Source organism: Streptomyces sp. NPDC051214 (assembly GCF_040682375.1).
Classification (GTDB): Bacteria; Actinomycetota; Actinomycetes; order Streptomycetales; family Streptomycetaceae; genus Streptomyces.
The window spans coordinates 1-100,996 of sequence record NZ_JBFBAT010000024.1 but is presented as its reverse complement, the minus strand read 5'-3'; the positions used below and the strand labels follow the sequence as shown (position 1 = coordinate 100,996).

Below are 100,996 nucleotides of genomic sequence, written 5' to 3'. Positions count from 1 at the left end.
AGGGCGGAGATGATCTCTTCCTGGACGGCCGGGTTCTCGTAGTTGAGGTCGGGCTGGTGGGAGAAGAAGCGGTGCCAGAAGTACTGCTTGCGCACCGGGTCGAAGGTCCAGTTGGAGACCTCGGTGTCGACGAAGATGATGCGGGCGTCCTGGTACTGCTTGTCGTCGTCGGCCCAGACGTAGTAGTCCCCGTAGGGTCCTTCGGGGTCGCTGCGCGACTGCTGGAACCACGGGTGCTGGTCGCTGGTGTGGTTCATCACGAAGTCGATGATCACGCGCATGCCCCGCTGATGCGCGGAGTCCACGAACTCCACGAAATCCCCGAGGTCCCCGAATTCGGGCAGCACGGCGATGTAGTTGGCGACGTCGTAACCGCCGTCACGCAGCGGTGAGGTGAAGAAGGGCGGCAGCCACAGGCAGTCCACGCCCAGCCACTGCAGATAGTCCAGCTTCGCGGTGATGCCCTTGAGGTCGCCGATGCCGTCGCCGTCACTGTCGTGGAAGGAGCGGACCAGGACCTCGTAGAAGACCGCGCGCTTGAACCATTCGGGGTCCCGGTCCTTGGCGGGGGTGTCCTCGAACAGGTCGGATACCGGCTTGTTGATGGTCATGCATCCTCCGTTGCCGCACGGCTGGGGGCGCGTGCTTCCTCACTCGACCGCGCATACGTGCGCGGGGGAGACACCGGGTGTCAGACGGACGAAATTGGCCTCGCCCCACACGAAGGTCGCGTCACTCAGTTCGTCGCGCACCCGGAGGGTGGCGCCCGGCGTGATGCCCAGGCGTGCGCGGTCGAGGTGGACGGTCGCTTCCTGGGGGTGGTGCGGGTCGAGGTTCACGACCACCAGCACCGTGTCGCCGGGCTCATGACGGCTGTACGCGATCACCTGGTCGTTGTCCGTGGAGTGGAAGTGGACGCTGCGCAGCCGGTGCAGCGCGGGATGGCGCCGACGGATCGCGTTGAGTGTGGTGATCAGCGGCGCGATGGTGTGGCCGGTGTGCTCGGCCGATTCCCAGTCGCGCGGGCGCAGTTGGTACTTCTCCGAGTCCAGGTAGTCCTCGCCGCCCGGCTGGAGGGGGGTGTTCTCGCAGAGTTCGTATCCGCTGTAGACGCCCCACGCCGGAGAGAGGGTCGCGGCAAGGACCGCACGCAGCTCGAAGGCCGGACGGCCGCCGTTCTGGAGGAACTCGGGCAGGATGTCGGGGGTGTTGACGAAGAAGTTCGGCCGCATGTAGGCGGCCGTCTCCTCGGCCAACTCCTGTACGTACGAGGTCAGTTCCTGCTTGGTGTTGCGCCAGGTGAAGTAGGTGTAGGACTGCTGGAAGCCGATGGCGGCCAGGGTGCGCATCATGGCCGGGCGGGTGAAGGCCTCGGCCAGGAAGATGACGTCGGGGTCGGTGGCGTTGATGGTGCCGAGGACCTGCTCCCAGAAGGCGACGGGTTTGGTGTGCGGGTTGTCGACGCGGAAGATGCGTACGCCGTGGTCCATCCAGAACCGCAGCAGGCGTACGGTCTCGGTGATCAGGCCTGGCATGTCGCGGTCGAAGGCCAGGGGGTAGATGTCCTGGTATTTCTTCGGGGGGTTCTCGGCGTAGGCGATGCTGCCGTCGGCGCGGTGCTGGAACCACTCGGGGTGTTTGTCGGCCCAGGGGTGGTCGGGGGAGCACTGCAGGGCGAAGTCGAGGGCGACTTCCAGGTGCAGGTCGCGGGCCCGGTGCACGAAGGCGTCGAAGTCCTTCAGGGTGCCCAGGTCGGGGTGGACGGCGTCGTGGCCGCCTTCGGGGGAGCCGATGGCCCAGGGCACGCCGACGTCGTGGGGGCCTGGGGACAGGGAGTTGTTGGGGCCCTTGCGGAAGGTGGTGCCGATGGGGTGGATGGGCGGCAGGTAGACGACGTCGAACCCCATCGCGGCGATCGCGGGGAGGCGCTCGGCGGCGGTACGGAAGGTGCCCGACCGCGGCGGCTCACCCTCCCGGACGACGGCACCCTCCGAGCGCGGGAAGAACTCGTACCAGGACCCGAACAACGCCCGCTCCCGCTCCACAAGGAGCGGCAACGCGACGCTCTCGGTGCGGCGTTCGCGCAGGGGGTGGGCCGACAGGAGCGCGCGCACCTCCGGTGCCGTGGCCGCCGCCAGACGATCCAGCGGGGAGCGGGCGTCATCGCGCAGCAGACCGAGCGCCGTGTGCAGGGTGGACCGCGCGGTGTCGTCGGGGGCCTGGGCGAGGGCCCGTTCGAAGAGCTGGATGCCGTCTTCGAGGGTGACCCCGGTGTCCACGTCGGCGTGCACCTTGATCACCGCGTCGCGCTGCCAGGCGGCCATGGGGTCGGTCCAGGCGGCGACGGCGAAGGTCCAGCGGCCGATCGTGTCCGGAGTGACGTCGGCGGCCCACCGGTCCGTGCCCGGTTCCCTCTCCCGCATGGCGTGGCGCCGGACGGTGCGGCCGTCGGGCGCGTACAGGACCGCCTCAGCGCCGAGCACCGCGGAGCCCTCGGCGAACACGAGGGCCGTCACCTCGACGGCCTCGCCGACAACTGCCTTCGCCGGACGCAGGCCGCCGTGGACACAGGGCCGCACATCCTCGATGGGGATGCGGATGTGGCTGGGGTCCACCGACATGCTGTCCACCTCCGGGTCGTACCGTGCGCGTTGATCGTCTTCGCTTCGCTGCGGCCTCACGTGCCGCGTCAATCGCCGCCGGGCGGGGACCTGCGGCCGGCCGGTTCGGGCTCACGCCGGCGTTCGGCGGCCTCGGCCGCCTCTCGCCCGCAGCGCCGGCTCGTCACCGCGCACAGGGCGGCCACGGCGTCCTCGAACTGTGCGCGCACCGCGGGGTCGCCGGGCGAGGCGAGGAAGCGGCGCTGCCAGGCGCGGTACCTCACCAGTTGCCGACCGACGTCTTCTGTGGCGCGCTCCGCCCGCATCGCACTCGACCTCCTGGGCCTCCCGCGACGGCGAGCCCTGGCGGGCTCGCGGACCGTTCACGGAGGGGGAGCGACCCATCACGGCGGGTTCACTCCCTCCCCCATGGTGCGAGGTGAAGCGCTCGCCGTCCTGTTGAACGCAGAGTGCGCGGCCGATCACTCTCGTGTTGCACGAATGGAGTAGGGGGGTGACGCTGGTGCTGACTCTCGAGCGTTCACTGCTCACGTTCCGTGCGTGTCCCGGCTCCGCGCCGAAGCGCCGCAGCGTGGGCTCCGCGGTGAGGAGCATGAACGATGAAGCACCATTCAGTGCCCCGCTACTACCACCTCGACGTGGATCTGGAGCCGGAACGCGTCGGTCAGATCCGGCGCATCCTGGCCGCCCATCTGAGGTACTGGGGGCTGGAACAGCATGTGTCCGACGTGTCACGCGGGATCGGTCTCCTGCTGGAGCCCGCGGCCCGGAACATCGGTGCCGGGCGGACCGCGATCGAGACCTGGTGGACGGGTCAGCACCTGATCACCGCGGTCTCGCACGGCGATCCGGCCGTCCTGGGTGAGCACGGTGTGGAGTCGCACTCGCTGGCCGAGATCGCTGCGCTCAGTGACGGCTGGGGCAGCTGCACCGCGGACGACCGGCACATCGTCTGGTTCTCGCTGCGCAGCCGTACGGAGCTTCGTGAACCCCTGGTTCCCAAGGGTCCGGAGCCCGACACGATCGAGGCGCGGCCCCTGCCCCGCACCATCGCGCAGCCGATCGCCGTGGGCGCGCCGGACGTGGTGACGCCGCTCGAGGTCGCAGGCTCTGCCTGACCCGGAGGTTACGGCGGGTGCGCTCCCGGAAGGGCGCGCACCCGCCGCATGCCCGAAGGTCGAACCAAGAGACCTGAGGGCCATCGACGGGAGACCTTTGTGCGCGTATGGACCGGCCGACCTTTCCCGCTGGGCGCCACCTACGACGGCGAAGGAACGAACTTCGCCCTGTTCAGCGAGGTGGCCGAGCAGGTCGACCTCATTCTTGTGGACGAGGACGGCAGCGAACGGAGCGTGACCCTGGCGGAGGCCGACGGCACGGTGTGGCACGGCTACCTGCCGGACATCGGGCCGGGCCAGCGCTACGGCTATCGGGTCCACGGCCCATGGATGCCCGCCGCCGGGCATCGCTGCGACCCGAGAAAATTCCTCCTCGATCCTTACGCCAGAGCGGTCCATGACCTCCGCGACGACAAGGCGTCCCGCGACGGCGCCGGGCCGGCCGCCCTGTGCGGTGTCGTGATCGATCCGGCCTTCGACTGGACGGGTGACAACCCGCCCTCGCACGCCTACGCCGATTCGGTCATCTACGAGACGCACGTACGCGGACTGAGCCGCACCCACCCCGGCGTCCCCGAAGAGCTCCGCGGCACCTACGCCGGCCTGGCCGCACCGGCGGTCATCGACCACCTGACCACCCTGGGGGTCACCGCGGTCGAGCTGATGCCGGTGCACCAGTACGTCCAGGACGGATTTCTGCTCGACAAGGGACTGTCCAACTACTGGGGCTACAACACGATCGGGTTCTTCGCGCCGCACCACACCTACGCGGCCCACGGGACACTCGGCCAGCAGGTCACCGAGTTCAAGACCATGGTCAAGACCCTGCACGCGGCAGGCCTCGAGGTGATCCTCGACGTGGTTTACAACCACACCGCCGAAGGCAACGAGAACGGCCCCACCCTCTCCTTCCGCGGCATCGACAACGCCTCCTACTACCGGCTGTCCGATGACGACTTCAGCCGCTATTACGACACCACGGGGACGGGCAACAGCCTGCTGATGCGCCACCCCAACGTCCTTCAGCTGCTCATGGACTCCCTGCGCTACTGGGTCACCGAATGCCACGTGGACGGATTCCGCTTCGACCTGGCCGCCAGCCTCGCCCGGCAGTTCCACGAGGTGGACCGGCTCTCCGCCTTCTTCGACCTCATCCAGCAGGACCCCGTGATCAGCCGCGTCAAGCTGATCGCCGAGCCGTGGGACCTCGGCGACGGCGGCTATCAGGTGGGCAACTTCCCGCCGCTGTGGTCCGAATGGAACGGCAAGTACCGCGACTGTGTGAGGGACTTCTGGCGCGGCGGCGACCGGACACTCGCCGAGTTCGCCTCACGCCTGACGGGCTCCGCCGACCTCTATCAGCGCGACCGGCGCCGCCCGCGCGCCAGCGTCAACTTCATCACCGCCCACGACGGCTTCACCCTGCGCGACCTGGTCTCGTACGACACCAAGCACAACGAGGCCAACGGCGAGGGAAACCGGGACGGCGAGAGCGACAACCGCTCCTGGAACTGCGGCGCGGAAGGCCCCACGCGCGACCCCCAGGTGCGCGAACTGCGGGCACGGCAGCAGCGCAACTTCCTGGCCACGCTCATGCTCTCCCAGGGCATCCCGATGCTCGGCCACGGGGATGAACTGGGCCGCACCCAGCGCGGCAACAACAACGCGTACTGCCAGGACAACGAGACGACGTGGATCGACTGGGACCTCGACGAGGAACGCACGGAACTCCTGGACTTCACCCGCCGGGTGGTGGCGCTGCGCACCGAACACCCGATCCTGCGCCGCCGCCGCTTCTTCCGCGGGGACACCGTCACCCGCCAGGGACAGCCGCTGCCGGACCTGGTCTGGCTGCGCCCGGACGCCGAGGAGATGACGACGGAGGACTGGGACCGGCCCGACGCGCACGCGGTGGCCGTCTTCCTCAACGGCGACGCCATCGCCGAACCCGACCGCGCCGGGCGCACCGTCGTCGACGATTCCTTCCTCGTGCTGTTCAACTGCTACTGGGAGCCGATGGAATTCCGGCTTCCCGACGTCACGTACGGAGCGTGCTGGACGACCCTGCTCGACACCTACGAGACGGGCGGCCCGCCGGACGAGACGGAGCACAAGGCCGAGACGACGCTGAGCGTGCAGCCGCGGTCCCTGATCGTCCTGTCCCGTCCCCCGGTCAGGTGACGGGGGCGGGTCAGGAGCGGTCCAAGTCGACCTGCAGCTCGTCCGTCTGGGTCCAAAAGCCCTCGTCCGCGTCCTGCAGCCGGGACGCCGCGTGCTTCATGTGACGGCGTACGGCGCTGCGGGCCGCCTCCGCGTCGCCCGACTCGACGGCCGCCAGGATCGCGTGGTGCTCCACCCGGACCGCCTCGATGAAGTCGTCGCGCCGTGCTTCGTTGGCCCGTGTGACGCGGATGCCGCCGCGCATGACCTCGCCCAGATACCGCACGGTCGAGACCATCACCGCGTTGCCGGTCGACTCGGCGATCGACTGGTGGAAGGCCAGGTCCTCGTCGACCCCGTCGCCGCCGTCCGCCACCGCCTTGTCGATCGCGGCCAGTGCCTGCCGCATCCGGGCGACATCCTCCGGCGTGGCCCGGACGGCCGCCAGCGAGGCCGCCTCGCCCTCCATGGCGCGGCGTACCTCCACGATCTGCAGCACCTTGGACTTGGTGCCGGATGCCTCGGCCTCCAGGTCGAGCGGCCGGGTGCGCCGGGGCATGACGAACACGCCCCGGCCCTGGCGCGGTTCGACCAGGCCCGCGTTGCGCAGCCGGGAGACGGCCTCGCGGATCACGGTGCGGCTGACGCCCAGCTGCTTGACCAACTCGACCTCGGTCGGCAGCTTGTCGCCCTCGGCGAGACGGCCAGACTCGATCTCCTCCGAGAGGATCGCGGCGACCCGGTCCGCGAGCCGAATGGGGCCACTCACCTTGGAGAACATGCTCGTCAGTCTATCCGTCAGGGCCTGATCGCCCCGGTCGCGGGCAGGTCCGCGGGCGCGACGGCCTCGGGGTGGTCCTCCACGTACGCCCGGACGACCGCCTCGAAGCTCTCGTCGGGCCGCAGGCCGAGCGCGGTGGCGCGCGCGTTGTCGAAGGCGGCGGGCCACGAGCCGACGATCGCCTCGACGGCGGGGTCGGGCGCCACCGTCACCCGGTCGGCGACGGCGTCACCGGCCACCTCGCGCAGTGTCCGCAGCATCTCGGCGACCGTGACCGTCAGCGCCGGAAGGTTGACCGGAAGCCCGCCCTCGAGGCCGCCGGGCCCGCGCTCTGCCTCGGTGATGCGGAGGATGCCTTCGACGGTGCGCCGCGGTGAGGCGAGGGCGACCCGCAGGCCGGGGCTGACCGGGCAGGTGGCCGGCAGACCGGCGAGGGGCTCGCGGATGATGCCGGACAGGAAGCCGGAGGCCGCCGCGTTCGGCTTGCCCGGCCGCACCGAGACGGTCATCAGGCGCGCCACACGCCCGTCGACGAAGCCCCGCCGGGTGTACTCGGCGACCAACTGCTCGCACACGCGCTTCTGCGTCCCGTAACTGGACTGCGGGGTCGGCAGCGTTGACTCGCTGACCACGGGCGGCAACGGCAGTGCGGCATCGGAGCCGTAGACGGCGACGCTGCTGGAGAACACCACCCGGGGGAGGGGCCCGCCCGCGGCGGACTGGGCGCGGGCGGCGTCGAGCAGGGCGCGGGTGGTGTCCAGGTTGGCGCTCATGCCGAGGTCGAAGTCGGCCTCGCACTCGGCGGAGACCGCTGACGCCAGGTGGATCAGGACGTCCACGGGCTGCGCGAAGATCGCGTCGAGGCGTTCGCGCAGGTCGCCCCGGACGATGTCCACCAGCGGGTCGGCCGCCAGCGGCGTCCCGTCGGGCACGAAGCGGTCGGCGAGCACCAGTCGGCCGATCGGCGCACCGCACAGGGTCCGCCGCTTGAGCAGGGCATCGGCGACCTGCTGTCCCAGGAAGCCGAAGCCGCCGGTGATGACGATCCTCATGCGTAATCTCCTCGTTCGTTCTTGGGCAGGCGCGCGTTCTTGAGCGGGCGGTAATTCTTGAGCCAGCCGAGCCCCTCGGATGTACCGGCGCGGGGGATGTACTCGCAGCCGATCCAGCCGTCGAAGCCCAACTCGTCGACGGTGTCGAAGAGATGGCCGACATTGAGTTCGCCGCGGTCGGGCTCGTGGCGGTCGGGCACGCCGGCGATCTGCAGATGGGCGACGCGGCCGGTGGGAAGGTCGCGGCGCAGTGTCGTGGTGAGGTCGCCCTCCACGATCTGGCAGTGATACAGGTCGAGTTGCACCTTGAGGTTCGCGGCGCCCACCTCCTGTACGAGAGCGTGCGCCGCGGCCTGGTGGTGCAGGAAGTAGCCCGGCATGTCGCGGCCGTTGATCGGTTCGATCAGGAGGTCGACGTCCACGGCGGCGGCCCGGTCGGCGGCCCACGCCAGGTTGGCCAGATAGGTGGCGCGATGTGCGGCCCGCTGGTCGGGCGTGGCCTGCGGTGGCAGGAGGCCGGCCATCACATGGACTTGTCCGCAGCCGAGCACAGCCGCGTACTCCAGCGCCCGCTCGATGCCGGAGCGCAGCTCGCCCTCGCGGCCGGGCAGCGAGGCGATGCCCCGCTCTCCGGACTCCCAGGCGCCGGGCGGCGCGTTGAACAAGACCTGGCGCAGCCCGTTCTCGTCGAGCAGGCGGCGCAGCTCGGCGGCCTCGTGGGCGTAGGGGAAGAGGTACTCGACGGCCTCGAAGCCGTCGGCCGACGCGGCGGCGAAGCGGTCGGGGAAGTCGTGCTCGGTGTACATCATGGACAGGTTCGCGGCGAACCTCGGCATGCTTGCTCCTGCGGTGGGGCCGGGCCGGGGCCCGGTCAACGGTTGACGACGTCCTTCTTGGTGGTCAGCACGGCGGCCGCGCCGATCACCAGGCTCAGGGCCAGGACGTACATCGGGATGGAGGTCGAGCCGGTGGCGTCCTTGAGCCCTCCGATCATGTACGGGCTGACGAAGCCGGCGAGGTTGCCCACGGAGTTGATCAGGGCGAGCCCGGCCGCCGCCGCGGTGCCGCCGAGGAACGCGGTGGGCAGTGACCAGAACAGCGGGGCGCAGGTCAGTACGCCGGCCGCGGCGAAGGACAGGGCGATCAGGGAGAGCACGGTGGATCCGCTCCATCCGGCGGCCAGGGAGAAGCCGACGGCGCCCATGAGGCTGGGGACGACCAGGTGCCAGCGGCGTTCGCGGCGCTTGTCCGCGGAGCGGCCGAAGAGGTTCATGGCGATCAGCGCGGCCACGAACGGCACGGCGCTGAGCACGCCGATCGTGAAGTTGTCGTCGATGCCGGTCGACTTGACGAAGGTGGGCATCCAGAAGGTCAGGGCGTACTGGCCCATCACGAAGCAGAAGTAGATGAGGCACATGAGCCACACCTTGGGGTCACGGAAGCCGTCCCAGACGCGGCCGTGCTTCTGGTGGGCGGTGTCCCTGGCGATGGCTGCCTCGACGATGTCCTTCTCCTCACCGGAGAGCCACTTGGCGCTGCGTACGCCGTTGTCGAGGTAGAACATCGTGGCGACTCCGATGAGGAGCGCGGGAATCGCCTCGAGCAGGAACATCCACTGCCAGCCGTGCCATCCGCTGACCCCGTCGAAGGTGTCCATGATCCAGCCGGAGAGCGGGTTGCCGAAGATGCCGGCCACGGGGATCGCCGACATGAACATCGCGATCACGCGGGCCCGGCGGTGGGAGGGGAACCAGTAGGTGCAGTACAGGATCACGCCGGGGTAGAAGCCCGCCTCGGCGGCTCCGAGGAGGAAGCGCAGCACGTAGAACGTCGTCTCGTTCGTGACGAACGAGAACGCTCCCGAGACCAGGCCCCACGTGATCATGATGCGGGCGATCCAGGTGCGTGCGCCGACGCGTTGCAGCATCAGGTTCGAGGGGACCTCGAAGAGGAAGTAGCCGATGAAGAAGAGTCCGGCGCCGAGGCCGTACGCCGCCTCGCTCAGACCCAGGTCGTCGGACATCTGCAGCTTCGCGAAGCCGACGTTGACGCGGTCCAGGTAGGAGAAGACGTAACAGAGGATCAGGAAGGGGACGATGCGGAGAACGACCTTGCGGAACACGGCGTTCTCGCGGGCGAGTTCGGGGGTCTCGGCCGTCGCGGTGGGCGTGGACATGCGGAATCCTTACTGCGGCTCAGGGGATTCTCCGACGGGCGGTGCGCGGTGCGTGTGCGGTCACCAAGAGGCGCCGAACACGGACCTCAGTTCGTCGAGAGCGGGGGAGGGGAGCGGCTCGGGGCGACGGTCGGTCAGGAGCCAGAGGCGTGCCGTTTCCTCGAGTTCTTCGAGGACGGCGAGAGCGGATGCGGCGTCCGGGCCCCAGACCACCGGGCCCAGACGGTCGAGCAGCACGGCCCTGATCGGCGTGCGTCCCGCCGCACGATCAGCGATATGGCCGGTCACCAGGTCGGCCACGCGGGGATCGCCGGGCCGGTGGTAGGGGATGAGCGGGACGTGCCCGACCTTCATGACGTAGTACGGCGTGAGAGGCGGAAGCACGTCGTCCTGACTCCACACGCCGGCCAGGGTGAGCGCGACGAGATGCGTGGAGTGGGTGTGGATCACGAACCGTGCCGTGGGGTCGGCGGCACAGATCCGGCGGTGCAGGGTGAGGGTCTTGCTGGCGCGGTCGCCCGCGATCTGATCGCCTGCGGCGTCGACCAGCGCGAGGCGTTCGGGCCGCAGGAAGCCCAACGCGGCGTCGGTGGGCGTGATCAGGTGGTAATCGCCCCGGGGACCGCCTCCGGAGTCGCCTCGGGAGGCGTCTCCGGGGGCGTCGATGCGTGCGCTGATGTTGCCCGCGCTGGCGTGGACGTACCCCCGGGCGAACAGGCTGGTGCCCACCCGGACGATCTCGGCGCGTGCCGCGTCCACACCGTCCGGACCACCGGGGGCGGAGTTCAGCGGATCGGTCATGACCTCTCCCGGCTGAGGCGGGCGAAGGACGCGGTGAAGAAGTCGGGTCCGCCGAAGTTGCCCGACTTCAGCGTGATGTGCAGCGGGTCGCCGTCGGGCAGCGCCGCGGCGCACCAGGGCACACCCGGGTCGATCTGCGGTCCGATGCGCAGGCCCGTCAGGCCCAGCGCCTGCACGACCGCGCCCGAGGTCTCGCCACCGGCGACGACGAGTTGGCGGACGCCCGACTCGACGAGTCCTTGGGCGACGCGGGCCAGGGTCTGTTCGACGAGCTCACCGGCCTCGGCGACCCCGAGGCGGCCCTGGACGTCCTTGACCGCGTCGGGCGTCACGGTGGAGTAGACGAGGACCGGCCCTTGGGACAGCCGCTCGGCGGCGAAGGCGAGCGCCTGCCCGGCCACGTCCTCCCCGGCCGCGATCCGCAGGGGATCCACGCTGAACGCGGGCCGTCCGCTGTCCAGGAAGGCCTGGACCTGACCGTTGGTGGCGGTGGACACCGATCCGGAGACGACGGCCTGATGACCGGCGGGCGGCGGCAGTTGGGCGGCGGCCGGGGACGGCTCGAACCCCCAGTTCGCCGGCAGACCGATCGCGAGCCCCGACCCCGCCGTCACCAGCGGCAGGTCCTTGACCGCCGCACCGAGCCGCAGAAGATCGTCGTTGGAGACGGCGTCGACGATCGCGGCGCCCACCCCCTCCTCGCGCAGGGTGTCGACGCGTTCCCGGATCGCCTCGGCGCCGGCGGCGACCACGGTGTGGTCGATGAGGCCGACCGGGCGGGCGGTCTGCGCACCGAGCACGGACACCAGGTTGGAATCCGTCATCGGCGTCAGCGGGTGATGCCGCATGCCGCTCTCGCCCAGGAGAACGTCGCCGACGAAGAGATGCCCCTTGAACACGGTGCGCCCGTTGTCGGGGAACGCCGGGGTCGCGACCGTGAAGTCGGTGCCGAGGGCGTCCATCAGGGCCTCGGTGACGGGACCGATGTTGCCGGCCCGTGTCGAGTCGAACGTCGAGCAGTACTTGAAGTAGATCTGCTCGGCGCCCGCGGAGCGCAGCCATTCCAGTGCCCGCAGCGAGGCCGCGACGGCCTCGGAGGCCGGGGTGGTCCGGGACTTGAGCGCGATGACGACGGCGTCGGCGTCGACAGGCACTTCGACGTCCGCGGGCGGTACGTCGATCAGCTGGACCACGCGCATGCCCGCGCGGACCAGGTTGTTGGCCAAATCCGTGGCGCCGGTGAAGTCGTCGGCGATGCAACCGAGTCGGATCCCCATGTCAGTTCTCCTCCTGACCGGGCAGCTCGATCCCCGGGAAGATCTTGATCACCGCGCTGTCGTCCTCGCCGCCCAGACCGGAGGCGGACGCCTGCAGGAACATCTGGTGGGCGGTGGCCGCCAGGGGGAGGGGGAACTTCTCCGGGCGGGCCGCGTCGAGCACCAGACCCAGGTCCTTGACGAAGATGTCGACCGCGGACAACGGCGTGTAGTCGCCGGCGAGCACATGCGCCATGCGGTTCTCGAACATCCATGAGTTGCCCGCGCTGTGCGTGATCACTTCATAGAGCGCGTCCGCGGGTACGCCCGCCTTGATGCCCAGCGCCATGGCCTCGGCCGCGGCGGCGATGTGCACCCCCGCGAGCAGCTGATTGACGACTTTCACCTTGGAGCCGATGCCCGCTTGGTCGCCCAGGCGGTAGACGGTGCTGCTCATGGCCTCCAGCACCGGGTCGGCGATCGCGTACGCGGTGGGGGCGCCCGAAGTCATCATGGTGAGCTGTCCGGTGGCCGCACGGGCGGCGCCACCCGAGATGGGCGCGTCCAGGTAGAGCACGCCGCGCTCGGCAAGGCGCCGCTCCAGCTCGGCGGACCAGGTGGGGTCGGCGGTGGAGCACATGACGTAGACGGAACCCGGGTGCAGGCGCTCGGCCGCGCCGCCGTCGCCGAACAGGACCGACTCGACCTGGTCGGCGTTGACCACGACGCCGACCAGCACGTCGACAGAGGCCGCCAGTTCACCGGCGGACGCGAAGGCGGTGCCGCCGTCCGCGGCGAAGGCCGCGGCTACGTCGGGGCGCAGGTCGTGGACCCCTACGTCGAAGCCCGCGTCGCGCAGGCTGCGTGCCATGCCGAGGCCCATGGCCCCGAGCCCCACCACGCCTGCGCGCGGCCGTGCCGGCCTGTCCTGGTCGTTCATGCCCATCCTCGTCTCGCTGTGCCGGGCCCGCGTCATGCCGTTCGTGGCGCTTTCCGGCTCTGAATCCGTGCGGCGATCGGGTCATATGATGACCTGAGGATGTGGGATGGCGCACTGTGATGCCGGTCACATGTCGCTCGCGCGCAGGGGTGTGAGTGGCGAGGGCGGGGCGCAGGGCGGAACGCGGCGGCCACCGCTCCCGCCGCCCTACGGAACGTGCGTCGGCCGGGCGTTCAGATCTGCGCCTGCCCCATCCCGGCGAACCACCGGGCCGCCAGGGAGGCGACCTCGTCCAACGCTCCCGGCTCCTCGCAGAGATGCGTGGCGTCGGGGATCACGCGCAGTCGGCTGAGCACGCGCATCCGGTTGGCGGCTTCCCGGTTCAGCCGCAGCACTTCGGTGTCACGCCCCCCGACCATGAGCAGCACCGGAGCGTGCAGATGGCCGATCACCTCGTCGCCGGCCAGGTCGGGGCGGCCGTCGGGGCAGACCACGGTGTCCACGAGGCCGGGCCTCGCGGCGGCGGCGCCGAGCGCGGCCGCCGCCCCGGTGCTGGCGCAGAACAGGCCGACCGGCAGGTCGGAGACGTGGGCGGCCAGCCAGTCCACCGACGCGATCAGCCGCCGCGTCAGCAGGTCGACCTCGCCGCGCGGCCCACCGGTTGCCCTGTCGGCGACCGCCTCGTCGGGGCTGAGCAGGTCGATGACCAGCGTCCCGACCGCGGAGTTGTGCAGCGTGCCGGCCAGGGCCCGGCTGTGGGGACTGCGCAGGTAGGTGCCGCTGCCGTGGGCGAGGACCGTGACACCGAACACCGTGTCCGGCACGGTCAGTTCACCGATGAGTGCCCCCTCGCCGCTGGGCACGGTGACGATCTGGGACAGCATGGGACCTCCGGATTCCGGGAACGGGGTGCACGCCGGGTACCCCGCGAGATTCCCCTCACGCGGCAGTCGCCCTCAGGTGGCAGCTGAGGCACGCCTGTCCCGTACGAGAGCCCGGCCCTCGGCCGCGTACCACTGGTGGCACAGGATGACCGCCAGCGCGATGCCGACCACGTCCCCGCCGTAATACATGACGTACGACGCCCGGTGCAGGTCGGCCGTGGCGAATGAGCTGCCGGGCGGGCCCGTGGCGTAGAGCGATTTGGAGAGGATGCCGTGTGCGGCCGACGCGGCCAGCAGGGCCGTGCCGCGCAGCGCGAACGACGCGCGGTGGCGCAGCGGGTCAAGGGCCAGGACGGCGAAGGAGAACAGCACGCCGGAGGCCAGGAGATGCACGCTGATGAGCGCGTTCAGCCACGGCCGGTGATGCGCGGCGTCCATGAGCGGCGTGCGGTACACCGCCCACAGTCCGGCGATGTGCACGAGCGCGGCCAGCGGCGGCCACACGAGCAGCGCCGCCGCCCGCGAACGGACGCAGGAGAGCAGCCGCCGCCGTGGCGCGACCGGCAATGCGCGCAGGGCCAGCGTCACCGGGCGGCCGAGCACGAAGAGCAGGGGCGCGACCATCCCGACGCCCAGATGAGTGACCATGTGCCCGGTGAACGGCGGCCACGCCTGCCACGGAGCGGCCAGCGAGACCACGAGCACCGCGCCACCCGCGCAGACCGCCGCGTCACGCCGACGCGGCCAGCGGTCACCGCGGTGGCGCAGGTGCCGGGCCGCCGCCGCATAGCCGAGACAGCCCACGGCCACGAGCAGCACCACCGCCGTCATCGGCGGGCCCGGACCAGCAGCAGTGCGCCGCTGAGCAGGAACAGCACGGCGATCACGTTCCAGGTCCAGTCGTACGGCGCGAGGTCCACGCCGTAGCGGATCTGGTGCAGCTCGAGCGCCTTGTGCTGGAACGTGCCGTCGTACAGCTGGAAGCCGCCGAGCCCCAGGCACAGGCCCGCCCACCAGGAGGTGAGGTGCCGGGCGCCCCGGCGCCACAGGTCCGCGTACAGGAACAGGCCCGCCACCATCGCGAGCCAGCCGAAGGCATGGAAGATCCCGTCGGAGACGAGGCCGGCCTCGCTCGACGCCTTGTCGTAGAAGTGATGCCAGTGCAGCAACTGGTGGAACACCATCTCGTCGATGAACGCGGCGAACCCGACGCCCACCAGCACCCCGGAGAGCAGCGAGCGCCCCCTCACCGGTCCGCGCCCCTGTACCGCTTGGGCCAAACGCTGTGCTGCTCACGGGGATGGAACGTCGTCGTCATCCGGGACTCCTCGGCGCCAGGGCGGGTAACGGGCGGGAATGATCGGCATGCGTGGTGGGGCGAGGCGCCGGGTACCCGCGAAGCGGAATGACAGACCGCCACCTTTGCGCCACTGTGTCGCCCGGTGGTCGGGGCCGCGGGCAGGGCCAGGGCCAGGGCCAGGGTCGCAGCCCCACCCGCCTGCACGCGCGCAGGCGGCGGCCATGCGAGCCGCCGGTAGGGCTATTACGGTGAAACCAACTCCACGTCCGGCCATGAAGGGATCCCTCGTGACGCGTGCCGCCCTGTTCGACGTCGACGGAACGCTCGTCGACACCAACTACCTGCATGTGACCGCCTGGTGGGAGGCGTTCCGGCAGGCCGGGCACCTGGTGTCGATGCGCGCCGTGCATCACGCGATCGGCCTGGGCGGCACCGACCTGATCGAGCACCTCCTCGGCGAGGACCGCGACACGGACCAGGACGACGCCCTCAGTGCCGCGCACAAGACTCTTTACGGCACGCACTTCGACCGCCTCGAAGCGTTCGAGGACGCGGGAAAGCTGCTGCGCTCCCTGGCGGGGCAGGGGTGGACCATCGTCCTGGCCACCTCCGCGGGCGGCGCCGAGCTCGACGCGTTGCGCGCCGCCGTGGACGCCGACGACGTCATCACCGCGACGGCGAGCGCCGACGACGTGGAGGAGGGCAAGCCCGCGGCGGAGCCCGTCGCCCACGCGCTCGAACTGGCCGGTGCGAAGGCCGAGGACAGCGTGTTCGTCGGCGACTCGGTCTGGGACATGAAGGCCGCACGGCGGGCGGGCGTCACACCCCTGGCCGTGCTCAGCGGTGGCATCCCCCGCGAGGACCTCTCCGAGGCCGGAGCGGCGGAGGTGTACGACGACACCGCCCACCTGCTGGCCTCGCTCAAGAAAAGCGCGTTCGCGGGGCAGTGAGGGTCCGCGCGCTCGCCGACCCGACGGCGTCCCTGAGGGCGGCCGGTCGGCTGACCCGGCCGCCGTGACAGGGTGAACCCCTGTCTACGACCTGCGAGAACTCGTCCGCCTTCGAACCGTGGGTCGACGGCACTGCCGCTCACGGGGATCTCGTAGCGGCCAAAACGCTGGTGTACGACCCCTGCGGGTTCACCTGCTCACGGCCGGTGCCCGAGGCCGAGGGCGCCGACTACGCCGCCCATGAGTTCACGCTCGACGGTCGCCCCGTCCGCTACCGCGCCGCCAAGACGACCCCCACCAAGGTCGGCCAGTTCGTCACCGTCTGGAAGAGGTCGCAGGCCGGGCCCATCGCGCCCTTCGACGCCGCGGATCCGGTCGACCTCTTCGTCGTGAGCACCCGGGACAGCGGCCACTTCGGTCAGTTCGTCTTCCCCAAGGACGCGCTGCGCGCGCACGGCGTCGTGTCCGAGGACGGCACGGGCGGCAAGCGGGCCTTTCGCGTCTACCCGCCCTGGGTGGTCACCACGAACCGGCAGGCCGGCCGCGCGCAGGCCTGGCAGACGGACTACTTCCTCCACCTGCCCGAGGACGGCCCCGCCGACCTGGCCCGCGCCCAGGAGCTCTACCGCGCCCAAGAGCTCTACCGAGCGTGAGCCCAGTGATCAGACCTTCCAGGACCTGATCTGGTCGGCGACCGCGTAGACGCTGAGCCGGCTGTCGCGGATCTTGCGGATGAGGTCGGACAGTGCGCCGTAGGGCGGATCGATGCCTTCGCCCGACTGGTCCATGTACTGGGCGGCGACGAACGCCGCGTACAGGCTGTTGCGGTAGGGCAGGGGTTCCAGGCGCACGATGGTGTGCAGCAGGGCGGCGGCGCGCCAGGCGGCGTCCGGGTCGGCGGACTCCAGGGTCGGCAGCTTCGTCTTGTGGCGCGCGACCGCGGCGACCAGCGCGGAGTAGTCCGAGACCGTCATGTCCTCGGGGGCGACCGCGAACTCCTGAACGTCTAACAGCCAGGACACGTCTACGTACAGAACCATCAGGCGGCCGCGGACCCCTCGTGACGTGCGGAGGGCGGAATCTCCTCCGGATTGGCCGCGTCGAACTCGGCCCGCAGCCGGTCGGCCCAGGCGGAGGCGCCCGCGACGAACTTCTGGCGCTCCATCTCACGCACTCCGAGGTCGTGGAGGTACTGCTTGAGGCTCTTGCCCTCGGCCGCCGCGGCCGCGCGGACACCCTTGAGCTCCTCATCGGTGAAGGTCACGTTCAGAGACGGCATACGTCCAAGGTACCAACTAGGTACCTGCCGGGGGAGTCCCTCCATCATCCGCGCCTGAATCGGACTGGGGCAGCAAGGGGAACAGCCGGGTGATCAGCGCCACCGGGTGGGCTCCTTCGGGTCGGGCCAGGGGGCGGTGTTCGCGGTCCTGGTAGGGGGCGAGCGCCCGGCGGACGGTGTCGGCGACCCGGCTCATCTCCTCGGGCGTCAGGTAGGCGATGGCGCTGAACGCCTCGTCGTGACGCCATCCGGCCGGGGCCTGGTCGCGCTGGGCAAGCCAGCGCTGCCAGCTCTCGTCCTCCAGGCCGCGGGCCAGCTCGCCGAACTCCTCCTCCGCGGGCCCTTCGCCGACGGGGTCGACCTGCCGCAGGCGCCAGGGGCGTGCGCGCCCACCGTGATGGGGGGCTTCCTCGATGTGCCCGTGACGTGCGAGCTGCCGGAGGTGGAACGAGCAGAGCCCCGAGCTGTAGCCCAGCCGCGCGGCGGCCTCGGTCGCCGTCACCGTGCCGACTTCGGCGAGCAGGCCCATCAGGGCCGTACGGACGTCGTGCTCGCGCAGGGCGTCGCCGGTGTTCCGCGTTCGGTCGGGGTGCGCGGGGGAGTCATCTTGGAGGTCATCTTCGGTCACTTTGCAAAGTCTGCTACTTTGCAAAGAACTTGGCAAGCAGGTCTCGATGGCTTGCTGTCAGCGGAGGGAGAGGCAGAGATGTCGGTGTGTGAAAGCTGGTCCGAGGGCCCGGGGCGGTCCCGGCAAGAGGACCGGCGCGTCCGCGTGCAGGGGCGCCCCGTCGACACGTTCCCCGCACTGCCGCCGGAGGCAGCGCGGGGTGCGGTCCGCCGGGTCACGGAGGTGGGCGAGGAGATCCTGAGCCGCCCGTGCCAGGAGGTGACCGAGACCGAGTTCGGAACGGCGGAGTTGTCGGCGCTCATCGACGACATGTTCCTGACGATGTACGTGGCCGACGGCGCCGGTCTCGCCGCCAACCAAGTGGACGTCGACCTGCGGCTGTTCGTCTACGACTGCCCGGACGACGACGGGATCCGACACGTCGGCCACATCATCAACCCCGTCCTGGAGCTGCCCGCCCCGGGCGATCGCCGACTCCTCGACGCATCTGAGGGCTGCCTGTCGGTGCCCGGTGCCACGATGACGGTTTCCCGCACCGATCGGGCCGTCGTCCACGGGCTCGACAAGGAAGGCAAGCCTCTCGTCATCGAGGGCACGGGCTACTTCGCCCGGTGCCTGCAGCACGAGACCGATCACCTCGCCGGCCACACGTACCTCGACCGGCTCTCCACACGGGACCGCAAGGACGCCATGCGACAGGTGGCGGACCACCGCGAGGACGTCTTCGCCCAACGCACCGCCAACGCCGCCCGCCTGAGCCGCCCAAGCGCGACCGCCTGAGCCTCTCCCTCGGAACGTCCTTGACAACGCATCAGGCTGTCACGACGGTCTGGCGTCCGGATGGTCCCGCGGATGACGATGGACGACATGACGATTGAGGACTCGTGGCTGCGGATCGAGAACTGGTTGCGTGAGTACGCACCGGCCGCATACGCCTCATTGCCCCCAGCCGCGGGCACTGACGCGGTACGCGCGGCGGAACGCCAGTGCGGGCTCGTGTTTCCCGAGGACCTGGTGGCATCCCTGCGCCGTCATGACGGCGCGGGGGAGTGCCTACTGCCCGGGAACTACCGCCTGTCCGGCGCAGCCGAGATCGCGCAAGACTACGTGTGGTGGATCGGGTCGCAGCAGCGGGATGTGCACGATGACCTGCGCTATTGGCGTTCATCGTGGTTGCCTCTGGCCGGAGATGGCGCCGGGGGTTCCCTCTTCATCGAGATGGCACCGGGTGACCAGTACGGTCGCATCGGTGCGCATGCCCACGGTGACGGTGGACGCTTCGACGACCGGCCCCAGTACACCTCGCTGCAAGCCCTGCTCAGCTGGGCCGCGCAGGCCCTGTCCGCCGGCTCTGCCGCGGATGTCCTGGACTACGTGCTCGTCACGGACGAAGAGGGGCTTACGCACTGGGAGGACGCGGACGCAGAACAAGACGGCATGTCGGTGGTCTGGGACATGGCAGCCCTGGAGAACCGCCATGGAGGGCTCTGACCACTCGCGAGCCCCGTGAGAACCCGTCCATGAACCCGCACCTCGCCAGAAAACCTCTGGCGTGAGCGCGTGCGCGCCGTTAGCGTCGCTCGTATGCAGTGCTTCGTTTCCTGGCGTACTCGCCACTGAGGGTCGGTCCGCCGCCGCGACATGTCGCGAGCGGGCCACAGGTGTCCCGTCTCCCCTCCCTCAGTTCTGAGAGGCACGCATCATGCTCATTCGAGAGTTCGTTCAGAGCGACCTGGCCCGCCTGACCCAGCTGACCATCGAAACCTTCCAGGCGTTTCACGAAGAGTCGCTTCGCCCCTTGGTGGGCGACGCCGTCTTCGACGTCCTGGACGGCGACTGGCGCGACGACTACCGCCGGCAGGTTCCTGGCCTGCATGACCCGGAGCAGAACAAGTACGTGGCGGTCGCAGAGACCGACAGCGGCATCGTCGGCTATGTCGGCTGGCAGGCAGACCCGCTCCGCGGGCACGGCAGGATCGAGATCCTCGCCGTCGCAGCAGACCACCGTCGCGACCAGGTCGGCACCGCGCTGTGCCGGCACGCCTTCAGCGAGCTGCGTGGTCTCGGCGCGAGGATGGTCGAGATCGGCACAGGCGGTGACGCGTTCCACGCGCCGGCCCGCGGCCTGTACGAGAGCCTCGGCTGCGTCAAGCTGCCGACGGCGAGTTACTTCCGCCAACTTTGACATCAACAACAGCAGGTCAACGATGGGTTCTCAGAGGGAAGCGCGGGCCTCGCCGATCGCCTGGTCCAGGATTGTCAGGCCGAGGGACAGTTCCTCCTCGGTGGCGGTCAGTGGTGGTGCCATCCGCAACACCCCGCCCATGTTGGCGAGTTGGACGATGTTCATGTGCAGGCCGAGTTCCAGGCAGCGTCGGGTGACCCGTGCGCCCAGTTCGTTCGAATGCTGTTTGGTCTCGCGGTCGACGACGAGTTCGAGCCCCGCGAGCAGGCCACGGCCGCGGATGTCGCCGACGACCGCGTGCCGCGTGGCGATGTCCGTCAGGCCCTGGTGGAGGAACGCGCCGAGCGTACGTGCGCGCTCGTCGAGCCTGTCGCGGGTCAGGACGTCCAGGACGGTGTTGCCGACCGCGGCCACCAGCGGGTCGGCGACATGCGTGGTGAAGAACAGGAAGCCGCGCTCGTGCGCCTCCCGCTCGATCTCGGCGCTGGTCACCACGGCCGCCAACGGCAGTCCCGCGCCCAGCGTCTTGGACAGCGTGAGGATGTCGGGCACGACGCCGTCGCGCTCGAACGCGTACCAGGTCCCGGTGCGGCACAGGCCGGTCTGCGCCTCGTCGAGGATCAACAGCATGCCGCGTTCCCGGCACTTGGCCTGGAGAGCGGCGAAGTATCCGGGCGGCGGCTCGATGATGCCGCCGGAGCTGAGGATGGGTTCGACGAGGCAGGCGGCCAGGCTGCCGGTCGACTGGGCGTCGATCAGGTCGAAGGCGAAGTCCAGCTGGCGCCGCCAGTCCAGGGCGCCGTCGGCCGTGGTGAAGTCGGGCCGGTAGCTGTTCGGCACGGGGATGGCGAAGTTGCCGGGTGCGCCGGGACCGTAGCCCTTGCGGCCCGCGCTGTAGGTGGCGGACGCGGCGGCCTGCGTCATGCCGTGCCAGGAGCGCGCGAACGAGACGATCTCGTGCCTGCCGGTGACGAGCTTGGCCATGCGGAGGGCGGCTTCGTTGGACTCCGCGCCGGTCGTCAGGAGCAGCGCCTTCTCCAGCGGCGCGGGCAGAGTCTGCGCCAGACGCCGGGCGAGGTCGACCACAGGGCGGCTGAGCATGCCGCTGAAGAGGTGGTCGAGGGAGGCGATCTGCCGCTGGACGGTCGCGACGATCTCGGGGTGCGAGTGGCCGAGGATCGCGCTCATCTGGCCGGAGGTGAAATCGAGGATCTTTCGGCCGTCCGCGGTGAACACGAAGCTTCCGGCGGCACGTTCGATGATCTCGTGGGTGAACTCGCCGCCGTAGCGCACGAGATGCCTCTCGGCGTCGGCCCAGAAGGTGTCGGTGGACGGCAGGGCTGTGGTCGAAGCGGTCATGTCACCGACGGTAGGCGGCCTCCGAGCGACACGTCCATCTCACGATTCCGGCTTTCCTGTTCGGTAAAACCGCACAACAATGGGATACGTGATGAACCCCTGGAGGCTGCGCCTGCTGAGCCAGCTCGACACCCTGGGCACCGTGCGGGCGGTCGCCCAGGCCGCCAACCTGAGCCCGTCGAGCGTGTCCCAGCAGCTCGCCGTGCTGGAGAGCGAGACACGCACCCAGCTGCTCGAACGGACGGGGCGCCGCGTGCGACTCACCCCCGCCGGCCTGATCCTCGCCCGCCGGGCGCGGGCGATCCTCGACCACATGAGCAGCGTGGAGGCGGAGCTGCGCGGATTCGGCGAGGAGCCGGCCGGGCTCGTGCGGCTCGGGGCGTTCCAGAGCGCGATCCACACCATGGCCGTGCCCGCGGTGAGCCGCCTCGCACGCGAGCATCCGCACCTCGACGTCGAGCTCCTGGAGCTGGAGCCGCACGCGAGCATGCCCGCGCTGCGCGGCGGCGACGCGGACATCATCATCACGACCACGGACTTCGACGAGCTGCCGCTGGGACCGGACCTCGACATCGTGCCGCTGGCCATGGACCCGGTCCTGCTGGTGGTCCCGCCGGGGCATCCGGCGACCGGCCGCGGCGCCGTGGACCTCGCGGCGTACGCGGACGAGGCGTGGGCGTTCGACATCCCGCAGTCGTACATGGCCAATCTGGCGCTTCGCCTGTGCCGTCAGTCCGGCTTCGAGCCGCGCGTGGTGTGCCGGTTCAGCAACTACATGATGACCCTGCAGCACGTCGAGGCCGGACTCTCGATCGCGCTGCTGCCCGGCCTGGCGGTCGACCGCCGCTACGCCGTCGCCACCAGGGAACTCGCCACTCCCATGACGCGCACCATCACCGCGGCGATCCGCCACGGCTCGCCGCCTCGCGCCGCGGTGCGCGCGGTCCTGGAAGCCCTGCGCCACCACCCGGAGCTGCCGCTGCCGGGCGGGGAGTGAGGACCGGCGTCGGGCACGGAAGCCGGATTGTCAGTGGCGGCTGCGAGGCTGGGAGACATGGACAGGGATGAGGAGTTGTTGCGCGGCCGGGTCTACGGCCAGGACCACGACGACCCCCGCCAGGGCCCCCAGCCCGGGCGGGACTACGGCGAGCTGGTCGGTGGCCCCCTGGACGGCCTGTTGCTCGACATGACCGGCTGGACCAAGGGCGAGAAGGAGAGCGGTGTCGCCCTGCCCACGGAGCTGGGGCACTTCGGTGCCGGCGGGCGAGCGATGTACGACCCACGGCCCGGTGACCGCCGCCGTCGCTGGGACTGGTCCGGCGACACTCCCTGACCGCAGGCCCGCAGCAGAGGCCGCCCGACACCCCGCACCCCTCTCCCGACCCGGCGTCAGAACCGCCCCCGCACAGATCGTAGAGTCCCAACGGTGAACGAAAACAACACCTTTGGCATGCCGGACGCTCCCGACCACGAGCTGCCGATGCTGACCACCCACCAGGCCAACCGCCTGCGCGCACTCGCAGCGCCGTACACGCAAGAGGGGCACACCCACTTTCTGCACAACCTGGCGCAGAAGTGCCGGCAGGCGCCGCAGGAGCACTGGCCCGAGATGGTCGCCGGCCACTTCGGCCGCCTGGCGGAGGCAGGAAACGGCGACGAGAGCGCCGCTGAACTCCTTCGCGGTGTGCACGCGCGGCTGATACCCACGGATTCGCTCACGCCGGAGATCGCCGGTGCCATGAGTTACGCGCGCGTGGTGGCCGAGGGACTCGTTTTCGCCTACTCCCTCGACATGCCCACCAGCGTGCGCATGCTCACCGACCCCGACGTGGAGCGCGCCGGGATCGAGGAGTTGGGGCAGGCGGCGTACGCGAACTTGATGCGCGTACCCGTCGAACACGACGAAGTGCCCACCGAGGGCGGGGCGGTGCTGCACTCCCTGTACGGCGATTCCCCGTTCGTCGCGAGCAAGGCGCTGTACCTGTCGGAAACGGTCCGGCAGGTCACCGATGAGTCGCTCCCGGACGCCGGTGCCCTCTTCGTCGTGCCCACCCGGCACCTGCTGGCCTACCACCCGATCGCCGACGGCTCGGTGGCTGATGCCATCAACGCCCTTGCCGCGTACGGCCTCGGTGCGTACGAGGACGGGCCGGGCTCGCTGTCTCCCCGGGTCTACTGGTGGCATCAGGGCCGCCTGACGTCCATCACGGTCATCGACCACGACACCCTCTCCTTCTCCCTGCAGCCGCCGCCGGAGCTGCTCGGCCGCCTGAAGGGTCTGGTGCGCCTCGACCGTGCCGGACGGCTCGACACCGCCACCGCGGCCAAGGCGCCCGACGTGGCCGCCCTCACCCACGCCACGGCCGACGCCATAGCCGGCCTCACCGATGACCCGGCCGGACTGGGCGACGCCTTCGCCTCGGCTCTCACGCTCGCCCACGCCCACTGCGCCGCCGACCCCAAGGCGTCGCACGTCGACACCTGGGATGCCTGGGCCGTCTCCGCACAGCTCGGCACGGCCCTGTTCACCGGCGCGTCGGCCCAGAAGTGCTGGCTGGGCGAGGACATGGTGCCGCAACTGCCCGAGACCCCCGCCACGCCGCCCGCCCAGGCACGCGCCTGGCTCGATGCCTTCTACGTGGCGCTCGCGTGCCGTGAAAAGGACCGGGCCGACCGGCTGTGCCAGGTGCCGCTCGAGGTGCTGCGGCAGGACGACTCCGTCGACGCGTACGTCCTGCACTGGATCGACACCCTGCAGACCTACTGGTCCGAGCGCCCCATCGACGACGTCGTGACCAAGCTGCTCGCCACGATGGAAACGTCCCACCCGGAGTCCCTGACCCACACGCCCAAGGACTTCGCGGACCTCATCGACTACCAGCCCGTCGCCCTCTTCCACCGCCTGATCGCCCGCGACCACGACGCTTTCACGAAGGCCCTGGCCGACGCGGTCGATCACCACCGCACTTACTGGGGCGACTCGTCGGCGCCGCGCGCCCGGGTGGCGCTGGGGGTCCTCGCGATGACGAGCCTCGCGTACGACTACGGCTTCCCCGTCGACATGCCGCAGCCCTACCTGCCCACCTGCCTGCTCAATCGCGCACGGATCGAGGAGATACCGGCGGCCTGATCGAGGAGGTTCTCACGGGCTGAGCCCGCGCACTGAAACCCTCGTGAAACCGCGTTGAATGCGCCGTGCCGCACCGTCTGCGGCATGACGACAACGACGACATCGTCCTCACCCGCCATCGCGGCCACGGGGATGCGCAAGGCGTACGGGGACAAGACGGTCCTGGACGGCATCGATCTGACGGTGGCGGCCGGCACCGTCTTCTCCCTGCTCGGCCCGAACGGCGCGGGCAAGACCACCGCCGTGAAGATCCTCTCCACCCTCGTTACCGCCGACGCCGGTGACCTGCGGGTCGGCGGCCACGACCTGGCCGTCGACCCGCAGGCGGTGCGTTCCGCGATCGGTGTCACCGGGCAGTTCTCCGCGGTGGACGGCCTGATCACCGGCGAGGAGAACATGCTCCTCATGGCCGACCTCCACCACCTGTCGCGGGGCGAGGGCCGGCGGATCGCCGCCGAACTCCTGGAGCGCCTCGATCTCACCGAGGCGGCGAAGAAACCCGCCTCCACCTACTCCGGCGGCATGAGGCGGCGCCTGGACATCGCGATGACTTTGGTGGGCAGGCCCAGGATCATCTTCCTCGACGAGCCCACCACCGGGCTCGACCCGCGCTCCCGCCACAACATGTGGGCCATCATCCGCGAGCTGGTCGGGGGCGGCGTGACGGTCTTCCTCACCACCCAGTATCTGGAAGAGGCCGACGAACTGGCCGACCGCATCGCGGTGTTGAGCAAGGGCAGGATCGCCGCCGAGGGCAGTTCCGACGAGCTCAAGCGGCTCATCCCCGGCGGCCATGTGCGGCTGCGGTTCAACGACCCCACCGCCTACCGGTTCGCCGTCCTCGCCCTGCACGACGTGACCCGCGACGACCGGGCCCTCACGCTGCAATTCCCCAGCGACGGCAGCCAGCGCGCACTGCGCGCCGTCCTCGACCGGCTGGACTCGGCCGGCGTGGAGGCGGACGAACTGACCGTGCACACCCCTGACCTGGACGACGTGTTCTTCGCCCTCACCGCCGACCGTGCCGACGCCAGTGCCGACGGTCCCGACCAGGCCCTGGAGTCCGCCCGATGAGCTCTCTCTCCCTTGCCGTCCGCGACTCGACCACGATGCTGCGCCGCAACCTCCTGCACGCCAGGCGCTACCCCTCGCTCACCCTGAACATCCTGCTGACACCGATCGTCCTGCTGCTGCTCTTCGTCTACGTCTTCGGCGAGACGATGAGCGCGGGCATCGGCGGCAGCGGCGCCGACCGCGCGGACTACGTCGCCTATCTCGTCCCGGGCATCCTGCTGATGACCATCGGAGCCACCCCTGCCGGAACGGCGGTGTCCGTCTCGATGGACATGACCGAAGGCATCATCGCCCGCTTCCGCACGATGGCCATCCACCGGGGCTCGGTGCTCGTGGGACATGTCGTCGGCAGCGTGCTGCAGGCCGTCCTGAGCGTGCTGCTCGTGGGCGCCGTCGCCGTTGCCATCGGCTTCAGGTCCGTCGACGCCACGGTTTTGGAGTGGATCGCGGCGCTCGGGCTGCTCGCGCTCGTCGCGCTGGCGTTCACCTGGATCGCGGTCGGGATGGGGATGGCGAGCCCGAACGCCGAGGCGGCCAGCAACAACGCGCTGCCGCTGATGATCCTGCCGCTCATCTCCAGCGCCTTCGTGCCGGTCGACTCGATGCCGGGATGGTTCCAGCCGTTCGCCGAACACCAGCCGTTCACCCCGGCCATCGAGACCCTGCGCGGCCTGCTCCTGGGCAGCGAGATCGGCGACAGCGGATGGATCACGATCGCCTGGTGCCTGGGCCTTGCAGCGCTCGGCTATCGCTGGTCGACGGCGTTGTTCCACCGCGACCCGAAGTAACCGCACGGACCGCCTCCCACAGCTGATCCCGCTCCAGGGCGGCGTACCGCGACACCGCGTCGTCGTACGCCGCCCGGTCGGCGTCCTCGGCCGCCTGCCGGGCGCGGGCCGCCGACATCGTCGGCTGGAACTCGCGCAGCACCCGCAGCCGTTCGGCCAGCGCGATCATCCGTACGGCGGAGGTGTCGCCGGAGGCGAGCGCGGCCATGCCGAGCGCGTGCAGCACGGTCCCGCTCACGGGCAGCTCCAAGGGCGAGCGGAGCGGGCCGTCGAGCAGCGTCCGCAGCCGCTGCCACAGCCGGTCGACCGCGTCCGCGACCAGATCGAGCCGACCGGCGTGCGCGTGGGCCGTCACCGCCGCGGACTGGACCTGCAGCGCCCACGGGTCGAGCCACGGGTCGCCGCCGTGTATCGAGTCCGCCTTCTGCATCCGCTCCACGGCGCCGCGCCACAGGCCGAGGCCGACCTCCGTGTGGCCGCGGGCGAGGGCGATCTCGGCGCGGCCGCCGAGGGAGGGGCTGTAGAAGTCGTCATCCCGTGGGGTGGTGTCGCCCTCGGTGCGCCGCAGCCAGTATTCGGCCTCGTCGGGGTCGCCGCGCTGCAGGCAGGCGAGGACCAGGGCCGAGCGGATGCCGATGTAGTCGAGCTCGTCACCGAGCCGCGGCAGCGCCCGCAGGGCCGCCGTGAGGTGCTTGTGGGCGATCTCGCCGTGCCCGGCCCGCAGGGACAGTTCACTCAGCCGGGAGTGGCCCATGAGCTGCAGGGGCGGCTGGTCGACCGGAGCCAGCGCGCTGATCATCCGGTGGGCGGATGCGAGCGCCCGGTCGAGGTCGTGCTCGTACTCCCAGACGTAGGTGGCCACGCACTCGGCAATACCGGCGACCAGGGGCTGCCGGTCGGCGCAGAGGGTGCGCAGCGCGGCGTAGTCGGGCGGGCGCATCTCGGGGAGAGCGCTCAGGACCGCCGCGGTGGCGCGCGGCAGGGTGTCCGGCGGGGCCGGGGGGAGGCGACGCAGGGTGACGAGCTGGCGTATGCCGTGCGGCCCGTGGTTCATGAACAGGCCGCCCGCGCACAACACCGCCGCTGTGCGCGCGACTTCGACGTACGCGGGTTCGGGGCGGTAGTGCGAGAGCGGTGGGCCGGTGTCGGCGGCGAGGGTGGCCAGGCGGGGGTAGTTGGAGTCGGTGGACCACAGGGCGGCGAGTACGGCGGTGAGGGCGGCGATCGTGGGGCCGTCGGCGCGGGCCAGGGCGTGCCGCAGGGCCGGCACGAGGTTGTCCTGCTCGGCCCTGATCCCCTCCCGGGCCTCGATGGGACCGCCCCGGGGCCGGTGAAGCCGCGAGCCAGGGGAGGGTTCCGGGCCGAAGAGCACGGCGTGGGCGTCAACCGCGAAGTCCCGTGCCCAGAAGAGGAAGTGGCTGACGGCCTGATCCTCCTCGCCGGCCTGCGCACGGCGGGCCGCGCTGAACTCGCGTACGGATTCCAGCATCCGGAAGCGCACGCCGGCCGGGGTGTCGGCGACGGTGAGCAGCGACTGCGCGGCCAGCTGATCCAGGAGCAACAGCGCTTCCTCGCCGAGCACGTGCTCCGCCGCTGCCCCGGAGAAGCCGCCGGGGAAGATCGACAGTGTGCGCAGGGCCGCCCTGGCGTCCGGTGTGAGCAGGTTCCAGCTCCACTCCACGACCGCGTGCAGCGTGCGGTGGCGCTCGGGAGTGTCCCGCGCCCCGCCCCGCAGCAGCGCGAAGCGGTCGCCGAGCCTGCGGGCGATCTCCGGCACCGAAAGCACCCGCACCCGCGCCGCCGCCAGCTCCACGGCGAGCGGCAGCCCGTCGAGGTGGCGGCAGAGCCCGGCCACCGCGTCGGGCGGCAGCTCCACGCCTGCGCGGGCGGCGCGGGCGCGCTGGGTGAACAGTTCGACCGAGGTGGACAGATCGAGTTCGGGCAGCGGGTACACCGCCTCGGACGTGAGGTCCAGCGGGGCCCGGCTGGTGGCGAGCACCCGCAGCTCCTTCGAGGAGGCGAGCAGGGTCTGTACGAGGGCGGCGGCGCCCCGGACGACCTGCTCGCAGTTGTCGAGCACCAGCAGGGCGGGCCCGGAGCCGAGCACGCCGAGGATGCCGGACACGGGGTCGCCCGCGGTGTGGCCGCTCACTACGCCGTGCCGCCCCTCGCCCGCTCCCAGCGAGGCGGCCACCTCAATCGCCACGTCCGCGTCCGCGGTGACGGCGGCGAGCGGCACGAAGTACACCACGCGCTGTGCGGCCCGGCGGCTGACGGCGTGGGCGAGCCGGGTCTTGCCGAGGCCGCCGGGCCCGACGACGGTGACGGCACGAGAGGCGCCCAGCAGCCGTTGCACCGCGGCGATGTCGTCCGTACGGCCGAGGAGCGGATTGGGTTCGTGCGGCACACCGTGGCGGACCACCGGCGCTCCGGCGCTCAGCAACTCCCGCTGCACGGCCCTGAGCCCGGGGCCGGGGTCGGTGCCGAGCGCCTCGCGCAGGTCACGGCGGTACGTCTCGTAGCGGGTGAGGGCGGCGGCCGGGCCCGCTGTCGCCGCCTCCGCGCGCAGCGACTCGGCGAGCACCTCCTCGTCGCGCGGATGTTGCGCGGCGGCCACGGCCAGCGGGCCGGCTGCCTCCGCATGGCGTCCGAGGCGGGCGAGCGCGAGTGCCTGTGTGCGTACGAGGGCGGCGCGGACGGGGGCACGTTCGGCGCGCAACGCGGCGACGGGATCGTCGGTGGCGGCCGATCCGTCCGCGGCGCCGTCCCACAGGGCGAGCCCGGCTTCGGCCGCCGCCAGCCCTCCGGCATGATCCCCGGCCCCGGCCCGCTCGGCGCTCACGGCGGCGTGCAGCAGCAGGGCCGAGCTGTCGACCTGGCCCTCGGCGAGGTTGAGCCGGTATCCCGTGGGCGTGTTCGCGATGAGGTCGGCGCCCCATTGCGCGCGCGCCCGGGACACCAGTACCTGCAGCGCCTTACCCGGCCGCTCCGGCAACGCGTCGGGCCACAGCCCCGCCACCAGCCGCTCGACACCGCAGCCCGCGCGCAGATCACCCGCGAGCAGCGCGAGCAGGCCGCGGAGCCGGGGTGCGGTGACCTCCTGCCCGCGATGCGCGACACGCGGCAGCAGGGTCAGTTCGATGGTCACGCGAGCAGATTAGCCAAGGCTCCGTCAGCTTCCGTTGCCCGCCGTGGCGTTGTGTGCCCTACGCCACACGACGCGGGGCGTCATATTCGGCGAGAATGCGCCGATGGACTTCCCCAGCCAGCTCACCCCGATCCCGCACGCTGCCGGTCTGCACGCGTGGATGCCCGCCGGCGGCGGCAGTTGGGGGTTCGCCAACTGCCTCTGGATCGTCTCCGGCGACGAGGCCGCGGTCATCGACACGCCCTACGACCAGCCGCTGACCGACGCGATGATCCGGGCGGCCCGCCCGATTCTCGGCACGCGACGCGTGAGCACCGTGGTCAACACCCACGCCAACGGCGACCACAGCTGGGGAAACCACCTGTTCCCCGGCGTGGACATCATCACCACCCGCTCCGGCCACGATCACCTGGCGCATGAGCCCACTCCCCAGGAGATGCACCACCTGCTGAACGAGACACCCGCCGAAGGGGCGCTCGGCTGGTACCTGCGCCGTCACTTCGGAGTCTTCGACTTCCTCTCGGCCCGCGTGACCCCGCCCACCACCACCTTCAGCGGCAAGCACGTCTTCACGGTCGGGGAGACGGAGGTCGAGCTGATCGAGGTCGGCCCCGCGCACCACGCGGGCGACCTGATCGCCCGGGTGGGCGACGTGGTCTGCGCGGGCGACGTCTTCTTCCCCGAGGACCATCCTCCGCACTGGTCGGGCCCGCTGCAGAGCGTCATCGACGCCAACGAGACCATCCTGGGTCTCTCGCCGCGGGTCATCGTTCCCGGCCACGGCGGGCTCAAGGGGCCCGGTGACCTGAGCGAGCACATCGACTACCTGCGCACCATGCAGAGCGAGATCCGGCTGCGCTTCGAAAGCGGCCTCACGGCCCGCGAGGCGATGGACGACATCTTCCGCCGTGGCCTCTACCCGCAACTCGGCCTGCCGGAGCGCCTCATGATCGTCATAGCGCTCGAGTACGGGCACCTTCGGGGCACGGGACCCGACCACACCGTCATCGAACTCGCGCACAGCGCCGCCCAGTGGGCCTTCGACCAGCACACCGAAACCCGACAGATGCCGGTCGCCTGACAGCGTGCGGCCCGCCCCCTGGGCCAAGGCGGCACCCGACCATGCGTGGCACGGCCGGGGGCGACCGCTCCGGCTCCCCGGACACACACACCCGCTCTGGGTTCGGCGCACGAGGCGTGACCATCAAAGCGCGGCAGTCGCGGCAGGCGCATCGCGCAAGCCCGCCGAATCGGCCCCGGTTCCGACGGCCGGAATGAACCGGGGCCGCCGTTTCACCCAGCGGAACAGGTGGCCGGGTCGGGCCGGAAGACCAGCATCGTGAACCGTGCGCCGGGCGAGCCGAGGGGCATCGCCGTACACATGGTGACATCGCCCACGCGCGAGGGAGCGTGCTGCTCACAGCACCGGTCCAAGTACGCTTCCTCGCCCGGCCCTCCGTAGGCGTTGTACCGCATCTTGCGTGTGTCGCCGTTGGGGTGCACGTAGGCGACATGCCGTGTCCGGTAGATGGGGCCCACCACCGGGTCCGCGTCGACCTCATGGTCCAGATCCTGCAGATCCGCGTTCTCCGGGTGGGTGGCCACCGCGGTGCGCAGCTGGGCCGTCAGGGGTATCGCCCATTGCGTCTGCCAATTGACCATGTGGTGCTCCCTGGTGTCCTCCCGCAGCAGCATGTAGCGCATGAGGTTCTGTTCCGGGAGCGCCGGCGGAGAGGTGTCGCCCGTGCGGCGGGGGAACATGCGGAGGAAGTCGTCGTTGCAGGCGAGGACGTTCCAGGCGACGTCGTTGACGTAGCAGGGCTGCCCCTTCATCCCCTCCACCGCCACTTTCCAGCCGGGCGGCACGTTCGTGCCGGCCAGCGGATCCTGCGGATGGGGCGGCTCGTGGCCCACGGAGTAGACGTAGAGCGCGATGCGTTCCCGCTCGTGCAGCTGGAGCACCTTGGACACCCGGTCGAGGAACTCGGGTGTGGGCGAGGCCATTTCGCCGCGCTCCAACTGGGCGTAGGTCCGCTCCGACACATACAGGAGTTGTCCCACCTGCGCCTGCGAGAGGCCGGTGGAGCGGCGGCCGCGGCCGGTGCGCGGCGGCCAGCCGAGGGTCGAGGGATCAACTTGTTTCCGCTTCCACTGCAGCAGTTGCCGCAAAGCCGCCTTGTTGTCCACCGTTCACCCCCTCCTGTGCCGGCGACCGGCCGGGCTCGCCCCATATACCGGAAGAGAACCTTCCTGAAATTCGATGACAGGAAAAAACTGGTCCTGGTGGTGCACGTGGGGCGCTCGCGACAATGGCCCCTCAGATCCGACCGCGTTGTGGCAGACGCGGTGCGCCACCACTGCCAGGGGGAGTTCGCGTTGCAGACGCCCGCCGCCATGCCCTCGGAGTCCAGGGGTGGCTCCGTGGGGCGTACGCTCGCGGTCCTGCGGGCCCTGCATCAACTGGGCCCCGGGACGCACCCGTTGACGTCCGTCGCCGCGCGGGCGGGCCTGCCTGCCCCCACCGTCCACCGCTACGTGCAGGCGCTGGTCGGCGAAGGGGCCGTGCAGCGGCGAGGGCCGCGCGGCCACTACTCCCTTGTAGAGGCACCGCATCTCTTCTCCGGCTCCTTCTCGGACTCGTCCGGTCCACCGACCGGCACGGGGTCGGCTACGGTTCGCGCCGAACTGATCACACTACAGTCACGCACCGGGCACATCGCTCTGGCGTACGTACCGCTCCTGATCGGCACCCCGATGCGCATTCACGCCGAACAGGCCCTGGGCGCCCACGCGCAACAGCTGCACGCGACCCCGCACGCGATCCTCCAGGCGCTGTGGCGAGCCCCGCTGGAGGCGGACCCGCCGGGGTGGGCGATCCAGGCCTGCCTCGGGGACGTCACCGCGGCCCGGCCGCAGCTCGCGCGCATCCGCCAGGACGGATACGCCCTGGGGCCCTCGCTCCTGCGCGGCAGGGACGCCATCGCCGCACCCCTGTGGCGCGGTTCGGCGGTGGCCGGCGCGGTCAGCCTGCTGGCCCCGCACAGCCAGGTACGCAGTCCCACCGCCCGCAATCGCTGCATCGAGGCCGTGATGGACACCGCAGCCATGATCAGCCGCCGGCTGACCCGCTCCGGCGTCGCCGCGACCGCCGTCTGACCTGTTCTCCCACACGTTCCACAGCACTTCGAGGAAGGCTCCTTGTGACCCGCTCCGTCCTGATCACCGGCGGCAACCGCGGCATCGGCCTGGCCGCCGCCCGCGCCATGCAAGCGGCGGGCGACCGTGTCGCCGTCACCTACCGCACGGGCGAACCCCCGGAGGGGCTGTTCGGCATCCGGTGCGATGTCACCGACACCGACCAGGTACAGGCCGCCTTCAAGGAGGCGGAGAACGAGCACGGTGCGGTGGAGGTCCTGGTGTGCTGCGCGGGGATCACCAGGGACAAGCTCCTCATGCGCATGAACGAGGAGGACTTCACGTCCGTACTCGACACCAACCTCACCGGCACGTACCGCGTGGTCAAGCAGGCCACCAAACCGATGCTGCGCGCCAAGTTCGGCCGCGTCGTCCTGGTCTCCTCGGCGGTGGGCCTGCGGGGAGAGAGCGGCCAGGCCAACTACGCCGCCTCCAAGGCGGGACTCGTCGGATTCGCGCGGTCCATGGCGCGCGAGCTCGGCTCCCGCAACATCACCTTCAACGTCGTCGCCCCCGGCCTCACCGAGACGAAGATGATCGAGAGCCTCACCGACGAGCAGCGGGACAACCTCGTACGGCAGATACCTCTGGGCCGCCTGGCCCGCCCCGAGGAGATCGCCGCCACCATCGCCTTCCTCGCGTCACCCGCGGCCGGTTACATCACCGGCGCCGTCATTCCCGTGGACGGAGGCGGCGGCATGGGGCATTGACCCCCGCGCGCCGCCGGGAGCCGAGGGGCCTTGATGGTGGAGGCTGGGCCGGGGGGTGAACTGCGTCGGGATGAGGGGTGGTTGGCTCATGCACCAAGGTGACACGCCAGAGCAAGCGCATTGGGCAGAGCAGACAGAGCACGCAGATCCGTACGAGATGGCCGACATCAAGGTGGCCCTCGTCGGCTTCGGCGAGGCGGGGCGGCAGCATCTGCAGGCCCTGGGCGGCACGGTCGGCGCGTGTCCCGTGGCGGTGGTCGAGGACGACCGCGAGGCCGTCGCGGTGGCCAGGTCGGCCGGCCTGGAAACACGCGACATGGACCAGGTCCTTGCGGACGAATCGATTCGCCTCGTCGCCCTGTGCCGCCCCCCTGAGCACCGTCGACCCTGGATCAGGCCCCTGATGGCGGCAGGCAAGCACCTCATCCTGGAGGCGCCTCCGGCGCAAAGCGCCCACGAGCTGTGCGAGGTGCTGTTCCTGACCGAGCGGGCCCAGGTGCTCGCGGGCGTCATGTCGCACCACCGCTTCACGCTGCCGAAGGACATCTGGCACGGGGACCCACACCGATTCGCCGGCGCCGAGGCCAAGCTGCTGGTCTCCCGCCCCACCGGCGTGCACTACCTCGACCTCGCCTGCCAGATCCTGGGCACGCCACGCGAAGTGAGGACGTTGCCCGCGGGCGCTGCCGCACCGGCCGCAGGCGTGGAGGTGGCCGCGTCCATACGATTCGAGTCCGGCGCCCACCTCACGCTCACCGTCACGAGCCCGACGAGCCCCGACGACGAACGGCTCTTGGTACGGGGGGCCACCGACTGGATCGACGTCCGGGCGGGAGCCGTCAGCGGCGAGGTGGCGGGAGTGCCGTTCTCCCGCCCGGCACGTCCTGCCATGCTGCTGCGCACCGCTGTCTACCAAGAGATCACGGACGCGGTGCGAGGAGAACGGCGATTGGACCTGGCGGGGCTGAGTCGCAGTACTGGAGTGATGCGCGTGCTGGATGCTCTGTCACCTGAGGGGTGCGCGTGAGCGCCCGGGTGGTCGCGGCCTGAAGTGGATCGAGACAGGGCTGCGCGCTCACGCACCCGTGACAGCGGCCGCTACATCGCGCCGTCAGGCATGGGGCGTTGGGTTTGTCACGCGGGTGCGGAACTCGACGAGCCGACGGAGTTCACCTCGGTGACGGACTACCTGGAGGCAGTGGCTGATGCCAATGAACACGGCACGGGCGCGCTGATGTCGAGGCCGAAACCCAATCGGCAAGCCCGCCCGCACCACCGATCCGATGCGCCCGGCCGCACCCGTGATCGCCACAGTCCCCCGTCTCGTTCCCATGCCGACCAACTCTGCCGCACGCGTCAATCGCGCCGGACATCGCCGAGGAACACCAGCCCGTCGATCCCGGTCAGCTGGGCCGGGTCGAGCGGGGCGTAGCCGAACCACGGGGAGACGCGGGGCGCGGGCAGTGGGGTGCCGAGGGCGGCGGCCAGGCGCGGGGCGTCGATGAGCAGGCGGTCCTCCGGGAGCGCGTACAGCAGGCCTTCGACGGTGTCCGGTGGCGGGGCGTCCACTCCCTGATGGGGGAGCGTGCCCAGGGCCGTGGCCACGAAGGCGTACCTTTCGCCTTCGCCCAGGCGGGAGTTGACGAGTGCGCCCGCGCTCCACCACTCCAGCAGCGGCTGGTCCCACATGCGCATCGTGCTCGCAGTCCGTTGCAGATGGCTGTTGTGGGCGTGGACGAGTGTGGGGCCCCGTTCGGCCAGGGCGAGCAGATTCTGGGCCATCATCAGGTCGCGCAGGCCCACCAGGCGGGCCATACGGCTCGGTGAGGCGTCGGCCATCCCGTGGTGGTAGCGCAGCAGGCCGGTGGCGGTGCGCCCGTACAGGCGGGCCCGGTCCCAGTCGTCCCGCGAGGTCACCGCGAGCAGGTGCGGGGTCTGCGCGTCGAGCAGGGCCCCGAGATCGTCGGCGAGCAGCCGCAGCTCCTTCGCCTCGCGTGACTGCCCCACGGACTGGGCCGGGTCCATCATCGCGGCGGGGTTGACCCACGGGTCGTCGTCGCCGAGCAGGTGGTCGAGGGTCTCCGCGGTGCAGGGCAGCAGGCCTGGGTCCACGAGGTGGGTTGCGAGGTAGGCGTGGAGCGAGGTGAGGGCCTGGCGGGGGCTCGCGGCGTGGGTGATCTCCAGCGGGCCGTCGAAACCGGCGAAGCGGACGTGGTCGGAGGGGGAGCGGCCGAGGTTGAACGCCCGTGCCCAGCGTACGAGTTCACGGTTGGCGGCGGAGGCTCCCAGCCCCAGGTCGGTGTGGCTGAAGCCATGCTCCATGACCTCGTCGAGGGTGCCCGTTCCGGAGGTGGCGTAGGCGTCCACGAGCAGGCCCGCCATGCAGTCGCTCTCGATCGCGATGGTCCGGTAACCCTCTTGCTCGACGAGCTGCCGGAAGAGCTCGTTGCGCAGTTCGAGCAGCGTCTCCTCGCCGTGGGTGGGCTCGCCCAGGGCGAGCACCTGTGGCCGGGTGGGCAGGAGCCTCATGACGCCGGCCGCCTCGACGGCATACGTAGTGTCTCGGATGTCAGTAGCCATGCCTTCAACGCTATCGTTGAACACGCGGTTGAAACTTTCCTCCGAAGTGGGCGGGTGGATGGGGCGAAACCTTCAAAGCGGGGGTCGGCTGAGGCCGGTCGACCTGGCGCGCGGGCACGGTCTGTCCACGCAGGCGGTCAGGAATTACGAGGGGGCCGGCATCCTCCCGGCCGCCGAACGCACACCGCACGGCTATCGCACCTACACCGCGCTGCACGCGCGGGCCCTGCGCGCGTTCCTGGCCCTGCTGCCGGGCCACGGCCACCAGACGGCCAAGTCGATCATGCGGGCCGTGAACCAGGGCGCGGTCGACGAGGCGTTCCGTCTCATCGACGAGAGTCATGTGCAGCTCCTCGAGGACCGCAGGACCCTCCAGGCAGTGGAGAGAGCACTCCAGGATTTGCAGCCCCTGCCGGCGTCCGGGACCGGACCCGAGGGCATGTTCGTCGGGCCGCTCGCCCGACAGCTCGGCATCCGTCCGGCGACACTGCGCAAATGGGAGCTGGCCGGTCTCGTGCACCCGCGCCGGGATCCACGGACCGGCTACCGCGTGTACGACGAGGCGGACGTACGCGATGCCCGGCTGGTGCACCAACTCCGCCGGGGCGGCTACCTGTTGGAACAGATCGCCCCCCTGATCACCCAGGTGCGGAGCGCGGGTGGCCTGGAACCCCTGGAAGCCGCACTGAGCGACTGGCGCGACCGGCTGGCCGGCCGCGGACGGGCCATGCTGACCGGCGCCGCCGAACTGGAGGCGTACCTCGCCGGGGGAGCGTGAGCGCGGGCGGCGCCGGACGGTGGCCTGCCGGGGCGTGTCGCGCCGAGGCCGGTGGGTGTACGACGGGAGGTGGGGCGAGAACCCTCTCCGGCGCGGGCACGGCCGGAAGACCTGCCGCGATGTGGGGAAAGGGCGCTACTGGGTATATGGCGATTTCAGCGGTGTAGCGATCAATGCGGGTAGAAAGGTGGCACGGGGCGATGAGAGGAGACGATGTGGCGTCGGACGCGGACGACAAGGACGCGGAGCGTTTGCTGGACGGGCTCTCGGTCGACGAGGCCCGGCCGGAGCGCCCGGTGCTGCTCGACGCGGAAGGGGAGCCGCTGCGGACCTGGCAGGAGAACTACCCCTACTCGGTGAAGCTGAGACGCAAGGAGTACGAGCGCCAGAAGCGAATCCTGCAGATCGAGCTCCTCAAGCTGCAGCGGTCGGTACGCGAGCAGGGCCAGCGCATCGTGGTCGTGTGCGAGGGCCGTGACGCGGCGGGCAAGGGCGGCACGATCAAACGGTTCACCGAGCGCCTCAATCCCCGCGGAGCCCGTGTCGTGGCGCTGGACAAGCCCACCGAACGCGAAGCGGGTCAGTGGTACTTCCAGCGTTACGTCGCACAGCTGCCGTCCGCCGGGGAGATCGTCTTCTTCGACCGCTCCTGGTACAACCGGGCCGGTGTCGAGCCCGTCATGGGCTTCTGCACCCCGCGCCAGCACGAGGAGTTCCTCGAGCAGGTGCCGATGTTCGAGAAGATGATCACCGATGACGGCATCGTGCTGGTCAAGTTCTGGTTCTCCGTCTCCCGGGCGGAGCAACGCACACGCTTCGCGATCCGCCAGGTGGACCCCGTACGGCAGTGGAAGCTCTCGCCCACGGACCTTGCCTCGCTCGATCTGTGGGACGCCTACACCCGAGCGAAGGTGGAGATGTTCCGCTCCACGGACACCGCTCACGCGCCGTGGTCGGTGATCAAGTTCAACGACAAGCGCCGGGGGCGCCTCGAGGCCATCCGGCATCTGTTGTTGCGCGTCGACTACGCGTCGATGGACAAGGACGCGGTGGGGGAGGCGGACCCGCTCATCATCGGCCCGGCCGACACACTGCTGGAGGCGGGCGAGGACCCGACGGACCTCTCACCCAGCCGCCTCGCCGACAACGGCCGCCTCGGCCCCGGCCAGCACCCGTGAACACCCCGCCGCCCGCCACGTCCTCCACCGGAAGGTGAAGGTCTTGCCCGCCGCCACGCCCGGACCGACGCCCACGCCGAGTCTGCTGGCGGTCTTCGCCCACCCGGACGACGAGTCCCTGGCGGCGGGCGGGACCCTCGCCCGGCACGCAACGGCGGGCGCCCGCACCGCAGTTGTGACGGCAACCTGGGCCGCGGACACGGTACGAGTCACTGAGCTGGCCCAGGCTCTGCGGATCCTCGGCGCCGGTCCACCCCGACTGCTCGGCTACGCCGACGCGCGCGTACCGCAGTCGGCTCCCGGCGCGGCGCGGTTCTGCGACGCGCCGATCGACGGGCCGGTGCGGGAACTGGTCGCCCAATTAAGGGAGTTCCGCCCGCAACTGGTGCTCACCCATGATGCCTACGGCGGTCTGTCCGGCCACCCGGACCATGTGCACACCCACCGGGTGACTCTGCTCGCGTGCCAGGCGGCGGGGCTCGAGCGCCTCTATCCCGACGCGGGTGCTCCCTGGCAGCCGAGAGCCCTGTACACGGCCACCCATCCGCACTCGGCTGTACGGGAGTGGGGCCGGCGCCTGGCCGCGACGGACAAGGCCACGCGCACCGTTCCTGACGAGTGGGTCACCGCCGCCGTCGACGTCAGGCCATGGCTCGAGCAGAAGGTGGCCGCCGTGCTGGCGCACCGCACCGAGGTGGAGCGCGGTGCCGTCCCGGGGCTGATCGCGGGCCTCGCGCCGTCCGACCGGGAAGCGTTGCTCCGCACCGAGTGGTACATCCGCCACGAACTCGTTCCCGACCAAGCTCCCGACCAAGCTCCCGGCCGGGCGGCTCAGGCCATGCAGACGGAGCTGATGGCCTGAGCGCCCGGCGCGGGCGGCAGTGGGAGACGGGCCGTCAGCGCGCCGCGAGGCCCGCGAGCAGCTGAGCGGCCGGCTTCGGGTGGACCAGCCAGCGCAGGTGGCTTCCCTCAAGGGTTTGCACGTCGAAGGGGTTGTCGGGGGTGAGCGCGTCGCCCTCGCGGATCAGGCGGTCCTGCATGGCGAGCGGAATGCTGGCGTCGTCGGTCAGGCGCACATAGGTCTTGGGAATGCTGCCCCACGTGGCGGCCTGCGTCCGGTCGGCGGACGTGCCGACATCGAGGTTCTCGTCGGGCTGGAAGGTGTTCAAAAAGGTGCGGAACTCCTCGTCGGTGAGGTCGGCGGCGAAGGCCTGCTTGAGGGCCGCGTACGTCGCCGGGTCGGCCGTCCGGAAGTTGACCCGGAGCAGGCCGAGCTCGGCCGGGTTCCCGACGAGCGCCGGAGCGAAGGCGCCCGGGTCGACACCGGCCATCTCGGGCTGGGCGTAGTAGTCGTTGACATCCAGGTCGACGGGGCACCAGGCGGAGACATAGGCGATCCGGTCGACCAGGTCGGGCCGGGCGTTGCCGACCGTGGTCAGCGTGATGCCGCCCCTGCTGTGGCCGACGAGGATGGTCGGCCCGTGCTGCTTCGCCCGCTCGAGGACCTCGATGACGCGCGCGGCGTTGTCGGCAAGGGTGACCCCCTTGATGCTTCCGGGCTCCTGTGCGAGCGCGTCGAGATCCTGCGGCGCCTGGTAACCGGCGGCGTACGTCGCCTCGAAGCCGTGCCCCGGCAGGTCGACCGCGACCGAGCGGTGCCCGAGGAGGCCGAGCTCGGCCTGCAGCGGCGCGAACGAGAACGAGTTGGCGAAGGCACCATGGACAAATACGTAAGTCGGCTGATTTTGCATGCCGGTAGCCTCCAACGAAACGATCTTCAGAACAAGCACGATTTGGATACTTCGTGCCGATGTCCCGCCCGGCCGCGGCCCCACGCGGAGCGGACCCGCCGCGCACGTGAGGGACCCCCGCGCGGACGCCCGCGTGCATAGCATGGCCCCATGACCGTAGATCTGTTCGCGGGCATTCCCGTCCGCGATTACACGACGGCGGTGGCCTGGTACGAGCGACTGCTCGGCGGGCCGCCGGCCTTCCTGCCCAATGACACCGAGGCGGTGTGGGAACTGGCCGAACACCGTTACATGTTCATCGAGGTGCGGCCCGAGCACGCCGGGCACGCCCTGCACACCGTGTTCGTCGAGGACTTCGACGCCCGCATCCTGGGGATCGCCGGGCGGGGCCTGAAACCGGACACGCGCGAGACGTACGCGAACGGGGTCCGCAAGGCGACCTTCCGCGACCCGGACGGCAACGAGATCGGATTCGGCGGCAGTCCGGCGGAGTGAGGGGGCGGGCCGTCAGCTCCCCGGGCCGGCTTCCGATGTCTTGGCGCACAGGTACGGGCGGGCCAAGAACAGCGCCGTACCGGTCAGGAGGATGCCGAAGTAGACCGGCGCGAGGTGGATGAGATCGGTGTAGTGGATCGTGCCGTGCACCACGACGGCCGGCAGGAAACCCGCGGCCGCCGCCACGGCCAGGCTCCAGAACACCCAGGCCTCGCCCCGCCGCCAGCCCCACGCGCTGAGCAGCACGATCGCCACGGCCGCGGACATCAGGGCCCCGCCGAACCCCGCGCGGTCGTGGGCCAGGAACGGCACGAGCCGGGGATTGACGGCCTCCAGGGTGTGCCTGTCGGTGCCCAGGAAGGTCAGGTCGGTCGGGACGAAGACATCGGTCAGGCCGACCACCGAGATCACCGCCCCGCCGACGAAGAGCCCCGCTCCCGTGAGGATCATCAGCAGCTGGCCGACCAGCGCGCGCCTGCGCTCGGGCTCCGGCCCCTCGGGTGTGCGGCGCCACCGTGGCGCGTGCGGGGTGCGGCGGACCGCGGCGACGAACATCGGGAACAGCACGAGCGCGGTGGCCGTGTGCAGGGGTTCCACGAAGCCGGTGGCCAGGAAGTAGAACAAGGTGGGGAAGCCGATGGCCCCCGAGAGCAGGTACACCTCGCGGGCCCAGGGCCAACCGCGGCGGATGCCGCCCACGGCCAGACCGGTGTAGAGGGCGCCGATGGACACCATCGTCCCGGCCATGGTGATCCGGTCGTGCTGGAGGAAGTGCACGAGGTGGTGGTTGGCGGCGTGCAGTTCGTGCAGCGTCATGCCGAGGTAGTCGCGGTCGTACCAGAGCAGCACCGGCCCCAGCGTGATCGCCGCGGCGCCGAGCCCGGCGCCCGTCATGCCGAGACCGACGAGCAGCGCCCACCACCAGGCGGGCCAGCGGCGCGGATCGCGGCCCACCTCGCGCAGCGTCGGAGCTGATGTCGTGGGCGTGGCGGCTTCGGTGACCCGCGCGAACCAGCCGGGCCCGGCGGCCACGAGCACCGCCGGGCGGGCGAGTACGACGGTGCCCGGGTCGTCGAGCGCTGTCGCCGCCGCGGACACCGACGGGTCGCCCACGTGGATGACGTGCGCGTCGTCGCCGCCGGTGAACCCGTCGACGTGCGGCTCGAGAGCGGCCTCGACCTCCGGGTCACAGGCCCCGACGACCACCGGGATCGCACGGTTCGCGGCGGCATCGCGCACGGTCGCCACGTCAGCCGCCGAGACGGGAGCCACCTCGACGACGCCGGCCCCCAGCGGGGACATGGCGCGGATCGTGTCGCGGGCGAGCGAGGGCGGAACGGATATGCCCAGACGGACGGCCACGGGCACCCCGGCGATCTCGCCCGCGAGCCGACGCGGCGGATGGCGGTGGCCGAACCCCCGGGCGATCAGCCGCGCTCCGGCCGGCCGGGAGCCGATCGCGGCCAGCATGCGCAGGGCGGTTCGCTGCGAACGCCGGAGTCCCAGGAGGGCAGCTGCCGCGCCACGCAGCGGCTGATAGGTCCAGTCCGGCATCAGCGGCTCTCATCCCCCGGCGCGGTCCAGCCGAGAACCGGCGTCATGGAACGCAGCGTCACCCGCGCCGGCATCAGCCGGGCGGCCGTGTCCCGCAGCAGCACCGCAGGCGGCCAGGACAGCTGGCCCAGGGTGCCGAGCCGGGCGGAGCGGCGCGTGATGGCCTGAGTGCGCGGGCGACGCAGCCGGTCGTACGAGCGCAGGGCGGCGGCCACCTCCGAGGTGCCGTCGAGGCAGTGGGCCAAGGTGACCGCGTCCTCCAGGGCCTGGCACGCGCCTTGCCCCAGGTTCGGGGTCATGGCGTGCGCCGCGTCGCCGAGGAGCGCGACCCGGCCGCGGACGAAGGAGGGCAGCGGCGGCAGGTCGTACAGGTCGTGACGGAGCACCGCGTTGGCGGGGACTGCGGCCAGGAGGGCCGGGATGGGGTCCGGCCATGTCCCGAACCGGCGCAGCAGCTCCTCGTACTCGGACGTGTCGGCGGTCGTTCCCGCGGGCAGCGAGGCGGTCGCGAAGCAGTACATCCGCCCGTCAGGCAACGCCGTGTAGCCGAACCTCTCTCCGCGGCCCCAGGTCGCCGCGCCCTCGGCGGGCGGCTCGGCCAGGGGCTCGGTGACCATGCGCCAGGCGGTGTACCCGGCGTAGCGCGGGCCGGCCGCATCGGGCCACAGCGCACCGCGGACAGCGCTGCGCAGCCCGTCGGCGCCGATCACGAGGTCGGGCCGGGACTCGCCGCCGGGGTGGGCGACGACCGGGCTCTGGCCGTCGACGCGGACCGAGGACACCTCGCTGGCCGGCCGCAGGCAGTCGGCGGGCAGGGCCTCGGTCAGCGCCCGCAGCAAGTCCGCGCGGTGCAGGACCACGAGGGGCCGGCCGAAGCGCCGGGCCAGCTCCGCGTTGTCGGTACGGGAAAGCCAGCGGCCCCTGCGGTCGCGGACGCCGCCGGTCTCCTCGACGGCGCCGAGTGCCCGGACGGTGTCGGCCAGGCCGAGCACGTCGAGTGCGCGCAGCGCGTTCGGCCACAGCGAGATGCCGGCGCCGATCTCGATGAACTGCGGGGCACGCTCGAGCACTTCGACGCGCCAACCGCGGCGATGCAGGGCGACGGCAGCGGCGAGGCCGCCGATCCCGCCGCCGACGATGGTCGCGGCGCGCTGCGGCATGGTTCTTCCTCGCTGTGGGTTCGGGGGCGCCCCCCGTCAGGTACACAAGTCCGGCCGAGAAGCGCCTTATAGCAACATGTCGACAGAGACCTGTCAATGTGATCCGAAACGGCCCCGTGATGCCGGTGCCGAATCCCCCACCACTGCGGTGGACGAGGAACTGCGACGGATTACGGCACAGGGCAACCTGCCCATGACGCCCGGCCCACCGTCAGGTGGCCGGGCCTTCGCGCCCGCCCGGCGCCGACGACACCTCAGGGCGTCAGCGTCGGCTCATCCGTACGGGGCCGATGGGCGCGCACGTCAACGGGCCGGCCGTCGGGGTCCCGAGCCGTCATCGTCCACTGGGTGGGCAGGGTCGCGAGGGGGCCGACCGCCCACCCGGCACCCAGGATGCGCTCGCGAACCTCACACAACTGCGCGTGAGTTGCCACACGCAGCCCCCAGCCGGCCTGACCCAGGGGGTCAAGACCGGTGGCGGGTGCGGCCACAGTCTCGACGATCATCAAGTGGTCATGTCCGCCGACATCGAGGACCGCGATGCGTGGATCGGTCGGAGTCGCCGCACGCTCGAAGGCGAGCCTGGCTCCGAGCAACTCCGTGTAGTACGACACGAGTTGGTCGAGGTCGGGCGTGGAAAGGGTCAGGTGGTTGATTCCGAGGAGATCGGGCATGGTCGGGCAACTGTAGTGCAGTGACCTATGGGATGCGGCCGTGCGTGAGGGTGAGGGTTTGCGTGGCTGGGGGGAGGTTCGCGGGGTCGTGGGTGATCAGGAGTGTCGTGCGGCCGTGGGTGGCGTGGAGGATGTCGGTGAGTACGGCGTCGGCGGTTTCGGGGTCCAGACCTTCGGTGGGCTCATCGAGGACGAGGACCGGTGGGTCGGCGAGCAGGGCTCGGGCCAGGAGGAGGCGCTGACGTTGGCCGCCGGACATGGCGGAGCCGTTCTCGCCGAGGAGGGTGTCCCAGCCGTCCGGGAGGGACTCGATCCAGGTCAGGAGCCGGGCCTTGCGGACGGCTTCGCGCAGCTCGGGGTCGGTGGCCGTGGGGTGGGCCAGGAGGAGGTTGGCGCGGATGCTGGTGTGGAAGACATGGGCGTCCTGCGTCACGCCGGTGATCACACGGCGGACGTCGGCGGCCGCGCAGTCGCGTAGTTCGCGTCCGCCGACCCGGATGCTCCCGCACTCGTAGGGAACGAACCGCATGAGCGCGGCGATCAGCGTCGACTTGCCGGAGCCGCTGGCACCCAGGAGGACGGTCAGACGGCCTGGTGGCAGGTGCAGGCTCACTCCGTCCAGGACCGGAGGGCCGTCGGGGGCGTGACGTACGCGCAGGTCGGTGATGTCCACGCCGACCAGTGCGCGGAGGGTCAGCGCAGCCGGCGTGGCCGGGTCGGTGACCGGCGGTGGTGTGTCCATGAGATCGGCCAGCCTTCGTGCGCTGACCCGCGCTTCGGCGAGATGCCGTGCGGCAGCGGGCAACGGCGTCAGCGCCTCGAAGGAGACCAGCGCGAGGACCGCGAGGACGGTGAGGTGCACGGCAGGGAGTTCCCCCGCCGCGTGGGCGTGCAGCGCGAGCCAGGTCACGCCGATCGTCGCCGCGGCCTGGAGGAGCAGCACCGTGGTGGAGGCGACCGAAGTGGTCCAGGCCGTCCGGCGTTCCAGCGCGGCGATCCGGCCGCAGGCGCGGAGGTTCCGCTCGTGGGCGCGGGCCCTGGCCCCGTACGCGGCGAGATCCGCCGCACCCCGGGTCAAGTCCACTGTCAGAGCGGCAAGTTCGGCTCGCGCCTGCTTGTCCGCGTGGCTGGTCCGGCGGGACAGCGTCAGTACCAGGGCGGGCACGAGGAACCCCGCCGTGGCCAGCAGCAGTCCGAGCAGCACACCTGCCTGCGGCAGCAACACCGCGGCCATGGTCGTGGCGCCGGCGGCGACCGTGCAGGCCGCCGCAGCTGGGATCAGGACCCGCAGCAGGAGGCTCTGCGCGGCGTCGACGTCGTCGACCAGACGGGTGAGCAGGTCACCGCTGCGGAACGCGGGGGTGCCCGCGGGAGCGAGGGGGACGAGGGCCTCGTACACCCGGGTGCGGAAGCCCGCGACGGCCCGCAGTACACCGTCGTGGCCCAGCAGTCGGTCGATGTAGCGCAGCGCTCCGCGTCCCAGGGCCAGGGCCCGGACGGCGACGATCGCCAGGCTCACCGAGGCGAGCGGGGGCTGCTCGGCCGCGCGGGTGATCAGCCAGGCGGCGGTGGCCATCAGCGCGGCGGCCGCCAGCTCGCTGCAGGCGGAGGCGAGAGCGGCGGGCAACAGGCGGCGCCAGTACGGCAGAAGGTGGCGCAGAAGATGGAGCGTGGGGTGCGGCGTACGCGCAGGGGCGGGGACGGTGGCGTCGGCGTGGAGGGTCAAGGGGTCACCAGGCCTTCGGCGAGAGCGAGTTGCGACGGAGGGGGCGCTGTGGCCGGGGCGATGAGGCCCGCCTCTACGGTGATGATCCGGTCGGCGTGCGGCAGCAGGCTCGTGCGGTGGGCGACGACGACCGAGGTCTTGCCGCGCATGAGGCGCACTGTGGCGCGCGTGACGCAGGCCTCGCTCTCGGGGTCGAGGTGGGCGGTCGGCTCATCCAGGAGCAGTAGGGGGGCGTCCTTGAGGAAGGCGCGGGCCAAGGCGATCCGCTGGCGCTGACCGGCGGACAGGCCGGCGCCGTGCTCGCCCAGCATCGTGTCGTACGCCTGGGGCAGTTCCTCGATGAAGTGACCGGCGTGGGCGGCGCCTGCCGCGCGGCGCACCTCCGCGTCACTCGCGTCGGGGCGTGCCAAGCGGATGTTGTCCGCGACGGAGGCGGCGAACAGGTGCGGGCGTTGTGGCACCCAGGTCAACTGGGTGAGCCACTGGTCGGGGTCGAGGCCGGCGAGGTCGGTGCCGCCGACCATGACACGACCCGACGCGGGGTGCGTGAAGCCGAGGAGCAGCGCGAGGAGGGTGGACTTGCCCGCGCCGCTCGGCCCGACCAGGGCGACGCGTTCGCCGGGACGCAGGGAGAGTGAGACGTGGCTGAGGGCGGGGGTGGCACGGCCCGGGTAGTGGACCGTGACGTTGTCCAGGCGCAGGTCCGCCGTGCGGAGGTCGGGAACCGGTGCCGGCACCGGCGCCGGACGGGCGGTACGCGCCGAGGACGCGCCCCGGACATCGCTGTCGTCGAGGATGGCGAAGACCCGCTCGGCCACAGCGATGCCCTCGGCGCTGTCGTGGAAGGCCGCCCCCGCCGCGCGCAGCGGAAGATAGGCCTCGGGGGCCAGGAACAGCACGACGAGGGCTGTGCGCAGGTCCAACTCTCCGTCGAGCAACCGCAGCCCGACCGGAACGGCCACCAGCGCCACGGAGAGAGTGGCGACCGTTTCCAGGACGAAGGAGGACAGGAACGCCACGCGCAGCGTGCGCATGGTGGCTCTCCGATGGGCGTCGGCCATCTCGTGCACCACACGCGCCTGATGGCGCTCGCGCCCGAACGCGCGCAGCGTCGGCAGCCCGGCCACGACATCCAGGAAGTGGCCGCCCAGCCTGGACAGCAACTGCCATTGCCGGGCGGTGCGTCGCGCGGTGTGGGCGCCGACCAGCGCTCCGAACACGGGGATCAGCGGCAGCGTCATGACGACGATCAGTGCGGAGGTCCAGTCCGTGCACGCCAGCCAGGTGACCACCGTGAGGGGCACCACCGCGGTGGCCGCCATGGTGGGCAGGTAGCCGACGACGTACGCGTCCAGGGCATCGAGGCCTCGGGTCAGCACCGTGGCCGTCTCGCCATGGCGCCCGGCCGTGAGGTGCAGTGGGCTGGTGCGCCGCAGCCGATCGGTGATCCGCACGCGCAGGGCGCACTTGGCGTCGGCCGCGGCGCGCTGCGCGAGCACCCCACGGCCCCAGGCCAACAGGGCCCGCAACGCCATGACGGCGGCGAGCGCGGCCAGGGGCGCGAGGCGGAACGGACGCCCGTCGAAACCGTCCGCGAGGATCGCCGCCAGCAGGACCGCCTGGGTGACGGTGAGCCCGGCGGCAAGGAACGCGAGCGCCGAGGCATACGTCATATGGCGGCGCAGCAAGGGCAGTTCACGCATCAGACGTCGTTCGACGGGCTTCATCCCGCGGACCTCTCTTCCTTCTCGATGCTTCCGCGGCGCGGTGTGCCCCGGCACGATGTGTCCCCCGGGGTCAGAAGTAACTGGGGTCAGAAGTAGCTGGGGTGACGGCGGCCCGTCCGGCCTCGGAAGGCCCACCAGCTCCACGCCTGGTACGCGAGGATCGTCGGGACCACCAGGACCCCGAACGCGCTCAGGATCTTGAGCGTGATGCCGTCCGTGACGGCGTGCCCGATGGTCAGTCCCTCGCCCGCAGTGGTGATCAGGAGGTACGGGTAGTGTCCCGCGCCCACGAGCAGCACCGGCAGCGCCGTCGCGCAGCACGTGGATGCGAAGGCCGCGATGTCGTGCCCGCGGGCGAAGCACCACCAGGCGGCGGCGAGCGCCGCCGCGAACAGGGCGGCGATGATCGCCGATGTGCCGCGGTTCGTCATCGAGGCGCCCGCGCCGAAGAGCGAGAGGAGGAGCGCGAGGGAGCCTGCGGCAGCGGCTGCACGGAGCAGGGCGGCACCTAACTGCCGGGCCCTGGAGGCGAGGCCGGGTGCGGAACGCACCGCGACGAAGGCGGCGCCGTGCGCCGCGAAGAGCAGCGCGGTCGTCACGCCGCAGGCCAGCGTGAACGGCGAGAACACATCGCTGAACCCGATGTGGAAGCTCCCGTCGGTCCGGCGCGGTACGCCTCGCAGGAGCAGCCCCATGACGAGCCCCCAGCACACCGCGGGCACCACCCCACCGAACGCGATCAGGGCGTCCCACCAGCGGCGCCCACGGGCGCCACGTGCGCGACGGCGCAGTTGGACGGCTGCGTTGCCGAGGACCAGGCCGACGAGGATCGCGACGATCAGGGGATACAGGCCGGGCAGCAGCGTGCCTTCCAGGTGCGGGAAGGCACCGAACAACACGCCGGCGAATGCGACCAGCCAGACCTCGTTGCCCAGGAAGAAGGGAGCGATGGCGTCGAGGGCTGAGCTCCGGCCGTCTCGGTCGCCTCGACCGCCGAGGAAGGGGTGCAGCATCTGTACGCCGTAGTCATAGCCGCCGAGCACGAAGTACCCGGCGAGCAGCAGGCCGAGGAGGGCCAGCCAGGCGGTCTCCAGAGTCATTTCGTTCAACTTTCCGTTGCGGTCGGCTGTTCAGAAGGCCGGGACCGGCTGTTTCTCGTCGGAGCTGCCCTCTGGCCCCTCGGGCAGGTCCTCGGGGAGCGGCTCGGTGGAGCCGAGCTGCGTGGCGTCGGGACCGCGGAGGGCGAAGCGGGTGATGAGGGTCCAGTTCGTCACCGCCAGCGCGAGGAAGACGGCGATGAAAACGGTGCAGGACACGGCCAGCGCGGTCGTGCTCACGTGGGAGAGAGCCTCCTCGACCGTCAGCTCCCCGTAGACGAGCCAGGGTTGACGACCGACCTCACGGACGACCCAGCCGCCCATGGAGGCGATGAAGGGGAACGGGATCGTCGCCACCAGCACCCACAGGACGGGCCGCCGGCGCTCCAGCCGGTTCTTCCACAGCAGGAGGACGGCGATGAACGTGATGGTGGACACGGTGTTGCCGATGATCGCCATCGCGTCCATCGAGATCCGCATCGTGTCCTGCCAGGGCACGTAGTCGCCGGGCCCGTGTTTTTCGACGAGTTGTGCCTGCACCTCGGCGACGCCGGTGTTGTCCAGGACCGCGTCCTTCATGGGCTGGGTCCGCTCGATCACGGGCCGCTGCATCTCGCCGACGACCACGACGAAGAACGAGGTGACCATGGCCACCCACAGGCCCAGTCGCAGGGAACCGCGGAACAGTTCGGCTTCCTTGGTGTGCCGGAGGAAGTGGAGGGCACTGACTCCGGCGACGAGGACGCCGCCTGTCGTCAACGCGGCCAGCGCGATGTGAAAGAGCGCGACCAGGGCGCTGGAGTTGGTCAGCAGCGCGCCGAAGTCGGTCAAGTAGGCCGCGTCGTCGCGCACTTCGTAGCCGACCGGGTTCTGCATGAAACCATTGGCGACCATGATCCAGTACCCGGAGGCGTACGCGGTCAGGGCGACCAGCCAGATGAGCGTGACGTGCACGCCCCTGCGCAGGCGGCCCCAGCCGAAGATCCACATGCCGAGGAAGGTGGACTCGGCGAAGAAGGCGATCAGGGTTTCGAGGGCCAGCGGGGCACCGAAGACGTTGCCCGCGAACTTGCTCAGGCCGCTCCAGCTGAGCCCGAACTGAAACTCCATGACGAGACCGGTGACGATGCCGACCGCGTAGTTGATGACGTAGAGCTGGCCCCAGAAGCGGGTCATGCGCTCCCGTAGGGCCTTCTTGGCGGGATCTCGGGTGTATGCGGCCCGGGTGTGCATGACCGCCACCAGAGGCACGAGCCCCATGGTGAGGATGACGAAAAGCCAGTGAATGCCTGTCGTGGCCGCGAACTGGAGTCGGGCCAGATCCGCAGCGCTCATGGTGGGACCTTCCTGGGAACGGGGTGACCGGGCGACGAGAGGTGCCGGGGGAGTGCCGATCGTGGCTCTGAGGAAGACCGTAGAGAGAATCGCTTATGCGATCCAAGACTTGTTCTGCCATGTGAAGATAACCCCGAGGGCATGAAGCGGAGTTGACTCAGACGGCCGGAGCGAAGGTGGATCATGGATCTTCTGCAGTTGCGCTACTTCCAGGTCGTCGCCCGTTTCGAGCACATCAGCCGCGCCGCCCAGGAACTGCACGTCGCCCAGCCCTCGTTGAGCCGTACCATCGCGCGCCTGGAGTCCGAGCTCGGCTCGCCCCTCTTCGAGAGGCAGGGGCGCCGGATCAGGCTCAATCCGTACGGAGCGATGTTTCTGCGGCATGTGGAGCGCGCCCTGAGCGAACTCGACGACGGTTGCAGGGCCGTGCGTGAGGCTCGTGACACCGGCCTTGGACGTGTGAGCGTGGCCTCCGAGACGCTGCTGACGGTCACTCACCTCGTGGGCCGCTTCCGGGTCGACCATCCCCGCGCCGACGTACGGCTGTTCCAGTCGACGGCGCAGGAGATGGACCGGCGGCTGCGCACCGGGGAGGTCGACTTCTGCGTCGCCTCACAGCCGCTGACCGGCACGAACCTTGAGTCGCTGGAGCTCGCCCGCGAGGAAGTGCTCCTGGCGGTGCCGCCCGGGCACTGGCTCGACGGCAGGCAAAGCGTGACGATCCCCGAGATCGCCGACGAGCCCTTCGTCACCACACGCCCCGGTCACTGGCAGCGGACCCTGCTCGACCGGCTGTTCGCGGCCGAAGGGCTCACCCCGCTGCTGTCCTGCGAGGGTGACGAACCAGGTGCCAGCCAGGACATGATCAGCGCGGGCCTCGGCATCGGCCTCATCCCGGCGATGTCCCGTCGGGCCGGTACGGCGACGGTGGTGCCGGTCGCCTGGGTGCGGCTGGACGCGCCCGGTTGCGAGCGGGTGCTCACCCTGGTGTGGGGCAAGGACAGCTACCTGTCCGAAGCCGCTCTCAAGTTCCGGGAGTTCATCACCAGCCGGCCTTTCATGACCCACCGCATGCCCGCGGCGCGCGGCGAGGGAGCCCTTGATCCCTCCTGACGCGTCCTGGCCCGTCCTGACGCGACCTGAGGTGCCGACGGACTGGAGCGGCATGAGGTGTCAGACGGCTCAGCTCGTCTGTCGCTGACGGGACGCGTACGACCGGGACTTGTTGCGGTTGCCGCACACCTTCATCGAACACCAGCGGCGGCTGCGGTTCTTGGACACATCCCAGAACACCCAGCCGCAGGTGTGCTCCGCGCAGCGCTTGAGGCGGGGGGCGTTCCCGGTGATGACCAACTCGCTCCAGGCGATCGCCAGTGCGGTCAGGGGGCCGCGCTCTGGAGGCAGCCCCGGCGTGGGCGTCAGGTGGCCGCGCGTGGTGACCAGCATCGGATGCTCGGCCAGCACGCGGTCGGCCGCGGCGAGCAATCGCGGGTCGGGGGTGTCGCCCACGTGGGCTCCCAACTCCTCGCGGATGCCCGCGCGAAGGGCCACGTAGCGCGCGTGGTCGTCGGCGTGGATCTCTCCGGCCGTGTCGAGCAGGCCGCGGCCGCGCAGCCAGCCGGACAGGTCGGCCGGGGTGGCGATCTCGTCGCTCGCCTCTTCCACGTCGACCGTGTTGGCGAACGCCTCCACCAAGACGGCTGAGGCCGGCGGTTCCAGCATCGCGTGTCACCTCCTGCGGGTCCTCGCCATTCTACCGCCTAAGCGTTTTACCGGTTGCGGATGGCGGGCCGCGTACGCCAGAGTGGTCTCACCGGCTAAGGCGTTAGATGGTTAGGGGATGGGTCATGGCCACGGCAGTGCCCGAGCGGACGGACGACGACAAGAGCTTCGGTACGTCGAGGCCGACGGACAGCCATCGCGCCCCACGAGACCCCGGACCCCGCAACACCGCGGTCCTGGTCGGTTTCACCGCCGCGACCAACCTTGCCGACGGCGTGATGAAGATGGCTCTCCCGCTGCTCGCCGCCGAGCTCACCGCCTCGCCCGCACTGGTCACCGCCGTGTCGCTGACCCTCACGCTGCCCTGGCTGCTCGTCGCCCTGCACATAGGTGTGCTCGTCGACCGCTTCGACCGCCGGTGGCTGCTCTGGGGCGCGAGTGCCCTGCGGTTGGCCGCCATGGGATGGCTCACTGTCTCCGCCGTAACCGCGGGGATCACGCTGAGCCAACTCTTCACCGCGGGTGCGGTCCTGGGCGTGGCCGACGTACTGGCATCGACCTCCGGCTCCGCGCTGGTGCCGGCCGCGGTGCCCGAGGCGGGGCGCGAGCGTGCCAACACCTGGATGGTGGGGGCCGAGACCGTGGGGCAGGAGTTCGCCGGGCCTTTCGTCGGCGGGCTGCTGCTGGCCGCCGGGACGGGTGTCGCGCTGGGCATGATCAGTGCCTCGTACGCAGTCGCCGCCTTGGCTTTGTTTCTGCTGGTGGGCCGCTTCAGGGCGGACGTGCCTGCCCCGGACGCGGTTCCTGTCTCCGTCAACAGCCGGATCACCGAAGGTCTGCGCTTCCTCTGGAGCGACCGGCTGCTGCGCACGCTCTCCGTGGTCGTCGCCGTGCTCTCCGCCGTCTGGGGCGCATGGCTCGCTCTGATGCCGCTCTACGCCAAGCAGGCCATGGAGCTCGGCCCGCAGGAGTACGGCATCTTGTTCAGCGCCCTCGGCATCGGAGGGCTGGTCGGCACCGTGGCGGTGTCCTGGCTGAACCGGCTGCTCGGCGCGCGACGGGCGATGTTCGCGGACCTGATCGGCACCAGCGCGATGGTGGCGCTGCCCGCCGTGACCACCAGCATCTGGGCGGTGGCGGCCGGAGCGTTCCTCGGCGGCATGGGCGGCACGCTCTGGTCGGTCAACGCCCGCACCATCACCCAGCGCATGGTCCCCGACGGAATGCTCGGCCGGTACGGCGCGGCAGCCCGGCTCTTCAACTTCGGCGCCATGCCGCTGGGTGCGGCCCTGGTGGGACTCCTGGCCGAACTGGGCGGCATGCGCCTGGCGTTCGCGGTGTTCGCGGTGGCCGTGGCGGCGACGCCGGTGCTGTTCCTCAAGAACGTCACCCCGGCCGCCCTGGAACTCCGTAAAGGTCCCGCGCTGACGCCCTAGGGGAGGGTGCAGCCGTGGGTGCAGCCGCGGACCCTCCCGTGGGCGCACACGCTCAGCCGATGGGCTCCGGCAGCGGAACCACCTGGTAGGCGAGCCGGATCGTGTTGCCGGTGGCGGGGTCGCCCAGCTCCACACGCCATCCCTCGGCGAACTGGTCCACGCCCTCGGCCATGGGGATGGTGCCCGAGATCAGGACGGTGCCCGGAGTCAGGTTGCCGCGCTCGCGCAGTACGCCGGTCCAGTAGCCGGGCGTGAGGAGTTCGGCGAGCGTGCCGTGCTGGATCTCGGTCTCGCGGCCGTCGGCGTGGGTGACCCAGGCGCGCAGGGTCAGTTCGTCGATGCGCGACTCGACGTCGCTCAGGAGCCAGGCCTGGCGGGCCAGCACATCGGGTGCCGCGTTCTTGCTCCAGGCCACGCCGTGGACTTCCAGGTCGCGGTCGGTGTGGTCGCAGGCCGCGGTCAGCAGCAGCTCGCCGCCGTCCGCGACGACCAGCGCCCATTCGGCCTCGCCCGAGGTGTGCGCGTGCGGGGCGGCGACTTGGTCGGTCTGCTGGGCGAGGTAGGGGGAGACGGGGTAGAGCGCCGGGGTCACCGACGGTGCGGGCACACCGAGCTGGGCGAGCTCGGCGACGTGCGCGGCGACGTCGGCCTGCCTGCGCCCGGCGTATCCGGCGTTGAGCACCTGCACGACGTCGACGTCACGGGCGGAGCCGTCGGGCAGTTCGAAGGTCAGCACGGCCATGGGCACTCCAAAGGGGTGGGTCTCGACGCAGGTCCGGACGTGGTTCTCGACGCGGGTCCAGACATGTGTCTCGAGACGGTCAACTTCCGGCGCGGGGGTTGCGCATACGACCTGTATACAAGAAGTATGCCGGAAGGTCGATGTCCCCTCGACGCCTTCCACGCCCTCGACGCAAGGATCGGGAAGCATGCAGCACACCCCACAGGGCCCGCCGGCGGTCGCACCGGGCCGCTCCGGCATCCGCCGGGCCTTCTTCGCCAGCCTCACCGGGACCGCTCTGGAGTGGTACGACTTCGCCGTCTACTCCGCCGCAGCCGCCCTCGTCTTCGGCGATCTCTTCTTCCCCTCGGAGGACCCCCTCACCGGCACGCTCCTGGCGTTCTCCACCTACGCGGTCGGGTACGTCTCGCGCCCGCTCGGCGGCTTCGTCTTCGGCCGCCTCGGTGACGTCATCGGCCGCAAGAAGGTCCTCATCGCCACCCTGGTCCTCATCGGCGCGGCCACGTTCCTGATCGGCGTCCTGCCCACCTATGGCACCGCGGGCATCGTCGCCCCCGTCGCCCTGGTCCTGCTGCGGTTCGCGCAGGGCGTCGGGGTCGGCGGCGAGTGGGGCGGGGCCGTCCTGCTGTCCAGTGAGTTCGGCGATCCGCGGCGCCGCGGCTTCTACGCCTCGGCCGCCCAGATCGGTCCGCCCGCCGGAAACCTCCTGGCCAACGGCGTGCTGGCCGCCCTGGGCGTGCTGCTCACCGAGGAGCAGTTCCTGTCCTGGGGCTGGCGCGTGGCCTTCCTGCTCTCCGGGGCGCTGGTCGCCTTCGGCCTGTGGATCCGGGCGAAGCTGGAGGAGACCCCCGTCTTCAAGGCGATGGAGGCCGAGGAATCCCGGCCGCAGGCCCCGATCCGCGAGGTCTTCACCACCCAGCCCCGCGCCCTGTGCGCCGCGATCCTGAGCAGGGTCGCCCCCGATGTGCTGTACGCGATGTTCACCGTGTTCGTCCTCACCTACGCCACCGACGAACTGGGCATGACGCGCGGCTCCGCCCTGACGGCCGTCCTGGTCGGTTCCTTCCTGCAGATCTTTCTCATCCCGCTGGCCGGGGCGCTGTCCGACCGGGTCAACCGGCGTCTGCTGTACGGCTGTTCCGCTCTGGCCGCAGGGGTGTGGCCGTTCGTCTTCTTCCTCGTGGTCGACGGCGGCAGCTGGCTTCTGCTGGTGTGCGGTGTCGTGGTGGCCCTGGCCATCCACTCCTTCATGTACGGCCCGCAAGCGGCCTTCGTCGCCGAGCAGTTCTCACCCCGCCTGCGCTACACGGGCTCCTCGCTCGCCTACACCCTCGCGGGCCTCATCGGCGGCGCGGTGGCCCCCCTGCTGTTCACCGCCTTGCTCAGCTCGTACGGCAGTTGGGTCCCGCTGGCGCTCTACCTCGCCGTCGCAGCCGGCGTCACGCTCATCGGTCTCTGTCTGGGCAGGGACTCCGCCCACGCCGAGAAGGAGGACGAGCTGCTCGCCGGTACGGTCACACCGGAGGCCGCCCCCGCGGCGCGTGTCCCCTGACAGCACCAACAGCACCAACAGCACCAACAAGCCACCTCCCGACGTCCCTGCCCCCCGACTCCGAAAGGCAGCCCACCGTGCGCATCGCACTGAGCCAGCTGACGACCGGCCCCGAGCCCGGTAAGAACCTCGACCTCATCAAGGAGTGGACCGCACGCGCGGCGGACACCGGCGCGGACGTCGTCGTCTTTCCCGAGGCGTCGATGGCCTGCTTCGGCACGTCTCTGGCGCCGCTCGCCGAACCCCTGGACGGGCCCTGGGCCGACGCGGTCCGCGCCATCGCCGAGGCGGCGGGCATCACCGTGGTCGCGGGCCTGTTCACGCCGGCCCCCGGGGGCCGGGTCACCAACACCTTGCTGGCCACCGGACGCGGTGTCGAGGCGACGTACGACAAGATCCACCTCTACGACGCCTTCGGCTTCGCCGAGTCCGACACCGTGGCCGCCGGGTCGCGGGTGGTGACCATCGACGTGGACGGCGTACGCCTGGGCCTGGCCACGTGTTACGACGTGCGGTTCCCGGAGCTGTTCCGGGCCCACGCCGACGCGGGGGCCACCGCGACCCTGCTCGCGGCCTCCTGGGGCGCGGGCCCCGGCAAGGTCGATCAGTGGGAGCTGCTGGTGCGGGCCCGTGCGCTGGACGCCACGCTGTGGGTCGCGGCGGTCGACCAGGCCGACCCGGCCGCGTCCGGGACGGCAGCGACCGCAGGCGCGGCGCCCACCGGAGTGGGGCACAGCATGCTCGTCGGACCCGACGGGACCGTACGCCGTCGTCTGGGGGCGGAGCCCGAGCTCACGGTGGTCGAGGTGGACGCCGACGAGGTCGCGGCGGTGCGCAAGAACATCCCGGTCCTGGCCAACCGCAGGCTGGGGGAGTCGCGCTGACCCCAGCCCCATGAGCGGGCCGGTCTATCCGGCGAGCAGCACCTTCAGCGTCGACTCCAGGTGGCTGTCGATGGCGGCGCACGCGGCCTGCGCGTCACCGGCCGCCAGCGCGTCGACGATCGCACGGTGCTCGTCGAGCACCGCTTCCTGGCGGCCCTGCTGGTTGTAGAGCGCCACCACACCGGCCCGCACCTGGCGGCTGCGCAGCCCCTCGTAGTGCCGGTCGAGCAGGGTGTTGCCCACGGCCGAGACGAGGGACGAGTGGAAGAGGTGGTCCACGTCGATGAACTCCTTGGCCTGGTCCGGCCCGCTCAGCGCACGCTGGCGCTCCAGGCACGCGCCCAACTCCGCCACCGGCGCCCGCCCCGTGCCGATGACGTGCTGCGCCGCGTACCGCTCGACGATCCCGCGGAGCTGCATCAGCTCGGTGATCTCACGCCCGGACAGCGGCGCCACCCGCGCCCCGCGCTTGGGCACCAACTCGACGAGGTCTTCGGCGGCCAGCAGGAGCAGTGCTTCGCGGATCGGGGTGCGCGAGACTCCGATGCGATCGGCGATGTCCTGCTCGGAGAGGAACTCGCCCTGCATCGCCGGGTCCGTCAGGACGGTCTCCTTGAGGAACGCGTACGCCTTCTCCCGACCCGACGCCACCACTACCCCCAGAGATCGCATACACCTTGTATACGGAAGTTACCACGGTGCCTGCGTCCCGGCTCCGCCCGAGAGGAAGAACGCCACAACTGGCGTCCCTGCGCGTGATTTGGACGGCCAACGCTGGGAACGCCGCACGGGAGAGAGGGTTCCCAGGGCCCTCCGGGCACCGTCCCGAACAGGGGGACTCCCGCACCCCTGGGTGCCCGTCGAGGGAGTGCGTCCCGCTGGGGGAGAGGGGAGCTCGCCCGCGCGGGGCGCACGCTGAGGCCGCCATGGGAAGCGCACACTCGACCACGGCGGCTGTGATCAGTAGGGGCCGCCCCGGAAGTAGATGTTCCGGTGACCTCGGGGGCGGTCATCCCGCTCGTGCGCGGCAGCGGAGCGGTCCACGGGCGCCGACCGGTCGTGCGCGGCGTCGGAGCGGTCCGCGGGCGCCGACCGCTCGGCCAGTGCGCGCAGCGTGCGCAGACTGGCCAGGACGTCAGCGCGGTGCTCCGACCTCTTCATCCACGAGGGCAGCCGCGCGAACATGGCCATGGTCGGCCGCAGTCCGGAACGCTCGCGCAAGCGAGCGCCGATGTACGCGGACAACGCGTCGACGTGCTCTACGTCGTAGGCCCACAAGTTCCGACCGACGCAGCGGGTCTGCAGCCAGAGAGGCTGCCGGAAGAACGGGTCCTCGCTGCCGCGGAGCACCGCACCGATCAGGCCGCCACCCCGCATCTCCGCTTCCCAGCCGGCGACGGCCCCGCACCCGCCGCACGCCAGACGCCTCGGCTGGAACAGGAGCTCGCTGGCGTACCTGGGTGCCGGGAGCCCGGGTCGGGGAACCACGACCGCCCGGCCCCCGCACGAGGGGCAGACCACCAGGATCCGGCCGGCGAAATGGGCCAGCCAGTGCCCGGTGTCCAGGTGACGGACGTGCTCGCCGCCGGAGGTGGAATCCATGGCGACACCCTCGCAGCCTCGGGTCGCGGACGACAGGCCGGCCCGGCTCACCCGGGAGGGGAGGCCTGGCGCAAGGACAAGGCCAGCCGACGTCGTTCCAGATCGATTTCGGTGACCACGACAGCGATCTCGTCGTCGACCCGGACGACGTCCTCCGGGTTCTCCACGGGCGTCCACGTGAGTTCGGTGAGGTGGACCAGCCCCTCGATCCCGTCGGCAACCCGTACGAAGACGCCGAACGGGAGCAGCTTGGTGACCCGTCCCGCCAGCCGCGTGCCCACCGGGGTGCGGTCGGCGAACTCCTGGAAGGGGTCCGGCCGCAGTGCCCGCAGGGACAGCCTGGCCTCCAGGTTCCAGTCGTCGAACTGGAGGAACTCACAGGCCACGCTCTGCCCGACCTCGACGACCTCCTCCACTGCCTCGATGCGGTGCCAGGACAGCTCGGGGACGGTGATGAAGCCGACCCCGGGGAAGAGGGGGTGCGCGGGGCCGTCGTCCAGCGCGACGAACACCCCGAACCGTTCGATGGCGGCGACCTTGCCGGTGAGGATCTCGCCGACGCGCAGTGATTCCAGGTAGGCCCAGAGCTCTGGGTTCGTCGTCCGGTCCAGACTGTGAGCGCCCGAGGTCATGTCGGAGTACGCCGTCTCAGCCGGTGACGGGGACGGCCTGCGGGTCTACGTCGCAGCGAGCGACCGAGGCGGCCAGGCCCTCGCCGCCGATCTCGATGCGGGCGGTCGTCTTGCCCTTTCCGGGCACCTTGACCTCCTCGCTCTCCTCGATGACCGTGATGCCGTCCGCGTCCACGAAGGTGACCGACACCCAGAAGCGGCCCTTCTTGGCGTTGCCGTTCGTGACCTTGACCGTCGCGTACGGGTCCTTCTCGGTCGCGCAGGTCACCAGCTTGACCTTCGCGTTCTCCAGTTGACTGCCGCCGGAGGAGCTTGAGGAGCCGGAGGTCGTGGAGTCGTGGGTCGGCGGCCGGTTGTAGGAGCCGCCGCCGGTGCTGCTTCCGGCGCCACTGCTGCCGTACGCATCGTCATCGTCGTCGTATCCGGAACCCGATGTGGTCGAGGCCGAGGATCCGGATGACCCGGAGCTGCTCGACGACGAGCTGTCGTGGTCCTGGCTTGAACTGCTGCAGCCGCCCCCGCCGCCTCCGCCACTGTGGCGACTGCCGCCGCCGTGACCTCGTCCCGTGCTGAAACCGGTCAGCGCGAGCGCCGACAGCACCAGTACGGCCGTGACCTTGAGTGTCTTCCCCCGATTGCTCATGTGATCACCCTACCCGGGGGCGCGGGCAACTCCCCGCGGGGCAGCGGCTGTTCGCATTTGCCCGCACTTCTCTGCACTTCACCCGTTCGGGTGTGGAGGTGGCTGTGCTGGCCTTGAGGTGCGGAGGATTGAATCCCGTGGACCGTCGCATGGCTGTTGTGATCCACTGCGGCCATGAGTCTGTCGGTTGATGTCTTTGTCGTTGGCGCGGACGGCGAGATGCAGGTGCTGGATGTTCCGGAGGGGTGTTCCGACCTGGCTGGCTTCGAGAGCTGGCGTACCCGCGTGTGGGGCTCGCAGGTCGTTCGTTCGCTGGGGGCGCGGTTCTTGCCCGTTCTGGCGGGTGCTGACCTGAGGGTTGAGACCAGCGAAGTGCCGGCGTTCTTGCGAGAGTGTGCTCTCCTCCGAGACCACCTGGAGGACATCGTCATCGGCACCAATCCAGTACGGACGGTGGAAGAACACCGCCACGCGATCTCTGCGCGATTGGCGAATATCGAGGATGCGGCCAGGCGCGCGGAGCGAGTAGATGGCGGTGGGGTCCTCATCTGGTGACGCGTCGGGGTGGGACTGCGGACGGGACGGGATTCCCGTCCGCAGTCGCCAGCTCCTTGCGGCGCGCCACTGGCTCGCGTGGCTATCGGTATGTGACTCGTCAATGGGTCTCCGGGGCTGAGGGGATGGGGCGGGGTTTCGGGATGCCGAGGTCGACGGCCGGTCGGCGCGCCATGCGCTGGGACTCGTCGCGCTTGGAGTGGAGGAGGGCGAGGGTGAGGTTGAGTCCTTCGATCTCACCGGCCCAGCCCTCTCGTTCGGCTCGGTCCCGGCGTGAGAGGAGGTCCTTCTCGAGTTCGTCGAGGCGGGTCAGCATCTTGGGGTTGACGTGCAGCATTGGGCAGCGAATGCACGCGTGTTCGTGCTGGCAGGGGGTGCCGTAGGGGCGCCCGCAGGAGCCGAGTTCGACCTTGAGCTTGTCGAAGTGCTCGGTGAACTCGTCCCACTCTTCAGTGCTGGCAGGGCGGTACTCGTCGCTGGGGCGGATCTTGCGGCGGTTGTCGAGATGGGTGACGTAGTGACGGATGACGTCTTCGTTGAAGACCGCGACGTATCCCCGGGTGGTTTGGATATTGAGGTGGCCAAGTAGGGCTGCTCCGATGTGGATGGGCAGTCCACTGTTGACCAGTTCGGTGGCAAAGATCCTTCGGAAGTCGTGCGGGGTGAAGTGCAGGTCCCGGAAGCCGGGGTGTGCTTCGCCGAGGGCCTCGCAGCGGCGCCGGATCATGTTGAGGATGGTGTTGGTGCCGATCACTCCGCGGTTCGCGCCGATGCGTCGTTGGAACAGGAACGGCAGGGGAGTGCTCCAGAGCTTGTCGTGCGGGTCGTAGCGGCTGAGCAGTGGGACTGGCTGCCCGTCGCGGGTGTGGCGGCGGATGAGGCAGGCGACGACGTGGAAGAGCTCGGGCGACATGGGGATGACGCGTTCGCGGTCGGTCTTGGACGGTGCGATGACCAGCAGGCCGACGACTTCGCCGCTGGGGCGCTGGTATTGCCGGATGCTGAGGTGACTGAGCTCGCACATCTCCTCGATGCGGATGCCGGAGTGCCGCAGCACCTCGATGCTGGCCCAGTCCCAGAACGCCGCATTCCTGGCTGACGTTGCTGGCGTTGACACCGCCCGGGGCCATGGGGCAGGCATTCCACCGTTCCTGCCAGGTCGCGCCCGGGAACTCGTCCAAGTAGTCGAGCATCGAGCGGGTCACCTGCACTCGCTTGCTGCGGGTGTTCGCGGACATCTCGCCGATGTCGCGGACGAGTTCCGCGATGCTCTGCGCGGATGCCGTACTCAGGTCGCCGTGGGGCCTCGGAGGCGTTGCCGCGACCGCCGGCGCCGCCTCCAGAGAGCCGGAGATGAAGCGGCTGGGGAAGCTGAGTTCCTTGTCGGCGTACTCGTGGCGGTCGGCTACGACCCCTCAGACGTCGCGGCGGTGTTCGGTGTCTGAGCCCACGACCGAACTTCCGGCCACGGGCCGTACGCGTCGGCAGTGAGCCTGGACAGGCGGCTTCGCGTAGTGCGCGGCCATTACATCGAAGAGCTCCTCGACGCGGACAGTCAGATAGCGGTTGGTGGTCTGGATGTTCGCGTGCCGGAGGACGGCCTGGACCTCCTGCAGCTTGAGCGTGCCGCCGTTGGCCATGCGGTAGGCAGCCGTGTGGCGCATGTCGTGCAGCGACCAGTTCGTACCGAGCTTGGCGTTGGCGCGCTGGATGATCCGCCGCATCGCCCAGTAACTCAGTGGCCGGTCCTGCCCGTGCCGGGTCCTCCAGACAGGCTCGCCCAGGGGAGGCGTCCCGCGCTGATTGAGATAGCTGGCCAGCCGCAAGAACGCGGCGGGCGAGGCGGGAACCGCCTCGCGTGCCCGAGTGCCTTTGGAGATCACGTAGGTCCTCTGGCCCGACCAGTCGATGTCCTCCAGCCCCACTCCGAGCAGTTCGTCTGCCCTGGCCCCGCTGGAAACGTAGAAGTCGAGCAGGGCCCGATCACGTTCGCAGCCCATGGCGGCGAACAGCTCGTCCCAGAGCAGGTCCGGGATCGACCGTGGCGGTCGGTCGGCGACCTTCTGCCGCAGTCGTGCCCTGCCCAGGACCGGCGCGGGCTCGAGCGGGCTTCGGTGTCCGAGCGCGCGTCGGCGCTGCGGTGATACGGGCACCGGGTTTACGACCGGCCCGCGGCCGTGGTGTCCGTGGAACTCGTAGAATCCGCTGACGACGGACAGGGCATGGTTGATCGTTCGAGGCGCGTACCCCGGGCCGAGATTCGCCTTACCGGTACGGACGTTCACCGATCCCGCCGCATTGCTCTGCGGCGAGCTCCGTCGTCGCTGCGGATTGCGTGCTGTGCGCAGCCACCCCGCAAGAGCAGCGACCTCAGCCTCCGTGGCCATGTCCCAGGCTGTATCGAGCAACCACAACAGCCGGAACCAGCGCAGCAGCCCGTAGGCATAGCTCCGACCGGTCAGCGGGCTGCAGTCACCCAGAGCCAGATCTCGCAAGTACACGGTCACCGGCACGACTTCGCTGCCGAAGCCGTTGACGACGATGTACGGAGGATGCTGCCCCTCGGCGGGGACGACCGCCCTGGCCGAGGGGACGACAGCTCGTCCCTCCATCAGTTCCTGTCGGAGATCCACTCCACACTCCTTGATCACGTGGGTCAGTCACGCAACCAACGAGTCCGGGGAGGTGCAGATAACGGAGCATGTGCACCGGCTCCGGCGGTGCTCACCGCGGCACGCGGCTGTTGCAGTGCGGACGGTCTGCCCCGTATGGCGTACGCCGTCGACGGACGCCGCAGGAGCGCCCCGACTTTATCCTCGCCCCGCCCTTCGCTGCTCGTGGTGCGACGCGTGGATTCCCACCCATGGCCGGGACCGTGGGGGCGGCGGACGGCTCCCGCAGGGGGCGATCCGGCTCCGCCGGGCGGCTCTTTCCGGTGGCGGGGCGGAGGAAGCGTGCATAGAACGGAGACACGATCACGTGCGGGGCGAGGACGTCCCGCTGGAATGGAGAAGCGAAAATGGCCGCTGAGTCATTCTCTGCCGCGGGGGACACTTCCGGGCCCGGTGAACCTCTGGTGTCGACATCGCTTCACTGGGGCACCGCGCAGCTCGGTGCTCCACCTGCCCACCCGCCCGCCCCGTGGCCGCAGGAACTCGACCACGACACCGAGGACGTGCCGCCGGAGCGAGCCGAGTACGCCGACGACGACGGGCCCCCGCGCGAGGCCCCCGGGATCGACGACGAAGCCCTGGAACTGGAGGCGCCCGGCGTTCACGACGACGCGGTGGAAGAGCTCATACGCGTCGCCGTGGTGTCCAGGCCCCTGGACGACGTCGTCGACCTCGTCACCCTTCTGGAGCAGTCGCCTGACGGTGTGACAACCGCCGCCTCGGTGCTTCGCCTGGCCGCCGTGGCCCGCTCCGTCGACGACGTCACCCGCCTGGTGGAACTCCTGGGCCCGCCGGAACACCCGGCCGACCACATGGACGAGGCCATCCGGCACGCCGCCGAGGAACGGCCCGTCCCGGAGGTCAGCCGGCTCGTCCATCTGCTGTCCCGCCCGCCGCACGACGCGCACAGCAGCGCCGAGGCGGTGCACGCCGCGGGCACGACCAGGTCCGTCGAGGACCTGATGCAGCTGATCGGCAGCCTCAGAGAGCACAGGGAGGCCGACAACCTCGCGGCCAGTGCCCCGGCCGCGCCGCTCGCGCCGCCCACCGGCGCCGAGACGGGACAGCCCGCCCAGGCTCCGGCCGCCGAGGCCGCGCAGGACGCGGACGCCGCGGCGGTGCAGGGCAAGGCGCCCTTGCTGTGGCTGCGTCGGACGGCGGGCATCCTGCTCCTGCTCTGCGCCGCGGCGCACTTCCCGGTGAACTGGTCGGACGCCTCGACCGTCGGCCTGTTCGCCGCGCTCGGCGTCTCCGTCGTCTGCGCGCTCGCGGGCGTGGCGCTGTGCCTGACCGCGTCGCCGGTCGTGGCCGTGGCGAGCACGTTGATCGCCGGTGCGCTGACCCTCGGCCACCTGGTGGACGACCGGGTCAACTCCACGACGCTGGCCTATGTGTTGCGGCCCGACGGGGTGACAGCGCCGATTCCGACGCTGACGGCGGTGGCCGCTACGCTGGCCGCACTGCTGGTCGTGGCGCTCACGGTCGCCGGCCTGAGGGCCGCGGGCAACCGGAACGCGACCCCGCGCCTGTAGGCGGGGACGGAAGGTGCTCGCGCTTCCCGGCAAAAGCCGGTGAGCGCGAGCACGGCGCCGGGCCGGGGGTCACGGCCGACGCCGTGCCGGACCGCACCGCACCGCACCGAGGATCAGGCTTTGACCCCGCACTCTTTGGCGTTCTACGTCGACGTCGTCACCACCGGCACCGTGCTCGGCGTGGGCCCCACGAGCCCACCCGACCGGGTCACCGGGGTGCTGGGGCCGGATTTCGCCGAGAACGTCTTCGGGCGCCGCAGCATGTGCCGTGACTACGGCCTCGCCGAGTTCTTCTGGGACCGCGCTTCGCCCGAACACCTCTGGACGGGCCACCACTTCACGCTGCAGGTGCACAGGCTCGCCCACCGGGACCGCACCTTGGTCGGCGGGGTGCTGCGGGCCCGCTACGGGCGCTTCACGCCCCGGCTGCGGTTCGACAAGCTGCGACGCCTGCTGGACCGGCGCGGGGTCCCGCTGTACGAGATCCCCGAACTCCAGGCGAACGCACCGTACTTCCGTACCTTCTGGCAGCCCGATTCCCGGGTGGCCGTGTGCGTCATCGGCACCTACAGCGAGTACAGCACGCCGGACAAGCTGCGCGTCGGAGACGTGTACAGCATCCAGGCCCCTCTGAGCGCCGAGGAAGTGGAGTGGCGCGAGAGCCGGGGCGCCCCGTCGACGCGACCCCTGGATGCGTCGCTCAGCCCTCGGAGCCGGTCGCCGCGTTGAGCCAGCCGCCGATGGCCGGCAGCGCGTCGGGCCCGCTGTCCAGTTCCACCGAGCCGACCAGATCGGCGATGGACACGGCCTGCAGTGATGCCCGCCAGGCGGCATCGGCCGCGCTCATGGTGCGGGCGATGGGGCAGGGCTTGGTGCAGTCCTGCGGCGGTGTCCCGAAGGGGCCTCGCTGACGGATCTCGGTGCAGGTGAACGCCGGGCTCGCGCCGTCGACGGCCTGCACCACGTCCAGGACCGAGATGTCGGCCGCCGTCCTGGTCAGGACGTATCCGCCGGTCTTGCCCTGCACGGATTTCACCAGGTCCGCCCGCGACAGGGCCTGCATCTGCTTGGCCAGATAGCTGGGCGAGACGTCGTGCAGCTGCGCCAGACGCGCAGCCGGGACCGGCTCGGTTGCCGCGGTCAGCACCACACAGCAGTGCAGTGCCCACTCCACGCCGCCGGACAGTTTCATGCGCCCTCCCAGTTGACTCGGACACAGGATATCCGAGTATTATCTCGGACATCAGGTATCCGAGTTAGCGTCGCCACGCGCACTCGGTTCACAGAAGGGTTCGATCATGAACATCACGGTCATCGGCGGCACCGGACTGATCGGTTCCCAGCTCGTCTCCCGGCTGCGCGAGGCAGGGCACGAGGTGGTCGCCTCCTCCCTGTCGACCGGAGTCGACCTGCTCACCGGCGCGGGCCTCGACGAGGCACTCAAGGGCGCGGACACGGTCGTCAACGTGTCGAACTCGCCGACGTTCGACGAGGCCTCCCTGGACTTCTTCCGCACCACCATGGGAAACCTGCTGGCGGCGGGGGAGCGCGCGGGCGTCCGGCACCAGGTCATCCTCTCCATCGTCGGCGTCGACCAGGTGCCGCAGCTGGACTACTACCGCGCGAAAACCCTCCAGGAGGACCTGCTGCGGCAGGGCCCCGCCGCGTACTCCATCGTGCGTGCCACCCAGTTCTTCGAGTTCATGGACGCGGTCATGACCTGGACCGCCGACGACCAGAGCGTCCGGCTGCCCGCCACACGCGTCCAGCCCATCGCGACGGCCGAGGTGGTGCAGGCCCTCGCCGACGTCGCCACCGCCGCCCCGCTCAACGGCACGCTCGACGTCGCGGGCCCCGACGTCTTCCCGCTCGACGAGCTCGGCCGCCTGACGCTGTCGGCGCGCAAGGACTCCCGCACCGTCGTCACCGACGAGAAGGCGGGCATGTTCGCGGCCGTCGAGGGCGACGTGCTGATCGCGGGCCCCGGCGCGCGCCTGGCCCCCACGCGCTACGAGGACTGGCTCGCCGCCTCCCGGTAACCGCCGCGCCCCGATGGGGCTCCGTCCCGGACAAAGGCCCTCTGAACTGCACTTTTGCCAAGCATGTGCGGGTCAGGGGGCCGATTCGGCATGTCTGCCCCCGCGGCGCCGATTCCACGCCCCGCGTTCCGCTCAAACACCGCTCAGGCTGTGAGCCCACCCATAGGAGCCACGTCACATGCTAAGGACGGTAGTAGCGCGCCGGGGGCGCCCGCGGCGGGCCGGGAGTCGACTGAGCGGCCTGTGACCAGGGCGTCCTGCGTACCGGGGTAGTACGTCACATCATTGCGCCCAGCTCCGGCCACCGCTAACCCTTGCTGAAGTTCCGGAGAGCCGGGATCGATCGGGCGAAATCGCCCGCCTCGACCGAGCCCCTCCCCAACAACTTCGCATTGGAGAGTTACCCCCGCATGGCCATTACTCAGACGCAGACCAAGCCCGGCCGCATCACCCGACTGCGCAAGATCTCCGTCGCCGGTATCGCCACCGCAGGTGCCGCGGCCGCCGCCCTCACGCTGGTCCCCACGCAGGCCCAGGCCGCCGAGCCGACCGCCGCGAGCAAGAAGGTCTCCCAGGCCGCGGCTGCCGACAAGAACTACGCTGACAACCTCGACGGCTGGATCAAGGAGTCCCTGGACATCATGAAGTCCAAGGGCATCCCCGGCTCCTACGAGGGTCTGCACCGCAACATCATGCGTGAGTCCGCCGGTGACCCGAACGCCCAGAACGGCTGGGACGTGAACGCGCAGAACGGCACCCCGTCCAAGGGTCTGCTCCAGGTGATCCAGCCCACCTTCGACGCGTACCACGTGTCGGGCACGCCGAACAACCTGACCGACCCGGTCGCCAACATCACCGCGGCCGCGAACTACGCCGCCGATAAGTACGGCTCGATCGACAACGTCGACTCCGCCTACTGAGCCACCGGTCGAGGAACCCACTGAGCCACCGGTCAAAGAGAAGGGGCAGCGCATGCCGCACGAGAGCAGCAACGAGCAGCAGGCGCACACGGCCGACGGCCCCGCAGCGCCCGGCTACGGGCCCCCGCGGGTGCGGCGCTCCCGGCGCAAGCCGAAGAAGAAGACCCTGCGGTACGCCACGTGGGGCGCACTGGGACTGGTCCTGATCGGCGGAGGAGGTGCCGCCTACGCCTGGCAGCACCTCAACGGCAACATCCAGGGCACGGACGTGAACGCCGCCCTGGGCAAGGACCGGCCCAGCGAGCAGAAAGACGGCTCGATGAACATCCTTCTGCTCGGGTCCGACTCCCGGGCGGGCACCCACGGCCGCTACGGCAGCGGCATCAGCGGAGCCCGCGCCGACACGGCGATGGTCCTGCACGTCGACAAGACCCACAAGAAGGCCTCCGTCGTCAGCATTCCGCGCGACACGATGGTCAAGCGGCCCCAGTGCGCCAAGCCGCACGGCGGCACGGCGCCCGGCGCGCGGCAGGCCATGTTCAACTCGTCCTACCAGGTCGGCGGCCCCGCCTGCACCGTGAAGACGGTCGAGAAGATGTCGGGCGTGCGCATGAACCACTACCTCGAGGTCGACTTCAAGGGCTTCCAGAAGCTCATAGACGAGCTCGGCGGTGTCAACATCACCACCCGCAAGGCCATCCACGACCCCAACAGCGGGCTCGCCCTGAGCGCGGGCAAGCACACGCTCAAGGGCAAGCAGGCGCTGGAGCTCGTCCGCACCCGGCACGGCGTGGGTGACGGAAGCGACCTGGGCCGCATCCAGCTCCAGCAGGCGTTCATCAAGGCGCTGATCCACCGTGCCGACACCGTCGACCCGCTGGGCAGCCCCGCCAAGTCCTACGACCTGGCGGACACCGCGACCAAGACCATCAGCGCGGACTCCGAGCTGGCGTCCGCGGACAAGCTGCTCGGTCTGGCCAAGGAGCTGAAGGGCATCAGCCCCGACCGCACCGACATGGTCACGATGCCCGTCACCTACGACTCCCAGGACGCGGGACGGGTCCTGCCGCTGAAGAAGGCCTCGCACCGGGTGTGGGACGCCCTGCGCCACGACAAGCCCATCCCGAAGTCCGCGACGCGCGACTCGGTAGGCGATCAGAGCGACTCGCCGGTGTCAGCGGGTACCTGACGTACGGCTGAGGGCGCCCGGCCACCACGCCTTGGGGCCGATGTCGCGGACGAGGGCCGGCACCAGGAGCGACCGTACGACCAGGGTGTCCAGCAGGACGCCGAAGGCGACGATGAAGGCGATCTGGACGAGGAAGGCCAGCGGGATGATGCCAAGGGCCGCGAAGGTGGCCGCGAGGACGACCCCGGCCGATGTGATGACACCGCCGGTCGCGGTCAGGCCGCGCAGCACTCCTTCGCGCGCTCCGTGGCGCAGTGATTCCTCGCGCACCCGGGACATCAGGAAGATGTTGTAGTCCACGCCGAGCGCCACCAGGAACACGAAACCGTAGAGCGGCACGGAGGAGTCGGTGCCGCTGAAGCCGAGGACGTGCTGAAAGACCAGGGCCGAAACGCCCAGCGTGGCAAGGAAGTTGAGTGCCACCGTCGCCACCAGCAGGACCGGCATGAGCAGCGACCTGAGCAGTCCGATCAGGATGACGAGGATGATGGCGAGGACCACGGGGACGATGAGCATGCGGTCGTCCTCGGCGGTCCGCTGGGTGTCGTACTGCTGCGCGGTGTAACCCCCGACGAGTCCGTCGGCGCCCTCCACCGCGTGCACGGCGTCGCGCAGCCGCGCCACCGTGGCCTTGGCCGCGTCACTGTCGGCGGCGTCCTCCAGCGTGGCGTCGATACGTACGCGGCCGTCGACGACGAGGGCCTTCGCGCCGGGCCGACCGGACTCGCCCACGGCGGCGGCCGATGACACCCCTTCGGTGCGCTCGGCCGCGGTGGTGACCTGTTGGGCCCTGTCCGCGTCCGCGATCACGACGGCCGGGTTGCCCGAGCCGCCGGGGAAGTGTTTGCCGAGCGTCTTCTGCGCGGCCACCGAGGGCGCGTCGTTGACGAAGATCTCGTTCAGGGGCACGCCCTTGGACTGGAGCGAGGGGGCGAAGGCGGCGCAGACGAGCAGGCCGAGAAGGGTGGCGGCCCAGACCTTGCGCGGCGCCCGGTCGACGAGCGAGGCAATGCGCGTCCACACGCCCTGTCCGGCGGACTTCTCCGTCGCCGACCTGGGCTTGGCGGGCCAGTACGCCGCGCGCCCCAGGAGGATGAGGACCGCGGGCAGGAAGGTCAGTGTGCTGAGCACGGCGCAGACGATGCCGATGGCCCCGACGGGCCCCAGCGCGCGGTTGTTGGTGAGGTCGCTCAGCAGGAGGGCGAGCAGCCCGAGGGCGACGGTCGCCCCGCTCGCGACGATGGGACCGAGCGAGCGGCGGAGCGCCGAGCGCATCGCGCTGATCCTGTCGCTGCTGACGGCGAGCTCCTCGCGGAAGCGTGCGGTGAGCAGCAGGGCGTAGTCTGTGGCCGCGCCGATGACCAGGATGGACAGGATGCCCTGGACCTGGCCGTCGACGCGTACGACGTCGTGGTCGGCGAGCACGTAGACGATTCCGCAGGCGAGGCCCAGGGCGAAGACGGCCCCGATGATGATCACCAGCGGGAGCAGCAGGCTGCGGTAGACGAGCAGCAGGATCACCAGGACGGTGATCAGGGCGACCCCGAGCAGCAGGCCGTCGATGCCCCCGAACGCGTCGGACAGATCGGCTTGGCTGGCCGCTGGCCCGGCGACCTTCACCTCCGTTCCGGGCACCTGGCCCGCCGCCTTCTTGACGTCCGCCAGGGTGGTCTCCAGCTTGTCGCCGAGGTCGGTTCGCAGGGGCACGACCCCCTGCAGGGCTTGGCCGTCCTTGGAGAGCACGGCAGGGGAGGGGGGCCCGGCGACGCCGGCGGCGTCCTTCAGGGAGGCCAGCGCCCGGGTGGCGTCGGCCTTCTGGGACTGATCGATGCCGCCGGATCGCGTGTCACCCTCCGCGGTCCAGACGACGATCGCCGGCAGGGTCTCGTCCTGCTTGAACTTTCGCTGGGCGTCGATGACTTGCGTGGACTCGGCGTTCTGGGGCAGGAAGGCGGCCTGGTCGTTGGTGGCGACCTCCCCGAGCTTCCCGGCGTACGGCCCGAGCGTCCCGCCGATGCCGAGCCAGGCGACGAGAAGAACGACGGGGACCAGCCAGCGTGCCAGGCGCGTACGTGTGGACATGGATCTCCTTGCGAACACGATGCTTCAATAGATAAGTATCTCAATGATTGAAGCATCTCGTCCGTCACGGGTGCCCAGGGGGTGCAGCGAGGAAACGTCGGTCACACGGAAGAGGACGCGGCGCGGACGGGCGAAGGCCGCCCGCAGTGAGGGGGTGGAGCTAGCGCTGACGGCCGCGCAGCTCGGAGAGCTCCTCGTTCATGGCGGCCAAGAAGCGCACCACCACGTCGAGTTCGTCCTCGCTGAACCGCACGCGCGCGTTCTCGGTCGCCGCGGCAAGGGGCTGGAAGAAGGTGCGCGCAGCCGCTTTGGCGCCGGGGGCGTAGTGCAGATGCACCACACGACGGTCCTCGCTGTCCCGCGACCGGCGGATGTGACCCGCCCGTTCGAGCCGGTCCAGGCACGCGGTGACAGCGCCCGACGTCAACCCCAGATGGTCACGCAGCCGCCCCGGAGTGAGCGGATCACTCGAATCCAGGATCGCCGCGAGGGCCTGGACGTCCGTGGCGTGCAGGTCGTGGCCGGCGGCGAAACCATGGATCAGCCGGTTGAGCTCGCCGTTCATGCGCCGCAGCTGCACCGCGAACGACTGCAGATCCGTCGGCACCCGAGCGGGCGCCTCATCCGACGCCGCACTGCCACTGATCGCTGATTTCTCTGTACCGGCCACACGAGCAGCCTATATATCCCGCACTCCAGAGCGACAACGCGCCGCGAAACCCGAGCGCGGCACCAACGTGTCCTATCCGGATGTACTGCGGGTCTGTCGGCCGAAGCCCTTGCGCGAGTACCCTGTTGACATAGTCCGTGGAAAGACTGCTCGCCGTCAGCGCGGCAGCGGTCCTCCGGCGATCTCTCGGGCCCGGAGTGGGGCCTCACCCGTCAGCGGCTGTTTCTACGGGGCTCTGAACCCGTCACCAGGCACCGCGAGACGCAGCGCTTCCTTCGGGGCGGGCCCTTCTCCTTTGCGTTCCGTTGTAGCTCGGCCGGTGCACGGCATCCCGGGACTTCTCATGCGCGGCTACTTCGCCGACGATCTGCTCCTCATCGTGCCATCGACCGCCGCCAAGGGCGTGTGCCTGTACGGAGAGGTCCTTGGCGCGCACAAAGGTGCGCTGGCCATGGCCCTGACCGCGCAGAGCCGCGCCACACAAGAGATCACCATCGACCTGACCGGGGTTCACTACCTGGCCAACAGCGCCCTGGAGATCCTCGTGGCCCTCGCCAACAACCTCCAGCCCCCGCAGAGCCTCGTCGTCCGCGCCGCCCCCCAACTGGAGCTGCAGGAAAGACTCAACGCACGCGGCTGGGACGACATCGACACCTTGCGCATCGTCGACGGTTAGCTGCGCTCCGCCGCACAGGACCCGGCTCCCACCGTCAGCGCGTTCCCACCGTCAACGCGTCGCGCTGATCCTGATCACGGCCACGGTGCCCTCGCCTCGCAGGCCCAGCACGCCGGCCCCTTCGTGACGTACGCAGTCGAGACGGCCGAGCGCGCTCTGCCGCCCGTCCGGGCCGTCGACGCCGATCCCCTCGGTGACGGCCATGACGAGCACGGTCTCGCCCTCGGCGCACACCATCTCGGCGTCCTGCGCGGCAGCCACAGCGACCATCCGCACCTGTGCCGTCGCGCGGCCCCTGCGCGTCATCACATTCATGTCGCGCACCGCGCCCGCCTTCAGCAGACAGTCCGTCGTCGCGTCACCGGGGAAGGCGAACGGGCTCAACGGCTCCACCAGCTGTGAGGCGCCGTCCACGGTCAGCACCATGCCTTCGCCCTCGACCAGGGTGATCACACGGTCGACGCCGGGAAACGGAGAGAAGGGCCCGCCCGCGTCCACGTCCGCGATGCTCACCCGCCAGTCGAACCCGTGCGCGGGCTCCTCCGCGGGCTTCTCCGCGGCGAAGGGCGCCCGCACGGCGCCCGAGGCGACCTCCCGGGTGACACCGCCGCCGTTCTTCCACGGCATGCTGCGGTACTCGCTCCAGCGCAGAACATCCCCGCTCATCGGAGGCCGCCTCCTTCTTCCGTCGTCCGGCCGGGCGCCAGCCTACGTGCTGCGTCAGCGCAGCTGCTCGGCCAGTCCGACGATGATGCCCTCCGGGCCGCGGACGTAGCAGAGCAGATAACTGTCCTCGAACCGGGCGATCTCGCCGACGAGTTCACCGCCGTGCGGGCGCAGCCGCGCAACGGTGTCCTCGAGGTCGTCGACGGCGAACATGACCCGGTGCGTGCCCAGAATGTTGTGCGGCTGGTTGCGTGACCCGGCGCTGATCGCCGCGGGGGTGCGGTACTTCGCCAGCTCGAGGCGGCTGTGGCCGTCTGGGGTCCGGACCATCGCGATGTCGCAGTGGACGCCGTCGAGCCCGGTGCACTGGTCGGCGACGGGGCCCTGGACCTCCGCCCTGCCCTCCAGCTCCATGCCGAGTTCCACGAAGAACGCGATGGCGGCGTCCATGTCCTCGACGACGATGCCGACGTTGTCCATCCGCTGAATCGCCATGCCAGTCTCTCCTTCTTCCACGCGGCCGGTGGTGGCCGCTGATGTCCCTGGGACGGAGCCGACGGCAGGTTCTCGACATCCGCGGACTGGCATGATCTCGCAATGGCCGCCGATTCCCTCGTCTTCCAGCAGCTCACCACACCCGGTGACGTCACTCCCCGGCTCCGCCGTGCTCTCGCCGAGTGCTGGGTCGAGGTCACCAACGCGGGTGGCGCGGCCGGCTTTCCGTTCCCTCCGGTCGACGTCGCCGACGTGATCCCGGCCCTCGACCGCATCGTCGACGCGCTGTCCCCGGACACCAGCCGGCGCTTGACGGCAACGGCGGACGGCGCACTCGCGGGCTGGCTCAACGTCCGCCGCGACCGGTTCGACCTGATCGCGCACTGGGGCACCCTGCACCACGTCCAGACCCGCACCGCCGTACGCGGACGCGGCATCGGGCTCGCCCTCATGCAGGAAGTACGCCGGATCGCCCGGGACGAGATGGGTCTGGAGCAGCTGCGCCTGGCCGCCCGCGGCGACGTCGGCCTCGAGGACTTCTACGGGCGCCTGGGCTGGCGGGAAGTCGGGCGGTGGCCGGCCGCTCTGCGGCTCGCCCCGGACGATGACCGCGACGAGATCCTCATGCTTCTCGCTCCCCTCTGAGCTCAGGGACGAGGAGCGGCGCGGGGGGCGGATAGCTCACCCCGTAGACACGCGCGAACCGGTTGGCGGGTGCCGCTGATCCGCCGAGCCGTTCGAGGAAGAACGCGCGGGCCATCGACTGCATCTGCTCGCCGCTGACGTAGACGACCCACCTGTTGGACGCGGCGTCGAAACGGGCGGCCTCCACCGCCGACCGCAGGCCCGTCGCGGGCCCGTGGTGCAGTGATCCGCGTAGGTCGAGGAAGCGTCTCAGGGCGTCCAGTTCCGAGCGGCGCAGGCCCACTTGCTGCAACCCCGGTGCTGGTTCCTCGACGGCCGGGGGAGTGGCGCGTGCCTGCGCGTAGAGCAGCGCGTCCCAGCCGTCCGCCGTCAGCTGCACCGCCCACAGGACGGGCCGGCCGGCCTTCGCGGAGAGCTCCGCCTGTTCCTCGCGTGGCGCCACCCGGGCCAGCCCGAGTTTCACCAGGGGACTCGTGGTGCGTTCATCGAGTCCGGGCCCCGCCGTGGCCCATCCATCGGCGCTGCGCTGCACGTCAGCCACCCGTTGCAGCAGCGCGAAATGCCCAGCCGAGCGCCGCATCCCTGCCCCTCCCGCCGAACAGTGCGTTGCCGCGACGCTAGCGTGCATCCGCACCCCGAGGGGCGCTGTTGAGAGGGTCTCCCCCTAAAAGGGCCGGTGTTCTGGGTGTGTACGGCGGGCGTACTGCCTCAAGGGTGCGTGGTCGCAGCCAGTGAGCCGAGCAGCGTGAGCGCCTCGCTGCTGGGGGAGGCCGGTTCGGCGTGGTAGACGACGAGTTCTTGGCCGGGGGCCGAGCGGACGTCGAAGGTCTGCATGGTCAGCGTCAGCGGCCCGACCTCGCGATGCGCGAAGCGCTTGCGTTCCAACGCCTTGCCCCGGGCGTCGTGACGGGCCCACAGCTCGGCGAACTCCGGGCTGCGCTCCAGCAGTTCACCGAGCACCTGCCGTACCCGCGGATCGTCCGGTGCCACGCCGTGGCCCAGGCGGAAGCCGGCCACGGAGTTGCGTGCGACGTCGTACCAGTCGCGGTAGAAACTACGGGCGGCGGGATCGGTGAACACGACATGCATGAGGTTGCGCGAGTGTGCCCAGCCGTGAAAGAGCGCGTCGGCGATCGTGTTCGAGGCGAGGACGTCGTACGCCCGGTTGTGGACGACGGCCGGATTGTGCGGCCAGGCGTCCATGAGGGCCAGCAGACTGGGCTCGACCCAGTCCGCCACCGCGGCCGCCCTGACCCGCGGACCCACCCCGGCCACCCGGAACAGGTGCAGCCGGCCGTCCTCGTCGAGACGCAGGGCGGTGGCCAGGGCATCGAGCACCTGCGCGGAGGGCGAGCGCTCCCGTCCCTGCTCCAGGCGTACGTAGTAATCGGCGCTGACCCCGGCGAGCAGGGCCACCTCCTCGCGGCGCAGCCCCGACACCCGGCGGTGTCCCGTGACGGGGAGATTCACCTCGGCGGGAGTGACGAGGGCGCGCCGGGCGGTCAGATATGCGCCGAGCTCAGAGCGTGCCATGCCCCCATGCTAGGTCCGCGCCCGCCGCGCATCCTGGGTGCGCTGCACCCAGGAGAACGCCGCCTCTCCCACCGGCGCCCCGGCCGGGCCAGCCTCGACGACATGAGCACACAACAACCCGAGAACACCGCGCCCGCCGACCGCAAGGTCATCCTCGTCACCGGCGCGAGCAGCGGCATCGGCGCGGCCATCGCCGCACGACTGGTGACCGAGGGACACCTGGTGGTGGCCGGTGCGCGCCGCACCGACCGCCTGCGAGAACTGGCCACGAGCACGACCGAAGAGGCAGCCCGGTCCGGCGGCGCCCTGGAGCCGGTGCGGCTGGACGTGACGGACCGCGCGGACGTCGCGGCCTTCGTCCAGGGCGCCCGCGACCGCCACGGCCGCGTCGACGTCCTCATCAACAACGCCGGCGTCATGCCCCTGTCGCGCCTTGACTCCCTGCTCGTCGACGAATGGGACCGGATGATCGACGTGAACGTCCGCGGCCTGCTGCACGGGATCGCCGCGGCGCTGCCCGTGTTCACCGCCCAAGGGTCGGGGCACCTCGTCACGGTCGCGAGCATCGGCGCCCACGAGGTCGTCCCCACCGCTGCCGTCTACTGCGGCACCAAGTACGCGGCCTGGGCGATCACCGAGGGCCTGCGCCAGGAGGTGGACCCCTCGATCCGGGTCACGACCATCTCGCCCGGCGTGGTCGACTCCGAGCTGGCCCACACCATCACCGAGGCGGGCGCCGCCGAGGCCATGCGCAGCTACCGGGCGCACGCGATGGGCCCCGACGCCATCGCGGCCGCCGTCTCCTACGCTCTGGCACAACCGGCCGACATCGACGTCAACGAGATCGTCGTACGGCCCGCACGCCAGCGCTGAGCCAGGTCGTGCCGGCCACCCCTGGGGTGAGGCCGAGCAGTCTCCCCGTTTGAGATCAATGCAGGTGGCTACTCGATCTCTGCGTAAGTACAGCGCTGTGCGACGTAGGCGCCGGTTGGTTGGGACAGACAGCCACCGGCGCTGCCGCATGCACAGAACCGCAAACTGTGGCCATAGATGTGGAGAATCTGCGATGCTCGGCTCATCAGCGGTTCTGCCGGCCCGACAGAGGCAGCCCGAGTAGACGAGAGGCAGAGCCAGTGGCTTCCTCACCGGACTCTCTCAACACATCGGCCCTGCAGTCTCGTTGCGACACCGAGCCCCAGGCCCCCAACGGCAACGACGAATGCGCGGAAGAGGTCGCCGAGATCAAGGCGCTGCGCACGGAGGTCAACGAACTGCATCGCGCCATGGAGTCCCACCCGTCCATAGATCAGGCGCGGGGAATGCTGATGACGCTGGGGCCGTGTACCGCGGACGAGGCCTGGGAGATCCTGGTCGAGGTGTCGCAGCACTCCAACACGAAACTGCGCGCGGTGGCGGAGGAGCTGATCGCGACGACTGAGGGCGAACCGCTGCCGAGCCCGGTGCGCACGGCGCTCGGCGAGGCACTGAGGAAGCGCCAGCCGGCCACGGGGTGAGCGAGGGCGTGTGCGAGTCCCGCCCGCCCTCCTCCACCCCTCCGCTCGCGCCCCGTGGCCGGGCCCCTCAGCCCCTCAGCTCGGCGAGGTCGGCCGCATCGAGGTGCAGGCCTGCCGCCGCGATGTTCTCGGTGAGGTGGGCGGGGGAGCCGGTGCCGGGGATGGCCAGCATGTTCGGTGAGCTCGCGAGCAACCAGGCGAGGGCGATCTGCGCGGTCGTCGCGTCGTGCCGCTTCGCGACGTCCGCGAGGCGGGCGTGCTCGATCGGGTCGAAGCCGCCGCCGAGCGGGAAGAACGGCACGTAGGCGATGCCGTGTTCCTCGCAGCGGGCCAGTACGGCCACATCATCGGCACGATGCACGTGGTACTGGTTCTGCACCGCGACGACGGGAGCGATGCCCCGCGCCTCGTCGAGTTGCGTCACATCGACATTGCTGACCCCCAGGTGACGGATCAGCCCCTCGTCGCGCAGCTGTGCCAGCGCCGCGAACCGCTCGGCGACGCTCTCGCCACCGGGCTCACTCATGCCGCCGACCCGCAGGTAGACGAGGTCGAAACGGTCGAGGCCGAGGGCGCGCAGGTCCTCCGTCACCAGCTCCCGCAGCTGCTCGGGGCCGGCCTGGCCGGTGGGCATGCCGTCCGGGCCGCGCAGCGGGCCCACCTTGGTGGCGATCAGCAGGTCGGCGGGATAGGGCGCGAGCGCCTTGCGGATCAGGTCGTTGGCGCTCACGTCATCGCGAGCGTAGAAGCCGGCCGTGTCGATGTGGTCGACTCCCGCGTCGACCGCCTGCCGCAGCACCTCGACTCCGGTCCGGGGATCGCGTGCCGGCCCGGTGAACGTGCCCGCCGCCAGCCGCATCGCGCCGAAGCCGAGCCGGTTGACGCGAAGGTCGCGGCCGAGGGTGAACTGGCCGCTCGCAGCGGCCGTGATCTGTGTGGTCATGTCCCCAGCCTCGACCCGTCAGGGCCGTCGACGGACCGGATGGCAACCTGTTGCCACGATCGTGAGGAAGACTGGCAGGGTGACCGACCAAACGACGCTGACAGTGCACGGCGAGGAGGAGCTGGTCGCGCGGACCGCCCAGCTGTTCGGCGAGGCGACGCGGGAGTTCTTCTGCGCGGCCAACGACCTGCACACCTGGTCGCGGCCCGAGGCCAGAGCGGCGATCGCACGCCGTCTCGGTCCGCGGACCGCTGACGGCATGGTCGTGCGCAAGCTCTACACCCCCGCCGTACTGGCCGACGAGGAACAGCGGCTGCACCTGTTCGCCGTCGCGGCCGCCGGTGGGCAGGTACGGATCCGCGCCGCGACGCTGCCGCACGAGACGATCATCCTCGACCGCAGGGTGATGATCCTGGCCGGGCGCAGTGGTGCGCGCGGCCGGGAGTTCACCATCACCTCCGCGCCGGCTCTCGTCGGGGGCGTACACGCGTTGATGCGTGCCACGTGGGACGCCGGGACCCCTCTCGCGGACTATCTGCGGCGCGAGACCGAGGGCCTGGACGCCGACTCGCTCGCCGTGCTGGCAGCGCTCGCGGACGGACTCACCGACGCCGTGGGCGCGCGCCGTGTCGGCATGTCCGTACGGACCTATCGCAGACGGGTCGCCGAGTTGATGACCGCGCTGGAGGCCGACTCGCGCTTCCAGGCGGGCGTGAACGCGAGCCGCCGCGGCCTCACCAGCTGACCGGCCCCCGCCGGGGCGGCCTGTCCCGTACCGCTGCCCTGAGGACAACGGCCATCGGCTACTGTCCCCGAACGGGGATCACGGGGGGTGATCACGGGGGTGAGGAAGTCATGATCGGACGGTGGTACACCGCGTTCGGCATCAATGTGCTGCTCGGCGGCCCAGCCCTCGTCCCGCTGTTCCTGCTCTACTACATCGGCGCGACCTGGGTGCACCCCGCACCGGAGGAGAACGACGGCTTCGGCATCGTCCTGATCGCCTTCGGACTCCCCGTCGCCGCCTGCGGCTTCCTCTGGTGGGCCGTCAACCGCCCCTTCGCCCGCAGGACTCAGCTCTCGCCCGCCCAGTACTGGACGCTCAGCCTCCTCGGCACGCTCATCCCCGCCCTCACGCTCCTCTGCGTCGACCCCTGAGCGCGAGACACCGGTCAGATCACGCGCCGGACGCCCGTCGATCACAGGCATCGAATCCCACCTCCGACAGGTGACCCGCGTCACACCCGGCTCCTGTCAGCAATCGTGGCGCCATCTCGTTCAAGGGGCACGCGCGAACGAGACAGGAGCAACGCCATGAAGCACCGCATCGTCGTCCTCGGCGCCGGATACGCCGGCGCCTTCGCCGCCGGGAACCTGGCCCGCCGGCTGTCACCCGCCGACATCGAGATCACCGTCGTCAACGCCCTGCCCGACTTCGTCGAACGGATGCGGCTGCACCAGCTCGCGTCCGGTCAGGACCTCGCGGTACGCAAGCTCGCCGACATCTTCGCGGGCACCGGGGTGCGGCTGCGCCTCGCGCGTGTGACCGGCGTCGACCCCGAGCACAGGACCGTCGCCGTCAGTGGCGAGGACGGTGACGGGGAGGTCGCGTACGACACCCTCCTGTACGCGCTCGGCAGCAGTGTCGCCCACCACGGTGTCCCCGGTGTGGCCGAGCACGCCTTCGACGTCACCGGCCGGGCCTCGGCGCTGCGCCTGCGCGAGCGCCTGGCGGGCCTGAGCGAAGGCGGCACCGTCCTTGTCGTCGGCGAGGGGCTGACCGGCATCGAGACCGCCACCGAGTTCGCCGAGTCGCGGCCCGACCTCGACATCGCCCTCGCGGCCCGGGGCGAGCTGGGCGACTGGCTTACCCCGAAGGCCCGCCGCCACCTGCGTCAGGCCTTCGATCGGCTCGGCATCACCGTCCACGAGCACACCGACATCGAAGCCGTCGATCCGACGCGGGCGGTCGCCGCCGACGGCACGGTCATCCCGGCCCAAGTGACGGTGTGGGCCGCCGGGTTCGCCGTACACCCCATCGCGGCCGCAAGCGGCCTGGAGGTCGCCGGCACGGGCCAGATCGCCGTCGACCGCACCATGCGCTCGGTCTCGCACCCGGACGTCTACGCCGCCGGTGACTGCGCCTACGCGATCGGCGACAACGGCCGGCCGCTGCCGATGTCCTGCGCCTCGGCCGGTTTCACCAACATGCAGGCGACCGCCGCGATCATCGCGCGCCTGACGGGCAGCGACGTTCCGACCGTCGGCCTGAAGTACTACGGCAACCACATCAGCCTGGGGCGGCGGGACGCGATCTTCCAGATGGTGGACGGGGAGGCCGGCTCGAAGTCCTGGTACCTGGGCGGCAAGTCCGCCGCACGCCTCAAGTCGGGCGTGCTCAAGGGCGCCGGGTGGGGCATCGTCCACCCGACCTTCGGCATGCCGAAGCGCCGGCGCCGTCTGGTCACCGTGCCCGACCAGGTGGGCGTGAGGGTCACCGCATAGGTTGTTCCGCATGGACAGCGCAGCCATCGACCGATTCGAGGCCAGCCGGGGGCGGCTGGCCTCGCTGGCGTACCGTCTGCTCGGTTCGGCCGCCGACGCGGAGGACGCCGTACAGGACACGTTCCTGCGCTGGCAGGCGGCGGACCGTGACCGGGTGGGGGTGCCGGAGGCGTGGCTGACCAAGGTCGTCACCAACCTCTGCCTGGACCGGCTGCGCTCGGCGCAGGCGCGCCACGAGCGGGCGGCCGGTGCCTGGATGCCCGAACCGCTCCTGGAGGGCGACCCCATGCTCGGCCCGGCGGACACCTTCGAGCAGCGCGAATCGGTGTCGTTGGCCGTACTGACCCTCATGGAGCGCCTTTCTCCGGTCGAGCGGGCGGCCTACGTCCTGCGTGAGGCCTTCTCGTACGCCCACGCCGAGATCGCCGGGATCCTCGACATCACCGAGTCCGCGAGCCAGCAGCATGTCCACCGGGCCCGGCGCCGGGTCACCGCCGAGCGCCGCGGCAGCGACGCGGTGGACCCCGCGTCCGCGCGCCGGATCGTCGAGGAGTTCCTTGTCGCCGCGGCGTCTGGGCGCACCGAAAGGCTGGTGGAGATGCTCACCGCCGACGTGACCGTCGTCTCGGACGGCGCCGGTCTGGCCAGGCGGCTGCTGCGGTACAAGACGCGCGAGCGCGTCGCCTCCTACGTGGGGGCCGGCTTCAAGCCCACGCCCGCGAAGCGGCGGCTGGCGGGCGGTTCCCCCGCCCTGCATGTCGCGATGGTCAACGGCTCCCCGGCCGTCGTGGCGGTGATCGAGGGCCGGGTCGTGGGCGCCGTGTCGTGCGAGGTCAGCGACGGCAAGGTCGCCTCCCTGCACGGCATCGCCGCCGCGGCCCGCCTGACACGCCTCAACGAGGCCTGGCAGCAGCACGATCCGGACGCGCCGGTCATCAGCGCGTGGTGACCGGGGCTGCCACCAGAGCCGCCGTCAGGGTCACCGCAGGCCCTGAGAGATGACCCGGGCCACCTCTTCCGGGTGCGTCAGCTGGGGATGGTGACCTGCCCCGGCGAGCACCGTCACGGTGGCCCGGGGGAGAGCGGCCACCAGGGCCTGGCCCTGCGCTGTGAGCGGATCATGGGAGCCGATGACGATATGGACGCGCCCCGGGTAGCGTCGCAGTTCGGCCCGGAGGTTCGCGCGCCAGTGTGGGTGCGAAGTACGGGCCAGCAGCCGGGCGGTGTGGGCCGCGACGGAGCCACGGCGCAGGTCCGCGACAGCGGAGCGCAGCGCGCCTGTTTGGTCCGCGGTGCCGGTCAGTCTCCTGGACAACGCCTGCGCGGTCGTCCGGCTCACATGCCGGCGGGTCAGGGGCGTCCACCTGGTGGTGCGGGGTGCGGGTGTCTGGAGGAAGAACGGGGCTACCAGCGTGAGTTGGTCTACTGCACCGGGGTGGGCGATCGCGGCTTCCACGGCTGCCGCGCCGCCGATGGAATGGCCCACGAGGTGCCGGGCGCCGGTCTTTGTCACCAGTGCGCGCAGCCAGGCCGGCCAGTCCTGCGGGCGTCCCGCGCTCATCCCCAGGCCGGGCAGGTCGACGGCGCGGGCATCGCCGACCGATGCGACGACCGGCGCCCAGGTGTCGGCGTTGACCGGCAGGCCGGGCAGCACCACCGTGGGGGCTCCCGCCTGGCCGAGCTCGAAGGTCCGTATGCCGTCGTGTGCGGTGAACCGCCGGTCGCCTGGCGGGGCTTCGCCGAAGCGGTGGGCTGCCAGGTGGTCGGCCCAGCGGTGGATCGTCGTGAGGGTGTCGGGCATGGTGAGTCCGTGCCGGGCGGCGAAAGCGCGGGCCGGTGCGGTCGGGTAGCGGTCGGCGGACAGGAAGGTCAGGGTTTCCGGATCAGCCTGGGTGAGCCGTCGGGGCAGCCGCTTGAGCAGGGGTACCGGGATACGTGTCCGGGGAGCCGTGACACCGTAGTGCTCCGCGATGAGCGTGAGCAGGTCGGGCAGGGCGGGTGTGTCGTCGGCCAGGGGCCAGTACGCGCCGCGTTGGGTTTCTGCGTCCGTCGGGAGCAGCGTCATGAACCGGGCGAGGTAGTCCGCCGCGACCACGGGCACGAACGTCCGCCCGTTTCCCGGCAGCGCCGGCAGTGAGCCCTGCCAGATGTCTTTCAGGTTGGAGGCAAGGCCCAGGTACTGGTCCGACTCCCCGGAGGCGCTGTCTCCGATCACGCTGGACGGGTTGACGATGCTCCAGGGGACACCCAACCGGTCCGCATCGGCCTGGAAAGCGGCATCCGCCTCGGCCCGGGACGCTTCGTAGGCGCCCAACGCCCGGTACTTCTCCCGCCGTTGCTCCTCGTCCCACAGGACGGGGGGCTGCCCGCCCACGCGGTACCCGGAGACCTGAACCAGGCGACGCAGGTTCGGCAGGCGCGCCGCGAACGCGACGACCGCGCGGACGCTGTCCACGTTGGCGCGGCGGGCCTCGTCCACCGACATCCCGAACCGGTAGGCGCCCGCGCAGTTGTAGATCTCGGTGATGTCGTCGAACGCGCCCTCGCGCGCGGCAATCAGCGACGCCTTGCTGTAATCAACCCTCAGGTCGGCCGGTGCCTGGTCATGCCCGTGCTCCGCCAACCACCCCACCAGTCGTAAGTGAGAGTCCGTACTCCGGCTGCCCGCGCTCACCCTGGCCCCGCTCCGGCCGAGCGCGAGCACCAAGTGGCGCCCGATGAAGCCGCTTGCGCCCAGTACCAGTGCGTGCCGGTCGCCTGAACCCGTGTCGGCTCCGTACCCTGTTCTTCTCATGCTGAGAGAATAGACCGGTCTATATATTTTGCAAGTTGCTCAAGCCAATCCATGGGGGTGATCCGCCCTGCGATCGTGTGGGGCATGAGTGAATGGGTGGAACGCGTCGACGAGCAGGACGAAGTGCTGGCCGTCGTCGACAGGGCCGAGGCGATACGGAACAAGTGGCTGCACCGGGTGGCGACCATCGTGTGCCGTGACCCGGCCGGACGGATCTTCGTGCACCGTCGCCCCGACGACATGTCGCGCTTCCCGGGCCAGTTCAACTGGATGATGGGTGGGGCCGCCGACGCGGGTGAGTCCTACGAAGAGGCCGCCGCGCGGGAACTCGCGGAAGAGCTCGGCGTGCGGGGGCAGCCTCGGTTCGTGCTCAAGTTCCGCTGCGCGGGGGTGATCAGCCCGTACTGGCTCGGCCTGCACGAGGTCGTGGTGAAGGAGCCGGTGCGACCTGACCCCTCGGAGGTCGCGTGGCACGCCTGGGTGACGGAGCGCGAACTCGCTGACCTGGTGCGCCACGAGGACTTCGTCCCCGATGCGCGTGAGGCGTACGACCACTACGGCCGGTACCGGCGCGGCGGGGACGAACGCCCTTATGCGTCCCAGTAGTTGAGCGGCGCCGACCCCACACTGTGTCCTCTGCGGTCAAGGACCCGCCCCACGTGCTTGACCGTGCGCAGCACCACGGCGCGCTCCGTGATCCGCAGATCCAGGTGCGCCAGGCGGCTGTTGAGCAGCGCCTCGGTGGTGTGGACCTCGGACAGCGTCGGCAGCCAGATGTCGAGCACCAGGTTGTGGGCGCCCGCGGTGATGCTGCACATGCGCAGGCCGGGCAGGGTGCGCAGCGCGCTCACCGTCTCGTCGAGATGCTGGGCGGGCACCGACCCGAAGTAGACGACCGAGACCGGGAAACCGGTCAGCGGCCTGGCCAGCGCGCAGCGCAGCGAGAGCCGCCCCGTACCGGTCAGGACGTGGAGCCGGCGCCGGACGGTGGCGGCGGAGGCGCCCACGGCCGCGGCCAGTTCCGTCAGGGGCATCCGGCCGTCGATGCCGAGCGCCAGAGCGATCTGGCGGTCCAAGGGCCGCAGAGACTCGGCGGGCAACGACGGTCGCTCCACCGTCAGGGCGGCGCGCTGCCGGCGGGTGAGACTGCGCAGCCGCCAGGAGGCTCCTTCGAAGGGTGCCGCGGTGATGACGTGGCTGCGGACGGCACGCACGCCGGGCAGTTGCGACACCCGGTCGCCGGTGAGCCGGGCCAGACCGTCGAGGTCGGCGGCACCGACGATCGCGAGCAGATCCCGCCCGCCCGACGTCTGCTTGAGGCTGAGCACCTGCGGGTCACGGGCGAGCCGGCCGATGGTGTCCTCGCTCAGGCGCCCGTCCATGTCGATTTCGATCTGCGCGTAGACGCCCTCGTCGTGGCCGGGCGAGAGGTAACCGTCGACCCAGGCCACGCCCGCGCGCACCATGCGCTCCCAGCGGCGGGCGACGGTCACCGCGTCGACCTCGAGCACCTCGCCCAACCGCACCCAGGGCACCCGGGGCTGGATCTGCAGGCCGTGCACGATGGCCAGGTCGAGTTCGTCCAGGGTGTGCGTCCGCTGCGTGCCCTGGGTGTTGCGCGTGTCCTGCTCGATCTGCGTGTCCATGAGGCGTGCCGAATCCTGCGTAGGAGGCATCGTGGTGAACGATTCCGGCGATTTTACAGAGTCGTGATCCCTGATACCGAGGATCGTCGGCCATGAGCCACGCACCGTTCTCCTCCTTGCGCATCATCCGAGCCCGCCTCGTGGACGGCACCGGCGCGGCGCCCGTCACGGACGCCGTCATCGACATCGACGAGGACGGCACGATCGTCCACGCAGGGCCCGCCGCCACCGCCCCGCAGGCGCCCGCCCGGGCCCGCACCGTGGACGCGGCGGGACGCACGGTCCTGCCGGGCTTCATCGACACCCATGTCCACCTCGCCATCGAATCGCCCCGGCAGATGGTCCGCCGCCACGAGAGCGACCAGACCCTGGAGACCTTCCGCACCGCCGAGCGGCTGCGCATCACCCTGGAGGCGGGCATCACCACCGCCCGCGACCTGGGCGGCCTGCCGGCCGGTTACCGGGACGCGGTGGCCGCGGGCCTGACCGCGGGGCCCCGGCTGCACACGGCGGTCCGCATCCTCAGTCACACCGGCGGCCACGCGGACTTCCACACGGAGTGCGGGTTCGACCCCAGCGCCGGGGTGGGCGAGATCGCCGACACCCCGGACGAGGTACGGGTCGCGGTGCGCCGTCTGCTCCGCTCCGGCGCCGACGTGATCAAGGTGTGTGCGACCGGCGGCATGAGCAGCCCCTACGACCAGCCCGACGACGAGGGCCTGACCGTCGAGGAGATCCGCACGGTCGTCGACGAGGTGGCCCGGCACGGCGGCCGTCCCGTGGCGGCCCACGCCCAGGGCACCGCGGGCATCATGAACGCGATCCGCGGCGGCGTCAGCAGCGTCGAGCACGGCTACGGCCTCACCGCGCAGGCACGCGAACTGGCGGGTGAGAACGGCACGTTCGTGGTGCCGACCCTCTCGACGGTGTTCGACGGCATCGACCGTTCGACCATGCAGCCCTTCCACTACGAGAAGAAGGTCCGCTGGTCCGGCATCACCCGGGAGAACATCGCGGCGGCCATCGCCGACGGCGTGCGGATCGCGATGGGCACCGACGCCGCGATGGTGCCGCACGGCCGCAACCTGCGTGAGCTCTCCCATCTCGTGTCCCTGGGCATGACCCCGCAACGGGCCATCGAGGCGGGCACCCGCAGCGCCGCCGAACTCCTGGGCCTCTCCGCGGAGATCGGCACCCTCGAACCGGGCAAACACGGCGACCTGGTGATGTGTGACGGTGATCCACTCGCGGACATCTCCGTGCTCGCCGACCCCGCCCGCATCGTGCTCGTCGCCCAGCGTGGCGCCGTACGCAAGGACACCCTCGGCCTGGCGCGGACCGTGCCCGCGGCCGACGGCGCGCCATCTCGAGGAGCCGCCGGATGAGCACCTCCGCCACCCCCACGAAGACTCCGGCGGGCGGACCGCCGCAGCGTTCCGTGCTCGACAAGGTCCTGAACGGCATCGAGCGCGCGGGCAACAAGCTGCCGCACCCCGTGCTGCTCTTCCTCGGCCTGTTCCTGATCATCGGCACGGTCTCGACGGTCCTCGCCGCCGCCGACACCACCGTCACGGTGCCCGGGGAGGACAAGACCCTCGCGGTCAAAGGGCTGTTCAGCGGCGAGGGCGTGCGCTGGCTGCTGGAAAACTTCATCCCCAACTTCACCGGGTTCCCCTCGCTGGGCACCGTCCTGCTGATGATGGCCGCGGTCGGCGTGGCCGAGAAGACGGGCCTGCTCGAGACCGCCGTACGCGCCTCCATCGCACGAGCCCCCAGGCGACTGCTGCCCTATCTGGTCGCCTTCGTGTCCTGCCAGGCGCACCTGATGAGCGACGTCGCGATCCTGGTGATCCCGCCCCTTGCCGCGCTCGCCTTCAAGAACGCGGGCCGCAACCCGATCGCGGGCCTCATCGGCGGCTTCGCCTGCGTCTGCGCGGGCTATGCGGCGGGCTTCTCGATCGGCGCGCTCGACGCGCTCTACACCGGCATCACGCAACAGGCCGCCGCGGTCGTGCCGGGCGGCGAGAGCGCCCCCACCCACATCCTCATCAACTACTTCTACACCGCAGCGGCCAGCTGCATCCTCGCCCTGATCGGCGGCTTCCTGATCTCCCGCGTCCTGGAACCCCGGCTGCCGCAGCCGGACCCGGACGCCGATGCGCACAGCGGATCCGACGCGGAAGCGAAGCCCGAGGGGCGCGGGGAGGAGGCCACCGCGCTGCCCGCTGTCACGGTCACCGTGAACGCCAGGCAGCGCACCGGCCTGCTGCGCTCGGGCGTCGCCGTCCTGCTGTACGCGGCCGTCGTGGTCACCTGCTGGCTGCTGCCGGGTTCCCCGCTGCGCGGCGAGGGCGGGGCACTGGTCCCCTCACCGGTCCTCGACGGCATCGTGCCGCTGCTGTTCGTCGCGTTCGTCCTGGCAGGCATCGTCTACGGCCGCACCGTCGGCACACTCAAGCGCGCCGACGACGCGCCCCGCATGATGGCCGAGTCGATCACCGGGATGTCGGGCTACATCGTCCTGATCCTGGTGATATCCCAGGTCATCGGCGTCTTCGACTGGTCCAACGTCGGCACCCTGCTCGCGGTCAACGGCGCCAACCTCCTTCAGTCCGCGGGCCTGACCGGCTTCACGGGCCTGGTCCTGTTCGTCCTCCTGGTCTGCGTCCTGAACCTGTTCGTCACCTCGGGCTCGGCCCTGTGGTCCCTGGTCGCGCCGGTCTTCGTCCCCGCGTTCATGCTCATCGGCATGGAACCCGCCGTCACGCAGGCGGCGTTCAGGATCGGTGACTCGGCGACCCAGATGATCACGCCGCTCAATCCGTATGTCTTCCTGATGCTGACCATCCTGCGCCGCTACGAACCCGGGGCGCAGCTCGGCACGGTCCTGTCGAGGCTCTCGGTGTTCGTGGTCCCGTTCCTGATCGCCTGGCTCGCGGTCCTCGGCCTCTTCTACGGCCTGGGCCTGCCGCTCGGGCCCGGCGCGGCAATCCACCGCTGAGCCCGGCCCGCGAGGGGCGCGTGAAGCGGATTGTGGAGCACCCGGACCTGTCGCGTCCGCGTCTCCTGCGCGTCTCCATAATCCGCTTGGCCCACCGCACCACCGGACCCTAGAGTGAACTCACTTCGACGAGACGTTCCCCAGAAGCACGCCGCAGAGCGGGAGCGTCCCACCTCACTGAGGTGCAGGGGAGGCGGCAGTTTCTTTGTCGACCCTTCCTCCGGAGGCTTCCTTCATGGACGTCGGTATCGGTCTGCCCATCGGCGACCCCGCCACCTTGCTCACCTGGGCCCAGCGCGCCGACGCGGGCCCCTTCAGCACCCTCGGCCTGCTCGACCGGCTCGTCTACGACAACCCCGAGCCCTTGGTCGCCCTGGCTCTGCTCGCCGGCGCCACCTCGCGCATCCGCGTCCAGAGCGAGGTCCTGCTCGCCCCACTGCGCGACACCGCCCTCCTCGCCAAGCAGGCCGCCACCCTGGACCGGATGTCCGGCGGGCGGCTGGTCCTCGGCCTCGGCGTCGGTGGCCGCGAGGACGACCATCAGGTCACCGGCATCGACCTCCACACGCGGGGCCGACGCCTCGACGAGCAGATGGCCGTCATGCGCCGCCTGTGGTCCGGCGAACCGTACGGCGCCGGCATCGGCCCGATCGGCCCCGCGCCCGCCAGGCCGGGCGGCCCCGAGGTGCTCTTCGGCGGCTTCAAGCCCGCCGCGATCGAACGCGTCGCACGCTGGGGCGACGGCTTCCTCGCCGCCGCGCCGCCCGCCTGGGCAGGCGGGCTGTTCGACACCGCCCGCATGTACTGGAAGCAGTACGACCGCGACGGTGAACCGCGCATCGTCGCCCAGATCAACGTCGCGCTCGGCCCGGACGAGGTGATCGAGGACGCCGGCAGGAACATGCACGCGTACTACGCCTTCACCGGCATGCCCGACCGCTTGGTCGCCGGCCTGTGCACCACCCCGCGCGACATCCGCGACGCACTCACCCGCTTCGCCGACCTGGGCGCCGACGAGGTCATGCTGTACTGCTACGGCCTCGACCCCGACCAGGTGGACCGGCTCGCCGAGCTTGTGTGACGGGGCATCAACCGGCGGAAGGACAAGAAGTGGACCATGGGCTGCGCTGGATAGCGAACGGGTACGACGGGAGCTACACCTTCACCCTGTGCCAGGGCATCACGCCGCGGGAACTGCTGGTGCGGATCGGAGCGAAGCCCCACCACATCCACGAGCTGACCGACCTGGCGGTCTCAGAGCTTTCGGTGCGGCCGGAGGACGGTCATCTCAGCGATCTGGAATTCCTCGACTGGGAAGACGACGACCTGGTGACCCGGCTGACCGAGGCCGGGTTCCTGTCGCACCCGGAGACGATTGTGCGGGCCGGGGCCATCCCCGGCTGGGCGTACGCCATCGAGGCTTTCACCTCTCGTTCGCGCAACCACCTGGGAGAACTCTCGCGCGGCACGCGGGCGTACACCGTCTTCAGCTCCGGCGCAGGCATGCAGCGGGTGGGCCATGCTCGCGACGGGCAGGTACTGAGCGACTACGAACCTCAGGAAGCGGCGGGCCCGGGGGCCGCCGAGGCGGAGGAAGAGGTACCCGGATTCGCCTACACCGGTGAGGAGACAGCCGACAGGGCCTTCCTCGGCTTCCTGGAGGACGAACTGGGAATCCACATCGCCTGGGAGGACACCTGCGGGCCGCTGCCCACCGCGGCCTTCGCGGACGCCTTCTCCTGACGCGGCCATGAGACGTACGCGCGGTTGCCGGTCGTGGCGTCCTGGAGCAGGATGCGGGGATGCGATTCTCGGTCAACATCCCGAACTTCGGTGACTTCGCAGACCCCAGGACCGTGGCGAAGTTGGCCGTGGCAGCGGAACAAGCAGGATGGGACGGACTGTTCGTCTGGGATCACGTGCTGCATCGCAAACACGCGGGCAGGCCTTTCGGAGACCCCTGGATGCTGCTGACCGCCGCCGCGCTGGCGACCTCCCGGATCAGGCTGGGCACGCTGGTCACGCCGGTCGCGCGGCGGCGCCCGCAGCAGCTCGCCCGCCAGGTGGCGACCCTGGACGTCCTGAGCGGCGGCCGGGTCACCTTCGGCGCGGGCCTCGGCGGCCCCATCGAGGACGAGTACGCGAGCTTCGGCGACACCACCGACCCCAAGGTGCTGGCCGAGCGCCTCGACGAGGGCCTGGACCTGTTGCGGCGCTACTGGTCGGGCGAGCCGGTGAACCACGACGGACGCCACTACCAGGCGCGCGACGTGACGCTGCTGCCGGCCACAGCGCAGCGCCCCGGGCCGCCGATCTGGGTCGCCGGTTTCTGGCCGAACCGTCCGCCCATGCGCAGGGCTGCCCGCTGGGACGGCGCGGTCCCGCTGTTCACCGACGCCAAGCACGGACATGTGCCGCCGATCAGCCAGGTCCAGGATCTGGTGGCCTATGTGGGAAAGCAGCGCGAGGACCGGTCCGGCACTCCCTTCGACATCGTCCTGGGCGGTGCGTCGCCGGGCGGGGACGCGGCCAAGGCCCGTGACCTGATCGGCCCGTTGGCCGAAGCGGGAGCCACCTGGTGGGACGAGCGGCAGATCCAGACCAGCGACGGACTTGACCGGTTCGAGCCCGTGCTGCGCCGCGTCGAGCAGGGCCCGCCGGTCCTGTAGAGATCCTGCCCGTCGACCGGTGGCCGTCAGGCGCCTGCCCTCAGCGTGGCGGCTCCCGGGCCGTCCAGCTCGGCCAGCGCTTCCTTGCGTCCGGAGATGGCCAGCAGCAGGGAGAGGGCGGTTCCGTGTACCTGTGGGCCCTCGCCGATCGTCAAGTCGGCGTCGGTGGGAGCCAGTTGCAGTGCGGCGACCGCCTCCTTGGCTCCGCCGAAGGACGCCGACGTACGAGCCTGCAGGCGGAGTGATCTGATGACGGCCTCCGGCAGGTAGGTGTGGGTGAGGCCCAAGGGGCGACGAATGTCCTCGCCGTGTACGACCTCCTCGACGAGCCGGGTGTCGAGGGGCGCCGGAGGGGCCGAGGTGCGCGTGGTCACCTGACGCAGGCGCTCCAAGGTCTCCTGTGGTGAGGCGCCGCGCCGGCGCCGCACCCCGCGTGCGTTCTGACGGTCGAAGTCGAAACGCGCACGGATCATGCCGCCCACGAAACCCAAACGCGTGGTGCGAGCCGTGTCGACCAGGTGGGCGACCACGTCGTGCACGGTCCAGCCCTCGCACAGGGAGGGGTGGTCCCACTGCTTGTCGTCGAGGTGCGCGAGATCCTCGACCAGCGCTGCGCGCTCCGTGTGGACCATCGACCAGACATCATCGTTCACGGCTGTTCCTTTGCTCGGTCCCAGTGTCGGTCAAGGGAAGACCCGTGGCGCGGCAGGAACTCATCGGGGTGGGCGTCGGGTGGGCGGCCTGATCCGGCACTGAGGGCTCCCACACGGAGCTGTCGTGCGCGAAGAGCACTCTGCGCGGGTCGAATGCGGTGAGCCGTTCCATCCAGGGCCGGTAGGCAGGCAGGGGTGGCTCGAGGCCGTCCTGGGTCGCCCGGTGAGCCATGTGTTCCGAGGCGAAGTCGGACGCGAAATCGTGTGCTTGGCCGGCCAGGACGACGGTGCCGTCAGCTTGCCGGATCACCAGCGATTGATGCCCCTCGGTATGGCCGGGAGTGGGGATGATCCAGACGCCGGGCCACAGTTCCGCCTCACCGGTGAGTTCCCTGTAGGTGGCGCCGGGGCAGTCGACGAGTGCGTCCATGGTGTAGCCACCGCCACGGGCAGCGGCCAGCTCGGTCGTCTGCACCACGATGGGGGTGCCGTTGAACAGTGGGTTGCCGCCGCAGTGGTCGAAATGCAGATGACAGTTCACCACCACGGAGACGTCGGCGGGGGTGAGGCCCGCGTCCGCGAGCGCGGCCTCGAGCGGTCTGCGGCGGGGCCGGTAGTGGCTCTCGGTTGCGGGATCGACGGCGCCGATGCCGGTGTCGAAGAGGAGCAGCCCGTGCTCGTGCCGCACCAGATATCCGAGTACGGGCTCAACGCGCGGCCGGTCCGTTCCGGCTTCTGCTGCCGGTCGCACGATGTACCCCAGGTCGAGCCGCCGAACGGCCACTTGCTTCTCCATCGCTCCAGCCTCGCAGCCCCCCGCCCCGTCCTTCGAGGGATCTGCCGACGGCAGAGTCGACGAGGCGACGGCTTCGGGGGGTGCCGTCACGCCATGGACCGCAGGGGTGGGTGCTGCGTGGTGATGCCGGGGGGCTGCAGCAGTGGAGGAGGCTCGGGCCCGGGGTCCTCGGCGAGCATCACGCCTGCGCCGGAGTGGTCGAAATCTGCCGGCCAGCGTGTGAGTTCGCTCGCCATCGCGCCGGTCAGCCGTGCCTGTCGCAGGTCGGCCGTGCTCAGGTCGGAGCCACGTAGGTCGGCCAGCCGCAGGTCGGCCCCGTGGAAGACGGCGTGGCCCGCGTCGGCCTTGCGCAGGTTCGCCTCGCGTAGGTCGGCTCCGGTGAAGTCCGCGTCACGCAGGTCGGTTTCGACCAGGCGTGCGCCTCGTAGGTCGGCGAGTACGCAGCGGGCCCGGCGCAGGATCGCCGTCGTGAGGTCGGCGTGGCGCAGGTTGACCGCGACGAGGGACGCCTGCGTCAGTTTGGCGTGGTACAGGCCTGCCGCCTCCATGCAGGAACGGTCAAAGTTGACCTCATGCAGCCACAGCCCGTCGCAGTCGGCTCGGCGCAAGTCCGTGACGCTGAGGTTGAGCCAGGAATGCTCCCGGGGTTGCAGCAACAACACGCCGAGCCCGGTCAGCGCCACCTGGGCGTCGGCTGCGCGGACCTCCAGCGGCGCCACGTCGTTGATGGGCGCGTCCGACGGCGGAGCTTCCGGTCCGGCGGGTGGCCAGGGCAGGTGCGTGCGCAAGTACGCGGCCTGGATGGAGATGACGGCCTCCCGGTCCCGGGCGGAGTGCTCCGCGATCCGCCACAGCGCGTGGAGCCCACCGATGCGTGTTTGCAGCTTGTCACTGCCGAGCTGATCGACGGCCGTGCTGAACCGGTCGGTGACATGGCCCTCCTGGGTGGCACGCAAGCCGTCCTGACTGACGCGGAGTTGGCGCCAGGTGGCGTACGCACCGAACAGCAGGACCATGCCGCCCACGGCCTGCAGAAGTGTCGTACGGACGTCGTTGACGGCTTTCAGCCGGTCTTGCGGGGCCACGCTCGCCCCGGCCAGGTCGTGGTCGACCACCGCGCCCGGCAGGACGACCAGCAGCGCGCCCAGAGTGGCCAGTGCTGCTGCCGTGGCCAGTGAAACCGCGATCGCACGACGCATGGACGGCCGCTCGCGCCCTGGCCTGCGACCGCGGCCAGGCTCCCCCATCTCCATGGTCATGGGAGCCTATGCGCGTCACGAAAGTCGATCAAGGCGCGTGAGCCGGACCGCGAGCACGGCCTTCTGGCCCGCCGCCCCTGACCACAGCCCGCACATCAGCGCCTGCTGGGCCAGGTCTAGGCTCAGGCTCGCGGAGTATCCGCCGGGCCGGCGGAGTACTCGCCGAGCGAGGGGGGGAAGCCGATGAAGGTCGTGCTGGCCGGAGGGACCGGGCAGGTCGGAGCTGTCCTGGAGCGGGCGATGACCGCCGCGGGGCACGAGGTCGTCGTACTGACCAGGCATCCCAGGCGTGAGCGTCAGGTGGGCTGGGACGGGCGGACACTTGGTTCCTGGACCGCCGAGATCGACGGCAGTGATGTGGTGGTCAACCTGGCGGGCCGCAGTGTGAGCTGTCGCTACACCGAGGCCAACCTGCGGGACATGATGGACTCGCGGGTGCGGTCCGCCGAGGTGGTCGGCGCGGCCATCGCCGCTTCGGCCAAGCCGCCCGCACTCTGGCTGCAGATGAGCACCGCCACCATCTACGCGCACCGCCACGACGCACCGCACGACGAGGCCACCGGTGTCATCGGCGGTACGGAGACCGGCGTCCCGGACTACTGGGAGTACAGCGTCCGGATCGCCAAGAACTGGGAGCGCGCCCAGCAGGACGCCGACACCCCGCACACCCGCAAGGTCGCTCTGCGCGCGGCCATGGTGATGAGCCCCGACCGGGGCGGTGTCTTCGACGTCCTGCTGCGGATGACGAGGCTGGGTCTGGGCGGGCCGGTCGCGGGCGGAGCGCAGTACCTCTCCTGGATCCACGACGAGGACTTCGTGCGCGCGGTGGAGTTCCTGATCGCCCGCGACGACATCACCGGCCCCGTGAACCTGTCCGCGCCCGGCCCACTCCCGCACCGCGCGTTCATGCGCGCGCTACGGGCCGCGGCAGGCGTCCGGGTGGGACTTCCCGCCACCAAGTGGATGGCGGAGATCGGAGCCTTCGTGATCCGCACGGACACGGAACTGCTCCTCAAGAGCCGCCGGGTGATCCCCGGCCGGCTGCTCGAAGAGGGCTTCGTCTTCGAGCACGCCGCCTGGCCGGACGCGGCGACCGACCTTCTGCGGCGCCGTGCGCGGGACCGTGCCGAGAGGTGACTCAGCTCTCGGCGCCCTCCGGCTGGGGTGCGGCTGCCGCGTCCGCCGGGGCGACCGCGGTGTAGAAGACGGAGGAACCCTGCTTGGTGCGCTGGGCACGGCCCTTGGCGACCAGGCCCTCCACCGTGGTGCGCACCACGGTGGTCTTGATGGTGCGGTCCGGGAGCTCCTGGGAGAGCGCGTTGGTGATCTCGGCGGCGGAGCGCGGCTCCTTCTGGCTGCTGAGGTGGTTGCCGATCAGCTCCACAAGCGTGGGCCCGCCCGTCGTTTCGGCGGACTTCTTCGCGGTGGCCTTGGGCGCACTCTTGGCGGCCTTGTCCTTGGCCTTTTCGTTGTTCTTGGCCTTGGCGGCCGCGGGCTTCTTCGTTCGGGCCGCACCGGAATTGTTCGCACTTGCCCGTGGGGCGGGTACAGCCTTCTTGCCGGTTGACGCGCGGCTCGCCGTCGCCTTCGCGGTGGCCGTCGGCGCTCCGGAGGAGCCGAGCGCCTGCTGCATGCTCAGCAACACCGCGTGGTCGTCCTCCAGCGTCTGCAGCTGCGCCTGCAGTGCTGCGAGCTCAGCCCCGACGCGCTCTTGTTCCTTGCGGTTGCTCTCCAGATCCTCGGCCACGCGGGTGGCGTACTGGGCCTGAACTCCGGCTGTTTCCGGCTGAACGTCTGACATGTCAGTGACCTCTTCGTGAGCGCACGCGGTCGTGCGGATGGCGGATCGTGCTCACGACTGAGCACTCCTGATGGGGGGCACATGCAAGGTGCCCCTGAATGTTGGCTGCCCAACTTGCAACTGCAGTAACTCATGTGTTGGGCCATGAAGGCTACGTTCTGGCGTCCGCCGAGGAAACACCTGAAAGGAAAACTGACCCTCGCCCACACATCAACTCGATACCGCGTTCGAAATTGATGGGGTCACGAGCCAAAAGGTATGCACCTATGTGTCGTGCGGGAGTTGGCAAGGGCATCACCTGCGACGCTGGTCCTCAGGGGACCGCTGAACCCATCCGCCGGACCGCCTCGGTGAGCACCTCAGGTGAGGCGGCCACATTGAGACGGACGAAGCCCTGACCCCCGGTTCCAAAGGTGTTGCCGGAATTCAGGGCGACGCGCCCGCGCCGCAGGAATACCTCGGCCGGGTCATCGCCCAGGCCCAACTCCCGGCAGTCCAGCCAAGCCAGGAACGTGCCTTGCGCGGGTGTGTAGCCGATGGAGGGCAGGTGCTCCGCCAGCAGGTCGGCCAGCAGTCGGCGGTTCTCGTCGAGGCCCGAGAGCAGGGCGTCGAGCCAGTCACCTCCGTCGCGCAGAGCTGCCGTGTGGGCGATGATGCCCAAGTGGCTGGGGCCGTGGCTGACCTCTTCGGGCATGCGGGCGAGGTCGTCGGCGGCCTCGGGCCCCGCGATGGCGAGGGCGGCCTTGATACCGGCCAGGTTCCAGGCCTTCGACGCCGACATCAACGACAGCCCGTTCTCCGCTCCGGGCACGCTCAGGAAAGGCACGAACGACGCTCCTGCCGCCACGACCGGAGCATGGATCTCGTCCACCACGACACGTACGCCGTGCTCCCGCGCCAGGCGCGCGATCCGCGTCAACTCGGCGGCGGTGTGCACGGTCCCGGTCGGGTTGTGCGGGCTGCACAGCAGATACACCGGCCGCGCGGCACGTCGTACCGCACGCCGGAACACGTCCTCCAGCACGGCGAAGTCGACGCGCAGGTCCGGGCCGAGCGGCGCCTCGACGACGGGCCGGTCGAGGTTGCCGACGAACTGGTAGAAGGGCGGATAGACGGGGGAGTTGACGATGACGGGGTCACCGGGCGCGGAGACCAGCTTGAGCATCTCGACGACACCGAGCATCACGTCGGGCACGATCGCCGTACGCTCGACCGCGGGCCCGTCCCAGGCCCAGCGCTTGAGGGCGAACCCGGCCAGCGCCTCGGCGTAGGCCGTCCCGGCGGGATAGCCGGTGTCACCGAGCCCTACGGCAGCGGTGATCGCCTCGGCGATCGGCTCCGCCAACGGGACGTCCATCTCGGCCACCCACAGCGGCAGCACGTCGTCGGGGTAGGTCCGCCACTTCATGCTCGTACGCCGCCGCAGCTGCTCCAGTGAGAGTCGGCGCAGTGGGTTCGCGCCGTCCGGCGCGACGGGTTCATGCGACACATTTCCCATACGTAGAAGGTAGGCAGGGCCGAGCGGATTCATGCCTGCTTCGACGCGATCAGGTGTCGGTCCGGGGGAGTCCGGGGGCAGGCATGGCGAGCGCGCCCGTCCATGGCCGGCATCAACGCGACGAGCGGCAGGGCGTGCACCGGTCCCCTTTCAGCAGCGAATTCGCCTTCAAGTAAGGTGCGCCTTACTGGCTGGATCATCGGTCCGTCCGCCTGCCCGCCGACCTTTGAGGAGCCCCGTGCCCGACGCCGCGACACCCGCCACCGTTCCGCCCCTGAGCGGTAGCGCCACGGCGCCGCACACCTGGCAGGAGCTCGGCTCGGAAGACGAGCTGACCGAGCTGCTCGGCGAGCCGCACCCGATCGTCATCGACAAGGTGCATGACGAACTGACCGAGGGTGACCTGGGAATCTTGGCCCGTTCCCCGTTCTGCCTCGTCTCGACGTCGGACGCGGAAGGAAACTGCGACACGTCCCCGCGGGGCGACGCACCGGGTTTTGTGCGCGCACTCGACGCACGCACCGTCGTCCTCCCCGACCGGCCCGGCAACCGTCGTGGCGACAGCTTCCGCAACATCCTGCGCAACCCGCACGTGGGACTGCTGCACCTGGTGCCGGGCAGCGGCGACATCCTGCGCATCAACGGCCGCGCCCGGATCCTGACGGACGCCCCGTTCTTCGACTCGATGACCGTCAAGGGGCAACGGCCCCGGCTGGCGATCGTCGTCGAGACAGACGAGATATACCTGCACTGCTCTCAGTCGCTGCGGCGCGCTGGACTCTGGCAGCCGGAGTCGTGGGAGCGGGATACTCGGCGGTCCTGAAAGCGGCCACCGGCCGCGCTCAGCCGCCCTCGCCGGGCGGCGTGCCGCAGCTCGGGCCGCCAGGACCGTCGAATTGCACCGAGCTCAGAAAGTCGCGGTAGGCGGGGAAGAAGTTGCCCTTGCCGGTCGGGCCGGACGAGGTCACGACCGTACAGCCGGAGTAGTTCGCGTCGGACCACAGGTAGATGGTCGAGGCCGTGCGGTTCCAGTCCGACTTGGCCCGGTCGTCCATGCCCAGCGCCGCGAGGTCGGGGGCGCTGCCCCTGAGGGTGATCATGTCGCCGGTGCCGTCGAGGCCCGAGAACATGCAGTAGGAACCCGCGGGACACCGGTCATAGCCGTCGGCTGCGTGCGCCGTGGAGACCGGCACCCCGGTGGCGGCCGCCGCGGCCGCCGTCACGAGCAGCACGGCGAGCTTGTGCCTCATCGAATGTGCCCTGCGCATACCGAATCCGCCTTCGTCATCAGGGCCCGCGAGTCCGCCGAGTGCGGGCACCGCGACGGCGCGGTGCGCGGGCTGCCGTCCCGGGCGGTCACCCCGGATCACGAGTGCTGACCTTTTCGTGCGCGAGTGGCTCAAGAACGGTTCGATCCGCCCTGAGAACGGTGCGATCGGCCTTGAGCATCCCCAAGGCGCGATGCTATCCACCTCGTCAGGCCCCCCAGGGACGAACACGTCACTTCCACCCCGCCGGAAAGAGCCGCACATGAGAATCGTTGACGCGAAAGTCATCGTCACCAGCCCGGACCGCAACTTCGTCACACTAAAACTGACCACCGACGAGGGCATCACCGGACTCGGAGACGCCACCCTCAACGGCCGTGAACTGGCCGTCGTCAGCTACCTCGACGACCACGTGCTGCCTCTCCTGGCCGGACGCGACGCGCACCGGATCGAGGACACCTGGCAGTACCTGTACCGCGGGGCCTACTGGCGGCGCGGGCCCGTCACCATGGCCGCGATCGCCGCCGTCGACGTCGCCCTGTGGGACATCAAGGCCAAGGCCGCGGGTCTGCCGCTCTACCAGCTTCTGGGTGGCGCGAGCCGCGAGCGTATCCGTACCTACGGGCACGCGAACGGCCGCGACATCCCCGAACTCCTGGACTCCGTAAGGGCCAGGCTCGCCGAGGGATATCCGGCGGTGCGCATCCAGTCGGGCATCCCCGGCCTGAGGGCCGTGTACGGCGTGCACAGCACCGACGGCGGCGGCGACCCCGTCCAGCACCAGCAGGCCCGCCCCCTCGTGGAGGACTGGGACACCGACGCCTACCTGCGCCATACGCCCACCGTCTTCGAGGCGGTCCGTGCGGAGTTCGGCGCCGAGCTTCCGCTGCTGCACGACGCACACCACCGGCTCACCCCCGTTCAGGCGGCCCGGCTCGGCAAGGACCTGGAACCGTATCGGCCGTTCTGGCTGGAGGACTGCACGCCGGCCGAGAATCAGGAGGCACTGCGTCTCGTGCGGCGGCGCACCTCGACACCGCTGGCCATAGGTGAGGTCTTCAACACCGTGTACGACTACCAGACCCTGATCACCGAGCAGTTGATCGACTACGTGCGTTCCGCGGTCACCCACTTCGGAGGAGTCACGCCCCTGCGCAAGCTCTTCGACTTCGCCGCGCAGTACCAGATCAAGACCGCGGTGCACGGCCCCGAGGACATCTCCCCGGTGGGGATGGCGGCAGCCCTGCACCTGGACCTCGCCGTGCACAACTTCGGTATCCAGGAGTACTCCGGCCACACCCGCCTCACCGACGAGGTCTTCCGGCACGCCTACACGTTCACGGACGGCCATTTGCATCCGGGGGAGGCCCCCGGCATCGGTGTGGAACTGGACGAGGAGCTGGCGGCGGCGCATCCCTACGAGGCGGCCTATCTGCCGGTCAACCGACTGCGGGACGGGACCGTGCACGACTGGTGAGCGGGGCGTCTCAGTCTCCCCTCTGGACAATGCCGTCCCACGGTGCTGAGATGCCAACTGCCCCTGTTTCCCACGTTATAGAGATCGCGCACTCCTCAGTTTTCCAACGTTGCAAAGCGCCTTGAGCGGCAGCAGACACCAACGCACACGGACAACGACGGGACGGTACGCATGACGCAGCTCGGCCGACGCCACTTTCTCCTCAGCTCCGGCGCGATCACCCTCGGCGCGGCCGCCGGGATGACCGCCGTCACCGGTCCCACCGCACACGCGGCGGCCCCAGCGCGCGGCGGTCTGTACGGCCCCAACGTCGCACCGCTGGCCCCCACCGCCTCCCAGAAGCTGCCGGTGGGCAGCGTCACCGCGCGCGGCTGGCTGCGCGGACAGCTCGACCTCCTGCTCGGCGGCCTTTTCGGGCGGTACGCGCAGATCTCCCACTTCCTGGCGTTCGACGACTCCGGCTGGGTGCACCCGGACAAGGCGGGGTGGGAGGAAGTGACGTACTGGCTGCGCGGTTACGTCGATCTCGCCGCCCTCACCCGGGACCGCGCGGCCCTGGCGGAGAGCCGCCGCTGGATCGACGCGATCATCGCCACCCAGGAAGCGGACGGATTCTTCGGCCCGAGAAGGCTGCGCACCCAGTTGAACGGCGGCCCGGACTTCTGGCCCTACCTGCCGCTCCTCCAGGCGCTGCGCTCACACGAGGAGTTCACCGGGGACACGCGGATCGAGCCGCTCATGCTGCGCTTCATGCGTTTCATGAACGATCAAGGGCCCGGCGCCTTCGACTCCAGCTGGGTCTCCAAGCGCTGGGGCGACGGCCTCGACGTCGCCTTCTGGCTCTACAACCGGACCCGGGAGAGCTTCCTGCTCGATCTCGCCGACAAAATGCACACCCATGGCGTGGACTGGGCGGGCGGCATCGCCGACTGGCACAACGTCAATGTGGCCCAGGGCTTCCGCGAACCCGCCCAGTACGCGCTGCGCTCCGGCAAGGAGACCCACACCCGGGCGGCCTACCGCAACTACGCGACCGCGATCGGGACGTACGGACAGTTCCCCGGCGGCGGCTTCGCGGGAGACGAGAACGTCCGCCCCGGCTTCGGCGACCCCCGCCAGGGCTTCGAGACCTGCGGGACCGTCGAGTTCATGGCCAGTCACGAACTCCTCACCCGCATCACCGGCGACCCCGTGTGGGCCGACCTGTGCGAGGAGCTGGCCTTCAACATGCTGCCGGCGGCGACCGACCCCGCCGGATCGGGCGTCCACTACGTCACCAGCGCCAACAGCGTCGACCTCGACAACTCCCGCAAGACTCAAGGGCAGTTCCAGAACGGGTTCGCGATGCAGGCCTTCCAGCCAGGCGTCGACCAGTACCGCTGCTGTCCGCACAACTACGGCATGGGCTGGCCCTACTTCACCGAGGAGCTGTGGCTCGCCACCCCGGACCGCGGCCTGGCAGCGGCGATGTACGCACCGTGCACGGTCACGGCGAAGGTCGGCGACGGCACCTCGGTCACGATCACCGAGGACACCGACTACCCCTTCAAGGAGACCATCACCCTCACCCTGAGCCTGGACAAGCCGGTGCGTTTCCCGCTGCGCCTGCGCATACCCGGCTGGTGCGAAGGCCCCCGACTCGCCGTCAACGGCCGCCGCCTGCGAGCGCCTGCGGAGGGGCCCGCCTTCGCCGAGGTGGAGCGCACTTGGCGCCACGGGGACCGCGTAACCCTGCGGCTGCCGCAGAGCACCTCGGTGCGCACCTGGCGAAACGGCGCGGTCAGCGTCGACCACGGCCCCCTGACGTACTCCCTGCGCATCGGCGAATCGTACGAGCGGTACGCGGGCACGGACGATTTTCCGCACCAGGCGGTGCACGCGACCACCCCTTGGAACTACGCGCTCGACCCCGATCCGGCGGACGGCCTCTCCTTCACCGCCGACCCCGGACCGCTCAAGGGCGACCCCTTCACGCACGAGGGCGTACCGGTACGTATCCGTGCCCGCGCCCGGCGCCTGGCGGAGTGGGTCGCGGACGACGAGCACGTGGTGGCGCCGCTCCAGCAAAGCCCGGCCCGTGCCACCAGCACGCAAGAGGACGTGACGCTCATCCCGATGGGCGCTGCACGCCTGCGCGTCACCTCATTCCCCACGGCCGCTCCCGACGGCAGCCCCTGGACGCCTGAGCCACCCTTCCGCCGCATCGAGAACCGGCACAGCGGCAAGGTCCTGGCGGTCGACCACATGTCCCTGGACGACGGCGGGCGCGTGGTCCAGTTCGACAACTCCGGTACCGGCGACCACGCGTGGCAGCTCATCGACCGGGGCGAGGGCCGGTACACGCTAAGCAACGGGTACAGCGGCAAGGTTCTTGGCATCGAGCAAGCCTCAACGGCCAACTCGGCCAGGGCCGTGCAGTTCACCGACAGCGCGGAGGCACATGTGCGCTGGGAGAAGGTGGAGCAGGGGGAGGGCTGGTTCCTGCTCCGCAACCGGCACAGCGGGAAGGTCCTGGGGGTGGACGGCATGTCGACGGCCAACAGTGCCCAGGTCGTGCAGTTCGACGACAACGGCACGGCCGACCATCTGTGGCGGCTGACCTGACACAGCACGCCGTCGGGGGGGGGCCCCCCGGGGGGGGGGCCCCCCCCCCCCGGCAGGGGCGGGGGGGGGGGTGGGTTTCCCCTAGGAGGTT

100 protein-coding genes are annotated in these 100,996 nt (G+C 70.5%); 48 read left to right on the top strand and 52 right to left on the bottom strand.

Going from position 1 to position 100,996, the window contains the following annotated elements:
* The 3 genes from AB0M70_RS40255 to AB0M70_RS40245 all read right to left on the bottom strand — a co-directional run.
* On the bottom strand, positions 1-611 hold a 611-nt coding region (locus tag AB0M70_RS40255; RefSeq protein ID WP_365828501.1), incomplete at its 3' end, for an alpha-amylase family glycosyl hydrolase.
* Between the two features lie 39 nt (positions 612-650).
* Positions 651-2,621 carry an alpha-1,4-glucan--maltose-1-phosphate maltosyltransferase gene (locus tag AB0M70_RS40250; RefSeq protein ID WP_365828499.1) on the bottom strand — a complete coding sequence of 657 codons (1,971 nt, stop codon included), beginning with the start codon at positions 2,619-2,621 and terminating at the stop codon, positions 651-653.
* A 68-nt stretch (positions 2,622-2,689) separates the two neighbouring features.
* Positions 2,690-2,926, bottom strand: a complete 237-nt coding sequence (locus AB0M70_RS40245) for a DUF5133 domain-containing protein (RefSeq protein ID WP_365828497.1) — start codon at positions 2,924-2,926, stop codon at positions 2,690-2,692.
* Positions 2,927-3,220: 294 nt separating this feature from the next.
* Here AB0M70_RS40245 and AB0M70_RS40240 point away from each other — a divergent pair, with 294 nt between their 5' ends.
* Together AB0M70_RS40240 and glgX are read left to right on the top strand one after the other, a co-directional pair.
* Entirely contained in the window at positions 3,221-3,739 is a 519-nt protein-coding gene (locus tag AB0M70_RS40240) for a pep a2 (RefSeq protein ID WP_365828495.1), read from the top strand.
* Between the two features lie 48 nt (positions 3,740-3,787).
* Positions 3,788-5,920 carry a glycogen debranching protein GlgX gene (gene glgX, locus AB0M70_RS40235; RefSeq protein WP_365828493.1) on the top strand — a complete coding sequence of 711 codons (2,133 nt, stop codon included), beginning with the start codon at positions 3,788-3,790 and terminating at the stop codon, positions 5,918-5,920.
* 10 nt (positions 5,921-5,930) lie between these two features.
* Here the strand turns inward: glgX and AB0M70_RS40230 are convergent, their stop codons facing one another.
* The 10 genes from AB0M70_RS40230 to AB0M70_RS40185 form a co-directional block, all read right to left on the bottom strand.
* The gene (locus AB0M70_RS40230; protein ID WP_365828491.1) at positions 5,931-6,680 is read right to left on the bottom strand and encodes a FadR/GntR family transcriptional regulator; all 750 of its coding nucleotides are present in this window, start codon (positions 6,678-6,680) and stop codon (positions 5,931-5,933) included.
* Positions 6,681-6,697: 17 nt separating this feature from the next.
* On the bottom strand, positions 6,698-7,732 hold the full coding sequence (denD, locus tag AB0M70_RS40225; RefSeq protein ID WP_365828489.1) for a D-erythronate dehydrogenase: 1,035 nt from the start codon (positions 7,730-7,732) through the stop codon (positions 6,698-6,700).
* Positions 7,729-8,568, bottom strand: coding sequence for a 2-oxo-tetronate isomerase (gene otnI / locus AB0M70_RS40220; protein ID WP_365828487.1), 840 nt, complete (start codon positions 8,566-8,568; stop codon positions 7,729-7,731). The genes denD and otnI overlap by 4 nt, the downstream gene beginning before the upstream one ends.
* A 35-nt stretch (positions 8,569-8,603) precedes the next feature.
* Entirely contained in the window at positions 8,604-9,908 is a 1,305-nt protein-coding gene (locus AB0M70_RS40215) for an MFS transporter (RefSeq protein ID WP_365828485.1), read from the bottom strand.
* Positions 9,909-9,968: 60 nt separating this feature from the next.
* Entirely contained in the window at positions 9,969-10,709 is a 741-nt protein-coding gene (locus AB0M70_RS40210; protein ID WP_365828483.1) for an aldolase, read from the bottom strand.
* Positions 10,706-11,986, bottom strand: coding sequence for a 3-oxo-tetronate kinase (gene otnK, locus AB0M70_RS40205; RefSeq protein ID WP_365828481.1), 1,281 nt, complete (start codon positions 11,984-11,986; stop codon positions 10,706-10,708). The genes AB0M70_RS40210 and otnK overlap by 4 nt, the downstream gene beginning before the upstream one ends.
* Position 11,987: 1 nt before the next feature.
* Positions 11,988-12,905, bottom strand: a complete 918-nt coding sequence (gene ltnD, locus AB0M70_RS40200; protein WP_365828479.1) for an L-threonate dehydrogenase — start codon at positions 12,903-12,905, stop codon at positions 11,988-11,990.
* Between the two features lie 233 nt (positions 12,906-13,138).
* The gene (locus AB0M70_RS40195) at positions 13,139-13,789 is read right to left on the bottom strand and encodes a hydrolase (protein ID WP_365828477.1); all 651 of its coding nucleotides are present in this window, start codon (positions 13,787-13,789) and stop codon (positions 13,139-13,141) included.
* A 72-nt stretch (positions 13,790-13,861) separates the two neighbouring features.
* Positions 13,862-14,620, bottom strand: a complete 759-nt coding sequence (locus AB0M70_RS40190; RefSeq protein WP_365828475.1) for a cytochrome c oxidase assembly protein — start codon at positions 14,618-14,620, stop codon at positions 13,862-13,864.
* Positions 14,617-15,039, bottom strand: a complete 423-nt coding sequence (locus AB0M70_RS40185) for a DUF2243 domain-containing protein (protein WP_365828473.1) — start codon at positions 15,037-15,039, stop codon at positions 14,617-14,619. Before AB0M70_RS40185 ends, AB0M70_RS40190 begins: the two co-directional genes overlap by 4 nt.
* A gap of 337 nt (positions 15,040-15,376) precedes the next feature.
* Between AB0M70_RS40185 and AB0M70_RS40180 the strand changes: the two genes are divergently transcribed.
* Positions 15,377-16,039, top strand: coding sequence for an HAD family hydrolase (locus tag AB0M70_RS40180; protein WP_365828471.1), 663 nt, complete (start codon positions 15,377-15,379; stop codon positions 16,037-16,039).
* Between the two features lie 170 nt (positions 16,040-16,209).
* Positions 16,210-16,692, top strand: coding sequence for a MepB family protein (locus tag AB0M70_RS40175; RefSeq protein WP_365828469.1), 483 nt, complete (start codon positions 16,210-16,212; stop codon positions 16,690-16,692).
* Positions 16,693-16,701: 9 nt separating this feature from the next.
* On the opposite strand, the gene AB0M70_RS40170 is transcribed toward AB0M70_RS40175, so the two are convergent.
* Genes AB0M70_RS40170 through AB0M70_RS40160 form a run of 3 tightly spaced genes read right to left on the bottom strand, consistent with a single transcriptional unit; the run spans position 16,702 to position 17,946 of the window.
* Positions 16,702-17,079: a toxin Doc gene (locus AB0M70_RS40170; protein WP_365828467.1), complete on the bottom strand. Its 378-nt coding sequence runs from the start codon at positions 17,077-17,079 to the stop codon at positions 16,702-16,704.
* Positions 17,079-17,318 (bottom strand): hypothetical protein, encoded by a 240-nt coding sequence (locus AB0M70_RS40165; RefSeq protein ID WP_363212908.1) that lies wholly within the window; start codon positions 17,316-17,318, stop codon positions 17,079-17,081. Before AB0M70_RS40165 ends, AB0M70_RS40170 begins: the two co-directional genes overlap by 1 nt.
* A 16-nt stretch (positions 17,319-17,334) precedes the next feature.
* On the bottom strand, positions 17,335-17,946 hold the full coding sequence (locus AB0M70_RS40160) for a winged helix-turn-helix domain-containing protein (RefSeq protein WP_365828463.1): 612 nt from the start codon (positions 17,944-17,946) through the stop codon (positions 17,335-17,337).
* A gap of 78 nt (positions 17,947-18,024) precedes the next feature.
* Between AB0M70_RS40160 and def the strand changes: the two genes are divergently transcribed.
* The 3 genes from def to AB0M70_RS40145 all read left to right on the top strand — a co-directional run bounded on the left by def (position 18,025) and on the right by AB0M70_RS40145 (position 20,131).
* Positions 18,025-18,726 (top strand): peptide deformylase, encoded by a 702-nt coding sequence (gene def, locus AB0M70_RS40155; RefSeq protein WP_365828461.1) that lies wholly within the window; start codon positions 18,025-18,027, stop codon positions 18,724-18,726.
* An 87-nt stretch (positions 18,727-18,813) separates the two neighbouring features.
* On the top strand, positions 18,814-19,437 hold the full coding sequence (locus tag AB0M70_RS40150; protein WP_365828459.1) for an SMI1/KNR4 family protein: 624 nt from the start codon (positions 18,814-18,816) through the stop codon (positions 19,435-19,437).
* A 211-nt stretch (positions 19,438-19,648) separates the two neighbouring features.
* Positions 19,649-20,131: a GNAT family N-acetyltransferase gene (locus AB0M70_RS40145; RefSeq protein ID WP_365828457.1), complete on the top strand. Its 483-nt coding sequence runs from the start codon at positions 19,649-19,651 to the stop codon at positions 20,129-20,131.
* A gap of 30 nt (positions 20,132-20,161) precedes the next feature.
* Here the strand turns inward: AB0M70_RS40145 and AB0M70_RS40140 are convergent, their stop codons facing one another.
* Positions 20,162-21,490, bottom strand: coding sequence for an aspartate aminotransferase family protein (locus AB0M70_RS40140; protein ID WP_365828455.1), 1,329 nt, complete (start codon positions 21,488-21,490; stop codon positions 20,162-20,164).
* Between the two features lie 91 nt (positions 21,491-21,581).
* Here AB0M70_RS40140 and AB0M70_RS40135 point away from each other — a divergent pair, with 91 nt between their 5' ends.
* From AB0M70_RS40135 to AB0M70_RS40115, 5 genes are all read left to right on the top strand, one after another.
* Positions 21,582-22,487 carry a LysR family transcriptional regulator gene (locus AB0M70_RS40135; RefSeq protein WP_365828509.1) on the top strand — a complete coding sequence of 302 codons (906 nt, stop codon included), beginning with the start codon at positions 21,582-21,584 and terminating at the stop codon, positions 22,485-22,487.
* Between the two features lie 57 nt (positions 22,488-22,544).
* Positions 22,545-22,823, top strand: a complete 279-nt coding sequence (locus AB0M70_RS40130) for a hypothetical protein (protein ID WP_365828453.1) — start codon at positions 22,545-22,547, stop codon at positions 22,821-22,823.
* A 93-nt stretch (positions 22,824-22,916) separates the two neighbouring features.
* A complete protein-coding gene (locus AB0M70_RS40125; protein ID WP_365828451.1) occupies positions 22,917-24,620 on the top strand; it encodes an immunity 49 family protein in 1,704 nt (567 codons plus the stop codon).
* A gap of 84 nt (positions 24,621-24,704) precedes the next feature.
* Positions 24,705-25,694, top strand: coding sequence for an ATP-binding cassette domain-containing protein (locus tag AB0M70_RS40120; protein ID WP_365828449.1), 990 nt, complete (start codon positions 24,705-24,707; stop codon positions 25,692-25,694).
* Positions 25,691-26,482 (top strand): ABC transporter permease, encoded by a 792-nt coding sequence (locus AB0M70_RS40115; protein WP_365828447.1) that lies wholly within the window; start codon positions 25,691-25,693, stop codon positions 26,480-26,482. The genes AB0M70_RS40120 and AB0M70_RS40115 overlap by 4 nt, the downstream gene beginning before the upstream one ends.
* Here the strand turns inward: AB0M70_RS40115 and AB0M70_RS40110 are convergent.
* A complete protein-coding gene (locus AB0M70_RS40110; RefSeq protein ID WP_365828445.1) occupies positions 26,403-29,630 on the bottom strand; it encodes a BTAD domain-containing putative transcriptional regulator in 3,228 nt (1,075 codons plus the stop codon). The two genes, AB0M70_RS40115 and AB0M70_RS40110, sit on opposite strands and share 80 nt — an antisense overlap.
* Positions 29,631-29,733: 103 nt before the next feature.
* On the opposite strand from AB0M70_RS40110, the gene AB0M70_RS40105 reads away from it, so the two are divergent.
* Positions 29,734-30,711: an MBL fold metallo-hydrolase gene (locus tag AB0M70_RS40105; RefSeq protein ID WP_365828443.1), complete on the top strand. Its 978-nt coding sequence runs from the start codon at positions 29,734-29,736 to the stop codon at positions 30,709-30,711.
* A 212-nt stretch (positions 30,712-30,923) separates the two neighbouring features.
* On the opposite strand, the gene AB0M70_RS40100 is transcribed toward AB0M70_RS40105, so the two are convergent.
* Positions 30,924-31,817, bottom strand: a complete 894-nt coding sequence (locus AB0M70_RS40100; RefSeq protein ID WP_365828441.1) for a helix-turn-helix domain-containing protein — start codon at positions 31,815-31,817, stop codon at positions 30,924-30,926.
* Between the two features lie 147 nt (positions 31,818-31,964).
* Between AB0M70_RS40100 and AB0M70_RS40095 the strand changes: the two genes are divergently transcribed.
* From AB0M70_RS40095 to AB0M70_RS40085, 3 genes are all read left to right on the top strand, one after another.
* Positions 31,965-32,786, top strand: coding sequence for a helix-turn-helix domain-containing protein (locus AB0M70_RS40095; protein ID WP_365828439.1), 822 nt, complete (start codon positions 31,965-31,967; stop codon positions 32,784-32,786).
* 44 nt (positions 32,787-32,830) lie between these two features.
* Positions 32,831-33,535 (top strand): 3-oxoacyl-ACP reductase FabG, encoded by a 705-nt coding sequence (fabG, locus tag AB0M70_RS40090; protein WP_365828437.1) that lies wholly within the window; start codon positions 32,831-32,833, stop codon positions 33,533-33,535.
* Positions 33,536-33,692: 157 nt separating this feature from the next.
* On the top strand, positions 33,693-34,562 hold the full coding sequence (locus AB0M70_RS40085; protein WP_365828435.1) for a Gfo/Idh/MocA family oxidoreductase: 870 nt from the start codon (positions 33,693-33,695) through the stop codon (positions 34,560-34,562).
* 329 nt (positions 34,563-34,891) lie between these two features.
* Here the strand turns inward: AB0M70_RS40085 and AB0M70_RS40080 are convergent, their stop codons facing one another.
* A complete protein-coding gene (locus AB0M70_RS40080) occupies positions 34,892-36,115 on the bottom strand; it encodes an erythromycin esterase family protein (RefSeq protein WP_365828433.1) in 1,224 nt (407 codons plus the stop codon).
* 58 nt (positions 36,116-36,173) lie between these two features.
* Here AB0M70_RS40080 and AB0M70_RS40075 point away from each other — a divergent pair, with 58 nt between their 5' ends.
* From AB0M70_RS40075 to AB0M70_RS40065, 3 genes are all read left to right on the top strand, one after another.
* Positions 36,174-36,893, top strand: a complete 720-nt coding sequence (locus AB0M70_RS40075; protein WP_365828431.1) for a TioE family transcriptional regulator — start codon at positions 36,174-36,176, stop codon at positions 36,891-36,893.
* Between the two features lie 200 nt (positions 36,894-37,093).
* Positions 37,094-38,071, top strand: coding sequence for a polyphosphate kinase 2 (gene ppk2 / locus AB0M70_RS40070; protein ID WP_365828429.1), 978 nt, complete (start codon positions 37,094-37,096; stop codon positions 38,069-38,071).
* A 43-nt stretch (positions 38,072-38,114) separates the two neighbouring features.
* The gene (locus AB0M70_RS40065; RefSeq protein ID WP_365828427.1) at positions 38,115-38,933 is read left to right on the top strand and encodes a PIG-L family deacetylase; all 819 of its coding nucleotides are present in this window, start codon (positions 38,115-38,117) and stop codon (positions 38,931-38,933) included.
* A 34-nt stretch (positions 38,934-38,967) separates the two neighbouring features.
* Here AB0M70_RS40065 and AB0M70_RS40060 read toward each other — a convergent pair whose 3' ends face one another.
* Positions 38,968-39,822, bottom strand: coding sequence for an alpha/beta fold hydrolase (locus tag AB0M70_RS40060; protein ID WP_365828425.1), 855 nt, complete (start codon positions 39,820-39,822; stop codon positions 38,968-38,970).
* 150 nt (positions 39,823-39,972) lie between these two features.
* Between AB0M70_RS40060 and AB0M70_RS40055 the strand changes: the two genes are divergently transcribed.
* Positions 39,973-40,317 carry a VOC family protein gene (locus tag AB0M70_RS40055; protein WP_365828423.1) on the top strand — a complete coding sequence of 115 codons (345 nt, stop codon included), beginning with the start codon at positions 39,973-39,975 and terminating at the stop codon, positions 40,315-40,317.
* Between the two features lie 12 nt (positions 40,318-40,329).
* Here the strand turns inward: AB0M70_RS40055 and AB0M70_RS40050 are convergent, their stop codons facing one another.
* The 7 genes from AB0M70_RS40050 to AB0M70_RS40020 all read right to left on the bottom strand — a co-directional run bounded on the left by AB0M70_RS40050 (position 40,330) and on the right by AB0M70_RS40020 (position 49,590).
* Positions 40,330-41,871 (bottom strand): hypothetical protein, encoded by a 1,542-nt coding sequence (locus tag AB0M70_RS40050; RefSeq protein WP_365828421.1) that lies wholly within the window; start codon positions 41,869-41,871, stop codon positions 40,330-40,332.
* Positions 41,871-43,031, bottom strand: a complete 1,161-nt coding sequence (locus tag AB0M70_RS40045) for an FAD-dependent monooxygenase (RefSeq protein WP_365828419.1) — start codon at positions 43,029-43,031, stop codon at positions 41,871-41,873. The genes AB0M70_RS40050 and AB0M70_RS40045 overlap by 1 nt, the downstream gene beginning before the upstream one ends.
* A 254-nt stretch (positions 43,032-43,285) precedes the next feature.
* Positions 43,286-43,705 carry a VOC family protein gene (locus tag AB0M70_RS40040; RefSeq protein ID WP_365828417.1) on the bottom strand — a complete coding sequence of 140 codons (420 nt, stop codon included), beginning with the start codon at positions 43,703-43,705 and terminating at the stop codon, positions 43,286-43,288.
* Positions 43,706-43,730: 25 nt separating this feature from the next.
* Positions 43,731-45,431 carry a thiol reductant ABC exporter subunit CydC gene (gene cydC / locus AB0M70_RS40035; RefSeq protein ID WP_365828415.1) on the bottom strand — a complete coding sequence of 567 codons (1,701 nt, stop codon included), beginning with the start codon at positions 45,429-45,431 and terminating at the stop codon, positions 43,731-43,733.
* Entirely contained in the window at positions 45,428-47,158 is a 1,731-nt protein-coding gene (gene cydD, locus AB0M70_RS40030; protein WP_365828413.1) for a thiol reductant ABC exporter subunit CydD, read from the bottom strand. The genes cydC and cydD overlap by 4 nt, the downstream gene beginning before the upstream one ends.
* An 86-nt stretch (positions 47,159-47,244) precedes the next feature.
* A complete protein-coding gene (gene cydB / locus AB0M70_RS40025) occupies positions 47,245-48,258 on the bottom strand; it encodes a cytochrome d ubiquinol oxidase subunit II (RefSeq protein ID WP_365828411.1) in 1,014 nt (337 codons plus the stop codon).
* Between the two features lie 30 nt (positions 48,259-48,288).
* Positions 48,289-49,590, bottom strand: a complete 1,302-nt coding sequence (locus AB0M70_RS40020; RefSeq protein WP_365828409.1) for a cytochrome ubiquinol oxidase subunit I — start codon at positions 49,588-49,590, stop codon at positions 48,289-48,291.
* A 183-nt stretch (positions 49,591-49,773) separates the two neighbouring features.
* Here AB0M70_RS40020 and AB0M70_RS40015 point away from each other — a divergent pair, with 183 nt between their 5' ends.
* Positions 49,774-50,703 (top strand): LysR family transcriptional regulator, encoded by a 930-nt coding sequence (locus AB0M70_RS40015; protein ID WP_365828407.1) that lies wholly within the window; start codon positions 49,774-49,776, stop codon positions 50,701-50,703.
* A 69-nt stretch (positions 50,704-50,772) separates the two neighbouring features.
* On the opposite strand, the gene AB0M70_RS40010 is transcribed toward AB0M70_RS40015, so the two are convergent.
* Positions 50,773-51,312 carry a CGNR zinc finger domain-containing protein gene (locus AB0M70_RS40010; protein ID WP_365828405.1) on the bottom strand — a complete coding sequence of 180 codons (540 nt, stop codon included), beginning with the start codon at positions 51,310-51,312 and terminating at the stop codon, positions 50,773-50,775.
* 125 nt (positions 51,313-51,437) lie between these two features.
* Between AB0M70_RS40010 and AB0M70_RS40005 the strand changes: the two genes are divergently transcribed.
* Positions 51,438-52,748, top strand: a complete 1,311-nt coding sequence (locus AB0M70_RS40005) for an MFS transporter (RefSeq protein ID WP_365828404.1) — start codon at positions 51,438-51,440, stop codon at positions 52,746-52,748.
* Between the two features lie 52 nt (positions 52,749-52,800).
* On the opposite strand, the gene AB0M70_RS40000 is transcribed toward AB0M70_RS40005, so the two are convergent.
* Positions 52,801-53,490 carry a DUF2848 domain-containing protein gene (locus AB0M70_RS40000; protein WP_365828403.1) on the bottom strand — a complete coding sequence of 230 codons (690 nt, stop codon included), beginning with the start codon at positions 53,488-53,490 and terminating at the stop codon, positions 52,801-52,803.
* A gap of 187 nt (positions 53,491-53,677) precedes the next feature.
* Between AB0M70_RS40000 and AB0M70_RS39995 the strand changes: the two genes are divergently transcribed.
* Together AB0M70_RS39995 and AB0M70_RS39990 are read left to right on the top strand one after the other, a co-directional pair.
* Positions 53,678-55,042, top strand: coding sequence for an MFS transporter (locus tag AB0M70_RS39995; protein WP_365828401.1), 1,365 nt, complete (start codon positions 53,678-53,680; stop codon positions 55,040-55,042).
* Between the two features lie 77 nt (positions 55,043-55,119).
* Complete coding sequence (locus AB0M70_RS39990; protein ID WP_365828399.1) at positions 55,120-55,926, top strand: carbon-nitrogen hydrolase family protein; 807 nt, start codon at positions 55,120-55,122, stop codon at positions 55,924-55,926.
* 24 nt (positions 55,927-55,950) lie between these two features.
* Here the strand turns inward: AB0M70_RS39990 and AB0M70_RS39985 are convergent, their stop codons facing one another.
* The 4 genes from AB0M70_RS39985 to AB0M70_RS39970 form a co-directional block, all read right to left on the bottom strand.
* The gene (locus AB0M70_RS39985; RefSeq protein WP_365828397.1) at positions 55,951-56,598 is read right to left on the bottom strand and encodes a GntR family transcriptional regulator; all 648 of its coding nucleotides are present in this window, start codon (positions 56,596-56,598) and stop codon (positions 55,951-55,953) included.
* A gap of 288 nt (positions 56,599-56,886) precedes the next feature.
* Positions 56,887-57,528, bottom strand: a complete 642-nt coding sequence (locus tag AB0M70_RS39980; RefSeq protein WP_365828395.1) for a hypothetical protein — start codon at positions 57,526-57,528, stop codon at positions 56,887-56,889.
* 47 nt (positions 57,529-57,575) lie between these two features.
* Positions 57,576-58,160: a S1 RNA-binding domain-containing protein gene (locus AB0M70_RS39975; protein ID WP_365828393.1), complete on the bottom strand. Its 585-nt coding sequence runs from the start codon at positions 58,158-58,160 to the stop codon at positions 57,576-57,578.
* Between the two features lie 16 nt (positions 58,161-58,176).
* On the bottom strand, positions 58,177-58,803 hold the full coding sequence (locus AB0M70_RS39970) for a hypothetical protein (protein ID WP_365828391.1): 627 nt from the start codon (positions 58,801-58,803) through the stop codon (positions 58,177-58,179).
* A 174-nt stretch (positions 58,804-58,977) separates the two neighbouring features.
* On the opposite strand from AB0M70_RS39970, the gene AB0M70_RS39965 reads away from it, so the two are divergent.
* The gene (locus AB0M70_RS39965; RefSeq protein ID WP_365828389.1) at positions 58,978-59,358 is read left to right on the top strand and encodes a hypothetical protein; all 381 of its coding nucleotides are present in this window, start codon (positions 58,978-58,980) and stop codon (positions 59,356-59,358) included.
* A 100-nt stretch (positions 59,359-59,458) separates the two neighbouring features.
* On the opposite strand, the gene AB0M70_RS39960 is transcribed toward AB0M70_RS39965, so the two are convergent.
* Positions 59,459-60,475, bottom strand: coding sequence for a tyrosine-type recombinase/integrase (locus AB0M70_RS39960; RefSeq protein WP_365828387.1), 1,017 nt, complete (start codon positions 60,473-60,475; stop codon positions 59,459-59,461).
* A 298-nt stretch (positions 60,476-60,773) separates the two neighbouring features.
* Positions 60,774-61,991 carry a site-specific integrase gene (locus AB0M70_RS39955; RefSeq protein WP_365828385.1) on the bottom strand — a complete coding sequence of 406 codons (1,218 nt, stop codon included), beginning with the start codon at positions 61,989-61,991 and terminating at the stop codon, positions 60,774-60,776.
* 443 nt (positions 61,992-62,434) lie between these two features.
* On the opposite strand from AB0M70_RS39955, the gene AB0M70_RS39950 reads away from it, so the two are divergent.
* Together AB0M70_RS39950 and AB0M70_RS39945 are read left to right on the top strand one after the other, a co-directional pair.
* A complete protein-coding gene (locus AB0M70_RS39950; RefSeq protein ID WP_365828383.1) occupies positions 62,435-63,562 on the top strand; it encodes a hypothetical protein in 1,128 nt (375 codons plus the stop codon).
* Between the two features lie 120 nt (positions 63,563-63,682).
* Positions 63,683-64,291 (top strand): hypothetical protein, encoded by a 609-nt coding sequence (locus AB0M70_RS39945; RefSeq protein ID WP_365828381.1) that lies wholly within the window; start codon positions 63,683-63,685, stop codon positions 64,289-64,291.
* On the opposite strand, the gene AB0M70_RS39940 is transcribed toward AB0M70_RS39945, so the two are convergent.
* The gene (locus tag AB0M70_RS39940) at positions 64,263-64,754 is read right to left on the bottom strand and encodes an Rrf2 family transcriptional regulator (protein WP_365828379.1); all 492 of its coding nucleotides are present in this window, start codon (positions 64,752-64,754) and stop codon (positions 64,263-64,265) included. The genes AB0M70_RS39945 and AB0M70_RS39940 overlap by 29 nt on opposite strands.
* Before the next feature lie 106 nt (positions 64,755-64,860).
* Between AB0M70_RS39940 and AB0M70_RS39935 the strand changes: the two genes are divergently transcribed.
* The 3 genes from AB0M70_RS39935 to AB0M70_RS39925 all read left to right on the top strand — a co-directional run bounded on the left by AB0M70_RS39935 (position 64,861) and on the right by AB0M70_RS39925 (position 67,710).
* Entirely contained in the window at positions 64,861-65,601 is a 741-nt protein-coding gene (locus AB0M70_RS39935) for an NAD(P)H-binding protein (RefSeq protein ID WP_365828377.1), read from the top strand.
* A gap of 410 nt (positions 65,602-66,011) precedes the next feature.
* Positions 66,012-66,521 carry a transglycosylase SLT domain-containing protein gene (locus AB0M70_RS39930; RefSeq protein ID WP_365828375.1) on the top strand — a complete coding sequence of 170 codons (510 nt, stop codon included), beginning with the start codon at positions 66,012-66,014 and terminating at the stop codon, positions 66,519-66,521.
* A gap of 52 nt (positions 66,522-66,573) precedes the next feature.
* Positions 66,574-67,710, top strand: a complete 1,137-nt coding sequence (locus tag AB0M70_RS39925) for an LCP family protein (protein ID WP_365828373.1) — start codon at positions 66,574-66,576, stop codon at positions 67,708-67,710.
* Here the strand turns inward: AB0M70_RS39925 and AB0M70_RS39920 are convergent.
* The gene (locus AB0M70_RS39920; protein WP_365828371.1) at positions 67,696-69,792 is read right to left on the bottom strand and encodes an efflux RND transporter permease subunit; all 2,097 of its coding nucleotides are present in this window, start codon (positions 69,790-69,792) and stop codon (positions 67,696-67,698) included. The two genes, AB0M70_RS39925 and AB0M70_RS39920, sit on opposite strands and share 15 nt — an antisense overlap.
* A gap of 160 nt (positions 69,793-69,952) precedes the next feature.
* Positions 69,953-70,438 (bottom strand): MarR family winged helix-turn-helix transcriptional regulator, encoded by a 486-nt coding sequence (locus AB0M70_RS39915; protein ID WP_365828507.1) that lies wholly within the window; start codon positions 70,436-70,438, stop codon positions 69,953-69,955.
* Between the two features lie 367 nt (positions 70,439-70,805).
* On the opposite strand from AB0M70_RS39915, the gene AB0M70_RS39910 reads away from it, so the two are divergent.
* Entirely contained in the window at positions 70,806-71,138 is a 333-nt protein-coding gene (locus AB0M70_RS39910; protein ID WP_365828369.1) for a hypothetical protein, read from the top strand.
* A gap of 51 nt (positions 71,139-71,189) precedes the next feature.
* Here the strand turns inward: AB0M70_RS39910 and AB0M70_RS39905 are convergent, their stop codons facing one another.
* The gene (locus AB0M70_RS39905; protein WP_365828367.1) at positions 71,190-71,804 is read right to left on the bottom strand and encodes a HutD family protein; all 615 of its coding nucleotides are present in this window, start codon (positions 71,802-71,804) and stop codon (positions 71,190-71,192) included.
* Between the two features lie 54 nt (positions 71,805-71,858).
* On the bottom strand, positions 71,859-72,299 hold the full coding sequence (locus AB0M70_RS39900) for a VOC family protein (protein WP_365828365.1): 441 nt from the start codon (positions 72,297-72,299) through the stop codon (positions 71,859-71,861).
* Between the two features lie 102 nt (positions 72,300-72,401).
* Between AB0M70_RS39900 and AB0M70_RS39895 the strand changes: the two genes are divergently transcribed.
* Complete coding sequence (locus AB0M70_RS39895) at positions 72,402-72,944, top strand: GNAT family N-acetyltransferase (protein ID WP_365828363.1); 543 nt, start codon at positions 72,402-72,404, stop codon at positions 72,942-72,944.
* On the opposite strand, the gene AB0M70_RS39890 is transcribed toward AB0M70_RS39895, so the two are convergent.
* A complete protein-coding gene (locus AB0M70_RS39890; protein ID WP_365828361.1) occupies positions 72,922-73,524 on the bottom strand; it encodes a DUF6417 family protein in 603 nt (200 codons plus the stop codon). The two genes, AB0M70_RS39895 and AB0M70_RS39890, sit on opposite strands and share 23 nt — an antisense overlap.
* 128 nt (positions 73,525-73,652) lie before the next feature.
* Positions 73,653-74,477 (bottom strand): helix-turn-helix transcriptional regulator, encoded by an 825-nt coding sequence (locus tag AB0M70_RS39885; protein ID WP_365828359.1) that lies wholly within the window; start codon positions 74,475-74,477, stop codon positions 73,653-73,655.
* 102 nt (positions 74,478-74,579) lie between these two features.
* On the opposite strand from AB0M70_RS39885, the gene AB0M70_RS39880 reads away from it, so the two are divergent.
* Both AB0M70_RS39880 and AB0M70_RS39875 read left to right on the top strand, forming a co-directional pair.
* Positions 74,580-75,350, top strand: a complete 771-nt coding sequence (locus tag AB0M70_RS39880; RefSeq protein WP_365828357.1) for an SDR family oxidoreductase — start codon at positions 74,580-74,582, stop codon at positions 75,348-75,350.
* A 260-nt stretch (positions 75,351-75,610) separates the two neighbouring features.
* Positions 75,611-75,991 (top strand): ANTAR domain-containing protein, encoded by a 381-nt coding sequence (locus tag AB0M70_RS39875; RefSeq protein ID WP_365828355.1) that lies wholly within the window; start codon positions 75,611-75,613, stop codon positions 75,989-75,991.
* Between the two features lie 67 nt (positions 75,992-76,058).
* Here AB0M70_RS39875 and AB0M70_RS39870 read toward each other — a convergent pair whose 3' ends face one another.
* Positions 76,059-76,934, bottom strand: coding sequence for an oxidoreductase (locus AB0M70_RS39870; protein ID WP_365828353.1), 876 nt, complete (start codon positions 76,932-76,934; stop codon positions 76,059-76,061).
* Between the two features lie 79 nt (positions 76,935-77,013).
* Here AB0M70_RS39870 and AB0M70_RS39865 point away from each other — a divergent pair, with 79 nt between their 5' ends.
* From AB0M70_RS39865 to AB0M70_RS39850, 4 genes are all read left to right on the top strand, one after another.
* Positions 77,014-77,679: a DNA-binding response regulator gene (locus tag AB0M70_RS39865; RefSeq protein ID WP_365828351.1), complete on the top strand. Its 666-nt coding sequence runs from the start codon at positions 77,014-77,016 to the stop codon at positions 77,677-77,679.
* Positions 77,680-77,789: 110 nt separating this feature from the next.
* Positions 77,790-78,092 carry a hypothetical protein gene (locus tag AB0M70_RS39860; protein ID WP_365828349.1) on the top strand — a complete coding sequence of 101 codons (303 nt, stop codon included), beginning with the start codon at positions 77,790-77,792 and terminating at the stop codon, positions 78,090-78,092.
* A 156-nt stretch (positions 78,093-78,248) separates the two neighbouring features.
* Positions 78,249-79,439 carry an FAD-dependent oxidoreductase gene (locus tag AB0M70_RS39855; protein WP_365828347.1) on the top strand — a complete coding sequence of 397 codons (1,191 nt, stop codon included), beginning with the start codon at positions 78,249-78,251 and terminating at the stop codon, positions 79,437-79,439.
* 10 nt (positions 79,440-79,449) lie between these two features.
* The gene (locus AB0M70_RS39850) at positions 79,450-80,388 is read left to right on the top strand and encodes a sigma-70 family RNA polymerase sigma factor (protein WP_365828345.1); all 939 of its coding nucleotides are present in this window, start codon (positions 79,450-79,452) and stop codon (positions 80,386-80,388) included.
* Positions 80,389-80,418: 30 nt separating this feature from the next.
* On the opposite strand, the gene AB0M70_RS39845 is transcribed toward AB0M70_RS39850, so the two are convergent.
* On the bottom strand, positions 80,419-82,233 hold the full coding sequence (locus tag AB0M70_RS39845) for an alpha/beta fold hydrolase (RefSeq protein ID WP_365828343.1): 1,815 nt from the start codon (positions 82,231-82,233) through the stop codon (positions 80,419-80,421).
* 84 nt (positions 82,234-82,317) lie between these two features.
* Here AB0M70_RS39845 and AB0M70_RS39840 point away from each other — a divergent pair, with 84 nt between their 5' ends.
* The gene (locus tag AB0M70_RS39840; RefSeq protein WP_365828341.1) at positions 82,318-82,839 is read left to right on the top strand and encodes an NUDIX domain-containing protein; all 522 of its coding nucleotides are present in this window, start codon (positions 82,318-82,320) and stop codon (positions 82,837-82,839) included.
* Here the strand turns inward: AB0M70_RS39840 and AB0M70_RS39835 are convergent.
* On the bottom strand, positions 82,824-83,879 hold the full coding sequence (locus AB0M70_RS39835; RefSeq protein ID WP_365828339.1) for an AsnC family transcriptional regulator: 1,056 nt from the start codon (positions 83,877-83,879) through the stop codon (positions 82,824-82,826). The genes AB0M70_RS39840 and AB0M70_RS39835 overlap by 16 nt on opposite strands.
* A 92-nt stretch (positions 83,880-83,971) precedes the next feature.
* Here AB0M70_RS39835 and AB0M70_RS39830 point away from each other — a divergent pair, with 92 nt between their 5' ends.
* From AB0M70_RS39830 to AB0M70_RS39810, 5 genes are all read left to right on the top strand, one after another.
* Entirely contained in the window at positions 83,972-85,264 is a 1,293-nt protein-coding gene (locus tag AB0M70_RS39830) for an amidohydrolase family protein (protein ID WP_365828337.1), read from the top strand.
* Positions 85,261-86,880 carry an AbgT family transporter gene (locus AB0M70_RS39825; RefSeq protein WP_365828335.1) on the top strand — a complete coding sequence of 540 codons (1,620 nt, stop codon included), beginning with the start codon at positions 85,261-85,263 and terminating at the stop codon, positions 86,878-86,880. The genes AB0M70_RS39830 and AB0M70_RS39825 overlap by 4 nt, the downstream gene beginning before the upstream one ends.
* Positions 86,881-87,115: 235 nt before the next feature.
* Positions 87,116-87,961, top strand: a complete 846-nt coding sequence (locus tag AB0M70_RS39820; protein WP_365828333.1) for an LLM class flavin-dependent oxidoreductase — start codon at positions 87,116-87,118, stop codon at positions 87,959-87,961.
* A gap of 29 nt (positions 87,962-87,990) precedes the next feature.
* Positions 87,991-88,623, top strand: a complete 633-nt coding sequence (locus AB0M70_RS39815; RefSeq protein WP_365828331.1) for a DUF6461 domain-containing protein — start codon at positions 87,991-87,993, stop codon at positions 88,621-88,623.
* Positions 88,624-88,682: 59 nt separating this feature from the next.
* The gene (locus tag AB0M70_RS39810) at positions 88,683-89,549 is read left to right on the top strand and encodes an LLM class flavin-dependent oxidoreductase (RefSeq protein WP_365828329.1); all 867 of its coding nucleotides are present in this window, start codon (positions 88,683-88,685) and stop codon (positions 89,547-89,549) included.
* Positions 89,550-89,575: 26 nt separating this feature from the next.
* Here the strand turns inward: AB0M70_RS39810 and AB0M70_RS39805 are convergent, their stop codons facing one another.
* The 3 genes from AB0M70_RS39805 to AB0M70_RS39795 all read right to left on the bottom strand — a co-directional run bounded on the left by AB0M70_RS39805 (position 89,576) and on the right by AB0M70_RS39795 (position 92,197).
* Positions 89,576-90,181 (bottom strand): maleylpyruvate isomerase family mycothiol-dependent enzyme, encoded by a 606-nt coding sequence (locus AB0M70_RS39805; RefSeq protein WP_365828505.1) that lies wholly within the window; start codon positions 90,179-90,181, stop codon positions 89,576-89,578.
* A 10-nt stretch (positions 90,182-90,191) separates the two neighbouring features.
* The gene (locus AB0M70_RS39800; protein WP_365828327.1) at positions 90,192-90,998 is read right to left on the bottom strand and encodes an N-acyl homoserine lactonase family protein; all 807 of its coding nucleotides are present in this window, start codon (positions 90,996-90,998) and stop codon (positions 90,192-90,194) included.
* 86 nt (positions 90,999-91,084) lie between these two features.
* Positions 91,085-92,197: a pentapeptide repeat-containing protein gene (locus tag AB0M70_RS39795; protein ID WP_365828325.1), complete on the bottom strand. Its 1,113-nt coding sequence runs from the start codon at positions 92,195-92,197 to the stop codon at positions 91,085-91,087.
* A gap of 243 nt (positions 92,198-92,440) precedes the next feature.
* On the opposite strand from AB0M70_RS39795, the gene AB0M70_RS39790 reads away from it, so the two are divergent.
* Positions 92,441-93,394: a TIGR01777 family oxidoreductase gene (locus AB0M70_RS39790; RefSeq protein WP_365828323.1), complete on the top strand. Its 954-nt coding sequence runs from the start codon at positions 92,441-92,443 to the stop codon at positions 93,392-93,394.
* A gap of 1 nt (position 93,395) precedes the next feature.
* Here the strand turns inward: AB0M70_RS39790 and AB0M70_RS39785 are convergent, their stop codons facing one another.
* Both AB0M70_RS39785 and AB0M70_RS39780 read right to left on the bottom strand, forming a co-directional pair.
* Positions 93,396-94,058, bottom strand: a complete 663-nt coding sequence (locus tag AB0M70_RS39785; RefSeq protein ID WP_365828321.1) for a BlaI/MecI/CopY family transcriptional regulator — start codon at positions 94,056-94,058, stop codon at positions 93,396-93,398.
* Positions 94,059-94,371: 313 nt separating this feature from the next.
* Positions 94,372-95,556, bottom strand: coding sequence for a MalY/PatB family protein (locus AB0M70_RS39780; RefSeq protein ID WP_365828319.1), 1,185 nt, complete (start codon positions 95,554-95,556; stop codon positions 94,372-94,374).
* Positions 95,557-95,830: 274 nt separating this feature from the next.
* Between AB0M70_RS39780 and AB0M70_RS39775 the strand changes: the two genes are divergently transcribed.
* Complete coding sequence (locus AB0M70_RS39775; RefSeq protein WP_365828503.1) at positions 95,831-96,379, top strand: MSMEG_1061 family FMN-dependent PPOX-type flavoprotein; 549 nt, start codon at positions 95,831-95,833, stop codon at positions 96,377-96,379.
* A 19-nt stretch (positions 96,380-96,398) separates the two neighbouring features.
* Here AB0M70_RS39775 and AB0M70_RS39770 read toward each other — a convergent pair whose 3' ends face one another.
* Positions 96,399-96,926, bottom strand: a complete 528-nt coding sequence (locus AB0M70_RS39770; RefSeq protein WP_365828317.1) for a peptidase inhibitor family I36 protein — start codon at positions 96,924-96,926, stop codon at positions 96,399-96,401.
* A gap of 160 nt (positions 96,927-97,086) precedes the next feature.
* Between AB0M70_RS39770 and manD the strand changes: the two genes are divergently transcribed.
* On the top strand, positions 97,087-98,301 hold the full coding sequence (gene manD, locus AB0M70_RS39765; RefSeq protein WP_365828315.1) for a D-mannonate dehydratase ManD: 1,215 nt from the start codon (positions 97,087-97,089) through the stop codon (positions 98,299-98,301).
* Between the two features lie 171 nt (positions 98,302-98,472).
* Entirely contained in the window at positions 98,473-100,905 is a 2,433-nt protein-coding gene (locus AB0M70_RS39760) for a beta-L-arabinofuranosidase domain-containing protein (RefSeq protein ID WP_365828313.1), read from the top strand.
* Positions 100,906-100,996 lie beyond the last annotated feature (91 nt).

Bases quoted from the DNA above. Each gene is read 5' to 3' on its own strand.
- AB0M70_RS39935 (WP_365828377.1), top strand. From the start codon at position 64,861: ATGAACATCACGGTCATCGGCGGCACCGGACTGATCGGTTCCCAGCTC.
- AB0M70_RS39830 (WP_365828337.1), top strand. From the start codon at position 83,972: ATGAGCCACGCACCGTTCTCCTCCTTGCGCATCATCCGAGCCCGCCTC.
- AB0M70_RS39940 (WP_365828379.1), bottom strand. From the start codon at position 64,754: ATGAAACTGTCCGGCGGCGTGGAGTGGGCACTGCACTGCTGTGTGGTG.
- AB0M70_RS40240 (WP_365828495.1), top strand. From the start codon at position 3,221: ATGAAGCACCATTCAGTGCCCCGCTACTACCACCTCGACGTGGATCTG.
- AB0M70_RS39845 (WP_365828343.1), bottom strand. From the start codon at position 82,233: ATGAGAAGAACAGGGTACGGAGCCGACACGGGTTCAGGCGACCGGCAC.
- AB0M70_RS39835 (WP_365828339.1), bottom strand. From the start codon at position 83,879: ATGGACACGCAGATCGAGCAGGACACGCGCAACACCCAGGGCACGCAG.
- AB0M70_RS40140 (WP_365828455.1), bottom strand. From the start codon at position 21,490: ATGACCGCTTCGACCACAGCCCTGCCGTCCACCGACACCTTCTGGGCC.
- AB0M70_RS40040 (WP_365828417.1), bottom strand. From the start codon at position 43,705: ATGCCCGATCTCCTCGGAATCAACCACCTGACCCTTTCCACGCCCGAC.
- AB0M70_RS40075 (WP_365828431.1), top strand. From the start codon at position 36,174: ATGGGGCGAAACCTTCAAAGCGGGGGTCGGCTGAGGCCGGTCGACCTG.
- AB0M70_RS39785 (WP_365828321.1), bottom strand. From the start codon at position 94,058: ATGTCAGACGTTCAGCCGGAAACAGCCGGAGTTCAGGCCCAGTACGCC.
- AB0M70_RS39790 (WP_365828323.1), top strand. From the start codon at position 92,441: ATGAAGGTCGTGCTGGCCGGAGGGACCGGGCAGGTCGGAGCTGTCCTG.
- AB0M70_RS39880 (WP_365828357.1), top strand. From the start codon at position 74,580: ATGAGCACACAACAACCCGAGAACACCGCGCCCGCCGACCGCAAGGTC.
- AB0M70_RS40145 (WP_365828457.1), top strand. From the start codon at position 19,649: ATGCTCATTCGAGAGTTCGTTCAGAGCGACCTGGCCCGCCTGACCCAG.
- AB0M70_RS39795 (WP_365828325.1), bottom strand. From the start codon at position 92,197: ATGCGTCGTGCGATCGCGGTTTCACTGGCCACGGCAGCAGCACTGGCC.
- AB0M70_RS40250 (WP_365828499.1), bottom strand. From the start codon at position 2,621: ATGTCGGTGGACCCCAGCCACATCCGCATCCCCATCGAGGATGTGCGG.
- AB0M70_RS39925 (WP_365828373.1), top strand. From the start codon at position 66,574: ATGCCGCACGAGAGCAGCAACGAGCAGCAGGCGCACACGGCCGACGGC.
- AB0M70_RS40135 (WP_365828509.1), top strand. From the start codon at position 21,582: ATGAACCCCTGGAGGCTGCGCCTGCTGAGCCAGCTCGACACCCTGGGC.
- AB0M70_RS39900 (WP_365828365.1), bottom strand. From the start codon at position 72,299: ATGGCGATTCAGCGGATGGACAACGTCGGCATCGTCGTCGAGGACATG.
- AB0M70_RS39965 (WP_365828389.1), top strand. From the start codon at position 58,978: ATGAGTCTGTCGGTTGATGTCTTTGTCGTTGGCGCGGACGGCGAGATG.
- otnI (WP_365828487.1), bottom strand. From the start codon at position 8,568: ATGCCGAGGTTCGCCGCGAACCTGTCCATGATGTACACCGAGCACGAC.
- AB0M70_RS40050 (WP_365828421.1), bottom strand. From the start codon at position 41,871: ATGCCGGACTGGACCTATCAGCCGCTGCGTGGCGCGGCAGCTGCCCTC.
- AB0M70_RS40170 (WP_365828467.1), bottom strand. From the start codon at position 17,079: ATGGTTCTGTACGTAGACGTGTCCTGGCTGTTAGACGTTCAGGAGTTC.
- AB0M70_RS39975 (WP_365828393.1), bottom strand. From the start codon at position 58,160: ATGACCTCGGGCGCTCACAGTCTGGACCGGACGACGAACCCAGAGCTC.
- AB0M70_RS40010 (WP_365828405.1), bottom strand. From the start codon at position 51,312: ATGCTGGAACCGCCGGCCTCAGCCGTCTTGGTGGAGGCGTTCGCCAAC.
- denD (WP_365828489.1), bottom strand. From the start codon at position 7,732: ATGAGGATCGTCATCACCGGCGGCTTCGGCTTCCTGGGACAGCAGGTC.
- AB0M70_RS40150 (WP_365828459.1), top strand. From the start codon at position 18,814: ATGACGATTGAGGACTCGTGGCTGCGGATCGAGAACTGGTTGCGTGAG.
- cydB (WP_365828411.1), bottom strand. From the start codon at position 48,258: ATGACTCTGGAGACCGCCTGGCTGGCCCTCCTCGGCCTGCTGCTCGCC.
- AB0M70_RS40085 (WP_365828435.1), top strand. From the start codon at position 33,693: ATGGCCGACATCAAGGTGGCCCTCGTCGGCTTCGGCGAGGCGGGGCGG.
- AB0M70_RS39850 (WP_365828345.1), top strand. From the start codon at position 79,450: ATGGACAGCGCAGCCATCGACCGATTCGAGGCCAGCCGGGGGCGGCTG.
- AB0M70_RS40190 (WP_365828475.1), bottom strand. From the start codon at position 14,620: ATGACGGCGGTGGTGCTGCTCGTGGCCGTGGGCTGTCTCGGCTATGCG.
- AB0M70_RS39805 (WP_365828505.1), bottom strand. From the start codon at position 90,181: ATGGTCCACACGGAGCGCGCAGCGCTGGTCGAGGATCTCGCGCACCTC.
- AB0M70_RS40015 (WP_365828407.1), top strand. From the start codon at position 49,774: ATGGATCTTCTGCAGTTGCGCTACTTCCAGGTCGTCGCCCGTTTCGAG.
- AB0M70_RS39985 (WP_365828397.1), bottom strand. From the start codon at position 56,598: ATGCGATCTCTGGGGGTAGTGGTGGCGTCGGGTCGGGAGAAGGCGTAC.
- AB0M70_RS39980 (WP_365828395.1), bottom strand. From the start codon at position 57,528: ATGGATTCCACCTCCGGCGGCGAGCACGTCCGTCACCTGGACACCGGG.
- AB0M70_RS39920 (WP_365828371.1), bottom strand. From the start codon at position 69,792: ATGTCCACACGTACGCGCCTGGCACGCTGGCTGGTCCCCGTCGTTCTT.
- AB0M70_RS39860 (WP_365828349.1), top strand. From the start codon at position 77,790: ATGATCGGACGGTGGTACACCGCGTTCGGCATCAATGTGCTGCTCGGC.
- AB0M70_RS40045 (WP_365828419.1), bottom strand. From the start codon at position 43,031: ATGCCGCAGCGCGCCGCGACCATCGTCGGCGGCGGGATCGGCGGCCTC.
- glgX (WP_365828493.1), top strand. From the start codon at position 3,788: ATGCCCGAAGGTCGAACCAAGAGACCTGAGGGCCATCGACGGGAGACC.
- AB0M70_RS40210 (WP_365828483.1), bottom strand. From the start codon at position 10,709: ATGACCGATCCGCTGAACTCCGCCCCCGGTGGTCCGGACGGTGTGGAC.
- AB0M70_RS39995 (WP_365828401.1), top strand. From the start codon at position 53,678: ATGCAGCACACCCCACAGGGCCCGCCGGCGGTCGCACCGGGCCGCTCC.
- AB0M70_RS39780 (WP_365828319.1), bottom strand. From the start codon at position 95,556: ATGGGAAATGTGTCGCATGAACCCGTCGCGCCGGACGGCGCGAACCCA.
- AB0M70_RS39820 (WP_365828333.1), top strand. From the start codon at position 87,116: ATGGACGTCGGTATCGGTCTGCCCATCGGCGACCCCGCCACCTTGCTC.
- AB0M70_RS40215 (WP_365828485.1), bottom strand. From the start codon at position 9,908: ATGTCCACGCCCACCGCGACGGCCGAGACCCCCGAACTCGCCCGCGAG.
- AB0M70_RS39930 (WP_365828375.1), top strand. From the start codon at position 66,012: ATGGCCATTACTCAGACGCAGACCAAGCCCGGCCGCATCACCCGACTG.
- AB0M70_RS40055 (WP_365828423.1), top strand. From the start codon at position 39,973: ATGACCGTAGATCTGTTCGCGGGCATTCCCGTCCGCGATTACACGACG.
- ltnD (WP_365828479.1), bottom strand. From the start codon at position 12,905: ATGAACGACCAGGACAGGCCGGCACGGCCGCGCGCAGGCGTGGTGGGG.
- AB0M70_RS39840 (WP_365828341.1), top strand. From the start codon at position 82,318: ATGAGTGAATGGGTGGAACGCGTCGACGAGCAGGACGAAGTGCTGGCC.
- AB0M70_RS40080 (WP_365828433.1), bottom strand. From the start codon at position 36,115: ATGGCTACTGACATCCGAGACACTACGTATGCCGTCGAGGCGGCCGGC.
- AB0M70_RS39855 (WP_365828347.1), top strand. From the start codon at position 78,249: ATGAAGCACCGCATCGTCGTCCTCGGCGCCGGATACGCCGGCGCCTTC.
- AB0M70_RS39885 (WP_365828359.1), bottom strand. From the start codon at position 74,477: ATGGCACGCTCTGAGCTCGGCGCATATCTGACCGCCCGGCGCGCCCTC.
- AB0M70_RS40230 (WP_365828491.1), bottom strand. From the start codon at position 6,680: ATGTTCTCCAAGGTGAGTGGCCCCATTCGGCTCGCGGACCGGGTCGCC.
- AB0M70_RS40005 (WP_365828404.1), top strand. From the start codon at position 51,438: ATGGCCACGGCAGTGCCCGAGCGGACGGACGACGACAAGAGCTTCGGT.
- AB0M70_RS39825 (WP_365828335.1), top strand. From the start codon at position 85,261: ATGAGCACCTCCGCCACCCCCACGAAGACTCCGGCGGGCGGACCGCCG.
- AB0M70_RS39810 (WP_365828329.1), top strand. From the start codon at position 88,683: ATGCGATTCTCGGTCAACATCCCGAACTTCGGTGACTTCGCAGACCCC.
- AB0M70_RS40245 (WP_365828497.1), bottom strand. From the start codon at position 2,926: ATGCGGGCGGAGCGCGCCACAGAAGACGTCGGTCGGCAACTGGTGAGG.
- AB0M70_RS40000 (WP_365828403.1), bottom strand. From the start codon at position 53,490: ATGGCCGTGCTGACCTTCGAACTGCCCGACGGCTCCGCCCGTGACGTC.
- ppk2 (WP_365828429.1), top strand. From the start codon at position 37,094: ATGAGAGGAGACGATGTGGCGTCGGACGCGGACGACAAGGACGCGGAG.
- def (WP_365828461.1), top strand. From the start codon at position 18,025: ATGTCGGTGTGTGAAAGCTGGTCCGAGGGCCCGGGGCGGTCCCGGCAA.
- AB0M70_RS39910 (WP_365828369.1), top strand. From the start codon at position 70,806: ATGCGCGGCTACTTCGCCGACGATCTGCTCCTCATCGTGCCATCGACC.
- AB0M70_RS39890 (WP_365828361.1), bottom strand. From the start codon at position 73,524: ATGCGGCGCTCGGCTGGGCATTTCGCGCTGCTGCAACGGGTGGCTGAC.
- AB0M70_RS40020 (WP_365828409.1), bottom strand. From the start codon at position 49,590: ATGAGCGCTGCGGATCTGGCCCGACTCCAGTTCGCGGCCACGACAGGC.
- AB0M70_RS40115 (WP_365828447.1), top strand. From the start codon at position 25,691: ATGAGCTCTCTCTCCCTTGCCGTCCGCGACTCGACCACGATGCTGCGC.
- AB0M70_RS39895 (WP_365828363.1), top strand. From the start codon at position 72,402: ATGGCCGCCGATTCCCTCGTCTTCCAGCAGCTCACCACACCCGGTGAC.
- AB0M70_RS39970 (WP_365828391.1), bottom strand. From the start codon at position 58,803: ATGAGCAATCGGGGGAAGACACTCAAGGTCACGGCCGTACTGGTGCTG.
- AB0M70_RS40130 (WP_365828453.1), top strand. From the start codon at position 22,545: ATGGACAGGGATGAGGAGTTGTTGCGCGGCCGGGTCTACGGCCAGGAC.
- otnK (WP_365828481.1), bottom strand. From the start codon at position 11,986: ATGGGGATCCGACTCGGTTGCATCGCCGACGACTTCACCGGCGCCACG.
- cydD (WP_365828413.1), bottom strand. From the start codon at position 47,158: ATGAAGCCCGTCGAACGACGTCTGATGCGTGAACTGCCCTTGCTGCGC.
- AB0M70_RS40060 (WP_365828425.1), bottom strand. From the start codon at position 39,822: ATGCAAAATCAGCCGACTTACGTATTTGTCCATGGTGCCTTCGCCAAC.
- AB0M70_RS40195 (WP_365828477.1), bottom strand. From the start codon at position 13,789: ATGCTGTCCCAGATCGTCACCGTGCCCAGCGGCGAGGGGGCACTCATC.
- AB0M70_RS39760 (WP_365828313.1), top strand. From the start codon at position 98,473: ATGACGCAGCTCGGCCGACGCCACTTTCTCCTCAGCTCCGGCGCGATC.
- AB0M70_RS39800 (WP_365828327.1), bottom strand. From the start codon at position 90,998: ATGGAGAAGCAAGTGGCCGTTCGGCGGCTCGACCTGGGGTACATCGTG.
- manD (WP_365828315.1), top strand. From the start codon at position 97,087: ATGAGAATCGTTGACGCGAAAGTCATCGTCACCAGCCCGGACCGCAAC.
- AB0M70_RS40165 (WP_363212908.1), bottom strand. From the start codon at position 17,318: ATGCCGTCTCTGAACGTGACCTTCACCGATGAGGAGCTCAAGGGTGTC.
- AB0M70_RS39905 (WP_365828367.1), bottom strand. From the start codon at position 71,804: ATGAGCGGGGATGTTCTGCGCTGGAGCGAGTACCGCAGCATGCCGTGG.
- AB0M70_RS39870 (WP_365828353.1), bottom strand. From the start codon at position 76,934: ATGACCACACAGATCACGGCCGCTGCGAGCGGCCAGTTCACCCTCGGC.
- AB0M70_RS40105 (WP_365828443.1), top strand. From the start codon at position 29,734: ATGGACTTCCCCAGCCAGCTCACCCCGATCCCGCACGCTGCCGGTCTG.
- AB0M70_RS40120 (WP_365828449.1), top strand. From the start codon at position 24,705: ATGACGACAACGACGACATCGTCCTCACCCGCCATCGCGGCCACGGGG.